Source organism: Streptomyces marianii, from assembly GCF_005795905.1.
Taxonomy (GTDB): domain Bacteria; phylum Actinomycetota; class Actinomycetes; order Streptomycetales; family Streptomycetaceae; genus Streptomyces; species Streptomyces marianii.
The window spans coordinates 8,004,335-8,119,677 of the sequence record NZ_VAWE01000001.1; the positions used below are offsets into that span (position 1 = coordinate 8,004,335).

At 72.8% G+C, this 115,343-nt stretch carries 81 protein-coding genes and 4 pseudogenes (2 of these 85 running past the window's edge); 45 read left to right on the plus strand and 40 right to left on the minus strand.

Annotated features, from left to right (window positions below; translation table 11 throughout):
- The 5 genes and pseudogenes from FEF34_RS41660 to FEF34_RS36145 all read right to left on the minus strand — a co-directional run.
- A protein-coding gene (locus FEF34_RS41660; RefSeq protein ID WP_234042727.1) for a terpene synthase family protein crosses the window boundary here: on the minus strand, positions 1-2,076 show its 5' portion. The gene continues 189 nt to the left of window position 1, outside the view; 2,076 of the gene's 2,265 nt are visible here — the first part of the coding sequence; the start codon lies at positions 2,074-2,076; the stop codon falls past the left edge of the window.
- 140 nt (positions 2,077-2,216) lie between these two features.
- The gene (locus FEF34_RS36130; RefSeq protein WP_138056924.1) at positions 2,217-4,124 is read right to left on the minus strand and encodes an N-acetylmuramoyl-L-alanine amidase; all 1,908 of its coding nucleotides are present in this window, start codon (positions 4,122-4,124) and stop codon (positions 2,217-2,219) included.
- Between the two features lie 360 nt (positions 4,125-4,484).
- A pseudogene (locus FEF34_RS36135) lies at positions 4,485-4,862 on the minus strand (alpha/beta fold hydrolase); the annotation flags it as partial.
- Positions 4,862-5,815: an IS481 family transposase gene (locus FEF34_RS36140; protein ID WP_138056925.1), complete on the minus strand. Its 954-nt coding sequence runs from the start codon at positions 5,813-5,815 to the stop codon at positions 4,862-4,864. The pseudogene FEF34_RS36135 and the gene FEF34_RS36140, both read right to left, overlap by 1 nt.
- A gap of 116 nt (positions 5,816-5,931) precedes the next feature.
- Positions 5,932-6,543, minus strand: a pseudogene (locus FEF34_RS36145) (alpha/beta fold hydrolase); the annotation flags it as partial.
- Positions 6,544-6,711: 168 nt separating this feature from the next.
- Between FEF34_RS36145 and FEF34_RS36150 the strand changes: the two are divergent.
- The gene (locus tag FEF34_RS36150) at positions 6,712-7,314 is read left to right on the plus strand and encodes a helix-turn-helix domain-containing protein (protein WP_407698373.1); all 603 of its coding nucleotides are present in this window, start codon (positions 6,712-6,714) and stop codon (positions 7,312-7,314) included.
- A 233-nt stretch (positions 7,315-7,547) separates the two neighbouring features.
- On the plus strand, positions 7,548-8,528 hold the full coding sequence (locus FEF34_RS36155; protein WP_138056927.1) for a follicular epithelium yolk protein subunit: 981 nt from the start codon (positions 7,548-7,550) through the stop codon (positions 8,526-8,528).
- Between the two features lie 626 nt (positions 8,529-9,154).
- On the opposite strand, the gene FEF34_RS36160 is transcribed toward FEF34_RS36155, so the two are convergent.
- Positions 9,155-10,048 (minus strand): universal stress protein, encoded by an 894-nt coding sequence (locus FEF34_RS36160; protein ID WP_138056928.1) that lies wholly within the window; start codon positions 10,046-10,048, stop codon positions 9,155-9,157.
- A gap of 397 nt (positions 10,049-10,445) precedes the next feature.
- Complete coding sequence (locus FEF34_RS36165; protein ID WP_138056929.1) at positions 10,446-11,564, minus strand: aminoglycoside phosphotransferase family protein; 1,119 nt, start codon at positions 11,562-11,564, stop codon at positions 10,446-10,448.
- 232 nt (positions 11,565-11,796) lie between these two features.
- Here FEF34_RS36165 and FEF34_RS36170 point away from each other — a divergent pair, with 232 nt between their 5' ends.
- The gene (locus FEF34_RS36170) at positions 11,797-13,290 is read left to right on the plus strand and encodes a DNA-binding protein NsdB (protein ID WP_138056930.1); all 1,494 of its coding nucleotides are present in this window, start codon (positions 11,797-11,799) and stop codon (positions 13,288-13,290) included.
- 156 nt (positions 13,291-13,446) lie between these two features.
- Here the strand turns inward: FEF34_RS36170 and FEF34_RS36175 are convergent, their stop codons facing one another.
- From FEF34_RS36175 to FEF34_RS36195, 5 genes are all read right to left on the minus strand, one after another.
- The gene (locus FEF34_RS36175; protein WP_138056931.1) at positions 13,447-14,895 is read right to left on the minus strand and encodes a PP2C family protein-serine/threonine phosphatase; all 1,449 of its coding nucleotides are present in this window, start codon (positions 14,893-14,895) and stop codon (positions 13,447-13,449) included.
- Positions 14,896-15,066: 171 nt separating this feature from the next.
- Positions 15,067-16,461 carry a cytochrome P450 gene (locus tag FEF34_RS36180; protein WP_138056932.1) on the minus strand — a complete coding sequence of 465 codons (1,395 nt, stop codon included), beginning with the start codon at positions 16,459-16,461 and terminating at the stop codon, positions 15,067-15,069.
- Between the two features lie 217 nt (positions 16,462-16,678).
- Complete coding sequence (locus FEF34_RS36185; protein ID WP_138057935.1) at positions 16,679-17,506, minus strand: amino acid ABC transporter ATP-binding protein; 828 nt, start codon at positions 17,504-17,506, stop codon at positions 16,679-16,681.
- A gap of 8 nt (positions 17,507-17,514) precedes the next feature.
- Positions 17,515-18,345 carry an amino acid ABC transporter permease gene (locus tag FEF34_RS36190; protein ID WP_171053225.1) on the minus strand — a complete coding sequence of 277 codons (831 nt, stop codon included), beginning with the start codon at positions 18,343-18,345 and terminating at the stop codon, positions 17,515-17,517.
- Positions 18,312-19,148 (minus strand): ABC transporter substrate-binding protein, encoded by an 837-nt coding sequence (locus FEF34_RS36195; protein ID WP_138056934.1) that lies wholly within the window; start codon positions 19,146-19,148, stop codon positions 18,312-18,314. The genes FEF34_RS36190 and FEF34_RS36195 overlap by 34 nt, the downstream gene beginning before the upstream one ends.
- Before the next feature lie 146 nt (positions 19,149-19,294).
- Here FEF34_RS36195 and FEF34_RS36200 point away from each other — a divergent pair, with 146 nt between their 5' ends.
- Positions 19,295-20,014, plus strand: coding sequence for a nucleoside/nucleotide kinase family protein (locus FEF34_RS36200; protein ID WP_138056935.1), 720 nt, complete (start codon positions 19,295-19,297; stop codon positions 20,012-20,014).
- Positions 20,015-20,182: 168 nt separating this feature from the next.
- Here the strand turns inward: FEF34_RS36200 and FEF34_RS36205 are convergent, their stop codons facing one another.
- The 8 genes from FEF34_RS36205 to FEF34_RS36240 all read right to left on the minus strand — a co-directional run bounded on the left by FEF34_RS36205 (position 20,183) and on the right by FEF34_RS36240 (position 28,867).
- Entirely contained in the window at positions 20,183-20,794 is a 612-nt protein-coding gene (locus tag FEF34_RS36205; protein ID WP_138056936.1) for a TetR/AcrR family transcriptional regulator, read from the minus strand.
- Between the two features lie 201 nt (positions 20,795-20,995).
- A complete protein-coding gene (locus FEF34_RS36210; protein ID WP_138057936.1) occupies positions 20,996-21,868 on the minus strand; it encodes a 3-hydroxybutyryl-CoA dehydrogenase in 873 nt (290 codons plus the stop codon).
- 119 nt (positions 21,869-21,987) lie between these two features.
- On the minus strand, positions 21,988-23,160 hold the full coding sequence (locus FEF34_RS36215) for an acyl-CoA dehydrogenase family protein (RefSeq protein ID WP_138056937.1): 1,173 nt from the start codon (positions 23,158-23,160) through the stop codon (positions 21,988-21,990).
- 120 nt (positions 23,161-23,280) lie between these two features.
- Positions 23,281-24,453 carry an acyl-CoA dehydrogenase family protein gene (locus FEF34_RS36220; RefSeq protein ID WP_138056938.1) on the minus strand — a complete coding sequence of 391 codons (1,173 nt, stop codon included), beginning with the start codon at positions 24,451-24,453 and terminating at the stop codon, positions 23,281-23,283.
- Positions 24,454-24,629: 176 nt separating this feature from the next.
- Complete coding sequence (locus FEF34_RS36225; protein ID WP_138056939.1) at positions 24,630-26,690, minus strand: acetate--CoA ligase family protein; 2,061 nt, start codon at positions 26,688-26,690, stop codon at positions 24,630-24,632.
- Position 26,691: 1 nt separating this feature from the next.
- Entirely contained in the window at positions 26,692-26,883 is a 192-nt protein-coding gene (locus tag FEF34_RS36230) for a ferredoxin (RefSeq protein WP_138056940.1), read from the minus strand.
- A gap of 89 nt (positions 26,884-26,972) precedes the next feature.
- On the minus strand, positions 26,973-28,256 hold the full coding sequence (locus tag FEF34_RS36235) for an NADH-ubiquinone oxidoreductase-F iron-sulfur binding region domain-containing protein (RefSeq protein WP_138056941.1): 1,284 nt from the start codon (positions 28,254-28,256) through the stop codon (positions 26,973-26,975).
- Positions 28,253-28,867 (minus strand): hypothetical protein, encoded by a 615-nt coding sequence (locus FEF34_RS36240; protein ID WP_138056942.1) that lies wholly within the window; start codon positions 28,865-28,867, stop codon positions 28,253-28,255. Before FEF34_RS36240 ends, FEF34_RS36235 begins: the two co-directional genes overlap by 4 nt.
- A 455-nt stretch (positions 28,868-29,322) precedes the next feature.
- On the opposite strand from FEF34_RS36240, the gene FEF34_RS36245 reads away from it, so the two are divergent.
- The 8 genes from FEF34_RS36245 (at position 29,323) to FEF34_RS36280 (ending at position 40,258) form a co-directional block, all read left to right on the plus strand.
- The gene (locus FEF34_RS36245; protein ID WP_138056943.1) at positions 29,323-30,771 is read left to right on the plus strand and encodes an aromatic ring-hydroxylating oxygenase subunit alpha; all 1,449 of its coding nucleotides are present in this window, start codon (positions 29,323-29,325) and stop codon (positions 30,769-30,771) included.
- Between the two features lie 236 nt (positions 30,772-31,007).
- Positions 31,008-32,195 carry a polyamine ABC transporter substrate-binding protein gene (locus FEF34_RS36250; protein ID WP_234042735.1) on the plus strand — a complete coding sequence of 396 codons (1,188 nt, stop codon included), beginning with the start codon at positions 31,008-31,010 and terminating at the stop codon, positions 32,193-32,195.
- Between the two features lies 1 nt (position 32,196).
- On the plus strand, positions 32,197-33,114 hold the full coding sequence (locus FEF34_RS36255; RefSeq protein ID WP_138056944.1) for an ABC transporter permease: 918 nt from the start codon (positions 32,197-32,199) through the stop codon (positions 33,112-33,114).
- Positions 33,111-34,055: an ABC transporter permease gene (locus FEF34_RS36260; protein WP_138056945.1), complete on the plus strand. Its 945-nt coding sequence runs from the start codon at positions 33,111-33,113 to the stop codon at positions 34,053-34,055. The genes FEF34_RS36255 and FEF34_RS36260 overlap by 4 nt, the downstream gene beginning before the upstream one ends.
- Before the next feature lie 4 nt (positions 34,056-34,059).
- Positions 34,060-35,184 (plus strand): ABC transporter ATP-binding protein, encoded by a 1,125-nt coding sequence (locus FEF34_RS36265; RefSeq protein ID WP_138056946.1) that lies wholly within the window; start codon positions 34,060-34,062, stop codon positions 35,182-35,184.
- A 67-nt stretch (positions 35,185-35,251) separates the two neighbouring features.
- Positions 35,252-36,574, plus strand: coding sequence for a flavin monoamine oxidase family protein (locus FEF34_RS36270; protein WP_138056947.1), 1,323 nt, complete (start codon positions 35,252-35,254; stop codon positions 36,572-36,574).
- The gene (locus FEF34_RS36275) at positions 36,567-37,976 is read left to right on the plus strand and encodes an aldehyde dehydrogenase family protein (RefSeq protein WP_407698328.1); all 1,410 of its coding nucleotides are present in this window, start codon (positions 36,567-36,569) and stop codon (positions 37,974-37,976) included. The genes FEF34_RS36270 and FEF34_RS36275 overlap by 8 nt, the downstream gene beginning before the upstream one ends.
- Before the next feature lie 701 nt (positions 37,977-38,677).
- Entirely contained in the window at positions 38,678-40,258 is a 1,581-nt protein-coding gene (locus tag FEF34_RS36280) for an MFS transporter (RefSeq protein WP_171053226.1), read from the plus strand.
- Here FEF34_RS36280 and FEF34_RS44390 read toward each other — a convergent pair.
- The 3 genes from FEF34_RS44390 to FEF34_RS36295 all read right to left on the minus strand — a co-directional run bounded on the left by FEF34_RS44390 (position 40,167) and on the right by FEF34_RS36295 (position 44,040).
- Positions 40,167-40,760, minus strand: coding sequence for a TRIC cation channel family protein (locus FEF34_RS44390; RefSeq protein WP_138056949.1), 594 nt, complete (start codon positions 40,758-40,760; stop codon positions 40,167-40,169). The two genes, FEF34_RS36280 and FEF34_RS44390, sit on opposite strands and share 92 nt — an antisense overlap.
- Positions 40,646-42,007: an FAD-dependent oxidoreductase gene (locus FEF34_RS36290; protein ID WP_138056950.1), complete on the minus strand. Its 1,362-nt coding sequence runs from the start codon at positions 42,005-42,007 to the stop codon at positions 40,646-40,648. The genes FEF34_RS44390 and FEF34_RS36290 overlap by 115 nt, the downstream gene beginning before the upstream one ends.
- A 455-nt stretch (positions 42,008-42,462) precedes the next feature.
- Positions 42,463-44,040: a glutamate synthase subunit beta gene (locus tag FEF34_RS36295; protein ID WP_138056951.1), complete on the minus strand. Its 1,578-nt coding sequence runs from the start codon at positions 44,038-44,040 to the stop codon at positions 42,463-42,465.
- Positions 44,041-44,398: 358 nt separating this feature from the next.
- Between FEF34_RS36295 and FEF34_RS36300 the strand changes: the two genes are divergently transcribed.
- From FEF34_RS36300 to FEF34_RS36320, 4 genes are all read left to right on the plus strand, one after another.
- Entirely contained in the window at positions 44,399-46,447 is a 2,049-nt protein-coding gene (locus tag FEF34_RS36300) for a transglycosylase domain-containing protein (RefSeq protein WP_138056952.1), read from the plus strand.
- Between the two features lie 401 nt (positions 46,448-46,848).
- Positions 46,849-47,193 carry a hypothetical protein gene (locus tag FEF34_RS36305; protein ID WP_138056953.1) on the plus strand — a complete coding sequence of 115 codons (345 nt, stop codon included), beginning with the start codon at positions 46,849-46,851 and terminating at the stop codon, positions 47,191-47,193.
- Positions 47,194-47,853: 660 nt separating this feature from the next.
- Positions 47,854-49,080, plus strand: coding sequence for an MFS transporter (locus tag FEF34_RS36315; protein ID WP_138056954.1), 1,227 nt, complete (start codon positions 47,854-47,856; stop codon positions 49,078-49,080).
- A 468-nt stretch (positions 49,081-49,548) separates the two neighbouring features.
- Positions 49,549-51,348, plus strand: a complete 1,800-nt coding sequence (locus tag FEF34_RS36320; RefSeq protein ID WP_407698329.1) for a S8 family peptidase — start codon at positions 49,549-49,551, stop codon at positions 51,346-51,348.
- A 259-nt stretch (positions 51,349-51,607) separates the two neighbouring features.
- On the opposite strand, the gene FEF34_RS36325 is transcribed toward FEF34_RS36320, so the two are convergent.
- Positions 51,608-52,081 (minus strand): lamin tail domain-containing protein, encoded by a 474-nt coding sequence (locus FEF34_RS36325; protein ID WP_138056955.1) that lies wholly within the window; start codon positions 52,079-52,081, stop codon positions 51,608-51,610.
- Between the two features lie 583 nt (positions 52,082-52,664).
- On the opposite strand from FEF34_RS36325, the gene FEF34_RS36330 reads away from it, so the two are divergent.
- A complete protein-coding gene (locus FEF34_RS36330; RefSeq protein WP_138056956.1) occupies positions 52,665-53,231 on the plus strand; it encodes a PadR family transcriptional regulator in 567 nt (188 codons plus the stop codon).
- Positions 53,232-53,359: 128 nt separating this feature from the next.
- Positions 53,360-55,078 carry an acyl-CoA dehydrogenase family protein gene (locus FEF34_RS36335; RefSeq protein WP_138056957.1) on the plus strand — a complete coding sequence of 573 codons (1,719 nt, stop codon included), beginning with the start codon at positions 53,360-53,362 and terminating at the stop codon, positions 55,076-55,078.
- Between the two features lie 263 nt (positions 55,079-55,341).
- Here FEF34_RS36335 and FEF34_RS36340 read toward each other — a convergent pair whose 3' ends face one another.
- Positions 55,342-56,049: an AAA family ATPase gene (locus FEF34_RS36340; protein WP_138056958.1), complete on the minus strand. Its 708-nt coding sequence runs from the start codon at positions 56,047-56,049 to the stop codon at positions 55,342-55,344.
- A gap of 337 nt (positions 56,050-56,386) precedes the next feature.
- On the opposite strand from FEF34_RS36340, the gene FEF34_RS36345 reads away from it, so the two are divergent.
- From FEF34_RS36345 to FEF34_RS36370, 6 genes are all read left to right on the plus strand, one after another.
- Complete coding sequence (locus tag FEF34_RS36345; RefSeq protein ID WP_138056959.1) at positions 56,387-57,799, plus strand: MFS transporter; 1,413 nt, start codon at positions 56,387-56,389, stop codon at positions 57,797-57,799.
- A 158-nt stretch (positions 57,800-57,957) separates the two neighbouring features.
- Entirely contained in the window at positions 57,958-59,256 is a 1,299-nt protein-coding gene (locus FEF34_RS36350) for a non-ribosomal peptide synthetase (RefSeq protein WP_138056960.1), read from the plus strand.
- Positions 59,257-59,574: 318 nt separating this feature from the next.
- On the plus strand, positions 59,575-62,712 hold the full coding sequence (locus tag FEF34_RS36355; RefSeq protein ID WP_138056961.1) for a non-ribosomal peptide synthetase: 3,138 nt from the start codon (positions 59,575-59,577) through the stop codon (positions 62,710-62,712).
- Positions 62,712-64,673 carry a non-ribosomal peptide synthetase gene (locus tag FEF34_RS36360; RefSeq protein WP_138056962.1) on the plus strand — a complete coding sequence of 654 codons (1,962 nt, stop codon included), beginning with the start codon at positions 62,712-62,714 and terminating at the stop codon, positions 64,671-64,673. Before FEF34_RS36355 ends, FEF34_RS36360 begins: the two co-directional genes overlap by 1 nt.
- A 1-nt stretch (position 64,674) precedes the next feature.
- Positions 64,675-66,558 carry a non-ribosomal peptide synthetase gene (locus tag FEF34_RS36365; protein ID WP_138056963.1) on the plus strand — a complete coding sequence of 628 codons (1,884 nt, stop codon included), beginning with the start codon at positions 64,675-64,677 and terminating at the stop codon, positions 66,556-66,558.
- Positions 66,548-69,823: a condensation domain-containing protein gene (locus FEF34_RS36370; protein WP_138056964.1), complete on the plus strand. Its 3,276-nt coding sequence runs from the start codon at positions 66,548-66,550 to the stop codon at positions 69,821-69,823. The genes FEF34_RS36365 and FEF34_RS36370 overlap by 11 nt, the downstream gene beginning before the upstream one ends.
- A 176-nt stretch (positions 69,824-69,999) precedes the next feature.
- Here FEF34_RS36370 and FEF34_RS36375 read toward each other — a convergent pair whose 3' ends face one another.
- Positions 70,000-72,114, minus strand: coding sequence for a SpoIIE family protein phosphatase (locus FEF34_RS36375; RefSeq protein ID WP_138056965.1), 2,115 nt, complete (start codon positions 72,112-72,114; stop codon positions 70,000-70,002).
- Positions 72,115-72,830: 716 nt separating this feature from the next.
- On the opposite strand from FEF34_RS36375, the gene FEF34_RS36380 reads away from it, so the two are divergent.
- Both FEF34_RS36380 and FEF34_RS36385 read left to right on the plus strand, forming a co-directional pair.
- On the plus strand, positions 72,831-73,259 hold the full coding sequence (locus FEF34_RS36380) for a TIGR03668 family PPOX class F420-dependent oxidoreductase (protein ID WP_138056966.1): 429 nt from the start codon (positions 72,831-72,833) through the stop codon (positions 73,257-73,259).
- A gap of 309 nt (positions 73,260-73,568) precedes the next feature.
- Positions 73,569-73,931 (plus strand): DUF4180 domain-containing protein, encoded by a 363-nt coding sequence (locus FEF34_RS36385; protein ID WP_138056967.1) that lies wholly within the window; start codon positions 73,569-73,571, stop codon positions 73,929-73,931.
- A gap of 319 nt (positions 73,932-74,250) precedes the next feature.
- Here FEF34_RS36385 and FEF34_RS36390 read toward each other — a convergent pair whose 3' ends face one another.
- Both FEF34_RS36390 and sbnA read right to left on the minus strand, forming a co-directional pair.
- Entirely contained in the window at positions 74,251-75,516 is a 1,266-nt protein-coding gene (locus tag FEF34_RS36390) for an IS701 family transposase (RefSeq protein ID WP_138056968.1), read from the minus strand.
- Positions 75,517-75,681: 165 nt separating this feature from the next.
- Positions 75,682-76,665 carry a 2,3-diaminopropionate biosynthesis protein SbnA gene (sbnA, locus tag FEF34_RS36395; RefSeq protein ID WP_138056969.1) on the minus strand — a complete coding sequence of 328 codons (984 nt, stop codon included), beginning with the start codon at positions 76,663-76,665 and terminating at the stop codon, positions 75,682-75,684.
- A gap of 789 nt (positions 76,666-77,454) precedes the next feature.
- Here sbnA and FEF34_RS36400 point away from each other — a divergent pair.
- From FEF34_RS36400 to FEF34_RS36415, 4 genes are all read left to right on the plus strand, one after another.
- Positions 77,455-79,986, plus strand: coding sequence for a non-ribosomal peptide synthetase (locus tag FEF34_RS36400; RefSeq protein ID WP_138056970.1), 2,532 nt, complete (start codon positions 77,455-77,457; stop codon positions 79,984-79,986).
- Positions 79,987-80,093: 107 nt separating this feature from the next.
- Positions 80,094-81,101 carry a TauD/TfdA family dioxygenase gene (locus FEF34_RS36405; protein WP_138056971.1) on the plus strand — a complete coding sequence of 336 codons (1,008 nt, stop codon included), beginning with the start codon at positions 80,094-80,096 and terminating at the stop codon, positions 81,099-81,101.
- A gap of 134 nt (positions 81,102-81,235) precedes the next feature.
- Positions 81,236-82,273: a 2,3-diaminopropionate biosynthesis protein SbnB gene (gene sbnB, locus FEF34_RS36410; protein ID WP_138056972.1), complete on the plus strand. Its 1,038-nt coding sequence runs from the start codon at positions 81,236-81,238 to the stop codon at positions 82,271-82,273.
- A gap of 430 nt (positions 82,274-82,703) precedes the next feature.
- The gene (locus tag FEF34_RS36415) at positions 82,704-84,053 is read left to right on the plus strand and encodes a PP2C family protein-serine/threonine phosphatase (protein WP_138056973.1); all 1,350 of its coding nucleotides are present in this window, start codon (positions 82,704-82,706) and stop codon (positions 84,051-84,053) included.
- A gap of 268 nt (positions 84,054-84,321) precedes the next feature.
- Here FEF34_RS36415 and FEF34_RS36420 read toward each other — a convergent pair whose 3' ends face one another.
- Both FEF34_RS36420 and FEF34_RS36425 read right to left on the minus strand, forming a co-directional pair.
- Positions 84,322-85,083, minus strand: a complete 762-nt coding sequence (locus tag FEF34_RS36420; RefSeq protein WP_138056974.1) for a hypothetical protein — start codon at positions 85,081-85,083, stop codon at positions 84,322-84,324.
- Positions 85,084-85,446: 363 nt separating this feature from the next.
- On the minus strand, positions 85,447-86,355 hold the full coding sequence (locus tag FEF34_RS36425) for an endonuclease/exonuclease/phosphatase family protein (RefSeq protein WP_171053228.1): 909 nt from the start codon (positions 86,353-86,355) through the stop codon (positions 85,447-85,449).
- A 303-nt stretch (positions 86,356-86,658) separates the two neighbouring features.
- Between FEF34_RS36425 and FEF34_RS36430 the strand changes: the two genes are divergently transcribed.
- Both FEF34_RS36430 and FEF34_RS36435 read left to right on the plus strand, forming a co-directional pair.
- Positions 86,659-88,110, plus strand: coding sequence for an MFS transporter (locus tag FEF34_RS36430; protein ID WP_234042744.1), 1,452 nt, complete (start codon positions 86,659-86,661; stop codon positions 88,108-88,110).
- Positions 88,107-88,949 (plus strand): PIG-L deacetylase family protein, encoded by an 843-nt coding sequence (locus FEF34_RS36435; RefSeq protein ID WP_138056976.1) that lies wholly within the window; start codon positions 88,107-88,109, stop codon positions 88,947-88,949. The genes FEF34_RS36430 and FEF34_RS36435 overlap by 4 nt, the downstream gene beginning before the upstream one ends.
- Positions 88,950-89,038: 89 nt before the next feature.
- On the opposite strand, the gene FEF34_RS36440 is transcribed toward FEF34_RS36435, so the two are convergent.
- Positions 89,039-92,149 (minus strand): AfsR/SARP family transcriptional regulator, encoded by a 3,111-nt coding sequence (locus tag FEF34_RS36440; protein ID WP_138056977.1) that lies wholly within the window; start codon positions 92,147-92,149, stop codon positions 89,039-89,041.
- A gap of 276 nt (positions 92,150-92,425) precedes the next feature.
- On the opposite strand from FEF34_RS36440, the gene FEF34_RS36445 reads away from it, so the two are divergent.
- Positions 92,426-93,472: a class I SAM-dependent methyltransferase gene (locus FEF34_RS36445; protein WP_138056978.1), complete on the plus strand. Its 1,047-nt coding sequence runs from the start codon at positions 92,426-92,428 to the stop codon at positions 93,470-93,472.
- Between the two features lie 146 nt (positions 93,473-93,618).
- Here FEF34_RS36445 and FEF34_RS36450 read toward each other — a convergent pair whose 3' ends face one another.
- Positions 93,619-94,026, minus strand: coding sequence for a MerR family transcriptional regulator (locus FEF34_RS36450; protein WP_234042758.1), 408 nt, complete (start codon positions 94,024-94,026; stop codon positions 93,619-93,621).
- 440 nt (positions 94,027-94,466) lie between these two features.
- On the opposite strand from FEF34_RS36450, the gene FEF34_RS36455 reads away from it, so the two are divergent.
- Positions 94,467-95,957, plus strand: a complete 1,491-nt coding sequence (locus tag FEF34_RS36455) for a SulP family inorganic anion transporter (RefSeq protein WP_138057942.1) — start codon at positions 94,467-94,469, stop codon at positions 95,955-95,957.
- 309 nt (positions 95,958-96,266) lie between these two features.
- Here the strand turns inward: FEF34_RS36455 and FEF34_RS36460 are convergent, their stop codons facing one another.
- From FEF34_RS36460 to FEF34_RS36470, 3 genes are all read right to left on the minus strand, one after another.
- On the minus strand, positions 96,267-97,103 hold the full coding sequence (locus FEF34_RS36460) for a DUF1206 domain-containing protein (RefSeq protein WP_138056979.1): 837 nt from the start codon (positions 97,101-97,103) through the stop codon (positions 96,267-96,269).
- A 282-nt stretch (positions 97,104-97,385) separates the two neighbouring features.
- On the minus strand, positions 97,386-98,105 hold the full coding sequence (locus FEF34_RS36465) for a restriction endonuclease (RefSeq protein WP_138056980.1): 720 nt from the start codon (positions 98,103-98,105) through the stop codon (positions 97,386-97,388).
- Positions 98,106-98,205: 100 nt separating this feature from the next.
- Entirely contained in the window at positions 98,206-98,514 is a 309-nt protein-coding gene (locus tag FEF34_RS36470; protein WP_407698330.1) for a DUF5713 family protein, read from the minus strand.
- Here FEF34_RS36470 and FEF34_RS36475 point away from each other — a divergent pair.
- The 3 genes from FEF34_RS36475 to FEF34_RS36490 all read left to right on the plus strand — a co-directional run bounded on the left by FEF34_RS36475 (position 98,482) and on the right by FEF34_RS36490 (position 102,493).
- Positions 98,482-99,573 (plus strand): NAD(+)/NADH kinase, encoded by a 1,092-nt coding sequence (locus FEF34_RS36475; RefSeq protein WP_138056981.1) that lies wholly within the window; start codon positions 98,482-98,484, stop codon positions 99,571-99,573. The two genes, FEF34_RS36470 and FEF34_RS36475, sit on opposite strands and share 33 nt — an antisense overlap.
- A gap of 374 nt (positions 99,574-99,947) precedes the next feature.
- Positions 99,948-100,787 (plus strand): alpha/beta fold hydrolase, encoded by an 840-nt coding sequence (locus FEF34_RS36480; protein WP_138056982.1) that lies wholly within the window; start codon positions 99,948-99,950, stop codon positions 100,785-100,787.
- 896 nt (positions 100,788-101,683) lie between these two features.
- Positions 101,684-102,493 (plus strand): SGNH/GDSL hydrolase family protein, encoded by an 810-nt coding sequence (locus FEF34_RS36490; RefSeq protein WP_138056983.1) that lies wholly within the window; start codon positions 101,684-101,686, stop codon positions 102,491-102,493.
- Between the two features lie 130 nt (positions 102,494-102,623).
- Here FEF34_RS36490 and FEF34_RS36495 read toward each other — a convergent pair whose 3' ends face one another.
- Entirely contained in the window at positions 102,624-102,848 is a 225-nt protein-coding gene (locus FEF34_RS36495; RefSeq protein ID WP_138056984.1) for a response regulator transcription factor, read from the minus strand.
- A gap of 323 nt (positions 102,849-103,171) precedes the next feature.
- On the opposite strand from FEF34_RS36495, the gene FEF34_RS36500 reads away from it, so the two are divergent.
- The 4 genes from FEF34_RS36500 to FEF34_RS36515 all read left to right on the plus strand — a co-directional run bounded on the left by FEF34_RS36500 (position 103,172) and on the right by FEF34_RS36515 (position 107,920).
- Positions 103,172-104,182 carry a glutathione S-transferase family protein gene (locus FEF34_RS36500; RefSeq protein WP_171053229.1) on the plus strand — a complete coding sequence of 337 codons (1,011 nt, stop codon included), beginning with the start codon at positions 103,172-103,174 and terminating at the stop codon, positions 104,180-104,182.
- 328 nt (positions 104,183-104,510) lie between these two features.
- Positions 104,511-104,906 (plus strand): TOBE domain-containing protein, encoded by a 396-nt coding sequence (locus FEF34_RS36505; RefSeq protein ID WP_138056985.1) that lies wholly within the window; start codon positions 104,511-104,513, stop codon positions 104,904-104,906.
- Between the two features lie 94 nt (positions 104,907-105,000).
- Positions 105,001-105,807 (plus strand): molybdate ABC transporter substrate-binding protein, encoded by an 807-nt coding sequence (gene modA, locus FEF34_RS36510; RefSeq protein WP_138056986.1) that lies wholly within the window; start codon positions 105,001-105,003, stop codon positions 105,805-105,807.
- A gap of 169 nt (positions 105,808-105,976) precedes the next feature.
- On the plus strand, positions 105,977-107,920 hold the full coding sequence (locus FEF34_RS36515; RefSeq protein WP_138056987.1) for an ABC transporter permease: 1,944 nt from the start codon (positions 105,977-105,979) through the stop codon (positions 107,918-107,920).
- Between the two features lie 85 nt (positions 107,921-108,005).
- Here the strand turns inward: FEF34_RS36515 and FEF34_RS43430 are convergent.
- Positions 108,006-108,251 (minus strand): annotated as a pseudogene (locus FEF34_RS43430) (type B 50S ribosomal protein L31); the annotation flags it as partial.
- A gap of 728 nt (positions 108,252-108,979) precedes the next feature.
- On the minus strand, positions 108,980-109,297 hold the full coding sequence (locus FEF34_RS36525) for a DUF6204 family protein (RefSeq protein ID WP_171053230.1): 318 nt from the start codon (positions 109,295-109,297) through the stop codon (positions 108,980-108,982).
- A 442-nt stretch (positions 109,298-109,739) separates the two neighbouring features.
- On the opposite strand from FEF34_RS36525, the gene FEF34_RS36530 reads away from it, so the two are divergent.
- Together FEF34_RS36530 and FEF34_RS36540 are read left to right on the plus strand one after the other, a co-directional pair.
- Positions 109,740-110,660, plus strand: coding sequence for a hypothetical protein (locus tag FEF34_RS36530; protein ID WP_234042760.1), 921 nt, complete (start codon positions 109,740-109,742; stop codon positions 110,658-110,660).
- A gap of 350 nt (positions 110,661-111,010) precedes the next feature.
- Positions 111,011-111,571, plus strand: coding sequence for a nitrobindin family protein (locus FEF34_RS36540; RefSeq protein WP_138056990.1), 561 nt, complete (start codon positions 111,011-111,013; stop codon positions 111,569-111,571).
- A 119-nt stretch (positions 111,572-111,690) separates the two neighbouring features.
- Here the strand turns inward: FEF34_RS36540 and FEF34_RS36545 are convergent, their stop codons facing one another.
- On the minus strand, positions 111,691-112,542 hold the full coding sequence (locus tag FEF34_RS36545; RefSeq protein WP_138056991.1) for a class I SAM-dependent methyltransferase: 852 nt from the start codon (positions 112,540-112,542) through the stop codon (positions 111,691-111,693).
- Positions 112,543-112,773: 231 nt separating this feature from the next.
- Between FEF34_RS36545 and FEF34_RS36550 the strand changes: the two genes are divergently transcribed.
- Entirely contained in the window at positions 112,774-113,097 is a 324-nt protein-coding gene (locus FEF34_RS36550) for a sugar phosphate nucleotidyltransferase (protein ID WP_138056992.1), read from the plus strand.
- Entirely contained in the window at positions 113,094-113,996 is a 903-nt protein-coding gene (gene rfbD, locus FEF34_RS36555) for a dTDP-4-dehydrorhamnose reductase (protein ID WP_138056993.1), read from the plus strand. The genes FEF34_RS36550 and rfbD overlap by 4 nt, the downstream gene beginning before the upstream one ends.
- Positions 113,997-114,124: 128 nt before the next feature.
- Here rfbD and FEF34_RS36560 read toward each other — a convergent pair.
- Positions 114,125-115,343: pseudogene (locus FEF34_RS36560) on the minus strand (IS701 family transposase) (it continues 39 nt past the right edge of the window).

Below are 115,343 nucleotides of genomic sequence, written 5' to 3' on the forward strand. Positions count from 1 at the left end.
CGCCTTCCGGTGCCAGTTCAGGATGCCCGCGAGCCAGTCCTCCAGTTCCCGCACATAGGAGTCCAGCGCCGCCCTGCCCCGGGAGTCCAGCGCGAACCGCTCGTGCAGCAGAGGGAGTTCATTCTCCTTGATGTGCAGGAACTGGCTCAGCCTCGACCGCATCAGATCGTCCACGATCGCGACGGCGGCCCCGTAGCCGCAGCCGAAGAAGTTCTGCACCACGAGAACGCCGTTGTGCAGCTCGCCCTCGACCTCGATCTCCTTCTGGTACGAGAAGAGGTCGTTGACCAGGCAGGCGTAGTCCGACGCCGCGTTCTCCAGGCTCCGCATCGTCCCCGTGCCGTGGATCTCCGGCGGCAGCTCCCCCTCGTGCCGCAGCCGGCACAGCAACATCGTGAGGTCCGACCCGAAGGTGCTGCGCCGCATCTCCATGTAGTCCACGGGGTCGGGCACCCGGTGCTGCGCCTGGTTGTGCAGCTCCCACAGCCAGCTCTCCAGCATCACGTCCAGCGCACGCCGCAGCCCCGCCCGCGCCTCGGGGCCCATCGGCCCCGCCGTCCGTGCCCAGAGGTCCGCGAGCGACCGCTCCATCGGGCTCTCCGCCACCGCCGCGCCCGACCCCGGGTCGTCGAGCGGCATACAGGCCGTCAGCCGGTCCGTGCACGCCTTCGCGCCGAGGAGATCGCGGGGGCGGCCGAACACCAGCGGGTAGTAGTCGTCCCCGTACGTGCCCCATGTCAGCCACTCCGTGCTGAGCTCCAGCTCCTCGGGCGTGGCGTCCGGGTCGAGGCCGGCCGCGCAGAGGGCGAAGTCGAAGCCGGTGAGCATCTCCTCGTCCCAGATGTCCCCGAGCAGCCCCATCCGCTTCGCCCAGGCGACCGACCTGGCCAGCGCCTCCTCATGGTGCGGGCTGAGCGTCAGGGGGAACGGGCAGTCGAACTCGGGCAGCAGCGACGGCCCCGTCGGCCGGTGCGGTACGTGCGTCAGTCCGCGCAGCCGGGACACCGCCGGCCGGCCGAACAGCGTCCTCACGTCCAGGGCCGACGTCCCCAGCACCCCGTCGAACAGCGAAGGCCCCGCCACCGCGCCCTTGTTCATGTAGCGGCTGGAACGCAGATGCCACTCGTGCCCGCCGGACTGCCAGTCCTGCAGGCCCTTGGTGTACGCGGCGACCGCCGCGCACTCCGCCGGGTCCAGCCCGGTCTCCACGCAGAGCGCCGGGACCTCGGTGAGCGCGGTGTTCTCGAACTGCTGCAGCCGTGACGTCAGCAGGTCGTTGACCGCGTCGGCCGCCTCCTGCGTCGAGCAGCCGAGGAAGGTCTCCAGCACCAGCACGCCGTTGCTGTTCTCGCCCTCGTCGCCGACCTCCCGCTCGTACGAGAACAGGTCGTTGCGCAGATGAACCGCGTCGGAGAACGCGTCCCTCAGCACCCGCATCGGCCGCGAGCCGGCGACCCGCTCGGGGACCTCAGCGCCCGCCGCGAACTCGACGAGCCCCGCCGACCACGGCGCACCGCCGACCTTGCGCCGCATCTCGACGTACTCGACCGGGTTGGCGATCCGGCCCCGGTTGATGTTGTGCAGCTCCCACAGCGACTCGTTGAGCAGGTGCTCCGTCGCCTCGGCGAACCGGGCCCGCCACGCCGCGGACATGCTCGGCACAGTCCGCGCCCACAGGTCGGCGAGTCCCGCCTCCACCTGGTTGGTCGGCTCCGGGACGCCCTGCTCCGGATCCAGTGGCATGAACGCGGGGAGCCGGTCCAGATAGTCCTTGCCTCCGGCCGTGTCGCCCGTGCGCTTGTAGACCTCCAGGAAGTGGTCGTCGAAGAAGAACACCCACACGTACCAGTCGGTGACCAGCGAGAGCGCCTCCGCCGAGCAGTCCGGATGGGTGTAGGCGCACAACAGGGCGTAGTCGTGCGCCTCCAGGTCCTCGAGCTCCCAGATCCCCGACCCCTCCAGCATCCCCATACGGTGCGCCCACTCACGGGTGTGCCGGCGTGCCGCGTCGACGTGCGGGTTGAGTCGGGCCGGATACGGTACGTAGAAATCCGGCAGTTCGAAGGGCTGTGCCATACGTGCCCGGCCTTTCGGTGAGCGTCCGCGCGCGAGCCGCGCGGACCGGTCGGCGTACGGGCGAGCCCTACCCGTCCCCTCTCCGGAGCACGCGGCCCCGATGATCACCCGTCCGGATGAACCGGTCGCGCGCCGCCCCGCTACCGGTGCACGACCCGCACGTCGGAGGCCTTCACGAAGGCGACCCGGTGCCCGAACTGGATCTGGTGGTAACGCTCGTCGCCGCGCACCACGGTGTGCTGCGACGTGTCGAACGTCGTCGCCCAGTAGTACTCGCCCGGCGTGCTGCCACCGGTCACGTAGCTCTGTCCTTCGAGCAGTCTGTACGGCAGCGGCGTCACCGCCTGCACCGGTACACCCGCCGGGTACGCCGACGCCTCCGGATAGGCGCGGCCGTAGACCGGGACCTCCGCCAGGCCCTCGCGCGGGGTGACGAGCACGGCGCGCGCGCCCACCGCGGTCGGCCGGGTACGCGGGTTGTGGAACCAGGCCTTCTGGCCCAGGTACCAGATGCCCGTCCAGTCACCGCGGCGCTCCGCGACCGCGTACTGCTGCCCCGTCGTGGCCCGCGCGCCGGTGTCGTTGACACCCGTCGTCGACTCGCCGCCGCCCGGCCGCAGTCCGATGTCCCTGACCAGCGGCGCCGAGGCGTCCGGCGCGGTGTGCAGCCGGACCGCACCCGAACCGTGCGGAGCGCAGGTGTCGCCCGCCTTCACACAGCCCGTGTACACCGGCCGGTGCCGGTCGTAGTCGGGACGGATCGTCACCGCGGACGCGCCAGGACCCGCGGTCGGTGCGAACGGCCGTCCCAGCAGCGTGAAGTAGTGCGCCCAGTCCCAGAACGGCCCCGGGTCGGTGTGCATGCCCGGGATGGTCGAGGGCAGCGTGCCCGGCACGTTGTCGTGCCCGATGATGTGCTGCCGGTCCAGCGGGATGCCGTACCGCTTGGCGAGGTGGCGCACCAGCCGGGCGGAGCTGCGGTACATCGCCTCCGTGTACCAGGCGTCGGGGCTGACGAGGAAGCCCTCGTGCTCCAGCCCGACCGACTTGGCGTTGACGTACCAGTTGCCGGCGTGCCAGCCGACGTCCTCCAGCCGCAGATGCTGGGCGACATGCCCGTCCGACGACCGCAGCGAGTACTGCCAGGACACGTACTCCGGGTCCTGGACCAGGCGGAGGGTGGTCTCCCAGGTCGCCTCGGTGTCATGGATGACGATGTACTCCACCGACTGCGACGCGGGCCGGTCCGCCTTGTCGTGGTTGCCGTAGTCGCCCTCGCCGAACTGCTCGTAAGGCGCGGGGATCCACTCGCACGCCACGGTCACCGGACACTCCGTGAGCGTCCGGTCCGCGGTGCGAAGCCCCAGGCGGGCCAGGCCCGACCTGTCGGGACGCAGCCCCTCGCCGGCCGGCAGGGACACCCGCTGGCCGCTGTCCGTGGTCCGCCGCCGGCCCGTGCGGATGACGTCGAACACGTCGTCGGCGTACGTCGTCGCGGTGGCCGTGTCATCGGCGCCCGAGAACCGGGCGACCGCCGCGTACCAGTCCGCCGCGCCGCCGCCGGGCGCCCGGCCCAGTTTCCGCTGGGCGTCGGCGAGCAGTGCCGCGCCGCCCCGGACGTTCGCGGCCGTGTCCGTGCGCAGCCGTTCGGCGGGGATACCGGTGAGGTCCGCGGCCCGTTCCAGGGTCCGCAGCCGGGCCGGCAGTGCTGCGCGCTCCGCGAGCGTGGCGCCGTCGCCCGTCCGGGGAGCGCGGGCCGCGTCGCCACGGGCGTCCTCCACGCCGTGCGCATGGTGAGGGGCCTCGGCCAGGGCCGTCGCGGCGTCGGTGAGGTGCATCGGCCCGTAACCGCCCGTGACGCTCGGGGCACCGCCGTGCCCGTCCCAGCGCGACTGGAGGTAGGAGACGCCGAGCAGCACGCTCTGCGGCACCCGGTACTCGGCGGCGGCGGCGGCGAAGGCTCGCTGGAGTTCGTCGGACGGCGCGGCCGGCTCCGCGACGGCGGACGGAGCGGCCGAGGCCAGGGTCAGCAGCAGTGCCGCGACCACCACCCCCCGTCTGCGAGCATGTCTCGGTCGTGCCGGGGCGGATGCCTGCAATGCAGCCTCCAGTGACGGATGGTGCGCGAGCGACCCGTACAGGGGTAGCGGCTCCCGGACGATCCGTCAACGAGGCTCAGCGGTAAGGAAGTCCATGTCACGGGGTCCCAGTAGTTCTCGCCGAAAAAACAACGCTAAGAGGATGTCTCACGTGGTGACGCGGTGAGCTGGGGCATGAGCTGAAGCACGGTAGTTGTCACGTAGGCACGCTTGTTGTCAGTGGAGTACGTGCGGTGTGACTGTTCGGCATCACCGAGCACACCGCCATGCGCTGCCTCTGCGCGGCCCGCCCGCGGTAGCCCGCCGGGTTCAGCCCTGAATAGTGGCGAGCCAGTCGATCAGCAGGCTGTTGACCTCGTCGGGGCGTTCCTGCTGGACCCAGTGGCCGCAGCCGCCCAGGAGGTGGGAGGCGGACAGGGCGGGGAGGGTGATGGGGTAGGCGTCGATGGCATCGGCCATCCAGGTGGTGGAGGCGTCCAGTGCGCCGCCGACGAACAAGGCGGGCTGTTTGATGGGGGATCCGCAGTGGGGGGCGAGGTCTTCCCAGTCGCGGTCCATGTTGCGGTAGCGGTTGAGGGCGCCGGTCAGACCCGTACGCTCGAACTCCCCGGCGTAAACGTCGAGGTCCTCCTCGCTCAACCAGGACGGGAGCGGACCGGCGGGGAAACGGTCGCGCATGTGACAGCCTAGGTGTATTGCCCTGAGAGGTTAGGAACGCGGCTGGCGGGTGGCTGGCCCTTCAGCGCGGTGTGTCCGCGGTGGTGATTGTAGGTGTGCAGCCATGTGGGGAAGGCGTCGCGTCGTTCCTGTTCTGATCGGTAGGGCTTTGCGTAGGCCCATTCGTCGAGCAGGGTGCGGTTGAGGCGTTCGACCTTGCCGTTGGTCTGCGGCCGGTAGGGCCGGGTTCGCTTGTGAGTGATCCCTGCGTCGGCGAGTGCATCGCGCCAGGTGTGCGACTTGTAGCAGGCGCCGTTGTCGGTCAGTACGCGCTCGACGGTGATCCCGACGCTGGTGAAGAAGGCGTGGGCGCGGGTCCAGAAGGCGGTGGCGGTCTCCTTCTTCTCGTCCGGGTGGATCTCGCTGTAGGCGAGGCGGGAGTGGTCGTCGACCGCGGTGTGGACGTAGCTGTAGCCGGCGTTCTTGCGGTTCTTGCGTCCGGCTTGGCGGCCGAGGGTTTTGTGGCCGCCGCCGTCGGGGATGTTGCCGAGCTTTTTGATGTCCACGTGGACCAGCTCGCCCGGGCGGTCCCATTCGTAGCGGCGTATGACGCGGCCGGTGGCCCGGTCCAGGTGGGTGAGCCGGGCCAGGCGGTAGCGGACGAGGACTCGGTGCACGGTCGAGGGCACGAGGCCCAGCAGGTGCGCGATGCGGGCCGGGCCCCACCGGCGGGCGAGGCGGACCTTGATGATCCGGCGTTCGGTCCGGGTCGGTGTCCGGCGGGGACTGCGATGCGGTCGGGAGGAGTGGTCGGCCATCCCGGCCTCGCCCAGGGCCCGGTAGCGGTCGGCCCACCGCTGGGCGGTTGTGGGCGAGACCTGGAAGCGTTCGGCGGCCCGGCGCAGGGGCCAGCCGTCCTCGACCACGCAGCGGGCCAGGCGTAGCCGCCCGGTCTCGGTCAGGGGTGCATTACGGTGGGGCACGAGGGCCTTTCTGTTGGTGTAGACGTCGCAATCCACACCGAACCGGAAGGCCCTCACCCGTTCAAGATCCCTCAGCCGAGATCTGCCTCACCGTCCACAACCTCCCGGGACAGAACACCTAGGGCGATGAAGTGCGGGTCGGGCTCGCCCTCGGCTGGCATGGTGTCGGCGGACAGGGCCGCGTAGAAGCCCGCGAGCCAGCCCCGGACATCGGGCTCGATCTCCACCTCGGCGCGGCCGGGCTCCTGGAAGTAGGAGACGTAGAACTCCTGCTCGGGGCCGCCGATCCGGCCGAAGATGTCGGTGGGGCGGGGGCCGCCGGGCGGCGCGTACGGGACGCTCAGCAAGCCGACCGCGCGGAAGACTCCGGGGTGGAGCAGGGCGGAGGCAGCGGCGATGTTGGAGCCCCAGTCGTGGCCGACGACCACCGCGCTTTCCTCGCCGAGGGCACGCACTACGGCGACGTTGTCCTCCACCAGGTCGAGCATCCGATAGGCGTCGGTCGCGGCGGGCTTGGAGGAGCGGCCGTAGCCACGTACGTCGATCGCCACCGCCCGGTACCCGGCCGCGGCGAGGACCGGGAGCTGGCGGCGCCAGGAGTACCAGGACTCGGGGAAGCCGTGCACGAGCAGGACCAGCGGGCCGCAGCCCTGCTCGACCAGGTGCAGGCGCCCGGCCGGGGCCTCGACGATGCGGTGGCGGAGTGCGGCGGTCGGCTCGGATCGCATGGGCGACTTCTCCTCGGTTCGCGGGCGGCGCGGGGGTACCCATCGATCATGCGGCCCGGCGGCCACTCCGCGCGATCAGCGTTGCCATTCTGGCAAGCTTGCAGGCCAAGGCGGTGAGCGGCACAGCGAGAAGGAACGGGGACGGTGGCAGGAGACAACGTGGCGCAGATGCTGGCGGTGATGGGGCCCCGGCTGCGGGTCGTGCGCGAGCGCCGTGGCGTCACACTCGCCGATGTCAGCCGCGCAACCGGCATCTCGCCCAGTACGCTGTCGCGGATCGAGACCAGCCGGCGCAAGCCCACCCTGGAGGTGGTGCTACAGCTGGCGAAGGAATTCGGAGTCTCCCTGGACGAACTGGTCGGCACCGCACCCGCCCCTGCGGCCGAGCCCCGCAGCACGGCGCCGCACAGCTTCGGCGACGACAAGGCGGTGTTGCCGCTGACCCGGTACGTCGGCGGCCTGCACGCCCACAAGCATGTCCTGCCTGCCGTCGAGAGGCCGCCCGGGCGGCCCCGGCAGGTGTCCCACGAGGGTTACGAGTGGCTGTGTGTCCTGTACGGGCGGTTGTGGCTCGCACTCGGTAGCCAGGACCTCGTCCTGACTGCCGGGGACGTCGTCGAATTCGACACCCGCATCCTTCACGGAGTCGCGAACGCCGGATCCGACGGACCGGTCGAGTATCTGATCATGTTCGGGCCTCAGGGAGAACGTCTACGGCTGCGCACCCCTCCAGCAGTTGGTCGCGGGACTGGTGACACGAACAGCCCTTGAGCTGGGAACAGCAGGGTGCGCCGATCCGCGCCTGTCTCGGTCATCGTTGCGAGGGCGTGTGCCGGCCACGCTGGCGGAGGGCGTTAGCCCATCTGGTGCTGTCGAGGTGGCGGAAGTCGTCATTGACGAGTGTGCTGGAACCGGCTGTGGGCCTCATCGGCACGTGAAGTGCGATGGAACGCGACAGGGCAGGCAGTGCAGCCTTCGACCGCTGAGCAGGAGAACGAGGAACCATGACAGTCGTGACGTCATTCCGCACCAAAGTGACGGCCGGCGAGGATGAGGCCGAGTCCATCGTCAACGCCATCGGGGAACAGAAGCACGTCATCACCGACAGCGAGCGGGACGGCTTCGGCTGGCCCTGGGGCAGCATCACGGACGCATGCGCCAAGCACATGGGGCGGCGCCCCAACGGCGCCTGGATTCGCAACCCCACCGATCATGACCTGTACAACACCTACGGGTGGCAGCAGACGACCACGGTCCTGAAGGCCGTGAAGGCTGAGATCCTTGGGATCAACAGCAAGCCGACCACCGTGAAGACCGCCACGTTCCGCAACAACTCCAGTGTGGGCGGCACGTTCAACGTCAGCATCTGGGAGGAGGTGTCCAACACGGTCAGCAACACCTGGTCGTCGACCAACAGCTTCTCGCTGGAGCAGTCGATCTCCTACGAGATCGGCTTCCTGGGCACCGGAGGCGGCGGCGAAACCTCAATGAGCTATACGCACTCATGGGGGCAGTCGAAGACCGAGTCCCAGACGGTCACGCTGGGGTCGGAAACCGGGGTCGAGGTCTATCTCGAACCGGGGCAGGCGGTGAAGTCCACGCTCGTCGCCACCCGCGGCACCATGGAGGTCAAGGTCACCTACTCGGCCACGGTCGAAGGCCGAACCGCCATGAACTACAACCCCAGGCACAACGGACACCACTTCTGGAGCACAGGCACCAACACCATCCTCCAGGCGGGGGGCCTGAACCGAAGCAAGTCATTCACCGAGAACCTCGAAATCGGCTACTACTCCAACGCTGAGATCCTCCTGGAGGACGCCAAGACCGGCGAGCTCCTGGCCTCCCTCCCGCTTGACGGCGGTCCCGCCGTCAAGCCGGGCGAAACCGTCTCCTTCAACCTCAGCCCCCAGGCACGCGCGGCCGGGGCCGCCGAAGTAGTGGCGGCGGGCACCCCCGCCGAACCCGACCACCCGACCGCATAACACGGGCGGGCTGTAACGGCAATGCTGCCCGCCGCCGTAGACGTGCAGGGTGAACGTCTACGAGCCCGGCCGGTCGGCCGCGTCGTAGCTGTCCAGGACGCGCTCGATGCGCTCCCGCAGCTTCACCGGACCGCCCTCGCGCCCCTGCCGTGCGCCGTCGTGCGGGGTGAGGGTGGCGGCCGACCAGGTACACGATGTCGCCCACTTCTGCCATCTGCGCGTCCGGCACCGCGCCGCAGCACGGTGCCGGGCATGTCGTCGGTGATGTACTGGGACGAGAACTACCGGGACCCCGTCACGGACGGGTGGGGCGCGGCCTGCGGCGCTCAGCGGAGTGGACCCGTGATCGCCGGTGAGGGGCCGTCAGGGCACGGACGACCGGGCCGCGGGGCCCGGGCGCGGACCGACGCAGGGCGCGGGGCACGGCCGGCCGGTGCGATGCGGAGCCGACGCGGCCGGGCCGGTCCGGGTATCCGGAGCGAGTCGTCAGGCGCGGGGCGTCCCAGGGGCGCGGCACACGGCCGCGTGGTGTGACACCACGCCCGACGGCCGCCGCCGGTCCTCTGAACCGGCTGGCGAACTCCCGACGCGAACGGGCTGTCCGGCCGTCGTGGACGACGCCGGGGTCAGCCCGGCGGTACGACCGCCACGGGGCAGGGCGCGTGGTGCAGCGCGGCATGGGCGACGGAACCGACCCGCGCACCGATGGGAGAACGGCGCGCGTGCCGGCCGACGACCAGCAGCAGCGCACACCCTGTGGCGGACAGCAGCACCTGTCCCGCGCTGCCCATCTCGACGTGCTCCGTCACCGGCACCTGGGGGTACCGCTCCCGCCAGGGCTTCAGCGCGTCCGCCAGCGCCTTCTTCTCGAACGGCTCCAGGCCGCCGGCCTCGTCGGCCAGCCGCATCGAACCCGGGCTGTAGGTGTAGAGGGCCGGCAGGCTCCAGGCCCGCACCGCACGCACCCCCACGCCATGTGCGGCGGCGGTCTCGAAGGCGAAACCGAGGACGGCGCCGCAGTCCTCCGGCGTGCCGTGCTGTCCCACCACCACCTCGGCGCCCTCGCGGGGTGCGGGAACCGCGGCCTGGTCCTGCTCCTTCCCGGCCGGCGCACGTACGGCGACGACGGGACAGGCGGCGGAGGCGATCACCTGCTGGCCGTAGGAGCCGACGATGAAGCCGACGATCGCGCCATGACCCCGGGATCCGAGCACCAGCATCGAAGCGCGCTCCGACTCGTCGAGCAGCGCCGCCACCGCCGTGTCCGCCACCACCTCGGCGGAGACCGCCACATCCGGGTAGCGCCCGGTGATCTCCGACTCCGCCTCACGTACCAGACTCTCCACCGAACGCGCCTGCGCCTCGCGGTCCTGGACGATCGGCACGTCGAGGGGCTGCCACAGCCATGCGTGCACCATACGGAGCGGAAGCCCGCGGAGCGCCGCTTCGCGGGCCGCCCAGTGCACCGCGGCCCGGCTCTCCGGTGATCCGTCCACTCCGGCGGTGATGCGTCGGGCCATGGGAGCGTGCCTCCGTCCGGGGTCCGGGCTCGACCAGGCGGTCCGCCCTGTGATGCCAGTATCGCGCCGCGGCCGACACGCGCACGGAGCGAGTGGCCTGTTCTCGGTCACGCACCCGTGTTCCCGTGCCGGCCGGACCGGCCGGCCCCGGCTGCGTCCGGTGACGAGTTCCCCCGAGCCGGACTCGCTACACCTCCTGCCGCCAGCCGTCCTCCTCCGCCTCTGCCGTTGGGGGCGCGGCAGCGAGCCTCTCGCCATCCCGCCATCCCGCCATCCCGCACGGTGCGGTCCGGACATACGCACCATCCCTGGCGTCGTGTCACGTCGGCACACGACAGAGCGCTGTGCGTCCAGTGTGTCGGCACTGGACGCACAGCGCTCCTCCCCCTCGTCGCGGTCAGCGGGTGCCGACCGCCGCGCGCACGGCCCGCCGTGCCAGCGCGCAGTCATCGTGCAGCCGCCGCAGCAGCAGCCGCTGCTCCTCTCCGGAGGAGACTCCGGCCTGCGCTGAAGGGACGGTGCCGGCCGGCGGGGCCTCCCGCATCGTCCGCTGCACGGCCGTCTCGTAGGTCCTGATCTCCCGGGTCAGCACCAGCATCAGGTTCACCAGGAAGGCGTCGCGGGCCGCGGGGCCCGACTGCTGGGCCAACTGGCTGATCTGGCGCCGGGCCACCGGGGCGTCGCCCAGCACCGTCCAGAGCGTCGCCAGGTCGTACCCCGGCAGATACCAGCCGGCGTGCTCCCAGTCCACGAGCACCGGGCCCGTCGGCGCGAGGAGGATGTTCGACAGCAGGGCGTCGCCGTGGCAGAACTGGCCCAGGCCGCCCTGCCGTCCCCCGGCGTGGGCGAGACCGTGCAGCAGCTTCTGCAGATCACCCAGGTCGCGGTCGGTGAAGAGCCCCAGCTCGTGGTAGCGGGCGATCCGCGACGCGTAGTCCAGCGGTGCGTCGAACATCCCGGCCGGCGGTCGCCATGAGTTCAGCCGGGCGATGGCCCCGAGCGCAGCACGGACGTCCGCGCGCGGCGGCGCCTCGGAGGGGTGCCGGGCGAGGGCGGCCGGACGTCCGGGCATCCGCTCGACGACGAGCGTGCAGTCGTCCGGGTCCGCGGCGATGAGCCGGGGCGCACGCACCGGAGGCCGGTGCCGGACGAACGCACGGTAGACCCCTATCTCGTGCCGGAACCGCTCCGCCCACGCCGGCGACTGGTCCAGTAAGCATTTGGCGACGGCCGTGGTCCGCCCCGTAGTGCCGACGAGCAGCACCGAGCGACCGCTCCTGCGCAGCACCTGCACCGGATTGAACTCCGGGCAGATGCGGTGCACCGAGGCGATCGCCATGCGCAGCTGCGCGCCCTGGGGGCCGGACAAGTCGATTCTCCCGCTGAGCGGTTGGCCGACAGCCCCCGGCCAGCGCCGGGTCCTGCCGGTCGTGGAGGGCTCGAACAACGGCCTGCCGCCTGCCTGCAGGGTGCGCGGGCGGGGCGGGGCGGACACGGAGGACGATGCTGTGTACATGGGCGATACAGATCCCTTCGTGTGCCGACAAGTCGCGTGCGCGGCCCCGCCCCGGAAGCCTTCGTCACCCTGGGGAATGCGTCTCGCTCCCGGGGCGGGGTGGCGCTTTCCTACCTGACACCCGGCCGCGGGTGGCACACCATCTGGCGGACCCTGGCGAACCCTGGCGAATAGTCGCGGTGCATCTGACAGGGGGTTACTGTCAACTCAGCCGAGAACCTGGGGGCTTGACGTGACCGGAGAACCCAACACCCGTCTCGCGGACCTGTTCGGCCTCGCCGGCTGGTCCAAGGGCGAGCTCGCGCGGCTCGTGAACCGGCAGGCGGCGGCCATGGGCCATCCGCAGCTGGCGACCGACACCTCGCGGGTCCGGCGCTGGATCGACATGGGGGAGTCCCCTCGAGATCCGGTGCCGAAGGTGCTGGCGGCTCTGTTCACCGAGCGACTCGGCCGTGTCGTGACCATCGAGGACCTCGGGTTCGTACGGCACGGGCGCACGCGCAAGCGAAGGGAGGTCGGCGGCGCCGGCCATCCCGACGGCCTGCCCTGGGCACCCGAACGTACGGCGGCGGTCCTCACCGAATTCACGGGAATGGACCTCATGCTCAACCGACGCGGCTTGGTGGGCGCGGGCGCCGCGCTCGCCGCAGGCTCCGCACTCAGCAGCGCCATGCACGACTGGCTGCACACCGACCCCGCTCTGGCCACCGACGCTCCGCGTCTCCACGATCCCCTGGACGCCGACCCCGCTGGGTTCGACCGCTACGAGGCCGCTCCCATCGGGTCGCAGGAGATCGACGCCCTGGAGCGCTCCGTCGAGGTGTTCCGCGCCTGGGACGCCTCCCGGGGCGGCGGACTGCAGCGCAAGGCGGTGGTCGGCCAGCTCAACGAGGTGGGCGGCATGCTCGCCTACCGCCACCCCGACCACCTCCAGCGCCGTCTGTGGGGTGTCGCGGCCAACCTCGCCGTGCTCGCAGGCTGGATGTCCCACGACGTCGGCCTCGAACCCACCGCCCAGAAGTACTTCGTCATCGCCGCCCACGCGGCACGCGAAGGGGGCGACCGCCCCCGCGCGGGTGAGGCCCTCTCCCGGGCCGCACGCCAGATGGTGCACCTGGGCCGGCCCGACGACGCCCTCGATCTGATGAAGCTCGCCAAGTCCGGTTCCGGGGAGGAGACCCTGCCCCGTACCCGGGCGATGCTGCACACCATCGAGGCCTGGGCGCAGGCCTCCATGGGCAGGGCCCAGGCCATGCGCCGGACCCTGGGCGAGGCCGAGGAACTGTTCGTCTCCGACAAGGGCGATGTTCCGCCGCCGAGTTGGATGCAGATGTTCGACGAGGCGGACATGCACGGCATGCAGGCTCTCGCCTACCGCACCCTCGCCGAGCACGACCCCGCCGCCGCCGGCATCGCCCAGCGCCATGCCAAGCAGGCGCTGGAGCTGAGGGAGGGCGGCCGTCAGCGGTCCAAGATCTTCGACTACCTCTCCATGGCGTCGGCGTGTTTCATCGCCGACGACCCGGAACAGGCCGACAGGTACGCCCGGTTGGCGCTGGTGTCGATAGGGGAGACCTCGTCGCACCGCACCTGGGACCGGCTCCGGGAGATGTACCGGCTCACCGGGCAGTTCGCGGGCTACGCGAAGATCGAGGACCTCCGTGAGGAGATCCAGCACGCGTTGCCCGGCAGCCCGTCCAAGAGCGTGCGGAACGCCCGGATCTGAGCGACGTCGGTACCGACTACCGTCACCCCGGAGGCGACCGCGGGGCGGGAGTCGGCGGTGGCGGACCGAACGGTCCGCGGAAGGGACGGCGGCAGCGACGTCACCGGTGCCGTTCTCGTGCGGCAGACCACCGTCGCGCCCGACGGCCCGCCCCCGCTATCGACTGACCCTGGCCACCATCACACAGGCGTCGTCCTGACGCTCGACCTCACCGAACTCCTCGACGATCAAACGGGTGCACTCCTGCGCGCTCCTGGCGACGGAGAGCGCGGGGGCGAGGGCCAGCAGACGTTCCCGACCGGAACTGTCGTGGCCGGCACCCGGTCCCCTCGTCAGCCCGTCCGTGTGCAGCACCAGCACATCGCCGGGCAGCAGGCCGATCTCGGCCTGCTCGTACGCCCCTCCGGCCGTCGCGCCGAGCAGCACGCCGTCCGGCTGGGGCAGGGCACGTCCCGTCCCGCGGCGGAACAGCAGCGGGGCGGGATGGCCGGCCTGCGCCCAGGACAGCAGCCGGGTCTCCGGGTCGTAGTGGCAGCACACCGTGCTGCCGAGCGCGGGCTGTGCCGAGGAGTCCAGGAGACCGTTGAGCTGGACCATCAGCGGGCCGGGCCGGATGCCCGCCCCGGCGAGAGCCCGCAGGGCGCCCAGCAGCATCGCCATGGCCGAGGTCGTGCCGACACCGTGGCCGGTGAGGTCGCCCATGCTCAACAGAGCCCGTCCATCCGGCAGTTCCAGCGCATCGAACCACTGTCCGCCGCTGAACCCGCCGTCCGCCGAGGGGAGGTGATGGCCCGCCAGCCCCAGCGCCTCCGGACCGTGCCCGGGAAGGCTGAGCGGGCCGCGCCACGGAGGGAGGACCGCCTCGTGCATCTCCCTCGCGACCCGGCGCTCGGTCCGGTCGACGTGCTGCCGCCGGGCGAGCGTGTCCCGGGACTCGCGCACCGCGCGCTGGGACCGCCGCAGTTCGCTGACGTCCCGCAGCACGGCCCACATCGAGGCCGTGCAGCCGTCGGCGTCGAGGACCGGCTCTCCCATCATGTGGAGGGTACGGACACGTCCGTCGGCGCGGACGATGCGGAACTCCCCGTCGATCGGCTTGCCGTCGACCAGACAGTCCGTCACCATTTCCGTGAGCAACCCCTGGTCCTCGGCGAAGACCAGGGAAGGCAGCTCGTCCAGCGTCATCGGGTCGCTGCCGGCGGGCAGTCCGAAGATCTGGTGCAGCTCCTCGGACCAGCCGACCTCGTCCGTCAGCAGGTTCCACTCGGCGCTGCCGACCCGGCTCAGCAGGGAACCCGGGCGGGGCGCGAGGTCCTCGTACGGGGCGGGCTCCTCCGGGCCGAGGACGTCCCCGGGCTCCGGCAGGGCGGGCAGCCCCTCCTTGAGCTGGCCCAAGTGCGACCCGAGATCGTCGAGCTGATGGACAGCCAGGTCGCACAGAGCCCGCTGCCAGCGCCCCTGGGGGTCTTCCTCGTCCACCACGGCGTCGCGCCGGACCGCGTCCACGTCTCCGCGCAGCCGTCGGGTCTGCGAGATCAGCTCGTCCACCGAGCCGCGCCCAGGAGGCTGGGGGGCGGGGCGGTCCGCGAACAGATGGGACGGCATGTCGTACTCCGATTCAGGCGCGGCATGGCCAGGTCTCGGTAAAGAGACCGTTACGACTGTTGCACAGGTAACGGGGGCGCGTAAGGGATTTGGCAACACTCGATACGGTGGTGCACCTGGCATATGTCAATGGCTCGAAGTGCTCCCGACCAGCCATGACCCCGCTCCGTGTTACTCCTGAGTGCTCGTGAGGCGTGGCCCGGAAATGTCCTGTTGGATGTCTCGCAGCCGCGCCGGCATCGGCGAACCGGGCTGAAGCGTCAGTCCCGTACGGGGCGCCACCTCGACGGGACCGAGATCGACGTGGAACCGTTGGGCCAGGGTCGCCAGTACGAGCACCGCCTCCACCATCGCGAACCGCGCACCCAGGCAGGCCCGTGCGCCGCCCCCGAACGGGAACCAGGCGTGGTCCGGGACCGCGGGCTCCGCGCCCGCCTCCCACCGCTCCGGCCGGAACACCCCGGGCTCCGGGAACCAGCGGGGATCCCGGTGCGCGCTCCACTGGCTGGACCAGACCACCGTGCCCTCGGGCAGCGGCAGTCCGCCCAGCGCCGAGCCCTCCTTCGCGATGCCCGTCATCAGCCACACCGGCGGATACAGCCGCAGGGTCTCCTTCACCACCTGCTCGGTGTACGGCAGCAGGCGCAGATCGTCGAAGCCGGGTGTTCGGCCACCCAGGACCTCCGCCAGCTCCCGGCCCATCCGGGCCCGTGCCCCGGGATTGCGCGAGAGCAGGTACCAGGCCCAGGCCAGCGTCGTCCCGGTCGTCTCGTGCCCGCCGATGTAGAGCGTCACCGCCTCGTCGCGCACCTCCTTGTCCGACAGCGGACGGCCCTTCTCGTCTCGTGCCGCCAGCAGCCGGCTCAGGAGGTCGTCCCGCTCGACACCGCCGCGCCGCCGCTCCTCGGTCACCCGGGCCACCTCGGCGTCGATCACCTCGACGGCCCGGCGCAGAGCGCGGCGGCCGGGCGTCGGGACCCAGGTGGGCAGGAACAGCGTGAGCCCCCGGAACTCGGCGCCGATCGCCCGCTGGGCCACGTCCATGGCCGAGCCGATCACCCCCTCACGGCCCGCGGTCTCCGCGCCGAAGAGCGTGCGCACGGCGATGCGCTGAGTGAGCGCCAGCATCTCGAGGCGTACGTCGACGCGCTGCCCCGGACGCCAGGCGTCCGCCAGCCCGGCGGCGCAGTCGGCCATCGTCCGGGCGTACGACCGCACCTGACGGGGACGGACCGCGGGCTGCACCAGCGCACGCTTCCGGCGCCACTCCGGTCCCTCGGACGTCACCACGCCGTCCCCGAGGAGCAATGTGAACGCCCAGCCGAGCTCCGGGTGGCGGAAGACAGTCTCGACGCCCTTCAGCAGCTCGCCGATGTGCTCGGGACGCGAGACGAACAGGGCCCGCTGCGGACCGAGCCGCCATTCCACCAGGTCTCCGCGGTCGCGCAGCCGTACGAAGAAGCCGAGCGGATCGCGGGCGAACGCCGGCAGATTGCCGAGGCCCGGCAGCCGTCGTGGTCCGGGCACGATCGGACCCGGTCCGGGCAGTGCGCTTTCCGCCGTCATCGCAGACACCTTCCCCGAGCGCCGAACCGCCGGGCACCCGGGGGCGTCTCCGACTGCACGAAGTGTGCACGACCACACTGCCAGGACCGTCCCGCCGGTGGGCAGGGCGATCCGGCCGGAACGTCGGCGCACCTGGCCGGAACGCACTGCCGGCAGCGCGTCGGAAGAAGAGGGTGCGCCGCGGAGTCCGGACCGGCGTCCAGACGGTGCGCCGTCGTCAGGCTCTCCCCTTTCCGGTCTCCGGGCCTGGGCCGGAGCCGGAGTTCCGGTTCCCGCCGGCGGCGCCACCGGGCCCCTCCGCGGCGGCGGGGTCCAGGATGCGGTTGAGGAAGTTGCGCGTCCGCTCCTGGCGTGGGGAGCCCACCACCTGTTCCGCCGGGCCCTGTTCCACGATCGCACCCTCGTCCATGAACACGACCCGGTCGGCGACCTCCCGGGCGAAGCTCATCTCATGGGTGACCACCATCATGGTCATGCCCTCCGCCGCGAGCATCCGCATGACCGCGAGGACTTCGCCGACGAGCTCCGGGTCCAGCGCCGACGTCGGCTCGTCGAAGAGCATCACCTCCGGGCTCATCGCCAGGGCCCGTGCGATCGCCACACGCTGCTGCTGCCCGCCGGACAGCTGCGCCGGATACGCGTCCGCCTTGTCCGCGAGCCCCACGCGCTCCAGGTTCTCCCGGGCCACCGAGGCGGCCCGGGCCTTGTCGCGCTTCAGCACCCGCCGCTGCGGGAGGGTGAGGTTCTCCGCCACGGTCACGTGCGGGAAGAGGTTGAACTGCTGGAACACCATGCCGATCCGGCGCCGTACCGCGTCGATGTCGACGTCGAGGTCCGTGACCTCCGTGCCGCCCACGAAGACCTTGCCCGCGCTCGGCTCCTCCAGCAGGTTCACACACCGCAGCAGCGTCGACTTGCCCGACCCCGACGGGCCGATGACGCACACCACTTCGCCGCGGGCCACGTCCAAGTCGATGCCGCGCAGCACCTCGTCGCCCCCGAACGACTTGCGCAGTCCGCGGATCTCGATCTCGTTCTCCGCCATACCGGTCGTCACCTGGCCTTCTCGGTTCGGGCTTCCAGCCGGCGCACGACCAGACTCAGCGGAATCGTCACCAGCAGATAGCACAGCCCGGCGACCAGGATCGGCGTGGAGTTGGCGGTCTGGCTGGCCAGGTCCCGGCCGAACTTGGTCAGTTCCCGCTCGCTCAGCGTCACACCGAGGAACAGCACCAGCGACGAGTCCTTGAACAGCAGCACCAACTCGTTGGTCAGCGGGGGGATCACGATCCGGAAGGCCTGCGGGACGATCACCGACACCATGGCCCGCATATGGGAGAACCCGAGCGAACGCGCCGCCTCCATCTGTCCCCTGGGTACGGCCTGGATCCCGGCCCTGATCGTCTCGGCCATGTACGCGGCGGCTACCAGCCCGAGACCGAGCGCGACCTTGCCGTACACCCCGCCGGGGATCTCCGTCCCGGGGAAGGCCAGAGGCACCGCGACACCCACGAAGATGAAGATCAGCAGAGCGGGCAGACCGCGGAACAGCTCGATGTAGACGCTCGCCACCCAGCGGTACGGCGCCACCGACGACAACCGCATCAGCGCCACGACCATGCCCAGCACCAGACCGAAGGCGAAGCCCGACAGCGTGTACACGACCGTGTTGCGCAGCGCGATCGTGATGATGTCGGGAAACAACTCGCTCGCGAGGTCCTTCTGCGCGAACTGGTTCCGCAGCCGGTCCCAGTCGGCCAGCACGGCGACCAGGACCACCGCGGCGACGAACACCGCGTACTGGATTCCCTGCGACACCCGGCGGCGTTGTCGCCTGGTCAGCCGCGAGGTCACGACCGGCCCTCCGGCAGCGGCCCGATCCACTGCCGGTAGAGCTTGTCGTACGTGCCGTCCGCCTTGGCGTCCCTGATCGCCTTGTCGATGGCGGCGCGGAGCGCGTCGTTGCCCTTCTTCACCGAGAAGCCGTACTGCTCGCCGGTCTCGATGTTCTGCCCGAGCACGAAGGCGTCCGCGTTGTCCTTGTCCTTGAGCCAGCCCTGCACCACCGGGTAGTCGATCACCACGGCGTCGACCTGGCCGGTGCGCAGCCCGTTGAGCACGGCGTCGGAGCTCTCGAACGCCACCGGGTCGAAGCCCTCCGACTTCGCATGGCTCTCGCCGGTCGTCCCGGCCTGCGCGCCCAGTTTCGCGCCCTTGGCCTCGACGTCGGCCAGCGTGGTGATGCCGCTCTTCCTGGTGGCGAGCAGCGCCTGGGTGGCGTCGAAGTACGGGACGGAGAAGTCGACGTTCTTCTTGCGCTCGTCGGTGATCGTCATACCGGCGGCCGCGAGGTCGCACTCGCCGGAGTTCAGGAACGCGCCCGTCTTGAAGTTCTCGAAGGGCGTGTCGAGGATCTTCTGTTCGACCTCGAGGTCCTTCGCCACCAGGTCGACGAGGGCCACGTCGAAGCCCACGACCTTGCCGCCCTGCTCGAACTGGAACGGAGGATAGGGCAGGTGCGTACAGGTGGTCAGTTTCCCCTTCTCCACCACCGGCACTCCGCCCGCCGCCTCGCCGGGCCCCTCCCCGGAGGAGCAGCCGGCGGTGAGCGCCAGGCCCGTCGCCGCGGCGCAGAGCAGGGCGAGAAGGCGGATCGGGTGCGTACGGCCGCCGGCAGTCCTGGACATGGTGACCTCCATGGGCGCAGGGATCGGTGGATGGCACCGCCACACATGAGCGTAGGCCCTCGGCACCGCCCCGGCCCGGAAGATCGTGGACCCTGCCGGTCGGGGGCGGTCTTTCCGCAGGTGGGGGACGCGGATACGGTGGGGCGATGACCATGAGGCATGCCCCCGTGCACCTTTCGGCCTCGACCTGGCGGCAACCGCGCCCGGCTCCCGCGTCCCCGGAGCGGGAGGCCCTCGTGGCACGGATCGCGGATCGGGTCCTCGCGCTCGGCGACGGCCGGTTGCTCGTCGGCATCGACGGGCTCACGGCGTCCGGCAAGACGAGCTTCGGCCATGAGCTCGGAGCCCGGATCGGCGCGGCGGGCCGCCCGGTGCTCCGCGCCACCCTGGACGACTTCAAGCGGCCCTGGAAGGACCGGCACCTCTACGACCGGGAGTCCGGCGAGGGCTACTACCGCAACGCGTACGACTACGAGGCCGCCCGCCGGCTGCTGCTCGACCCGTGCCGTACCGAAGGCGCCGCGTCCTGTGCGCTGTGCGGCATCGACCCGCTGACGCAGCAGGACCACTCGGCGACCAGGACGCCGCTGACCGACGACAGCGTGCTGATCGTGGACGGGGTCTTCGCCCTCCGCCCCGCGATCGACGCGTACTGGGACTTCCGTATCTGGCTCGACGTCGACGCCGAGGTCTCCGTACGCCGCGGCGCCGCCCGGGACGGGGACTGGGCCGGCTCCGCGGCCGAGGCCATCCACCGCGACCGCTACCTCGCCGCCATGCGTGTCCACGTCGAGGAGACCGAACCACTGACGCGGACGGACGCGATCATCGACAACACGGACTTCGCCCGGCCACGTCTGCTCTGACCGCCCGCCCTTCGCGGGCGGCGACCGTCGGTGACGCGGGCGTCTCCCGGTCCGCGGCGGCGCGGGCGAAGTCCGTGCGGTTCTCCCGCTCGAAGGGCCGTCAGGACCGTGGCGCTGTCCGCCCGGAGCCGCTCGGCCGCCGCCCTGCCCCGGCGCACCCCGCGGACATCACACCCGGGGGAACCCGGGGGCCACTTCGAGGGTCCGCGCCACGGCCCCCCAGATCGCCGTCTGGGCCGCGTCCAGGTCGACCCTCGGATCCGACAGCATCAGGCGGATCCCGTAACCGTCGCAGAGCGCGAGCAGGAGGGTGCTGGTGGCGTCGATGTCGCAGGAGGCGAACTCTCCGGAGTCGACGCCCCGCTTCAGCGCGCCGCCGACCCATTCGTGGAGCTGGTCGTACAGGTCGACGGCGAGACGCTGGGCCGTGTCGTCGCGCAGCGCGCGTACCCACAGCTCCTGCCAGAGCCGCCAGTCCTGCCGCAGCTCGGGATCGGTGGGGAGCAGAGTGCGCAGGATCCGGGCGAGGATCACCGCGGCGGACACGGAGCCGGCGTCCTTCTCCAGCTCCGTCCCGGTCTGGGCGAAGGAGTGCGTCATCGCCTCGGCGAAGAGCTTCTCGCGGGTGTCGAAGTGGTAGTGCAGCAGCGCCGTCGACACCCCGGCGTGCTCGGCCACCATCCGCATGCGGATCTTCTCGAAGCCGACCTCGGCGATCACTTCGCACGCGGCGGAGAGGATCCGCTCACGGGTCTCGCGAGTGCGTTCGGCCTTGGTCACGTGTGTGCTCCCCGGTTCGGCGCTGTCGGTGCGGGTCAGTTCTCTGCGCGGGCTGTCGGTGCTGGGACGCCCCGTCCCGCCGTCGTCCATCTTGGCGCATCCGCGCCGTCCTCGGGTCCCGGCCGCCGGCGGTCCCGAATCCGGGAGGACGGCCGGTGGCGGGTGGCCGGTCGTCGGCGGGAGCCGGTCACCGGTCATCGGTCATCGGTAGGAGTGGAACCCGCGTCCCGACTTCCGCCCCAGCCGCCCCGCGTCCACCATCCGCGCCAGCAGTGGCGGAGGCGCGTACAGGGGCTCCCGGAACTCCTCGTACAGCGACTCGGCGATGGCCCGGGTGGTGTCCAGACCGATCAGGTCCGTGAGCGCGAGCGGCCCGAGCGGATGCGCGCAGCCGAGGACCATCCCCCGGTCGACGTCCTCGACGGAGGCGGCGCCGGACTCGACCATCCGCACGGCCGCCAGCAGATACGGCACCAGCAGCGCGTTCACCACGAATCCGGCCCGGTCGCGAGCGCGGACGACCTCCTTGCCGAGGACCCCCGAGGCGAACGCCTCCGCCCGCCGCGCGGTGCTCTCACCGGTCAGCAGCGACGGCACCAGCTCGACCAGCGGCAGTACCGGCACGGGGTTGAAGAAGTGCAGCCCCACCACCTGCTCGGGGCGCGCGGTCGCCGTCGCGAGCCGGATGACCGGGATGGACGAGGTGTTCGTCGCCAGGACCGCGTCCTCGCGGTCCACGGTCCGGTCGAGATGGGTGAACACCCGGACCTTGGCCTCCTCCCGCTCGGCCACGGCCTCCACCACGAGGTCCCGGTCCGCCAGCGCATCCATGTCGGCCGTGACCACGATCCGCGCCAGGGCGGCGTCACGGTCCGGGCCCGTGAGCCTGCCCGCGGCCACGGCCCGGTCCAGTGACGCCGTGATCCGGCCGCGGCCCTCCTTCACCGCCGCCGTACCGGTCTCGACCACGACGACGTCCCGGCCTGCCCGCGCGCACACCTCGGCGATCCCGGAGCCCATCAGACCGCAGCCCACGACCCCGATCAGCGAGCACTCCCGCTCTCCGCCAGCCATCACTTCCTCCGGTTCAGCATGCTCGTCCATCCGGCAACAGTCGTCACATCCGGCAACAGTCGGACACGGCACCGAGGGCCCGGGTCCCGGCGACCTTGCCGGGCCCCGGGCCCCGGGCCTCAGTCCGCGGACGGCATCCGCAGAACGCCCGTCCCCCGCTTGACCAGTTCACCGGCGACGATCAGCCGCTGGATCTCGGAGGTGCCCTCCCAGATGCGGTCCACACGCAGTTCCCGGTAGAGGCGTTCGACGGGGTAGGAGCGGTCGTAGCCGCGTCCGCCGAAGATCTGTACGCAGCGGTCGACGACCCGCCCGGCCGCCTCGCTGGCCGACAGCTTGGCGATCGCCGCCTTGGCGTGCAGGGTCTTGCGGTCGGACAGTCCGGCGTCCACCTCCCAGGCGACCTGGTGGGTGTACGCGCGGTTGACGGCGATGTCGACGGCGCAGTCGGCGAGCATGCCCTGGACGAGCTGGAAGTCGGCGATGGGGGAGCCGAACTGGCGGCGTTCGACGGCCCAGTCGCGGGCCAGTTCGAGAGCGCGCTCGGCGGCCCCGGTGGTACGGGCCGCGATCATCAACCGCTCCTCGGTGAACCAGGACCTGGTGATGTCGTACCCGCTGCCGACCCCGCCGAGCACCGCGTCGTCGCCCACGCGGACATCGGTGAACGTGAACTCGGGGTGCTCGTAGACGAAGGTGTGCATGAAGCGCGGCACCCGCGTCATCTCGATCCCCGGCGTCTCCTTGTCGACGAGGAACAGGGTCGGCGCACCCTCCTCCCCGGCGGCCGCCAGCACGATCATGAAGTCGGCGTGGTCCCCGACCGTGACGAACCACTTCTCGCCGTTCAGCACCCAGCCGTCCGGGGTGCGGGTCGCCGTCGTGGCGATGGCCTGCGGGTCGGAGCCCGCGTCCCGCTCGGTCACGGCGTAGCAGTCCCGCCGCCGCCCCTTGATGACGGGGACGAGATAGCGCTCGCGCTGCTCCGGGGTGCAGAACCGCAGGGCGTTCGCCGGCCGCCACACGGTGTCCCACAGTGCGCCCGTCAGCCTGCCGAGCTCCTCCTGCACGATCGCCTGCTCCAGGATCGTCAGACCCGCACCGCCCCACTCGGCGGGCATGTTGACGGCCTGGAGCCCGCTCGCGAGCACGGCGTCGCGGATCTCGTGGTGGGCCTGCGCGGGCAGACCGTTGTTCTCCTCGCAGTCGACTTCGTACTTCATGATGAACTCGGTGAGCCCGCGGGCTGAGTCCTTCAGCTCCTTCTGACGGGCGGTGAGACGGAAGTCCATGGCAGTCAGTCCTCTTGGGTCGGTGTCGGTGTCGGCGTGTACGGGTCGGTGATCGGGGCGGCGGTGGTGTCGCCGGTGGGTGAACGGGCCGGCGGATGCGCGGCCGGTGGGCGGGCCGGATCAGGAATGGGGCAGGGCGAGGACCCCGGTGCCCCGCTTGACCAGTTCGTTGGCGACGATCAGCCGCTGGATCTCGGAGGTGCCCTCCCAGATGCGGTCCACGCGCAGTTCCCGGTAGAGGCGTTCGACGGGGTAGGAGCGGTCGTAGCCGCGTCCGCCGAAGATCTGTACGCAGCGGTCGACGACCCGCCCGGCCGCCTCGCTGGCCGCCAGCTTCGCCGTCGACGCCTTGGCGTGCAGCGCCTTGCGGTCGGTGCCCGGCTGATCGGCCTCCCAGGCGACCTGGTGGGTGTACGCGCGGTTGACGGCGATGTCGACGGCGCAGTCGGCGAGCATGCCCTGGACGAGCTGGAAGTCGGCGATGGGGGAGCCGAACTGGCGGCGTTCGACGGCCCAGTCGCGGGCCAGTCCGAGGGCGCGCTCGGCGGCCCCGGTGGTACGGGCCGCGATCATCAACCGCTCGTCCGTGAACCACTCCTTCGTCAGCTCGTAGCCGTTGCCGACCCCGCCGAGCACGTCCTCGTCGGAGACGAAGACGTCGGTGAACGTGAACTCGGGGTGACCGTTCACGGCGGAGTGCATGAAACGCGGCACCCGGGTCATCTCCACCCCAGCCGCCTGCTTGTCGACGAAGAACAGGGTCGGCGCGCGTTCCTCGCCGGCGTCGGCCTGGACGAGCAGGAAGTCGGCGATGTCGCCGCAGGTGACGAACCACTTCTCGCCGTTCAGTACCCAGCCGCCGTCCGTACGGGTCGCGGTGCTCGTCCCCGACGAGGGGTCCGAGCCCGCGCCCGGCTCGGTCACCGCGAAGGCGTCGAACCTCTCACCCCGGATGACCGGCAGCAGGTACTTCTCGCGCTGGGCCTCCGTGCCGTACGCCAGGACGTTCGCGGGCCGCCACGGAATGTCCCACAGACAGTTGGTGACCTTGCCGAACTCCTCCTCCACGATCACCTGGTCCAGCAGGGACAGCCCGGCGCCGCCCCACTCGGCGGGCATGTTGATGGCGTACACGCCGGCATCGATCGCGGCCCGGGTGAGTTCGCGGACCGTGTCGGCCGGCAGCGGACCGCCCGCCTCCTCGGACCGGTCCTCGTACTCCATGAGCAGGCGGGAGTAGGCGGCGGCCCGGGCCTTGAGGTCCGCCTGTTCGGGGGTGTAGCGGAAGTCCATGGGATGTTCCTCCGGAGATGCGTCAGGGGGAGGGGGATCGGGAGGGTCCGGCGCGTCGCGCCGGGGAGCGGGGAGGCACGGGAGCGGGGTGCCGGTACGGGCCGGGGACGGGCGCCGGGCCGCCGGGGCCGGCGAGCGGGAGTGTCGGGCCGCCGGGGCCCGGTTGCGCGGAGGGGTCAGGCCAGTACCGCCCGGGCGTCGAGGGCCAGGGCGCCGTCCGGCCGTACCAGCAGGGGATTGACCTCCAGTTCGGCGATCTCGGGATGCGCGGCCGCTACGGCGGTGATGCGTTCGATCACCTCCGCCGCGGCGTCGACGTCCACCGCCGGCCGACCGCGTACACCGGCCAGCAGTGCCGCGGTGCGCAACTCTCGCAGCAGCCGCGCGGCACGCCCCGCCGGTACCGGTGCCAGCGAGAAGGCGACGTCGTGCAGCGTCTCCGTGAGGACGCCCCCGAGCCCGACCATGGCGACCGGACCGAAGCGCGGATCCCGGTGGACCCCCACGATCAGCTCGACCCCGTCCGAGAGATCCGCCATCGCCTCGACCGAGTACGAGGAGGATCCGAGCCGGGCGTGCATCTCCCGGTACGCGGCGAGCAGGGCGTCACGACCGGCCAGCCCCAGCGCCACCCCGCCCGCGTCCGACTTGTGCAGCACGTGCAGCGCCTTGAGGACGTACGGCCCCGGGAACTCCTCGGCCGCCGCGAGCAGTTCGGCCTCACCGGTGACCTCCCGGGCGCTGGGGAACGGCACTCCGGCCGTGGCCAGCAGCCCGCGGACCGCGTGGTACCCGGAGTCGCGCAGTGCCATGGCGGGCGGCGGCAGCGAGGACACACCGGACCGTTCGTCCGGGTGGGCCGAGGTCATCGCGGCCAGGGCGCGTGAGGCGTCCTCCGTGGACGAGAACACCGGTATGCCCGCGTCGACCAGGGTCCGGCAACTCGGCGACGCCGGATACATCGACTGGACCACCAGCGGCTTCGGCCGCCTCCGCCAGTGGCCGACGATCTCACCGGCCGCACGGCCCTCGCCCTCCGCGAGCGTCGCGCCGCCGCCGCCCAGCCCGCCGCCCGCGGCCGCGTAGCCGCCGAAGTAGCCGGTCATCAGGACGGCGTCGACCTCGTCGGCGGCGAGCAGGGCCCCGACCGTCGCGGAGTACGAGAGGGGGTCCTGCTCCCCCATGCCGGCCAGGTCCACCGGATTGCCGACCGCGGACTGCTCCCACAGCACCGACCGCAGCCTCTGCCGCGTGGGTTCGCCGAGTTCGGGTACGTCGAGTCCGGCGGCCTCGGCCGCGTCGGACGCGATGACGCCGTGTCCACCGCCGTCGGTGAACACCGCCGTACGGCGGCCGCCGGACCGGGCCCGGGCGTTCAGCGCCGCGAGGACCACCGTCATCTCCCGCGGTGTGGCGACGAGTTCCACCCCGGCGTCCCGGCACGCGGCCGCCACCACGTCGGCCGAGGTGGTCAGCGCCCCGGTGTGGGACTGGGCGCTGCGGGCGGACGCGGCGCCACGGCCCGCGGTGAGGAGGACCACCGGCTTCCCGGCCGCGGCGGCCGCCCGCGCGAAGGCGCGGCCGTCGCCGAAGTCCTCCGCGTACACGGCGACGGCCGACGTCGCGGCATGCCGTGCGCAGTCCTCGACGAGATCGACGAGAGTGACGTCGGCCTGGTTGCCGAGCGAGACGAACCGCGAGAAGCCCAGCCCGTGCGGAGCCATCCGCAACTGCAGTTCCAGGGCGAGGTTGCCGCTCTGGCTCAGCAGGGCGACCCCGCCGGGTGCGAACGTGTCAGAGGCGAGATACAGCTCGGTCGTGTTGTCGGCGACGCCCAGGCAGTTGGGGCCCACCAGCACGGCTCCCGCCTCCCTCACCCGCGCCGCGACGGCGCGCTGCCGCGCGAGCCCGGCGGGGCCCGTCTCGGCGAAGCCGGCGGTGATGCCGACGATCGCGCGGGCACCGCACGCCAGGGCGGAGTCGACGGCCTCCTCGAAACCGGTACCCGGGACGGAGATCACCACCAGCTCCACCGGCTCGCCGATCTCGGCGAGAGTCCTGGCGGCGGGGCGCCCGAGGACCGTGCCGCCACGGCGGTTCACCAGATGCACCGGCCTGCGGTGCGGAGCGCGGAGCGCCTGCGCGGCCACGGCGTGGCCGTACTTCGCGGGGTCGTCACTGGCGCCGACGACGGCGACGGACTTCGGGTCGAACAACGCGCTCAGATCACGGGCCATGTCACTTCTCCAGGCGCAGCGCGGTGTTGGGGCAGCTGTCGGCGCACGCGCGTGCCGCGTCCTCCGAACCGGGCGGCACCTCGGTGGTCAGCACCGACGCGTAGCCCCATTCGTCGAGGTCGATCAGCCCGGGGGCGTGCTCCTGGCAGAGCCCGTAGCCCTGGCAGCGGGTGGAGTCCAGGAAGAGTTTCACGCGGCGTTCCTTTCGGCGAGGGCGGGACGGAGAGGGTGGGGCGATGGGGCCGCGGCCGGGGTCGTGAACGGTGCCCGGCCGGGACCGGGTCAGCGGACGGGGGCGGGGTCCGGGCGGAGGCCGGCGACCTCCGGAACGGGCACGACCAGCCGTTGACCTCCGGCGGCCGGGCAGCCGGCACACACCGGGCACGCCGTGCCCAGGTGGTCGCGCACGGTGTCGGGGAACGCGCGCAGCAGGCTCCCCGCCGCGCCCGCGGCGGCGTCGAGCAGTCCGCACGCGCCGCGCCCCGGCAGACCCCGGGCCCAGCGTTCGAGCCGCGCGGCGGCGTCCGGCCCGGCCCCACCGGTGGCCAGCTGCCGGAGCGTGTCGCGGATCGCGGCCGTGCCCGACACGCACACACCGCACTGCCGCGCGCTCTCGGCGGCGAGATGGTCCACGGCGTCGTGGGCGACGGCGACGGGGCATCCGCCCGGTGCGAGGAAGCGGATCGCCCCGCAGCCGAGGGACGTGCCCGCGTCGGCCAGCACACCGGGGTCCAGCCGCAGCGCCAGCGCACCGGAGCCGACGAGGCCGCCGAACAGCCCGCCCATCAGCACGCCGTAGGCGTCGCCCGAGCCCTGGCCGTCGGCGAGGTCGTGCAGGCGAACCCCGTAGGGGGCCTCGACGAGCAGGGGAGCGTCGCGCCGGGACGACAGGGTGAGCAGGGTGGTGCGGGCGATCGTCTCGCTCAGCTCCGGGTGCGCGGCGATCAGCGCCATCCGGGCGAGCGTCTCGACGTTGGCGACCAGCGTCGGCCGGCCGGCGACCCCGCGCTCGTAGGGCCGGGGCGGTTTGGCGGCCGGCAGCGCGGGGCCGCCGTTGATGCGCCGCACCACCGAGGTCTCCTCGCCCGCGACGTAGCCGTGCGCGGTCTCGACCACCTCCACCGGGATCACGGGCGGGTGCTCCTCGATGGCCCGGCGGACCTCCGCCGCCGCGCAGGGGTCGGACAGGTATACATAGCCCTGCGTGGCGCCGGTGATCTCCGCGGCGTGGGAGATCCCGTCCAGCACGAGGTGCGGCCTGGCTCGCAGCAGCCAGCGGTCCTTCACGGATCCGGGCTCGCCCTCCTCGCCGTTCGCCACCACGACCGGTACGCCGCCCCCGTCCCGCACGGAGCGCAGCTTCACGGCTGCCGGGAAACCGGCGCCGCCGCGGCCGCGGAGGCCGACGCGGTCGACGGCCTCCAGCAGCCGGGCTGGGGAGGCGGTCTCCCCGTACCCGCCCGAGCGGGTGTACGTCTCGGCGCTCTCGGTCCGGCCCGGCTCCGTGCCGAGTACCGAGACCGCAGGATCGTCCAGGAGCGAGCGCACGGCGGTCGTGACGGTCATGTCCGGTCTCCGTCCGGAGTGGGGGTGCTCGGCGTGCGGGTGTCTGCCGAGGGGGCCTCGGAGGAGGCGCGGACGCGTTGGCGGGCCGGGGGCGCCCATGGGGGGAGGCCGATGCGCTGTTCGGCCCCGGTCGCCGTCCCGGCGGAGCCGGTGGTGGGACCTTCCCCCGGTGACGCCGGTGCTGCGGCGGCCGCGGAGGAGGCGGTGCCGGGCGTTCCCGCCGCGGCGGCCCGCAGGGTGCGGACCGCGGTCTCCAGGGCGGAGCGGTCCCGTGCCGTGCGGTCGTAGCCGGAGCCCGGCAGGCCGATGAGCATGCGGTGGTGGTCCAGGACGACCTCGCCCGCGACGAGCGCGGCCCCCCGGTCGCCGGACGCGGTCCCGTCCGCCACGGAGGTCACGAGTTCGGTGACCTCCGCGAGATAACGCAGCCAGCTGCGTTCGGAGCCGTGCAGGATCAGCCTCTCCACCCGGCGGCGCTCGGCGGCGGCCGGTCCCCTGGCCTCGGCACCGGCGTCCGGTGCGCCGGTGCGCAGCGCGGCCACGGCGGGGGGCAGTTCCCGCTCGGGTTCGGGCGTGAGCCCGAGCCAGACGAGACTCCGACGACCGCTCATGCGTGCCTCCGGGAGAGGAGAGGGGGACTTCGGGGAGCTGGAGCAGCAGAGGAGGAGCTTGGGGTGGGGAGTGGAGCCGGGGGTCTCGCGGCGTACCCAGGGTGGGGCCGGGTGCGGGCGAGCACGGAAGGTCGGGCCAGGGACGGCGGATGCCGGACGTCTCGGGCGCGTGGTTCGGTGTGCGGGACCTGATCGGACGCGCCGGGTCCCGACTGCGGGTTCTCGGCCTCCGGCCAGGGCCGGGGCCCTGGAGTACGGATCGCCGGGAGCTGCGATGCCCACTACGCTAACTAATCAGTTAGTCAGTCCACAAGTCTTGACACCGCCGAACCGCGTCAGCAATCTGACTGACCAATTAGTCAGCTCGGTCCCGGCCTCTTCGCCGGGTCCGGCCGACCGTCCCTGGGCCGCCTCAACACCGATCGCCGCCTCCGGCGGCATGGAGGAGTCAGCCGATGCAGCCCGAAGCCCCCGCAGAAACACCGAGCAAGGCCGGTGCCGCCGGGCGAGGCGGGAGTCCTCCCTCCGCCTCCGAGGGCGGAGCCGGGAACCCACCCGACTCCGCGACCGCCACCACGCCCGCGGGATCCCCCCGGCACCACCCCGCAAACCGCCCCGCCGCCGCCGGGAAGCGCGCAGGCAGGAGCCCCGCCGCTCCCGAAGCTCCGGCATCCCCTGCCTCCGAGGGCGACCCCGGCTTCCGGGTCTCTGCTGCCGGACCGGTCGGGGACGCCGCCGCGCCCGCCCGGCCCCCCGCCGGGAACGGGGACGGGAACCCCGCCGCCCCGGCCGCCCCCGGCGCGGCGCTCGCCGCCCGCTACTACACCGATCCCGCCGTCGCCGAGGCCGAGACCTCGCACATCTTCGCCAGGGCGTGGCAACTCGTCTGCCACGAGTCCGACCTCCCGGGTCCGGGAGCCCGCCTCGCCGCCGCGATCGCCGGTCAGGAGGTCATCGTCGTACGCACCGAGGACGGCGGCCTCGCCGGCCACCTCAACGTCTGCCGCCATCGCGGCACCCGGCTGGTCACCCGGCCCGAGCCGGCCGGCAAGGCGATCCGCTGCCCGTACCACGGCTGGACGTACAAGCTGGACGGGCGGCTGGTCGGGGCGCCCGAGGCTCGGCAGATCCCCTGCCTGGACAAGCCCCGTCTCGGGTTGTTCCCCGTCCGGGTCGAGTCCTTCCTCGGATTCGTGTTCGCCAACCTCGACCCGGACGCCACCCCGCTCGCCGAGCAGTGCGCGGGGCTGGCGGAGGCCGTCGGCCACTACGCCGGGGCCGACCTCGTGCCCGTCGGCCGAAGCCGCATCCACGACCTCGGCTCCGCCGAGGTGCAGCACGCCAACTGGAAGGTCGCCGTCGACAACTACCTCGAGGGATACCACGTACCCGTCGCCCACCCCGGCCTGATGCGCCTGCTCGACTACCAGCGCTACAGCTGCGAGACCGACGAGGCGTACGCCCTCTTCGCCTCGCCGCTGCGCGACAAACCGTCGTCGAACTGGGCCGAGCGCCTCTACCAGCGCCTCGCCGCCCCCATGCCGGGACTGACCGAGGCGGACCGCCGTGTCTGGCGGTACGCCGTGATCTACCCCAACACACTCATCGACTTCTACCCCGACCATGTGCTTGCCTGGACCACGATCCCGACGGCGGTGGACCGCGTGGCCGTGCCGGGAGCGTTCTACACCCGCCGCGGCACCGGGCTGCGCACCCGGATCGCCCGGCGGCTGAACATCCACATCGGCTGGATCACCAACAACGAGGACGCCGAACTGGTGGCCCGTGTGCAGAAAGGACTGACGACCCCGGGCTTCGAGCCGGGCCCGCTGTCCCGGCGCGAGGAGGCGGTCGGCTGGTTCGCCGAGCGCGTCCGCGCCGACCTCGACGGCGCGGAGCACTGAGGCGCCCGGCCCCACAGGCGCCGAGCCGTGCCCCTGCCGCCTCCACGGCACGGGCCAGTGATCCACGCAGACCACGGCGACGCGGATCGACGAGCCGCATCCGCCCGCCACGTACCCTGTCGAGCCGCACCCTCGGTGCCCCCCAACACCGCGCAGGCTCCCCGGTCCGTGCCCGGAACCAGAGCACCGTGCACCCGCGACCGCACCCGCAGCAGTGTCCGTCACCGTACGGCCCCATGGAGAGGACCCCGATGTCCCCCGAGGCACCCTCGTCCCAGCCCCAGCTCACCGTCCCGACCCCCCTGTCCCGCCGCTCCCTCCTGCGCGCCGGCGCCGCCACGGCCGCCGGTCTCGGCCTCGGTCTGACCACTGCGGGATGCGGATTCCTGTCGTCCGGTCCCACGGCCGACAGCGACAGCCAGGAATCGATCGACGTCAAGGTCGACGGCGACCTGGTCTACTTCAACTGGGCCGACTTCGTCGATCCCGCCGTCCTCGCCGGATTCGAGGGTGAGTACGGCGTCAAGGTCATCCAGTCGAACTTCGACTCGATGGAAGGCATGGTCGCCAAGCTCAACGCCGGCAACCGCTACGACATCATCTTCCCCACGGCCAAATGGGCCCAGCGGCTGGCCGCCGGTAACCGGCTGCACCGGATCGACCACGGCAAGCTCAAGAACGCCGAGTCGATCCTCGGGCAGTACGCCTACTTCGCGGACCCCTGGTACGACTCCGATTCCCGGCACACCCTGCCGTTCACCATGTACAAGACCGGGATCGGCTGGCGGAAGGACAAGATCGGCGACGATCTCGGCGGCTCCTGGGACGACCTGTGGAACGCCCGCGCCAAGGGCCGGGTCTTCGTACTCGACGACCGGGACGAGGTCCTCGGCTTCGCCGCACTCAAGCTCGGCCTCGACGTCTCCACCACGGACGTGGACGACCTCGGGCGCATCACCGAGACCCTGCTCTCCCTCCGCCCCCGTCTGCGCGGCTTCTCCAGCGACAGCTACAACAACCTGCTCAACGGCAACGCGGCCATGACCCAGGCCTGGAGCGGGGACATGGCCGCCATGCTGAGCCAGGCCAAGGACCCCTCGGTCTTCGGCTTCGAGATCGCCAAGGAAGGCGCCCCGGTCAACTCGGACTGTTACGCCATCCCCTCCAACGCCCGCCATCCCGGTACCGCGATGCTCTTCATCGACTACATGCTCCGGCCGGAGAACGTGAAGAAGAACATCGAGTACCTCGGCTACCCGATGCCGGTCGGCGGCAGCGAGGACACCTACGCCGCACTCGTCGAGCCCTTCCCCGAGTGCCTGGTCTCCGCGGAGGACCTCAAGGACGACCTCTACTTCCGCAACGGGACCACGAAGGGTGAGCAGGCACGCGACAGCGCCTGGACCCGCGTGAAGGCGGGATGAGATGGCACCGCACACCCCCGGCCTGAGAACCCGGACGTCCGGGAAGCCGGGCCCCTCCGCGAGGAGCAACCGGCTGTGGGCCTGGCTGATGGTGCCCGGCACCCTCTGGATGGCCACGTTCCTCGTCGCCTCGCTCCTGCTGGTCGCGACCCTCGCGCTCGGCACCACCGATGCGCTCGGCAATCCGCAGTTCGGCCTCAACTTCGAGAACTTCGCGGCGCTGGCCGATCCCGCCTACCGCTCCGTGCTGGTCCGCTCGCTCGGCTACGCCCTGCTGACCTGCCTGATCTGCCTGGTCGTGGCCTACCCGGTGGCCTATGTCATCGCCCTGCACGGCGGACGGTTCAAGAACGTCCTGATCGCCGCCATCGTCGTACCGTTCTTCGCGAACTACCTGGTCCGGATGTACGGCTGGTCCGTCGTCCTCTCCGACGACGGACCCCTGCTGAAGGCGCTGCGCGGGATCGGGATCGCCGACGGCGGCACCAGGATCCTCCAGACGGGCGCGGGCGTCATCGCCGGACTCGTCTACGGCTTCATCGTGTTCATGATCATCCCGCTGTACGCGGCGCTCGAACGGATGGACATCTCGCTGATCGAAGCCGGTCGCGATCTCTACGGCGGACCGCTGCGGACCTTCTTCCACGTCACCCTGCCGGCCACCCGGCAGGGCGCGGCGGCCGGCTGCGTCCTCGTCTTCCTGCCCGCCATGGGCGACTTCGTCAGTGCCCAGCTGATGGGAGGTCCCGACCAGATCATGATCGGCAACCTGATCCAGGACAAGTTCTTCCAGGGCCAGAACTGGCCGCTGGGCTCAGCGCTCACCATGCTGATGATGGCCGTGCTGTTCATCGGGATGCTCGGCTATCTCCGGCGGGCCCGCAAGGACGAGACGGACCAGGCGGAGGCGGCCCGATGACACTCCGCCCTGCCCTCAAGCCGAAGCCCCGTCCCGCGGCCGGGACGGTGCGTACGCCCGGCCCCCGCAAGCGCGGCACCCGCCCGGGCACCGGGGAGCGTTCCCGCCCGGCCCCGCGCCGGGGGCGCCGCGGCAACGAACGCAAGCCGCGCTTCGCCATCGCCGTGACCGCCGCCTTCTTCGGGCTGCTCTATCTGCCGATCGGCGTCGTCGCCCTCTTCTCCTTCAACTCCCAGAAGTCCCTCACGGTGTTCAAGGACTTCAGCCTCCGGTGGTACGGGGCCTTCCTCCGCGACGACAGTCTGCTCGAGTCGCTCGACATGAGCCTGCGGGTCTCGCTGGTGGCCATGGCGGGCTCGCTGGTGCTGGGGGTGACGCTGGCCCTCGGACTGGTGCGCTGCCGAAGCCGGCTCGGTTCCCTCGCCGGACTGATCATGCTCATCCCCCTGATCACTCCCGAGATCGTCACCGGGGTCGCGGCCATGCTGCTCTTCAAGGGCATGGGCATCACCCTGTCCACCACGACGGTGATGCTCGCCGAGATCACGTTCTCCATCTCCTACGTGACGGTCGTCCTGCGCTCCCGGATCGCCGCACTCAACCCGGAGACCGAGGAGGCGGCGATGGACCTGGGCGCCACCCGCTGGCAGGCCCTGCGGCTGGTCACCCTGCCCGCGCTGCTGCCCAGCATCCTGGCCTCGGGGGTCCTGATCTTCGCCCTGGTCTTCGACGACTTCGTCCTCGCCTACTTCACCACCGGCGTCGACCCGCAGCCGCTGTCCGTGCGGATCTACTCGGCGATCCGCTTCGGGGTACAGCCCACCATCAACGCGGTGGGCACCCTGATGCTCGTCGGCTCGATCCTCCTCATCGTCCTCGCCCTCTTCATCCCGCGCCTGTTCGGTCGTCGCGGCGGCCTCGATCTGCTCTCCGGGAAGTGACACCGTGACGCCCACCGCCTCCTCGAACCCCACCGACACCTCCACCACCGCGGCGACGGGGGACCCCGCCCCCGCCGTCCGGCTCGACGGGATCAGCAAGAGCTACGGCGACTCCTACGCCGTGCACGAGCTCTCCCTGGACATCGCCCCCGGTGAGTTCTTCTCGCTCCTCGGCCCCTCCGGCTGCGGCAAGACCACCACGCTCCGGATGATCGGCGGCTTCACCGACCCCACCGACGGCACCGTCCTGCTCGGCGGCGAGGACGTCACCGCCCTCCCGCCGAACAAGCGCGACGTCAACACCGTCTTCCAGAGCTACGCCCTGTTCGACCACCTCTCGGTCGCGGACAACGTGGCCTTCGGCCTCAAGCGCAGGGGCGTCGGACGCGCCGAGATCCGGGAGCGGGTCGGCACCATGCTGGAGCGGGTCCAGCTCGACGGTCTCGGCGACCGCAAACCCCGGACGCTCTCCGGCGGCCAGCGCCAGCGCGTCGCCCTCGCCCGCGCCCTGGTCAACCGCCCGCAGGTGCTGCTCCTCGACGAGCCGCTCGCGGCCCTCGACCTCAAGCTCCGCCGCCGGATGCAGGTCGAGCTCAAGCAGATCCAGCGCGAGGTCGGCATCACCTTCGTCTTCGTCACCCACGACCAGGACGAGGCGCTGACCATGTCCGACCGGGTCGCGGTGATGAACGAGGGACACGTCGAACAGTGCGGAACCCCCGAGGACGTCTACGAGCGCCCGACCGGCAGCTTCGTCGCGTCCTTCATGGGCACCTCCAACCTTGTCCCGGGCACCTATCGCGCCGGCGAGATCGTCGTCGACGACGGACCCGCGCTGCCCGTCGGCACCCGGGCCGGCATCGCCGACGGCAGCCGCGTCAGCCTCTCCATCCGCCCCGAGAAGATCTGGCTGTCCGACTTCGAACCGGGCATGGCCCTGGCCACCGGCGTCATCCGCGAGACCGTCTACTCGGGCGCCACCACCACCTACCACATCGAGCTCGTCCCCGGCATCACGCTCTCCGTACTGGAGCAGAACACCGCCCGCTCCCGGATGGAGGACCGCTGGACCGGGGGAGAACGCGTCGAGTTCGGCTGGAAGCCCGAACACTGCCTCGTCCTGGACTGACCCCAGCCGCCCCTGCCGCTCCCTCCGGCAGTGGCCGGCGCCCCATCCAGCGAAGGAACCAACGCCCATGAACCACGACGTCATCGTGCTCGGCGCCGGTCTCGCCGGTCTCGCCGCCGCACGGGACCTGGCGGCCGGCGGCGCCGACGTACTCGTCCTGGAGGCCCGGGACCGCGTCGGCGGACGCGTCGAGCAGACCACGCTCCCCGACGGCCGGCTCGTCCAACTGGGCGGAGAGGTCGTCGGCCGCGCACACACCGCCTACCGCGAACTCGCCGAGGAACTCGGACTGACCCTGGTCCCCAGCTATGTCGCCGAACCCGGCCGCATGGCCAGGGCCACCCCGGAGGGCGTCTCCGCGGGAGACCCGCCCCACTGGTTCGGGCCCGGCGACGACGCCCGCCACCGGCGCGTCACCGCCGCCTTCACCGCCCTCGCCGAAGGCGTCGACCCGGACGACCCCTGGTCCCACCCCGACGCCGCCGCCCTCGACGCGCTGTCGGTCGCCGACTGGCTCCGATCCGAAGGGGCGGGTCCGGCCGTCGTCCGCCTGTGGGAGATCGGGCAGCTCGCCCTCGCGAGCGGCTCGTACGAGCGGACCTCGCTGCTGTCGGCCCTGCGCAAGCACGCCGCCGTCCCCGGCGGCGACGCAGGCGAACACTACGACTACGAGGACTGGGAAGGACTGCGGGTCGCGGAGGGCTCCGCCACCGTCGCCCTCCGCATGGCGCGGGACCTCGGCCCCCGCGTCCGTACCGGCGCACCCGTGGACCGGCTCGCCGTACGCCCCGGCGGCTGCTCCGTACGGCTCGCCGGTGGCGAGACGCTCACCGCGGGCGCCGTCGTCAGCGCCCTCCCCGTGGGCCCGCTGCGCGCGGTCGCCGTCAGCGGCGTCTCCGACGAACGACTCGCCTCACTGCACCGGCAGCGCCAGGCCGTCGCCGCCAAGTTCACCGCCGCCTACGCCAAACCCTTCTGGCGCGAAAGCGACCTCAACGGGCTCTCCGAGTGCGAAGGCGTGCTCGGCTCCACCTGGCCGCAGAACGAGGGCGTCCTCTCCGCCCTCGTACCCCCCGAACGGTACGGCGTGCTCCTCGGCATACCCGGTGCCCTGCGCACCCGGGAACTGCTCGCCGACGTCGCCCGCCTCTACGGCGAGGAGGCCCTCGCCCCACTGAGCACCCACGTCCGGATGTGGGGCACCGATCCCTGGACCCTCGGATACGTCACCCAGTGGGTACCCGGTGACGTGACGGCCGTCGGCCCCCGGCACGGCACCCACGAACCGCCCTTCTACGTCTGCGGATCCGACCAGTGGGTCGCCGGCTACATGGAAGGCGCGGTGCGCACCGGCCGCGCGGCCGCGAAGGAGGCACTGCGCCGTGGCTGACGAACCCGTGACCGTCCTCAACCACGTCGGGGGAGCCGACGTTCCCGCCGCCTGCGGTGCCACGACCCAGCTCGTCGACCCCACCAGCGGTCTGGCCAGGGGCACCGCACCGCTGTCCGGCGCGGCCGACACCGACGCCGCCTGCGCCGCCGCGGCGGCCGCGTTCGACCGCTGGTCCCTGACCACCCCGGCCGAACGGCAGCGCGCCCTGCTGCGCATCGCCGACGCCATGGAGGACCACGCGGACGGGCTCGTGGCCGCCGAGACCGCGGACACCGGAAAGCCCGCGGCCCTCTTCCTGGCCGACGAACTGCCCGCCGCCGTCGACACCGTGCGCTACTTCGCGGGCGCCGCCCGGAACCTGCCGGGAGCCGCCGCCGGCGAGTACACCGAGGGGCGGACCTCCCTGCTCCGGCGCGAACCGGTCGGCGTCTGCGCCCAGATCACACCGTGGAACTACCCGCTGATGATGGCCGTGTGGAAGATCGCCCCCGCGATCGCCGCCGGGAACACCACGGTCCTCAAACCCGCCGACACCACGCCCTCGTCGTCCGCCCTGCTCGCCCGGCTCGCCGCCGAACACCTGCCGCCCGGAGTCCTCAACGTCGTCTGCGGCGACCGCGACACCGGCCGCTCGCTCGTCCAGCAGCCCGCCGTCCGGCTGGTCGCCGTCACCGGCAGTGTCCGCGCGGGCCGGGAGATCGCCGCCGCCGCGGCGGCCGACCTCAAACGCGTCCACCTGGAACTCGGCGGCAACGCCCCCGTCATCGTCCACGACGACGCCGACATCGAGACCACCGCCGCCGAACTCGCCGCCGTCGCCTACTACAACGCGGGCCAGGACTGCACGGCCCCCGCCCGCATCCTGGTGCACACCGCCGTCCACGACGCCTTTCTCGCGGCGTTCGCGGCGCAGGCGGAGAAGCATCGCCCGGCGGCCGACTTCGGCCCCCTCAACAACGCCGCCCAACTCGCCTCGGTCGAAGGACTGCTGGAGCGTCTGCCGGCCCGTGCGGGGATCGTCGCTGGCGGCTCACGCGCCCTGCGGCCCGGTTACTACCACGAGGCCACCGTGGTCACCGGAGTCCATCAGGACGACGAGATCGTCCAGGAGGAGGTGTTCGGTCCGGTCGTCACGGTGCAGCGCTTCACCGACGAGGCCGAGGCGTTCCGGCTCGCCAACGGTGTGCGGCTGGGGCTCGCCGCCGGTGTCTGGACCACGGACCACGAGCGGGCCATGCGCGCGACCCGCGCGCTCCACACCGGGATCGTCTGGGTCAACACCCACGGGACCACCGTCTCGGAGATGCCGCACGGCGGCGTCAAGCACTCGGGCTACGGAAGCGATCTGTCCCTGGCCGGTCTGCTCGACTACACGCAGGTCAAGCACGTGATGCTGTGACCCGTATGGCGGTGCGTGGGCCGGTCGGCCCCGTACGCGGCGCGTCTCGGCCGGACGGCGGGACGGCGGGACGGCCGGGAGGAGCGCCTCCGGGGCGGCACGCGGCACGGCCGCCCCGGAGCCGTCCCCCGCACGACGAGCGGGCCCCCTCCATGACCGTGACCGACACCGCGGCGCTCGCCGTCCGGCCGCGCCACGCCCCGGGCACGGTGGTGCCGCCGGCCGCGACACGCTGACGACGGGCGCTACCGCGCGGAGGTCCTCCCTCCCGGGCAGACGGGTGGGGACGACCGGATCGACCTGGGCGCCCTCGCGTACGACGAGACGACCCCGGCCCGTCTGACGGCCCTCGGCGCAGGGCCGGACCGGCACCGCCACGACATCGGAGCCGGTAGGGGAACCGCGGCGCGCGGCCTGCCGCACCGGGCGGGAGCGCGGTCGGTACTCGCCGCGGGCCGGGACGTCCGGTTCCTCGCGGCCCGGCCGCCCCCGGGACTCACCGCGCTGGATGCCGACGTCACCGGCCCGGCGTTCGGCCCCGGCTCGGCCACGCGCGGTTCGTCCCGACGCACCTGCCAGAGCACGAGGAGCTCTTCACCGGGCTGAGCCGCCCGCTCACCCCCGGCGCTCCGTCCTCGTGCGCCACTCCTGCGGCCCGGGGCCGGATGCCGTCCACGCCCCGACGCGGAACAGTGGTCCGGGTGGGCACCCTCGGGGAACTGACGCCGCAGCAGCGCGCCGCAATGATCGCCACCGTCACCGCGAGCGTGCTGCTGTTCTCCAGCCTGACGAGCGTCATCATCGCCCTGCCCCGGATCCAGCGGGACTTCGGGCTGGACGGTTCCACCCTGCACTGGGTCGTCGTCGCCGCCCTGCTCCCGCTGTGCGCCGTAGCGCTGATCAGCGGGCGGCTCGGCGATGTGCTGGGGCGGCGCCGGGTGTTCCTGCTGGGCATGGTCTGCTTCGGGATCGGCTCGGCGCTGTGCGCGGCCGCGCCCGGCGGGCTCGTGCTGCTGGCGGCACGCGGTGTGCAGGGACTCGGTGTCGCCCTGGCCGTGCCGCTCGCACTCGCCAATCTGACCGCCGCGCTGCCCGAGCGGCGGCACGGCTGGGCCATCGGGGTGCAGACGGCCTTCACCAGCTTCTTCGGCGTGGCCGTACCCCTGGGCATCGCGCTGCTCGTGGAGTTCGGCAGCTGGCGTTGGGCGTTCGCCGCCTGCGTCCCACTGAGCGCGATGGTCGTCGTCACGGCCCGCAGGCACCTCGTGGAGAGCCGGGGGCCCGCCGGGACGTCCATGGACGTGCCGGGCGCGGTGCTCATCGCCGCCGGTCTCACCCTCGTCGTCCTCGCCTGCGAGCGTTCCTCCGATCTGGGCTTCGCCTCGCCGGGCACCCTGCTGCCGCTCGTCACGGGCGCCGTGCTGCTCGCCCTCTTCGTCGTGGTGGAGCTGCGGAGCGCCGAACCGCTGCTGGACCTGCGCCCGCTGCGTTCGCCGGCGGTTTCCGTCCCGATGACCGCCCTGGCCCTGGTGCAGTGCACCTCGCTCGGCGTCGCCGTCTATGTGACGCTCTATCTGCAGCACGTGCTGGATCTCGGCGCCCTGCGCACCGGACTGCTCCTCACGGCGTCCAGCGTCGGCACGGTCGTGCTGTCGCCGCTCGTCGGACGGCTCACCGACCAGGGGTACGGTCGACGGCTCATCCTCACGGGTCTGGCGGTGCTCGGCTGCTGCCTGCTGTGGCTGACCTACGGGGTGGCGAACCGCCACGGCACCCTGCTCGTCCCGGCCCTGCTGGTGTTCGGTCTCGCGCCGCCGCTGGTCTACCCTGCGGCGACCGCCCTGATCATGGCATCCGTGCCCGGCTCGGCGCGAGGCGTGGCCGCGAGCCTGTCCGTGCAGAGCCGTCAGATCGGCGCGGCCGTGGGACTGGCCCTGCTGAACGCGCTGTTCACCACGGCCGAGTGGGACGAGCGCAACGACCTGCTGGCCTCGGCCGCCGGTGACGGCGACGACTTCACCCCGCGGGAGCAGCGCACCCTGGACACCGTCCTCTCGCGTGAGGAGGAGCGGCAGGAACTGCTCGCCCGGCTTCCCGGCGCCGCGCACGAGCGGGTCGGGGCGGCCGCCGACAGCGCGTTCGTAACCGCGCTCGAGGTCAGCCTGCTGACGCTGGGAGGTCTGATTCTGGTCAGTGCAGTCCTGCTCGCCCTGGTGGGCGGCCTCGTCCGAAGCGCGGCGCCTCCGGACGGGCCGGCGCCGGCCACTCGCTCCCCCGGGTGAGCGGGCCCCTCCAGCGGTGGCGCAGCGCCGGCAGCCGGAGAACGAAGGTGGCGAACACGGCGGCGGCGCTGCTGATCGGTCCGAGCAGGGCTGACTGCGGCAGGACGGCCGCCGTCCCCGCGGCGAGCACGGTGGGCATCGGGTACATTCCCGCGGTCGCGGCGCAGCAGCGAGGGGACCGCCAGGCGAGCAGGCTCCGCAGCACGCCGCCGCCCACGGCCGTCGCGCCCCCGACGGCGGCGGCGTGGAACGGCTCGAAGCCCCACCCCGCGGCCGTGACGGTGCCGGAGGCGCTGAACGGCCCGAGCCCGGCGGCGTCCACGACCTGGACCGCTCCGCCGATGCGGTTGATCGGTGGGGCACCGGGCCGTACGCCCCGTCCGTCCGTCAGGCGCCGCTCGCGCGGAGCATCCCCTCGCGGTCCACGATCTTCACCCGCTCGCGGCCCTGGGGCTCGCCCAGTGCGCGCTCGGCCTGGTCCAGCCGGTACCAGCCGTCCCACGTGGTGTACCGGACGTTCCGGTCCTCCAGGAAGGCGACGACCGCCTCGGGGTCCGGCGCCGACGGCGTGTGCAGACGGTCGTTGGCGTGGTCGTCGAGGAGGCTCGCCACCGTCTCGTTGGCGTCGCCCTTGGTGTGGCCGATGAGGCCTACGGGCCCGCGCTTGATCCAGCCGGTGACGTACGTCGACCGCAGGTGCTTCCCGGCCTCGACGACCCGGCCCGCCTCGTGCGGCACGGTGCCGCCGGCGAGGTCGAAGGGCAGCTTGGCGACCTCCTCGGAGAGGTAGCCGACCGCGCGGTACACCGCCTGGACGTCCCAGTCGTGGAACTCGCCCGTGCCGGTGACGTTCCCGCTGCCGTCGAGCGCCGTCCGCTCGGTGCGCAGCCCCGTCACCCTGCCGTCCTCGCCCACGACCTCGACCGGGGACTCGAAGAAGTGGAGGAACAGCTTGTGCGGCCGGTCGCCGACGTCCCGGATCGCCCAGTTCTCCAGCGTCTTCGCGACCATGTCCGCCTGCTTGCTGGCACGGCGCGTGGCGATGGAGCCCTCGTCGTAGTCGATGTCCTCGGGGTTGACGATGACCTCGATGCTGGGGGAGTGGTCGAGTTCGCGCAGCTCCATGGGGCTGAACTTCGCCTGCGCGGGGCCGCGGCGCCCGAACACGTGCACTTCGCGGGCCCTGTTCCCGGCCAGCCCGTCGTACACGTTCGGCGGGATCTCCGTGGGCAGCAGTTCGTCGGCGGTCTTGGCGAGGACGCGCGCCACGTCGAGCGCGACGTTGCCGACGCCGAGCACCGCCACCTTCTCGGCCTCCAGCGGCCAGCTGCGCGCCACGTCCGGGTGGCCGTCGTACCAGGACACGAAGTCGGCCGCGCCGTACGAGCCGTCGAGGCCGATGCCGGGTATGTCGAGCGCCCGGTCGGCGTTGGCACCCGTCGAGAAGACGACCGCGTCGTAGAAGGCGCGGAGGTCGTCGAGGCCGATGTCACCCGGGTAGTCGACGTTGCCGAACACCCGGATCTGCGGCTTGTCGAGCACCTGGTGGAGGGCGGTGATGATGCCCTTGATCCGCGGGTGGTCAGGTGCCACCCCGTACCTGATCAGCCCGAACGGGGCCGGCAGTCGCTCGAAGAGGTCGATGGACACACCGGGGTCGGTGGCGGCCTCGGACTTCAGCAGGGCGTCGGCGGCGTAGATCCCCGCGGGTCCGGCTCCGACGACAGCTACCCGCAGGGGGCGAGGCATGACGGTTTCCCTTCGAACGGCAACGACGGTCTCGCCGATCACTCTCTCACCCGGATGACCTGGTCAGGTAAGGGGGCCCTAATTTATGACCCCATAAGCCGGGCTTATGAGTTCCCAAAGTCGTTGCTGATGAGTGCGCGCCCTTCCCGGCCGGGATCGCGTGGCCGGGATCGCCTGGCCGGTGTCCCGTGCCTCCGGGGCGTCTTGACTGATCACCGTCATGGTGGCCGGGTGACTTCCGGCACCGCGCGGGCACCGCGACCGCCCGCCTCAGGCGCCTCTTCGACCCGCGCCGGCCGCCGTGGCCGCGCTCGCCGGCGGTACATCGGCGAGGGGATCGACCGCTGACCGGCCGCCCGGGGCTGGTGCGGACGCCTCTGGGAGACCGTCCGTGCGCCCCGCCCTCGGGCGACCCGGGCCCGGCCCCACGGCCCCTCCGGTCCGGGTGCCGCTGCTCAGGCGACCAGGGGGCGGTCCCACGGTGCGATCGGCGACGGCAGCACCGTGGAGCCGGTGAGATAGCGGTCCGCCGCCGCCGCGGCCGCCCGTCCCTCCGCGATGGCCCAGACCACCAGTGACTGCCCGCGTCCCGCGTCGCCGGCGATGAACACCCCCTCCGTCCGCGGGCGCCCTCCCGCTCGCCCGGCCCGTCCGGACGAGGCGTCCGCACCGGTCGGGGAGTCCTCTCCGCCGGCGGTGTCCCGGTCCGGCGGACGTGCCGGCAGGGCGCCGAAGTCAGCGCCCCTTGCGAAGTTGCCCCGGCCGTCCACGGTCAGCCCCAGCTGCTCCATCAGGCCCGAGCCCTGCTCGGGCCCGGAGAAGCCCAGGGCGATCAGCACCAGCTCCGCCGGCAGGACCCGTTCGGTCCCCGGCAGCGGACTCCTCGCCGCCGGCTCCACCTCCGTCAGGCACAGCCGGCGCACATGCCCCGCCGTATCGCCTTCGAAGTGAAGGGTCGCCGAGGAGAACAGCCGGGGATCGATCCCTTCGCGGCCGCGTGCCTCCGCATGGGCGTGGGATATCCGGTACACCTTCGGATGCGTCACGGGCCACGGCTGCGCGTGCGGCCTGGTCTCCCCGGGCTCCGGATTGATGTCCAACTGAACCGCGGAGAGCGCGCCCTGGCGCAGGACGGTGCCGAGGCAGTCGGAGCCGGTGTCCCCGCCCCCGACGATCACGGCGTGCTTGTCCTCGGCGGTCACCGGGGGAGCGGCGTAGTCCCCCTCCTGGACGCGGTTCGCGTACGTCAGATAGTCCATGGCCTGGTGGATGCCGTACAGCTCGCGGCCCCGCACGGGCAGCTCGCGCCGCTCCGTGGCGCCCACCGCGACGATCAGCGCGTCATGGCGCCGTCTGAGCTCGGCGGCGTCCAGCTCACCGCCGACGTCCACGCCCGTCCGGAACTTGGTCCCCTCCTCACGCATCTGGTCGATGCGGCGGTCGAGATGGCTCTTCTCCATCTTGAACTCGGGAATGCCGTAGCGGAGCAGGCCGCCCAGCCGGTCGTCGCGCTCGTAGACGACCACGGTATGGCCCGTGCGGGTCAGCTGCTGCGCCGCCGCCAGTCCCGCCGGACCGGACCCGACGACGGCGACGGTCCGGCCGCTCAGTCGCTGCGGCGGCTGCGGCGGCGCGTACCCGCGCTCCCACGCCTCGTCGGCGATGGTCTGCTCGACGTTCTTGATCGTCACCGGGTCGGTGTTGATCGCCAGGACGCACGCGTCCTCGCACGGCGCCGGACACAGCCTCCCGGTGAACTCGGGGAAGTTGTTCGTCGCGTGCAGCCGTTCCGCCGCGGCCTGCCAGTCGCCGCGCGAGGCGTACGCGTTCCACTCCGGGATGAGATTGCCCAGCGGGCAGCCGCTGTGGCAGAACGGGATGCCGCAGTCCATGCAGCGCAGGGCCTGCTCGGACACGAGCGGGAGCAGCGCCTGCCCGGCGTAGACCTCCCGCCAGTCGTCCAGGCGCTCCTCGACGGGGCGCGGCGGGACGGGCCGCCGGGGGATCCTGAGGAAGCCGCGTGGGTCGGTCATGCGCCGCCTCCGTCGTCCACTCGCCCTGCACTGCGACGTTCCGACCAGCCTACGCCTGGTTCGTCCATGCTTGTCATGGCTTGAGCGGTACCCGGCGCCGCACGTCCGCGGCCCACCGTCCCCACGCGTACCGCAGCTCCACCCCGCACCGCTGGGGCACCGGCGGTGCTGCCGCTCCCCTGGAAGTGACCCGCCGGTAGCGCCGCGAGGCGGAATCCGGCCCCGGGGTTCCCCTCACGAGGCGTGCCGTCCTTCACAGCGCCGCCGGGCAACGCCGGGGCCGCGCACGGCGTATTGCTCGGTGAGACCGCGTGCCGCGGGGGTGTGCGCGCGGGGCCCGACCGAGGAGCAGCCGCAGATGAGCGAAGAAGCCCAGCAGTCCCGCTCGCGCCTCCGGCGGAGCGCGCCGAGCCGCCGCCGGATCGACTACCCGCGCCGCGGCAGACGGGGTTTCCGGCGCTGGCTCCCCTCCTGGAAACTGCTCCTGGGCGCCTTCTCGACCGTGGTCGTCGGGCTGCTGGCGCTCTTCGCCGCCGTCTACGCCTACGTCGACATTCCGAGCGAGAACGCGGCGGCGCGCCAGGAGGCCAACGTCTACTACTGGTCCGACGGCACCCAGATGGTGAGCGTCGGCGCGGTGAACCGGCAGAACCTCCCGCTGTCGCGGATCCCCGTCTCCGTCCGCAACGCCGCCATCGCGGCCGAGAACGCCCGCTTCTACGAGGACTCCGGCGTCTCGGTCTCCGGTCTCGCCCGAGCCGTCGCGAACATGGCACGGGGCCAGGAGACCCAGGGCGGCTCCACCATCACCCAGCAGTACGTGAAGAACACCTACCTCTCGCAGGAGCAGACCCTGTCCCGCAAGGTGCAGGAGTTCTGCATCGCCCTGAAGCTCGACAGCCGCAAGACCAAGGACGACATCCTCCAGGGGTACCTGAACACCAGCTGGTTCGGACGCGGCGCCTACGGGATCCAGGCCGCCTCCAACGCGTACTACGGCATCAGCGCCGAAAAACTGAACCCCAGTCAGGGTGCTTACCTCGCGGCCCTGTTGAAAGGCGGCAACGACTACGACCCGGCGCTGGGCGCGAGCCGGCACAAGCGCGCCGTGGAGCGCTGGTCCTGGATCCTGGACCGCCAGGTCGAGCTGGGCATGATGAGCGCGGGGGAGCGGGCGCGGTACAAGGTGTTCCCGGCGCCCCGCCCTCAGTCCAAGTCGACCAATCTGAGCGGACAGACCGGCTATCTCGTCGACATCGCCAAGCGCTACGTCAAGAAGCGGACGAACCTCACCGACGCCGACCTGGACCGCGGCGGCTACCGGATCCACACCACGTTCGACCGGGCGGCCGTCAAGCAGCTCGAACGTTCCGTCCAGGGCGTACTCAAGCGGAACATCGACCCGAAGGCCCGTGAGGAGGACCGCCATGTGCAGGTCGGCGCCGCCTCGGTGCGGCCCGACGACGGCGCGATCATCGCCCTCTACGGCGGCCCCGACGCCACCTCGCACTTCACCAACAACGCCGACACCTCCGGGGTGCCCGCAGGCTCGGTCTTCAAGCCGTTCGTCCTCGCCGCCGCGCTCCAGCACGGTGCCGTGGCCGGCGACGGCTCCGTGCAGGCCGTTTCCACCGAGAGCGCCTTCGACGAGTCCGGCCGGCTGACCGCGGGTCTCTCGCCGGTACGGCAGGACCGCGCGTTCGTGTCCCCACTGGACCGCTCCCGCGGCCTGCTGACCCTGCGCAAGGCGATGGCTGCCGGCGTCAACGCCCCCTTCGAACGCCTCGGTTCGGCCATCGGACTGGCACGGGTCGAGGACATGGCCGTGGGGGCGGGTATGCTCCGGGACAGCATGGCGCCCCGCTCCCGCGAGTTCCCACTCGGCACCTCCTCGCCCAGTGCCATCCGGGTGGCGAGCTCGTACGCGACCTTCGCCGGCGAGGGCGTACGGCACGAGCCGTACTCCGTCACCAAGGTGCTCCGCGGGGACGACCCGGTCGCCGGCCTCGCACGGCCCGCGTCACGCCGCGTCATGAACCCCGAAGTCGCCCTCGACGTCACCTCCGTGCTGGAGGACACCGCGTTCGGCACTCCGGCGGCGCCCGCCATCAGCGCCCTCGGCCGGTTCGCCGGGGCGGCCACGGGGCGCAGCGACACCCAGCGCGCGGCATGGTTCGCCGGATACACCGGGAACCTGTCCACGGCCGTGACGATGTTCCGTTCCCAGCCGGGAAAGGCGCTTCTCACCATGGCCGGCACCGGCGGTGAGAAAACGGTGCGCGGCAGCGTCTTCCCGGCCCGGATCTGGGCGGACTACATGACCTCCGACCCCTTGCGGAAGATCGCGCCGCCCCGGCCCGGCGACGCGGCCCTGGAGGCGGCACCCACGACCCCGTCGCCGGAGTAGGGGGCCGCCGTGCGGTCGGGGCCTCAGGAGCAGCGGGTGCCGTCCGCGGGTGGCACAGCCCCTCGATCAGCAGCCGGGGCGGTCGTGGCCGGGCACTCGGGTGTCCATGGTCGCTCCCATCTGCGCACGGCCGCGTCAGCGGCCCACTCCCGAGTGAAGCTGCGGAGAGCGCGCGGGAACACGTCCGGGAACGCGTGGCTTGACAGTCCGGGCACCCTCTGGGGCGTGGTGTATGCGCAGGTCGGATACGGGGTGCAGCGATCCGTCGGGTCCATCGCGCGGGAGATCGTGTGATGACGTGGTTTTGGCGGCGTACGGGTGATGTGCGGGACGAGCAGGAACCGCCGCGCGGCCGGGGAGCGCCCTCAGTGGTGTCAGTGACGCAACCACTGGAGGCTTCCATGACCGCTGAGCCCCTTCTTTCGCTGTCGTCGGTGCTGTCGGGGACGGGTGCCGACCCGTACCGGGTCCCCGGTGCGCGTGACATCGACGCGCTGTACCCCGCGATGGCGGGTGACGGGGACGAACTCCTGCCGCCCGCTCCGCGGGAGCGGCTGCCCATCCCGCTCGCGGCGCACGACCGACGGCGACTGGACCTGCACTCGGCTCTGACCGCCAACGGCGTCGCGCCGCTGCCGGGCGACCTGGACGCGATCAACATCCTCAGCGCGCTCGACGACCGGACGGTGGAGACCATCCTGCACTGGATCACCGTCCCCGGCCCGAGGCCGGCCCGCGCCAGTTGACCGCCCGGCGCGACCGGCCGCTCCCGAGTGCGAAGGACCGGGAACCGGTGCCGGAGCACCGTGGACGTACGCCCACGACCGCCACGGCGGCCGTGGGCGTACGTCCGTCCCGGGCCACTCGCTGCCCGGGCCCCGGGGGCGGTCGGGGCGGCGCCCGGCGGGGGAGGGGCCGTGCGGTGCCTTTCCAGAGGAAAGATCGGGGGCCCTCCGATGGCGCGTCAGCCCTGTCACCACGGTGACCTGCGCAGGGCCTCCCGGACGCGGCGGTCGAGGTGATCGGCGAGTCCGGTCCGGGTGCGACGAGTCTGCGGGAGCCGGCCCGCCGGACGGGGGGTCTCGCACGCCGCGTGTCAGCACCACTTCGGGGGGACAGGGCCGGGCTGCTGACCGCGGTCGCCTGCCAGGGGTACGAGCTCCTTGCCGACACGCTGAGCGGGGCCGGGGACGAACTCCTGGACGTGGGCGCGGCCGGTCGCGGACCGGGCCGGTCGCGGCGCCCCGGCAACGGACGGCGCCCCGCACGGCGCCGGTGGTGCGGCGCCGTGCCGCGAACCGCACGGGTGACCGGAGACCCGGCCCCGGCGCCTCCGGCCGGCGGACGGCGCCGCCCGCACGTCGTGGCGGGCGGCCCTGACGAGCCATCGCTCGTAGGGTGCCGGGATGGTCGATCGCACGGGCGGAACAGCAGTGGCGGGCCACGGCGGAGCCCGCCGGAGAAGACGACCGGGATATCCGGCGGCTGCCGCCGTGTTTGCGATCGGCATGGCCGGGACGACCCTTCCCACGCCGCTGTACGGGCTCTACCAGGAACAGATCGGATTCTCCGAGCTGATGGTGACGGTCGTCTTCGCCGTGTACGCGGTCGCCGTCATCACCGCCCTGCTCGTGGCCGGCAACTACTCCGACGTCGCCGGGCGCCGCCCCGTACTGCTGGCCGCCATGGGCTTCTCGGCGGCCAGCGCCTGCTGCTTCCTGCTCGAGACCGGTCTGCCGCTGCTGTTCGCGGGACGGCTGCTGTCGGGCTTCGCGGCCGGGCTGCTCAGCGGTGCCGCGACGGCCGCCGTCATCGAACTCGCCGCGCCGGCGAAGAAGGCCCGCGCCGCCTTCGCGGCCACCGCCGCGAACATGGGGGGCCTGGGCTGCGGGCCACTGCTGTCCGGGCTGCTCGCGGAGTACGCGCCGTGGCCGCTGAAGCTGGTCTTCTGGGTGCACCTCGGACTGATCGCGGCGGCCTGCGTGTTGACCTGGCTGCTGCCGGAGACGGTCGAGGACCCGCGGCGATGGCCCCGGCTGAGCCCGCAGGGGATCTCCGTGCCGCACGGGGTGAAGGGCGTCTTCGTGCCCGCGTCCGTCGCGGCGTTCGCCGGCTTCGCCCTGCTCGGGCTCTTCACGGCCGTGGCGCCCGGCTTCCTCGCGCGGACCCTGGACGTGCACAACCTGGCCGTGACGGGCGCCGTCGTGTTCTCCGCGTTCCTGGCCTCGACCTTCGGCCAGTCGATGACACCGAAGGTCGGTGCCGCGCGGGCGCTCCCCGTCGGCTGCGGGGTACTGGTCGTCGGGCTGCTGTTCGTGGCCTCGTCGCTGGTCGTCCGGTCCCTGCCCCTGCTCGTCCTCGGTGCACTCTTCGGCGGCACCGGCCAGGGCCTCGCCTTCCGCGCCGCCCTCACCCTGGTCAGTGGCGCGGCACCGGCACACCACCGGGGCGGGACCATCTCGGCGTTCTTCGTCGTCGCGTACGCCGGAATCTCCTTGCCCGTGGTCGGCGTCGGCGCCCTGGCCATGGGGCTGGGTCTGCGCACCGCGGGACTGGTCTTCGCCGGCTGTGTCACGGTGGTCGCCGCCTGCGCGGGCGCGTACGCGGCACTCCGCCCGCCGACGCGGGACTGACGGTCCCGCGTCGCGCAGGCCCCGCTCGTCGGCGTGCGGCGGAGCACTCCACTTCGCGGTGGCCCTCCGCCGCACCGGCCGCCCGCGTTCCGGGCAACGTGCGCGTCGGGTTCGCACACCGCCCCGGACGTGCCGCCCCCGCGGCCGTGCGACACCCCGCCGTGCTGTCGCTGTACGGCCGGCCACCCACCGTGCCCCGCGCCGAGTCGGTCTCCTCGGTCACGCATGCTCCGCTCGGCTGGCTCGCCGTCCGTCCGTATGCCGGGGGCACGTGGCCGCCTGCCGGTGAGACAAGCCGTTCGACTGGGGCTCAAAACAGGCGGAATGGCCGTCAACCACTTTTCCATCGAGGCCAGTTGGATGACGGAACGCCTTCCCTTGCGGCGTCGCTGTCTGAGATCTTGCGTCCATTCCGTTCATCACACGCCCGGTGTGCGCCTCGGCGGGGCCGGGCTTTCGGAGGACGCATTGCCTACCCCCCTCATATCCAGCCGACTGAGACGTCCGCTCGTGGCGGCCGCCGCCATCGGCGCGGCCCTGGTGACCGCGGTCCCCGCGAGTGCGGCGCAGGCCGCGCCCGGAGCGGCGAGCGGTCCCACCGCGTCGGCTGCGCCCACCGCGCCGCAGGCCGCCTGGGCCGCCGGGACCCGCGCGTACCTGGTGATCACCGCTCCCGGTGACACGTCCGCGGTGCGCGGCGCCGTCACCGCCAACGGCGGCACCGTCTTCGCGTCCCACGACGCGATCGGTGTGATCGTGGCGCACTCCACGTCCCCGGCGTTCGCCGGCACCATGCGCGGTGTCGCCGGGGTGCAGCAGGTCGGCGCGACCCGCACCTCGGACGTCCCCGCGGACGCGTACGACCCCGCGCTGCCCGCGGCTCCGTCGCAGTCGCCGACCATCCTCACCGAGTCCAACCGCTGGGACATGACCCAGATCAAGGCGGACAAGGCGTGGGCGGTCAGCACCGGTTCCTCCGCGGTCAAGGTCGGTGTCCTCGACACCGGCGTCGACGACCTGCACCAGGACATCGCGCCGAACTTCAACGCGGCGGACTCGGTCTCCTGCGCCTACGGCCGGCCCGACACCCGTGCCGGTGCCTGGCGCGACATCGGCGACCACGGCACGCATGTCGCCGGCACCATCGCCGCGGCCCGGAACGGCAAGGGCGTCATCGGTGTCGCCCCCGGGGTACGGATCTCCTCCGTCCGCATAGCCGAACCCACCACCAGCATGTTCTTCGCCGAGAACACCATCTGCGGATTCATGTGGGCCGGTGACCACGGCTTCAAGGTCACCAACAACAGCTACTACACCGATCCGTGGATGTTCAACTGCCCGGACAACGTCGACCAGGCCGCGATCATCGAGGGCGTGAAGCGCGCCCAGCAGTACGCGGAGGGCAAGGGCTCGCTCCAGGTCGCTGCCGCCGGCAACTCCAACTACGACCTGGCGAACAAGCGTACCGACAGGTCCAGCCCCAACGACTCGACGCCGGTGAACCGCACCATCACCAACGCGTGCATCGACATTCCGACCGAGCTGCCGGGCGTCGTCACGGTCGCGGCCATGGGCAACGGCAACGCCAAGGCGTCGTACTCCAACTTCGGCCGCGACATCATCGACGTCGCCGCACCGGGTGGTGACGGCGCGTCAGGGGTGTATTCCACGCTCCCGGGCGGCAAGTACGGCAACATGAACGGCACGTCGATGGCCTCCCCGCACGTGGCGGGCGTCGCCGCACTGCTGGCGAGCACCGATCCGGGCGCGACACCGGCGGATCTGCGCGCCCGCCTCGCCGCCCAGGCCAACGACACCGCCTGCCCGTCCGACAGCCGCTGCACGGGCACGACCGCCGACAACGCCTTCTTCGGCGAGGGGCAGGTCGACGCGCTGAAGGCGGTCGCCGGCACGCCGCCCCCGGCCCGCTACTTCGAGAACACGGCCGACGTGGCCGTCAACGACAACGCCACCGCCGAGTCGCCCATCACCGTGACCGGGGTGGCGGGCAACGCCCCGGCCGCACTCACGGTCTTTGTGGACATCAAGCACACCTACCGCGGTGACCTGGTGCTGTCCCTCGTCGCCCCGGACGGCACGGTGTACCTGCTCGAGGACATCCCGGACGGCGACAGTGCCGACAACGTCGTGAAGACGTACACGGTGAACGCCTCGTCGGAGGTCGCCGCCGGCGTCTGGAAGCTGCGCGTACGGGACACCGCAGCCCAGGACACGGGTCGCATCGACGCCTGGAACCTCACCTTCTAGTGCCGCGACGGGGCGAACGTTGCCTGGTGTGGCACTAGCGGTTCGGGCCGAACACAACACGGGCCCCGAGGAGCGCGTCCGCGCGTTCCCCGGGGCCCGTCCGTCTGCCCCGCCCCGGAAGGGGCGGTGCCTGCGAACGCCGTGAGCCGCGTGGTCGGGAAGGAGTGGCGGGGACGGTCTGTGGCCGCACGGGTTCTGCGGCACGGACCGGGGGCCCGGCCGCTGGATGCGGCCGGGCCCCCGGGTGTGCGGTGCCGTGTCAGCGGCGGTGTCCGAACCGTCCCCAGGACTTGGTGTCGACGACGCGCCCGCGGTCGTTCCGGAGGGTCGCGGTGTCGCGGTTGTCCCAGACGTAGTTGCGGCGGTCCTGGTAGACGTCGGTGCGGGTGTCGCGGCCGATGCCGGTGTGCACCCGGACACTGGAGCGTCCGCCCAGGCGCAGGTTGTCGAAGCGGTACCGGTTGCCGTCCCGGTCGCTGAGGGTGTACCCGCGGAGGTTGACCGCGTGCCGGCCGGTGTTCCTCACCTCGACCCATTCGGCGTTGAGGCTGCGGTTGGAGCGGTCGTCCCTGCCGGGGCTGTCGTACTGGACCTGCCCGATGACGACCGTCGACCGGGAGGAGTGGTGCCGGTCGTGGCCGGCCGCCGTCGCCGGCAGCGCGGCTGCCGCGACCAGAGCGCCGGAGGCGAGTGCGGTGGCGACGACGCGGCGGGTGATGCGAGAAGCAGACATGGAATGCCCCTTCGAGGACGTGCCCGACAAGGCCCCGCTCAGGGCCTCTGTGTGGCGGTTCTGGTTCCCGGCTTGCTGCCGAGGGCCCTCACTCTGGCCTGGTCGCGGGCCCTAAGAGACGCAAACCGGACGCTATGACGAAATGCGGACATCTCCGTAACTCTTGCCTGCATGGGTCATCTTTCTCGCCCCCGCCCCGGTCGGGGATGGTTGCGTCTTGCATTGATCGGTTGACTGGTCAACGACAAGCGGTTTCCGGCGCCCCGGGCGCCCCCTGCTCGCGCTTGGGTGCGCCGTCGAGAGAGGGGTCCGATTTGTGTAACAGTGCCCGTGCCGTCAGGGTCGAACGAGCATTCCTGGGCCCTTCGTTCGTACGATTTCCGGTGGCTCGGCGGGGTCGGTGACGAGACGGCCCGGCCGGCCGCTCTCGCGACGCGACGTGGTTCCCTCTCCCGGATCGGCACGGGGGCGGGAGAGCTGAAGGGGTCGGGGGAGTGGTGTGGTGGCCCGCGTCGGGTGAGCCGTGTCTCATCCGTTCGCGGCGCCTTGTCTATGCAACGAGTTGCATAGAAGGATCGGGAGCATGTCGCTCGAACACGCGATCCTCGTCTCCCTGCTGGAGAAACCCGGCTCCGGCTATGAGCTCGCCCGCCGGTTCGAGCGGTCCATCGGGTACTTCTGGACCGCCACCCACCAGCAGATCTACCGCGTCCTCAAGCGTATGGAGGGCGACGGCCTGCTGGAGGCCCGCGAAGTGGCCCAGCAGAGCCGTCCGGACAAGAGGGAGTACTCCGTCGCCGGCCCCGGCCGCGCCGCCCTCTCCCGGTGGCTGCACGAGCCGGTCGAACCGGAGAGCATCCGGCACGAACTCGCCGTGAAGATCCGGGGCGCCGCCTTCGACGACCCGGCGGCGCTGATCTCCGAGGTCGAACGGCACCGCAAGGCGCACGGCGACCGGCTCGCGCACTACCTCTTGGGGGAGCGGCGGGACTTCACCGGCCCGGAGGCACCCGTTCCGCTCGACGCCGGCCAGGAGCTCCAGCACGTCGTGCTGCGCGGCGGCATCGCCTACGAGCGGATGACGATCGCCTGGCTCGACGACGTCCTCGCCACCCTCCACCGGCTCGGGGCCGTGCGCCCGGGCACCTGAACGCGCCGGCCGCGTGACCGTGCGCCGGTCGCGCCGGCACACCCGTGGCCGCCCACCCGTACCCGTTCCGCACCGAACCGCACCGTCGACGTACCGAATCCGACCCTCGACCCCGGAAGGCGTACCCCATGGCCGACCAGCTCCTGTTCAACCCGCGCACCTACGACCCGGCGCACTTCGACCCCGAGACCCGCAGGCTGCTGCGCGCCACGGTGGACTGGTTCGAGGCCCGCGGCAAGCGCAGGCTGATCGAGGACTACCGTTCCCGCGTCTGGCTGGAGGACTTCCTCGCCTTCGCCGCCAAGGAGGGCCTGTTCGCCACCTTCCTCACGCCGGCCCCCGACGCCGGACGGCCGGACCAGCGCTGGGACACCGCCCGTATCGCCGCGCTCAACGAGATCTTCGGGTTCTACGGCCTCGACTACTGGTACGCCTGGCAGGTCACCATCCTCGGCCTCGGGCCGGTGTGGCAGAGCGACAACGCCGCCGCCCGTGCGCGCGCGGCCGAACTGCTCTCCCAGGGCGAGGTGTTCGCCTTCGGACTGTCCGAGAGGAGCCACGGCGCCGACATCTACTCCACCGACATGCTGCTGGAGCCCGACGGCGACGGCGGCTTCCGGGCGACCGGTTCCAAGTACTACATCGGCAACGGCAACGCAGCCGGGCTCGTCTCCGTGTTCGGCCGTCGCACCGACGTCGAGGGCCCGGACGGCTACGTCTTCTTCGCGGCCGACAGCCGCCACCCGGCCTACCGCCTGGTGAAGAACGTCGTCGACTCCTCCAAGTACGTCAGCGAGTTCCGCCTCGAGGACTACCCGGTGGCGGCCGAGGACGTCCTCCACACCGGTCGCGCGGCCTTCGACGCCGCCCTCAACACCGTCAACGTCGGCAAGTTCAACCTCTGCACCGCCTCGATCGGCATCTGCGAGCACGCGATGTACGAGGCCGTCACCCACGCCCACAACCGCATCCTGTACGGCCGTCCCGTCACCGCCTTCCCGCACGTGCGGCGCGAGCTGGCCGATGCCTACGTACGCCTCGTCGGCATGAAGCTGTTCAGCGACCGCGCCGTCGACTACTTCCGCTCCGCCGGCCCGGACGACCGCCGCTACCTGCTCTTCAACCCGATGACCAAGATGAAGGTCACCACGGAGGGCGAGAAGGTCATCGACCTGATGTGGGACGTCATCGCGGCCAAGGGCTTCGAGAAGGACAACTACTTCGCCCAGGCCGCGGTCGAGATCCGGGGCCTGCCGAAGCTCGAGGGCACGGTCCACGTCAACCTCGCGCTGATCCTGAAGTTCATGCGCAACCACCTGCTGGACCCGGTCGCCTACCCGGAGGTGCCGACCCGGCTCGACGCCGCCGACGACGGCTTCCTCTTCCGGCAGGGCCCTGCCAGGGGCCTCGGCTCCATCCGCTTCCACGACTGGCGCACCGCCTTCGACGCCTACGCCGGGGTGCCCAACGTCGCCCGCTTCCGCGAACAGGCCGATGCGCTGTGCGAGTTCGTCACCACCGCGGCCCCCGACGAGGCACAGAGCCGCGACCTGGACCTCCTGCTCGCCGTCGGCCAGCTGTTCGCCCTGGTGGTGCACGGCCAGCTGATCCTCGAACAGGCCGGGCTGACGGGCCTGGACGAGGACGTGCTCGACGAGCTCTTCTCGGTCCTCGTCCGCGACTTCTCCGGCTGGGCCGTGGAACTCCACGGCAAGGACTCCGCCGACGAGCGGCAGCAGAGCTGGGCGCTGGGCGCCGTCCGCCGGCCGGTCGTCGACGAAGCCCGTTCCGCGCGCGTCTGGGAGCGCGTCGAGGCGCTCTCGGGTGCCTACGAGATGGCTCCGTAAAGCCACGGGAGGCCGGCGTCCGCGCGTGCGCGACGGCGGACGCCGGGCCGGGCCGGCCCCCGGAGCCGGGCCTGGCCGTCCGGGCGGCGGTTCCTGCGGCCGGGGAGCCGCCGCCCGGTGGAAGGCCGCCGTTCCGCGGAACTCCTGTGCATCCGACGGGGAATCGGGGGCAGAAGAAGACGCCAGAGCCCCTGTCCCACACGTCGGCGGGACAGGGGCTCGTCGTTCGGGTGAGGCGGGCGGGCCGCACGGGGGAGGGCGGCTCAGCCGAGGACGTGGCGTAGATAGGACCGCGGATCGGCGAGATAGCGGCGCCAGTGGTCGACGAGGGCGAGTTGGTCCCATGCGGCCCGGCGCATGCCGTGCTCGCCGACCTCCACGATGTCGGCGCCCGGGAGGGCGGTCAGCAGCGGGGAGTGGGTGGCGCAGACCACCTGTCCGCCGCTCCTCGCCAACTCGTCTATGTGGCCGAGCAGTTCCAGGCACGAGCCGAACGAGAGAGCGGCTTCCGGCTCGTCCATGACGTAGAGGCCGGGCTGCAGGAACTTGTGCCGGAAGGCCGCCAGGAACCCTTCGCCGTGACTGACGGTGTCCGGCGCGAATCCCTCCCGGTCCAGTGCGTCCAGTGCCGTCTCGGCACGCAGGAAGAACCCCTTGCGCGCCGACCAGCTGCCCATCATGCGCCGTCCCCGGGGCGCGGCGTCGAAGCGGATCCGCTCGCCCAGGGCGGACTTGGGCCGGTGGCTGGCGTAGCGCCACTCGTGCGAGCCGCCCCAGGAGTCGAGCCCGAATCCCTCGGCGAGCCCTTCGACGAGGGTCGACTTGCCCGAGCCGTTCTCCCCGACCAGGAAGGTCACCGGTGCCGTGAAACGCAGTCCGTCCGCCAGCAGGGCTCGTACGCACGGTACGTTCCACGGCCATGCGTCCTCGCGGTGCGGAGCCACGGCTGCGTACGCGCGTTCGATGATCACCGCCCGAGTTTCCCACGGCATGCGTCCCCGGGCGCCTCTCGCGTCCCCTAGCTGGCGGAATGACCGGTTCAGCCCTGTGGTGACCGGCAGCGGTTGTTTTCGGTCAGGATTTGAACGGTCACGCTATGTGGCGGATCGTTGGGTGGGAATTCCGGGGGCCGTCGCCCCGTCCCGGGTCTCCGGGTCCGCCCCGGGCTGGGCGGGAGAGGCGTTCATGCGGATGCACCTCGGGTATGGCGAGATTTTTCCTGAAGAGTCCCCAAGATGACGCAAGAATCGACCGAAAGTGACCGTGGGCTTTTGACTACTGATCAGCCGTTCAGTGAGTGTCGTTCACATGTCCGTCACATCCCGAGTCGCCGCCGACGGCGGTCCGATGCGCATACGTGACTTCCGGCTGCTGCTCGCGGGAGCGGCCACCGGACAGCTCGGTGCCCACGTCACACTGGTGGCCCTGCCGCTCGTGGCCGTCCTCGAACTCGACGCCTCCGCCTTCCAGGTGGGCCTCCTCACCGCCGCGGAGACAGCGGCCTTCCTGCTCATCGGGCTGCCCGCCGGTGCCCTCGCCGACCGGATGCGCAAGCGGCCCCTGATGATCCGGGCGGACATGGTGCGCGCCGCGGCGATGGCGAGCATTCCCGCGGCGGCCGTGGCCGACGTCCTGACGATGGTTCAGCTCTACGCCGTCGCGCTCGTCGTCGGTGTGGCGACCGTGTTCTTCGACGTCGCCCACCAGAGCTACCTCCCCCAGCTCCTGCCCCGCGAACAGCTCGTCGCGGGCAACGGCGCGCTCGAGACGGTCCGTTCCACCGCCCAGGTGACCGGTCCCGGTATCGGGGGCGGACTCGTCCAGCTCGCCGGAGCCCACCTCGCGGTCATCGCCGACGCCGTCGGCTACGCGCTCTCCGCCCTGTTCCTCCTCGGCATCAAGCGCCCCGAGGAACGGCCCGAGCCCGCCGCCGGCGGTTCCCTGCGCAAGGACATCGGCGAGGGCGTCCGCTTCGTCACCCGCCACCCGCTGCTGCGCGTCATCGCCGTCACCACGGGTCTCGCCAACCTCTGCACCGCCGTTCTCATGGCGACGCAGACCGTCCACCTCGTCCGCACCGTGGGGCTTCAGCCGGGGGCCCTCGGACTGGTCCTGTCCGCGTCGGCCGTCGGAGGGCTCCTCGGCGCCCTGTGCGCCGCGCGCCTGGCCGCGCGGCTGGGCCAGGCACGGCTCATCCGCCTCTCCGCCCTGGCGACCGGACCGTTCGCCGTGCTGTGGCCCCTGTCCGGCCCCGGCATCCCCGGCGCGGTCCTCTTCGCCACCGGATCCGCCGCCGTCTCCTTCGGTGCCGTCGTCTACAACGTCGCCCAGGTCAGCTTCCGCCAGGCGCTCTGTCCGCCTCGGCTGCTCGGCCGGATGAACGCCACCCTGCGCTTCCTGATGTGGGGCACCCTCCCGCTCGGCGCCCTCCTCGGCGGCGCCCTGGCCGAGTCCTTCGGTGCGCGCACGGCGCTCGCGTGCTGCGCCCTCGGCTTCCTCGCCGTACCTGTGCCGCTGCTGCTCTCCCCCCTGCGCCGGATGCGCGACCTGCCCGGGCCCGGCGGACTCCCCGACGGCGCGCCGCAGGAGGCGGCGGACAGCCCGCCGAACTCCGCCCCGCACGGGACAACACCGCACGACGGCGGACCCGGGTGCGGGAGACCGGGGGACAGCCGGAGCGCGGACGGCGACGAGCGGCCCGTTCCCGCGTCCGCACGCTGAACCGCCGTCAGCACTCCCCGGCCGCGACTCCCCGGCCCAGACCCCGCTCCCGGACCGCGCCCCACCGCCGCATCCGTGCCGGACCCCGCCGGTGCCCGCCCGCATCGCGCGCCCCATCGCCCCTCCCGCGGAACCGCGGCGACGACAGAGAGGATCACGTGCTCAGCATCACGAGCCAGTACCTGGCCCGCTACCGGCACCTCGCCGCCGCCGGCGACCGGACCGGCGCACTGCTGCCCGTCACCGGAGCACAGCGCCGCTTCGTGCTGGTGCGTTCGCTGGACCCGACGGGACGCCCCGACGTGGTGCCGATGTTCTTCGCCTTCCCGTCCGGCACCGTCGACGTCGAACGCCTCCGGTCAGCGGCCCGCCGCCTGGCCGCACGGCACACGGCCCTGCGCTCGCGCCCCGCCGTGGTCCGCGGAACACCCGTGCTCGTCGCCGGCGAACCGGAGGTCCCCGTGATCCGGCCCACCGCCGTTCCCGGCGAGCGGCCCGCCGACACGCTCCGCCGCGCGCTGGCCACCTGGGACCCGCACGGGTCACCGCTGAGGCTGTTCCTCGTACGCGACGCCGGCGGCAGGGCGGACGACGTCCTCGCCGTCGTCCTCGACCACGCCGTGTGCGACGGCCGCTCGCTGGCCCGGATCGTCGAGGAACTCGGTGTCGCGTACGCCGAGAGCGCCGACGCCGGCCACCCCGCCCCCGAGGAGTCGGAGGCCGAACTCTCCGCCTACCGCGAGGCCGTCCTTCTGCAACTCGCCGCGGAGGAGCGGGCGGACACGCCCGAAGCCGCCGCGTACTGGGCGGACCGGCTCCGCGCCGTACGCGAACAGGCCCCGCCGCCGCGCCCGGAGCGCGTACCCGAAGGCACGCTCCCGAGTGGCTCGGCCGAGGCCAGGCTGCCGGCCCACGACGACACCGTGCCCTTCCCCGAACTGCTCGACGCCTGCCGCGCCGCCGCACGTGCGCTGTACGGCCCGGGCGGCGTCGTGCCGCTCGGCTACCCCTGGGGCGGCCGCCCCACCGGCGCCGAGCCGGTCATCGGCTGCTTCCTCAACACCGTCGTCTTCCCGGCCGCCACCGGCCACGGACCGGCACCGGAGGTGACCGCCGACGCCTGGTGGGACGATCTCGACCGCGCCGACGCGCCCTTCGACGCGGTCGTGAGCGCCGCACGGTCCGCCGGCTCCGGCTGGACCGGACGCCTCGACGGACTGCTGACCGTAGACGACGACCGCCGCCGGCCGCCGTTGCGGCTGGGCGGTGTCGAGGGGCGGGAGATACACATCGACGGCAGGGCGGTCCGGGCCCCCTTCGCCGTGTCCGTCACCCAGGGGGCCGAACTCCGCGTGCGGATGGTCTGGGACCGCGCGGTCCTGGACGACGGCACGGCGAACGAGGCGTTCGAGGCCCTCGCCGGCACGCTGCGCCCATCGGGGCCGGCCGTGGACTGACGTCTCCCCGCACGGCGTGGCGGCGCGGCCCGGACGAAGGGCCCGGCATGACCAGCCTCGTGATCCGCCCCGGCGTCCGGACCACCGGGCACCACCACGCCCGCGGCACACCACGGGCACCGCACGGCGGCGCCCGCCACCCCGCCGCACCACCGATGTTCGACGCGCCACCCCGACCTGCCACCGACGTACGACGCAACCCCGACGTACCACCGTCCGAAGCGCCGCCGCGCGACCCGCGGAGCGCCCGAACGACCGCCGCCGGCCACGACCGTGACCGGCGCAGGACAACCGACCCGACGACCTCAGGGATCGCCCATGCTTCCGCTCTCCTCCTCGCAGGAGATCGTCTGGCTGCACGAGCAGATGCAGCCGGGCAGCCGTGCCTACAACTTCACCGCCGCACTCGACCTCTGGGGCACGCTCGACACCGAGGCGCTGCACCGCGGGCTCGCCGCCACCCTGGAGCGCCACCCCGGCCTGCGGCTCGAACTCGTCGCCTCCACCGGTTCCGTACCGGGGCAGCGGGTCGCGCAGGAGTGCCGGCCGAGGCTCAGCACGGTCGACATCAGCGGGGAGGAGGACCCCGAGGCGGCGTTCGCGGAGCTGCTGCGCGCCGAGGCCGAGTCACCTCTCGACACCTTCGAGGCCCCGCTGCTCCGCTGGACGCTCGTCCGTCTCGCGGAGCGCCACCACCGCCTGGTCCACGTCGAGCACCACCTGATTCACGACGGTCACTCCTTCGCGATCCTGCTCGACGACGTGTTCGGCGTCTACCGCGCCCACGTCCTCGGCGAGCCCGCGGAGCTCCCGCCCGCCGCGTCGTACGCGGACCACGTCCTCGCCCGAGCCGAGGCCGCGTTCGCCCCCGAGAGCCTCGACTTCTGGCGGACGGCACTCCGCGACCAGCCCCACGACCTGCCACTGCCCGGCCTCGCCCGCCCCGGCGCCGGGCGCAGGCACCACGGCGCGCAGCTGCGGCAGTCGATCGGTGCCGACCTCGCCGGGCGGCTGCGCGAGCACGCCCGCTCCCGCGGCCTCACCCCGTTCGCCACGCTCCTCGGGCTCTTCGCCGAACTGCTGCGCCGGCACAGCGGACGCTCCCGGATGGTCGTCGGCACGGCCGTCGGCAACCGGCCCCGGGGCTACGAGAACTCCGTCGGCATGTTCGTCAACACCATCCCGCTGCCGCTCGCACTGGACGCCGGCGCGCCCGCGCAGGACACCATGGACGAGGTCACCGACACCCTCATCCGCGCCCTGCCGCACCAGGACGTGCCCGTCCAGGAGCTGACGCGCGCGCTCGGCATGCACTCCTCGGGCGCGGACAACCCGCTGTTCTCCGTCATGTTCAGCGCCCACGACGCCCCGCTCCCCGAGATCGACGTACCCGGTCTGGACATCACGCTCTTCGAGGGGTTCAACACCGGCACCACCCGGTTCGACCTCGACGTCGTACTGCTGCCGGACGACCGGCGCGGTGTCACCCCGCGCCGCGGCGCGGCCGGTATGACGCTGGTCTGGGACTACGACGCCGACCTCTTCGGCGAGGACGTGGCACGCATGCTCGCCGGCCGCTTCCTGGACCTGCTCCGGGCCTACCTCGACGCCCCGGAGACCCCGCTGGCCGACCTGGCGCCCGCGGCCGTGGAGCCGGCCGCCGAAGCCGTCCCCCTGCCGGAGGACCGCGACCCGCTCGATCCCACGGCCGGCCACGACCCGGCCCTGCCGGCCCTGCTGTCCGGCGCACGGCGCCTCAGCTACGGCGAACTCGACGCGCGCGTCGGCTCGCTCGCGCAGCGGCTGCGTGCCGCGGGGGTGACCCCCGGACAGCCGGTGGCCGTCGTCCTGCCCAGGGGGGCCGACTCCGTCGTCGCGCTGCTGGCCTGCCTGCGCACCGGCGCGGTCCACTGCCCGCTGTCCCCCTCCGACCCGCCCGCCCGGCTCGCACTGCTCCTGGAACGGCTGGGCCCGGCGCTGGTGCTCACCGGTGAGGGCGGCCCGGCCGTACCGGACGGACTGCCCGCCGCCCGGATCGACGCACCCGTGCTCCCCCGCGTGCGCGAGGCCGCGGTGCTCCCCGGCACCACGTACGTCATCCACACCTCCGGATCCACCGGCACGCCGAAGCCCGTCGCCGTCGGGCGCGCGGCGCTGGAACACCATGTGACGGCGGTCGCGGGCCGGTTCGCCCTCGCCGCCGGGGACCGGGTCCTGATGTTCGCGCAGCCGTCCTTCGACGTGGCGCTGGAGGAGGTGCTGCCGACCCTGCACGCCGGGGCGTGCCTGGTCGTCCCCGACCACGAGGTGCCCACCGGTGGGGAGCTCGCCGACCTGCTCGCGTCCGCGCGCGTCACCGTCGCCAATCTGCCCACCAGCTACTTCCTCGCCACCCGCGACGACCTGCGTCCCGCACTGCGCGACGGGAGCTGGGCACCGCGGCTGCTCGTCCTCGGTGGCGAGCGCCTTCCCGCGGACGCCCTCCGCGACGTCCTCGCCGACACCGGGGCGACCGTCCTCAACGCGTACGGCGTCACCGAGGCGGCCATCAGCTCCACCGTCCACGAGATCTCCCGCGACGCCCTCGCCGACGGTGCCGAGATCCCCCTCGGCACCGAACTCCCGGGCGAACGCGTCCACGTCCTCGACGCCCACCGCCGCCCGCTGCCGCCAGGCGCCGTCGGTGAACTCGCCATCGCCGGGCCCGGTCTCGCCGAGGGGTACGCGGGGAACCCGGAGGCGACGGCCGCCCGCTTCGTCACCGTCGACGCGCTCGGCGGGGAGCGCGTCTACCTGACCGGAGACCTCGGCTACCGCGGACTGGACGGCCTCCTGTACTTCCTGGGCCGGCGGGACAACCAGATCAAGCTCCGAGGGCACCGCATCGAGCTGGAGGAGATCGAGGCCGCGGCGTCCGCCGCACTCGGCGGCCGGTCCTGCGCCGTCGTCCTGGACCGCGAGACCGCCGGAGGCCCCCGGCTCGTCGGTTTCCTCGAGGACGGCGGCGGCCGCGCGGCGTTCGACGAGAAGACGCTGCACGCCGAGCTCGGCCGCCGGCTGCCCGGCCCCCTCGTCCCCGCGCGCTGGGCACTGCTCGACACCATGCCGACCCTCGCCGGGGGCAAGCCCGACCGGACGGCGCTCGCCCGTCGTGCGGCGGCACTCGAACCCGTGGCACCCGCCGCGACCGCGTCCTCGCCCGCCCCCGTGCCGGACGATCCGATGACGGCCCTGCTCGCGGAGGGCTGGCGCGAGGTCCTCGGCCACAGCCGGTTCGACGCGCGCTCCCACTTCTTCCGCAGCGGAGGCCACTCGCTGCTCGCCGCCGAGCTCGCGGCCTGGCTGGAGCCCCGGCTGGGCACCCGCCCACCGCTCAGGGTGCTCTTCCGCAACCCGGTGCTCGCCGAGCAGGCCGACGCCCTCGCGGCCACCTCCACCCTCTCCACGGAGTCGTGATGACCCAGCCCCTGACCACCCCTGACCCCACGACCGCCGCCGGCGCAGTCGCCCGCGGTGCCGAGGCCGCCGGCACCGGGCCCGCCGCCGTCGCCGCCGTCCCCCGCGACCCCGACGGCACCCCGCTGAGCATCGCCCACGGCCCCGCGGCCCGACCGACCGGCGTGCTCGCCCGCTTCGAGGACTGGGCCCGGCGCACCCCGCAGGCCCCCGCCGTGATCGACGGCGACCGCACCTGGACGTACCGGGAACTCGACACCGCCGCCGCGCGCGTCGCCACCGCCCTGCGCGGCCGCGTGGGACCGGGGGACCTGGTCGGCGTCTGCCTCGACCGCTCGACGGCCCTCGTCGTGACGGCCGTCGCGCTCGCCCGCCTCGGTGCCGTCTACCTGCCGCTCGGCCCCCGTCCCGGCGAGCGACGCACCGAGGCGGTCACCGAGGACCTCGACGTCGCCTGCCTCGTCGGCGACCCCGGAGTCCTACCCGCCCGCCACTGCGCCGGGGACCTGACCGCCCTGCCGCTGCCCATCGAGGGCAGCAACGCGCCCACCGCCCCCGTGGCCGCCTTCGCCCCTCCGGCGGCCGGCGCGCGACGAGCGCCCGAGGGCGCCCTGTACGCCGTCCTCACCTCCGGTTCCACCGGCCGCCCCAAGGCGGTCGCGGTGGCCGGGCCCGCCCTGTCCGTCGCCCTCGACTGGTACCGGGCCGAGACCGGTCTCGCACCCGGCGACCGCCAGTCCCTGCTCATCGGTGTCGCGTTCGACCCCCACCTGCTGGAGCTGTGGGCCGGGCTCACCTCCGGAGCCGCCCTCGTTCCCGCACCCGACGACGTCCGCTGGGACTCGCGCGTTCTCACCGACTGGTGGCGCGACGCCGCCGTGACCGTGTCCGTGGCGGCCACCCCGATGGTGGAACCGCTGCTGGACCGGCCGTGGCCGCAGGACCTGAGCCTGCGTCACCTCGTCGTCGGAGGCGACCGGATGCGCCGCCGGCCCGGCCGCGACGTCACCGCCACCGTCCACAACGCCTACGGACCCGCGGAAGCCACCGTCGTCACCACCACCTACGCCATGCGCGGCACCGACGCGCAGGCGGGCAGCGCGACCCCGCCGCCCATCGGCGCCCCCCTGCCCGGTGTCACGGTCGTCGTCACGGGGGAGGACGGCCGGCCCGTCGCCCGCGGGCAGAACGGCGAACTCCGCATCGGCGGCCACTGTCTGGCGCTCGGCTACCTCGACCCCGAGCTGACCGCACGGCGCTTCGCCGCCCCGCCGCAGGACCCGCCGCTGCCCGGCGTCGACCGTCTCTACCGCACCGGCGACCGGGTGCGGATGACCGCCGACGGCAGCCTCGAGTTCCTGGGACGCCTCGACGACCAGGTCAAGATCAGCGGCGTGCGGATCGAACCGGCCGAGGTGGAGGCCGCGTTCGAGCGGGACCCGGACGTCCGAAGCGCCGTCGTGACCGTGCTGCGCGACGAGTCCGGCCACGCACGCCTCGTCGCCCACGTACGGCCCGCCGCCGGCACCCGGCCCGCGACCGGTGACCTGCTGGCGGCGGTCCGCGCCTGGCTCCCCGAACAGGCCGTGCCCACCGCCGTGCGCATCGTCGAGGGCTACCCCCTGGACGCCAACGGCAAGGTGGACCGGCCCGCGCTGGCGGCGGAGACATCCGCTCCCGGCGGCTGCGCGACCCCCTCCGGCGACGCCCGTGGGACGACACCCGCCGAACGGCTCGTCCTCGCGACCGTACGGGACCTCCTCGGCCGGCCCGGGACCTCCCTCGGCGACAACTTCACCGACGCGGGCGGCACCTCCGTCGTCGCCGCCCGGCTGCTGGAGGCGGTCGAGCGCGAGACGGGTGTCCGCCTGCGCGCCCCCGAACTGCTGCGCAGCCCGGACCTGCGCGCCTTCGCCGCCCTCCTCGACGAGCGCCGGACCACACGGCCGACAGGAGCCTGAGATGTCACACCGCACCCCGCAGCCCCTCGACACCACGGCGGACGCGCCCGCGCCGCCGCCCGCCGCGCCGGGCGGCCCCGGAGCCCGGCCGTCCGCACCACGGACCGGCCTGCCCGCCCTCGTCGCCCGGCACGCCGAACTCCACCCGAACGCCCTGGCCGTGGTCGACGGCGACACCACCCTCACCTACGGCCGGCTGGTCGCGGCCGGCCGTGCGCTCGCCGCACGCCTGCGCGACCACGGGGTGACCCGCGGCGACCGGGTCGCGTTGCTCACCACCCGCTCCGCCCGTACGGTCGTGGCGCAGCTCGCGCTGTGGTGGGCCGGAGCCGTGTGCGTGCCGCTGGATCCCGCCCAGCCCCGGCCGCGCACCGAGGCGATGACCGCCGACGCGGAGGTGACGCTCACCGTCGGCGACGCCAAGCTGCTGGACGCGTCCTCGTTCGCCGGCCCCGTGCTCGCACTGCCCGAGGAACCGCTGAACGGCACGGGTCTCCAGGAGGAAGCCGACCCGGACAGCCCGGCGTTCATCATGTTCACCTCCGGCTCCACCGGACGCCCCAAGGGCGTCGCCGTCCCGCACGGAGCCATCGCCGAACTGGTCACCGCACCGGAGTACGTCACCGTCACCGCGCGGGACCGGGTCCTCTTCCACTCGCCGATGACCTTCGACGCCTCGACGTTCGAGGTGTGGGCCGCGCTGGCCAACGGCGCCGCGGTCGTCGTGTGCACCGTGGAGCGCCCTTCCCTGGAGGACCTGTCCCGGCACGTCGAACGCCACGGTGTGACGGTGGCGTTCTTCACCACCGCCCTCTTCCACCAGCTCGCCGCCCGCCGCTCCCGCGTCTTCGACCAGCTGCGGTCGGTCGTGGTGGGCGGTGAGGCGCTGGCCGCCGCCCAGGCCCGCGAGGTGCTGGCCGCCTTCCCGTGGCTGGAGCTGGTCAACGGCTACGGACCGACCGAGACGACCACCTTCGCCACCGCCCACCGGGTCACCCGGGCCGACTGCGACGGCCCGATACCGATCGGCCGGCCCATCGCCGGCGCGACCGTGCACCTCCTGGGCACCGACGGCCACCCGGTCGCGGACGGGGACCGGGGAGAACTGTGGATCGGCGGCAGCAGGCTGGCCCACGGGTACACCGGACTGCCCGCGCTCACCGCCGAGCGGTTCGTCGACCACCCCGGCGCCGGGCGGCTCTACCGCACCGGCGACATCGTCTCCCGCCGTCCCGACGGCACGCTCGACTTCCACGGGCGCAACGACGACCAGGTCAAGGTCCGCGGATTCCGCATCGAACCCGGCGAGGTCGAACACGCCCTGCGCGAGCGGCCCGACGTCGACGACGCCGCCGTCACCGTCGACCGGGCGGGCACCCCTGAGGCACGCCTCGTCGCCTTCGTCGTACCCGCGCCCGGCCCGGTTCCCCGGCCCGCGGCGCTCCGCGAACGGCTCACCGACGTCCTGCCCGCGCATCTGGTGCCCGACGCGGTCACCGTGGTGGAGCAGCTGCCGCTCACGCCGTCCGGCAAGGTCGACCGGCGCGCCCTCGGCGGACTCACCGGCACGGGCGAGGGCGGTGAGTCCGGTACGCCCGTGCCGCCGATGACCCCGCTGGAGCAGGCGGTCGCCGAGGTGTGGAGCCGGGCGCTCGGCAGCGAGGTCGCCCGTGCCGACGCCGACTTCCTCGCCCTCGGCGGCCATTCGCTGCTCGCCCTGGCCGTCACCGACGACCTGCGTGAGGAACTCGGTGCGGAGATCGCCCTCGCCGACTTCTTCGCCGCCCCGACCGTCGCCGGCCAGGCGGTCCTGGTCGAGCGCGCCCTGCTGGCCGTGCACGGCGACCTCCACCCCGAGACCCCGGAGCACAGCGATGCCCACTGACGCCGACCCCGTGCCGCCGGCCCGGCGGCGGGAACTCCAGCAGGAACTGCTGCGCCGCGCCCGCGCCGCCCGGCGCACCCCGGCCGCACCCGCCCCGTCCGCTCCGGAGACGTCCGGCGAAGGTGCCCTCGCCCCAGGAGCGGCCGGCGAGGCACGGCAGGACGCCGCCGCCCGCCCCGGCGACACGCGGCCCGACCCGACCCGGCCCGGCTCCGCGTCGCAGGCCGGGGAAGGCGGCCGGGCCCCGCTCTCCCGCGCCCAGCGCCGGATGTGGCTGATGGAACGGCTCGGCGGCTCGGGCGACTCCTACCACGTGCCGTTCGCCACCCGGGTGCGCGGTCCGTTCGACCCGGCCGCGCTCGGCACCGCACTGACCGGGCTGGTGCGCCGGCACGGGATCCTGCGCACCCGCTACGCCCAGCACGGTGGCGAGCCGTACCAGGAGGTGCTCCCGGCCCCGCGGGCCGTGCCCGTGCCCGTGGTCGGCAGCACCGAGGCGGACGCCCGGCAGGCTCTGGAGCGGGAGGTCGCGCGCCCGTTCGACCTCGCGGCCGGGGAGGCGGTACGGGCGCTGGTCCTGCGTCACGGCGAGCAGGACCACACCGTCCTGCTGACGTTCCACCACATCGCCGTCGACGGCGGGGCACTGGAGACGGTCGCGGCGGAGCTCGCCGCCCTCTACACCGCGGCCGTCGACGGAACCGGCGGGCACGGTCTCGCCGCACCACCGCAGTACGCCGACCACGCGCGCCGCGAACAGGCCGCGGCCCCGGGCCTCGAGGACGGGCTGCGCCGCTGGAGCGGCCTGCTGGCCGAGGCCGCGCCGCCCCGGCTTCCCCGCCCGGCCGCGGCTCGGGACGGCGCCGCGAGGCGGGCGGCCGTCCGCACCGTGCCGCTCGCCCCACGACTGCCCGGCGCCCTGCGCGCACTGGGCGCCGAGCGGCGCGCCACGCTCTTCGCGGTGGCGCTCACCGCGGCCTTCGCCGCCCTGCACCGGCTCACCGGCGACGACGACCTCGTCATCGGAGTGGCCGGCACCCACCGTCGCGGAACCGCCATGCGCGGCCTCGTCGGACTGTGCGTCAACACCCTGCCCGTACGGGTCGACGCCTCCGGAGACCCGTCATTCGCCGAACTGCTGGACCGGGTGCGCGACGCGCTCCTGGAGGCCCAGCGCCACCTGCACATCCCGTTCGACCTGGTCCTCGAACGCCTCGGCGCCGGCGCGCGCGGCGTCGACGGAACCGCGCTCGTCCGTGTCACCTCGGACGTTCTCGGTGAGCCCACCGTGCTGCGGCTGCCCGGCACGTCGGCGCAGTACGTCGACCTGCCGGCCACCGGGGCGAAGTTCGACCTGTCCTTCGGGCTGGGGCTGGGCGACCCGGCGGAGCCGGCGGCGCTCGTCCAGTACGACAGGACCGCGCTGGACGACGCCGTGGCCGAGGCGACCGCCCGGCACTACGCGGCGCTGCTCGACACGGCGGCCTCCGACCCGAGCCTTCCGCTGAGCGGGCTTCCGGCTCCCGGCGCGGCGTTCGGCACCGGCACCGGGCCGGTTGCCGGCCCGGGCACGCTCGGCGACGTGCGGCTCGTCGGCCCGGACACGCCCGGCGACGCGCACTCCGCAGCCGACGCCACGGACGGGCCGGCGGCCGCCGCGAGCGGGCGGAAGGGGCCGGCCGCCGCGAGCTCGCGGGACGGGGCGTCAGCCCACGAGGCCGGTACGGCCGCAGCCGGGACCGGCCCGGACGACCTCGGTGAGCACCCGGCTGCACGGATCCTGCGCGCCCACCCACGAGTCGCCGAAGCCACGGTGGTCAACCCCGCCGAAGGACCGCCACTGGCCTTCGCCGTACTGCGCGACGGCGTCGGCCCCGCACGCGACGAGCTCCTGGGCCTGCTCCGGCGGACGCTCGCCCCCGAGTCCGTGCCCGCCGCCGTCACCCCGCTCGACGTGCTGCCGCGAGCGGCCGACGGCACGGTCGACCGGACCCGGCTGCCCGGTCTCCCCGTGCCGGGTGCCCCGACGGGACCGCGTGCCCTGGCCGTCACCGAGGGCTTCACCGCACTCCTGGGTCTCGTCCCGTCGCCGGACGACGACTTCTTCGCCCTCGGCGGCCACTCACTGGTCGCGGTGCAGCTCGCCGAGCGGCTGCGCACCGCCCTCAGGCTGCCGCTGACGGGACTCGACGTGCTCCAGGCACGGACACCCCGGGCGCTCACCGCCCTGCTCGACGGCCGGGCGGCCGAGCAGACCGCCGCCGCTACCGACAAGGCCGCGAAGACCGCGAAGACCGCGTCCGGGCACGCCCGGCCGCGCGGCACCCGTGCCGGCACGGTGCTGGTGACCGGGGCGACCGGGGGCGTGGGCGCGTTCGTCCTGCGTGAACTGGCCGCCAGGGGACGGCCCGTGCTGGCCCTGGCCCGGCCCGAGTCGGCCCATCTGGCCGCCGCGGAGGGCGTCGACGTCGTGGAGGGCGACCTCGGCGATCCGGAGGGGTTGCGGGACGCCGTCGCGGGCGTGGACGCGGTCGTCCACGCGGCCTGCACCTTCACCCGGCCCGAGGTGGACCTGGCGGCCATGGAGGCCATGGCGGCGGCCTGGCGGCGCGGCCCGTTCGTCTTCGTCAGCAGCGTCGACGCCTACGGCCGGCCCGAGGGAGACCGGGTCGCCGAGGAGTCGCCGTCGTACGAGCCCCTGAGCCCGTACGGGAGGGCCAAGCTGGACTGCGAGGCGATGCTGCTGAGGGCGGCCGGGACCGAGGGGCGCGGGGGAGCCAGCGCCGTGCGCTCACCGATCGTCTGGGGCGCGCACGACAGGCTCCGCGAACAGCTCCGCTGGGGCGCCACCGGCCGCCTCTACCAGGCCGCCCGTGAAGGGGGACCGATCGAGCTGCCCCGCCCCGGCACCGGCGGGCGCCCCTGGTACGGGGTCGCCTGGGTGCACGCCGCCGCACTGGCCAGGGCGGTGGCCGACTGCCTCGACCGGCCCGTGCACGGCGTCGCCAACGCCTGCAGCGGTCACGTCTCCTGGCGGGACCTGGCCGGAGATCTCACCGAACTGCTGGGAACCCGCGGCGAGTTCCGCGAGACCGACGGGACACCCCGTGATCTCGACCACCACTGGCGCTACGACAGCGCCCGCCTGGCCGCACCACTCCGGGCCCGGGCGGGGGAGGAGCGCAGGACGGTGCTGGCGGAGATGATCGGCGGTGTGTCCGACGGCGACGTCCGAGGCGGCGATGTCCGCGGCGGCGGCGTCTGAGGCGGCGGCGTCTGAGGCGGCGGCGCCCGGGGTCCGTGGGGGCCGCCGGGCGCCGCCGTCGCGCGGCAGGCCGTCCCCGCCGGCGCGGGCCCGTCCCGGGACGATCCGCCGACACCGGACGCGCCGGCAGCCACGGCCGGTGGGGAGGCGTGGCGGCCCGCGGACCCTCCCGCACGTCATCCGCCGGTCGTGCCAAAGCGCATGAGCAGCAGGGCGATGTCGTCGACGGGGTTGGGCACGCGCTGGACGAGCGTGTCCGCCAGAACGTCCAGGTCGGCGGGATCGGCGCTCCGGAGCAGGTCGCCGAGCGAGTCGAGCGCGTCGTCCGGATCCACCCCCGGGTCCTCGACGAGGCCGTCGGTGTAGAGGAGCAGCACGCAGCCGGGCGGCAGGGGGAAGCCCAGTGCCGGGTAGTCGGCCTCCGGGTCGATGCCGAGGAGCAGACCCGGTGGCACGGCCAGCACTTCGGTACGGCCGTCGGCGTGCCGCAACAGGGGCCGCGTGTGCCCGGCGGTGGCCATGCACAGCTCCCGCCGGGCCATGTCCACATGGGCGTAGAGACAACTGGTGAACAGATCGCTGTCGAGGTCGATCAGCAGGCGGTTCGTGCGGCGGAGGACGTCGCCGGGAGGGGCGCCGGCGGTGGCGTGGGCGTGCACGGCGGTGCGGACCTGGCCCATCAGCGCGGCGGCGTCGGTGTTGTGGCCCTGGACGTCGCCGATGGCCGCCGCGGCGGTGGTGTCGTCCAGCCGGATGAGGTCGTAGAAGTCGCCGCCGACATCGAGGCCCTGTCCCGCGGGCAGATAGCGCGCGGTCACGTCGAGCCCGGGCACGCGCGGGAGGCTGTGGGGCAGCAGCGCGGCCTGGAGACGGCGGGCGACGTCGTGTTTGGTGTCGTACAGCCGGGCGCGCTCCAGGGCCTGGCCGATCAGCCCGGCGAGCGAGGTGAGCACGGCCCGTTCGGTGGCCGGGAACCGCTTGTGCCGGTCGTACGCCAGCACCAGGGACCCGATCCGCCGGCCGGACGCGATCAGCGGCAGGACGGCCCAGGACTCCATGCCGTACCGGTGGACGGCCCGGGGATGGGCGCGCCTCAACTCGGCGAGGTCGCCGAAGAACTCCGCCTCGCCGGTGAGCATGGCGCGGGCGGCAGGAGTGTCCGGCGTCAGGGGGACGTCGTCGAAGTGCTCCATGGGCGCGTCGCCGTAGCCGCGGTGACCGAGGACCCTCCATCGCCCGTCCTCGGCGGCCAGCAGGGCCATGGCCTGCGCCCCGAGTGCCGGCAGGAGCTGGTCCGCGCTCTGCTCGACGACGTCCGCGACGCCGGCGGCCTCGGTGAGCGTGGCCGCCAGATGCATCAGGTGGTACAGCACGGTGGCGCGGCTCGGGCCGGAGGGCGGTGCCGCCCCCGGATCGGGCGCTTTCGGACCGGGGCCGCAGGGGGTGATGCGGACGCTGATGCCGGAGGCGTCCGGGTACAGCTCGAAGGTGAGCCGGGTCTCCGGCGGGCGGAGCGCGGTGAACGAGGTGGGCAGCTTGCTGACCAGGGCCGCCCGGTAGTGGTCCTCCACCTCGGGCACGTCCGTCCACGGCAGCGCCTCCCACGGCACTGCGCCCAGCAGGTCCGCCGGATCGGCACCGACGAGCGCGGCGGCCTCACGGGTGATGAAGACGATCCGGCCGTTCAGGTCCAGGGCACAGGATCCGCCCGGTAGCCGCTCGACGAACGCGGCCAGCGCCTCGGGCGGTCCCAGCTCTCGGTCCGGTTCCGGGGCGACGACGCGGGGACGCTCGCGGGGCACCGGTTCGCCGGCCTCCGCGGCCGCCCGCAGGGCTCGACCGAGTCGGCGGCAGGCGGCCTCGACGAGCGCCCGCTCGTCGGAAGCGAGCCGAGCCGGGTGGGATCCCGGCCACAGCAGCACCAGCCCGCCCCGAAGGGCACCGTCGTCGGCCACCGGAGCGGCCGCCAGCACGAAGTCGTACGGCAGCACGAGGGACGGCCTCGGGTACCGCCGAGCCAGTTCCTCCGTGCCACCCACCCACACCAGTCGTCCTTCCCGCACGGCGTCCGCCACGGGAAGCGGATCCGTCAGCGCCACCCGGGTCCAGGGTGCGGCGATCTGCCGGGGCACGCCGGTCAGAACCGCCAGCCACAGGGAGTCCGCGCCGGCCTCGAGGACGTACAGCATCGCGGCGGAGGCGCGGGAGTCCCGCACCGCGTCCACCAACGTGGCTTCCACGTCCCGGCCCGGGCCCGCCGCGGCACGCGAACCGGCGGGCTCGCCGCTCATCCGTACGCCCCGCTCATCAGAAGTCCCCGGTCCCCCGGCGGCCCCGGTCCGCGCGTCGGACCAGTCCACCGCCCTGTCCACGGCTCGTCCGCGGCGCCCTCCGGCAAGGGCCGGACGCCGTCGGTGCCGGGAGTCGCACGCTCGGCGTCTTCCGGCACGGCGCGCCGGTCGTACCTCCCGGCGGCGCGCGGCTCCGCGACGCCGGCGGCCGTGCGCGGCCGTGCGCGGCGGTTCCACCGAGCATCGCCCATATGCGGACCATAAGCCCGGCCGCTGCCGAGGACACCCGGGCGGTCCACACGACCCCGGGGCGGACCCGCGGCCGTACGCACGGGGTCACGGCAGGACGGCATGCCGTGTCCACGACCGGGCACCGGACGGCCGGGCGGGCCGTCCGCCGGACCGCACCTCCGACCCTGCGGCCCCGGCCCGGCCCGGCCCGACCCTGCGGCCCCGGCCCTGCTGTGTACCGGGCCGCGCGCCACCTTCCCGCTCCCTGGAAGAATGGACCACGCGTGAGGCGCCCTGCCCCGTCCGAGCCCGGACGCCTGGCGCGGGCGCGCCACCCGCCGACTCCCGTACCCGACCCCAGGAGCGGTTGTGAGATCCGGAGTCTCGACCTTCGCCACCGACCGGGGAATCCGCACGATACGGCTGGGAACGGCACTCGAGGAGCCCACGTTCGAGTCGTTCGGGTTCCGCCGGGACGGGACGCGATGCCTTCCCTGACGAGCGCCGAGGCGCGGGAGCGGTTCGCGGCGGCCCGGGTGGCCCGGCTCGCCACCGTCGGCACTGCGGGCCGCCCGCGTCTGGTCCCCGTCGTGTTCGCCCTGGACGGCGACACGGTGCTGACGGCCGTGGACCACAAGCCGAAGGCCACGACGCGGCTCAGGCGCCTGGCCGACATCGAGGCCGCCCCGGCCGTCTGCCTGCTCGCCGACCACTACGAGGAGGACTGGGACCGGTTGTGGTGGGTCCGTGCGGACGGGGAGGCACGTGTGTTCCCCGGGGCGGGCCGGTCCCCCGAGGCCGCACGCTGCGCCGCGCTGCTGACGGCGAAGTACGAGCAGTACGCCGGTCGGCCTCCCGCCGGACCCGTCATCCTGGTCGACATCGTGTGCTGGAGCGGCTGGCGCGCCTCGTGAGGGCGGCCGGGACCGCTCGCCGGGGCGGTCCCGGCGTTCCCATGGCCGGGTGTCCGGGGCCGGGGCCCGTGCCCCGTTCGGGGCACGTCTCGTCTACGGGGAGTTGACCGCGCCGGGCGTCGTGCGCGGGTGGGCGTGGCGGACCGGCAGGGACCGGGACGGGGCCGGCGGCGGTGCGGGGGGCCGGCATCGGAGGCCGCGGCCGGGGGGCAGGCGACCGCGGCCGGACCGCGCCCGGCCCGGCCCGGTGCCGGTACGGCCGGTAATGCCGTCGACGCCCGACCGCCGTGGAAACTAGGTTGGGTCGGCATGACCACCCTGGAGAAGATCCACGACGTCCCGGTCCTGCTCTGCGCGGCGGCGGGGAAGCCCATCGGCAGTGAAGCCGATGCCCTGGACCTCATCGGTGACGCGATGTACCGGGGTGCTTGTTGGGTCGCCGTGCCCGCCGAGAGGTTCGACGAGTCGTTCTTCAGGCTCCGCACGCGCGTCGCCGGCGACATCGTGCAGAAGTTCGTCAACTACCGGCTGGGCCTGGCGATCGTGGGCGACATCTCCGCACACACGGAAGCCGCGCCCGCCCTCCGGGACTTCGTCCGTGAGTGCAACCGCGGCCGTCAGACGTGGTTCGTCGCCGACGGTGAGGAACTACGGGAGCGCCTGAAGGGCTAGGGCGTGTGGCGAAAGTAGCTCCGTCCGCCCGTAGGGCGGGGCCTGCGGCGTCTGGTGCATGGGGCCTCCCCCGGCCCTCCGGGCCGAGGGGAAGATCGCAAGGCGGAGGATCATCCTCGTACTGGACGTACTCGGATGAGTCCGACAACGCAGCGAGCGTGCGTGCCAGGCGTCGCGGGCCAGGAGGGACTTTCGCAACACGCCCTAGTAGTGCTTGGTCAGGTTGGTGCGCGGGTGGGTATGCCGCGGTGGCAGGTGGGGCAGGCGCCGGTCCAGGTTGCGAGGAGTGTCTGCAGCTCGCGGACGACCTGGTACAGGCTCAGGCCGGCGCCGTGTCTTTTGGGGCATGGGCCAGTCGCTGCAGGGTGCAGAAGGCGTGCGCGACGGAGACGAGGGTGACGTGGTGGTGCCAGCCGCCCCAGGTGCGGCCTTCGAAGTGGGCCAGGCCCAGGGCCTGCTTCATCTCCCGGTAGTCGTGCTCGATCCGCCAGCGGAGCTTGGCCAGGCGGACCAGTGTGGTCAGCGCGGTGTCCTCGGGCAGGTCGGACAGCCAGAACTGGACCGGCTCGCTCTCGCCTGCGGGCCATTCGGCCAGCAGTCGGCACTTGGGCAGTTCCGGTCCGTCGGCGGCTTGGCGGATCTCGCGTCCGGCGGGCCGGACCCGTAAGGCCACGAAGCGGGAGTACATTCGCTTGACCCCGCGGCGGCCGGTGCCCGGCCGGGATCCCTCCCGCCACTGCACCGGCCGTGCGGCCTTCCTGCCCGCCGCGATGACCAGATCTTTCACCGGCCGGGCAGGGTCGGGGTACTTCGCCACCGGCGGTCGTCCATGGCCCGAGTACGGCTCGCATACCGGGACTGCATCGGCGGGCTGTGCCGACATGGTGGTGGAGATCCCCACCACGTAATTCAGGCCGCGGGCCTGCAGCCCGTGCCGGAAGGCCGCGCAGTCGCCGTATCCGGCGTCCGCGACGGCCAGCGGCACATCGATTCCCCAGGAGCGGGTCTCATCGAGCATGTCCAGGGCCAGCTGCCACTTCTCGACATGACCGACGTCGTCGGGGATGCCGCACCGCTCGCGGCGGGCCACCTTGCCGGGGTCGGCTTTCGGTGAGGTGGGGTCCCAGGTCTGAGGCAGGAACAGCCGCCAGTTGACCGCCGTCGAGGCGTGGTCCGAGGCCAAGTGCAGTGAGACACCCACCTGGCAGTTGGTGACCTTGCCCGCGGTGCCGGTGTACTGCCGCGACACGCACGCCGAGGCCGTCCCGTCCTTCAGGAAGCCGGTGTCGTCGAAGACCACGGCCTTCGGCCTGATCGCCACCTCCATCCGCCAGGCCAGCTGGGCCCGGATATGCGCCGGGTCCCAGGGACTGGTAGTGATGAAATTGGCCAGGGCCTGACGGTTGCCGTCAGCCCCGAGCCGGGCGGCCATCGGCTCGACGGACTTGCGCCGCCCGTCGGTCAGCAATCCCCGCAGGTAGACCTGCCCCCACCGACGCTGGTCCTTGCGCGCGAACGGCTCGAACACCTCCGCCGCAAACGCCTCCAACTCACCACGCAACAAACCAATCTCGTCCGGAGTCACACACTCCCAACGTCACACCCAGCCCAAAGGACACGCACCACCACAACCAACCTGACCAAGCACTACTAGGGACCCGCCGCCCACGCGCCGCCTGGTGCTCGGCGGCGGTGGGCGGTGCATCGCGCGGCCGGTGCGGCGGCACGCTCCCGGGCCCGGGCCGGGAAGTCAGACCGCGGGGGAGGGGGCCACCGCGGCCGGCGGGGCGAGTACGTGTTCGCCGTAGAGGTCGTGGACCCAGTTGGTCTGGTAGACCGTCTCCAGGTACCGCTCGCCCAGGTCCGGCGCGATGGCCACCGCGGTCGGGTTCTCGTCTCCGTGCGCGGCGAGCCAGCTCGTCGCGCCGCTGACGACCGTGCCGGTGGAGCCGCCGAAGAGGAATCCGCGCCTCGCCAGCCGGTGACACGCCCGGATGGTGTCGGCCTCCGGTACGTGCACGACCTCGTCCACGTACGAGGTGTCCAGCAGCGGTGGTCGGACGCTGGTGCCCAGACCGGGGATCATCCGCCGGCCCGGGGTGTCGCCGAAGGTGACGGAGCCGGCGCTGTCCACGGCCACGATCCGAACCGGTCGGTGCCACTCGCGGAAGAAGCGGGCACAGCCCATCAGCGTGCCCGTGGTCCCGGCGCCGACGAACAGTACGTCCAGGTCGGGGAACTGCCGGGCTATGGCCGGAGCGGTCCTGCGGTAGTGGGCCATGCCGTTGTTCGGGTTCGTGTACTGGTTCAGCCATACGTAGCGGTCGTCGGACGCGCACAGAGCCCGCACATGGTCGATGCGCGCCCCGAGGAAACCGCCCTCGCCCGCCTCGGTGACGACGTGCACCTCGGCGCCCAGGGCCTCCATCAGCAGTCGGGTGGACAGATTGCACCGCGAGTCCGTCACACACAGGAACCGGTAGCCCTTGCTGGCTGCGATCATGCTCAGTGCCACGCCCAGGTTGCCCGACGAGGACTCGATCAGCACCGAGCCCGGTCCCAGAAGGCCGTCGCGCTCGGCGGCCTCGACCATCTCGGTGGCGGCCTTGAGCTTGATCGAGCCGGCGAAGTTGAACCCCTCGCATTTCAGGAACAGCGGGTGTCCGAAAATCGACTCGAGATCGACATAGAGGTCGTCTTCGTTGAAATCCTGTGGGACGGATATGACAGACACGGTGGCCTCCTGTCAGGGCGTGTGGGAAGCGGGGAAGAAAGCCGTCCGGGCGGCGCCCGAACGCCTCTCCAGTACGCCTGACGGGAAGCCCTTCGTCATGCCACCGGAATTCGGGGCTTGACATCGAAGCGCAATGTGCATGTCGGTGCAGCGTGGTTTTCTGTGCAGGTCATAGTCGTGATCGAGGGATCGGCTGAGATCTGCGGGCACACGGCGAAATACGGTTGCGGTCCCCTATCTGGTTGCGGCTTCCGTGTCAAGTGGCGAATTCCCGTAGCAGGACAGAACCGGCTCGGCAGGGCCTACTGGATTGCGTTCGCCGGATTGCGCTCGACCCCGGCGGAACCTGCGACGAGATCCGCTGCCGGGATGGCCTGTGAAGAGTCACCCCGGGAACGGAAGATTCCAAGGGGAAAAGACGTGCAAGCATGCGGACTACAGGTGTGCGACCGATGTGTCCGTGGTTCCGTGGCGAGGACAGGGGCCCATGGCCCCGTCCTTCCCGAGTGGCCCCCACCGGGCACGGGCACGGTCTCCGGCCGGCCTGCCGGGGGCAGCCCCCGGCGGATCACGCAACGTGACCGTGTGCCGGCCGGTCGCGAAGTTCCCCCTAACGCACGGTGGGACGGCAACCCGGCCCGGGAAGTACGGGACCACGAGGCCCTCCACCAGAAGGCCGTACACAACGCCATCAGCCACCACATCGCGGCTCCGGAACACGCCCACCGACGGCCCACCGGCACCGCGACGTCACCCCACACACCACCAGAGCAACCGAGGAAGGACACGATGGACATGCATACGGACCCGGGCAGGGAGTTCTGGTGCGCTGTGCTGGGTGCTGGAGGGCTGACGTCGGTTCCGCGGTGGACGGCCGAGCCGGTGTCGGGTGGTGCGGAGCGGGTGGTGCGGGTTCCGGTGGGGTTGGTGCGGGGTTTGCGGCGGTTGGCCGAGGAGTTGGGTGTTCCGTTGGGGGTGGTGGTGCTGGCGGCTCACGTCCGTGTGCTGGCGGTGTTGTCGGGTGAGGACGAGGCCGTCACGGGCTGTGTTCCCGTTCCGGGTGCGCGGGCGTTGCCGTGCCGGTTGGCGGCCGATGGTGCTCGTTCCTGGTGGGCGTTGGTGCGTGATGCGCATCGCGTGTCCACGGGGTTGTGTGCGCATCGTGATTTTCCGGTGGGGGAGTTGGCGCGTGAGTTGGGTGTTGGGGGTGTGTTGTACGAGGTGGAGTTCGACGCCTTTGGTGTGGAGGGGGAGGTTGGTGGGGGGACGGTGTTGCGGTTGTCGGTGGTGGAGGGGGTGGGTGGGGAGGTGGTGTTGCGGTTGCGGTTCCGTACCGAGGTGCTGGACGGGGAGGCGGTGGGCCGGATTGCCGGTTATCACCTGGCGGCGCTGGAGCGGATCGTGGCGGATCCGTATGCCGTGTGCGGCGAGGCGGGTCTGGTGTCCGCCGAGGAGGTGGGTTTTCAGGTGGAGGGGCTGGCGGGGCGGCGGCGGGAGTTGCCGGGGTTGCGGGTGCACGAGTTGTTCGAGGAGCGGGTGCGGATGCATCCGGACGCGGTGGCGGTGGTGGATGCGGGGCGGGAGTGGACGTACGGGGAGTTGAACGGGCGGGCGAACCGGTTGGCGCGGGCGTTGCGGGTGCGTGGTGTGGAGGGGGAGGGTGTGGTGGGGGTGGTGCTGGAGCGGAATGCGGACTGGCTGGCGTCGGTGCTTGCGGTGTTCAAGGCGGGTGGGGTGTATCTGCCGGTCGAGCCGCGTTTCCCGGCGGGCCGGATCGCGGCGACGCTGTCGCGGGCGGGGTGCCGGGTGGTGCTGACGGAGTCCGGGAGCAGCGGGTCGCTGGACGAGGCGTTGGTCTCGGTCGGTGGGGTGGAGCGGTTGCCGGTGGATGTGGCGTATGCCGAGGGGCACGCTGAGGATGATTTGGGTGTGCCGGTGGCGGCGGGGCAGTTGGCGTACATCTATTTCACCTCTGGTTCGACGGGTGAGCCGAAGGGTGCGATGTGCGAGCACGCGGGTCTGGTGAACCATCTGTTCGCGAAGATCGACGATCTGGGGATCGGTGAGGGTGGTGTGGTGGCGCAGGTCGCGCCGCAGTGTTTCGACATCTCGTTGTGGCAGTTGGTGGCGGGGTTGTTGGTGGGTGGGCGGACGGTGCTGGTGGAGCAGGACGCGGTGCTGGATGTGTCGCGGTTCTTGGACACGGTCGTCGGTGCCGGGGTGAATGTGGTGCAGGTGGTGCCGTCGTATCTGGAGGCGGTGCTGGCGGCGTTGGAGCGCGAGCCGCGGGGGCTGGGGGATCTGCGGTGTGTGTCGGTGACGGGTGAGGCGTTGAAGCGGGAGCTGGCGGAGCGGTGGTTCGCGGCGCAGCCGGGGATCGTGCTGGTGAACGCCTATGGGCTGACGGAGACCTGTGACGACACCAACCATGAGGTGATGACGGGGGTGCCGGGGCGGGTGTTGCTGGGGCGGCCGGTGGCCAATGTGCATGTGTATGTGGTGGACGAGGGGCTGCGGCCGGTGCCGTTGGGTGCGCCGGGGGAGATCGTGTTCTCGGGGGTGTGTGTGGGGCGTGGGTATGTCAATGATCCGGAGCGGACGGCGGCGGCGTTCGTGCCGGATCCGTTGCGGCCGGGTGAGCGGTTGTATCGCAGTGGGGATCGTGGCCGGTGGGATGTGTCGGGGAAGCTGGAGTTCCTGGGCCGGCGGGACACGCAGGTGAAGATCCGCGGGTTCCGGATCGAGGTCGGGGAGATCGAGAACACGCTGTTGCGTCAGGCGGGGGTGCGGGACGGTGCGGTGGTCGCGGTGGCGGGTGGTGCGGGGACGCAGTTGGTGGCGTTCTACACGGCCGCGGGGCCGTTGGAGGCGCGGGTGCTGGCCGCGGGGCTGGGGGCGACGCTGCCGTCGTACATGGTGCCGTCGGTGTTCCACTGGCGGGACGGGCTGCCGCTGACCGCGAACGGCAAGGTCGACAGGAAGGCCCTGACCGCGCTCGCCGCCACCCTGGACACCCCCACCGAGAACACCGGCACCGGTGACCGCGGCGGTGGCGGTGCGCCGGCGACCCCGGCGGAACGACGGCTGGCGGCGGCCTGGTCGGCCGTGCTGGGTGTGCCCGAGGACCGGATCAGCCGCGGCGACCACTTCTTCGACCGCGGTGGCACATCGCTGTCCGCGGTGAAACTCGCCATCGCCCTGGACCGCGCCGTCACCCTCAAGGACGTCACCCGCCACCCCGTCCTCACCGACCTCGCCGCACTCCTCGACACCGACACCGACACCGACACCACCGACAACCAACCCGCCTCCGCCTCGTGAACACCGTGCCGACCGGGGCCGAGGACGGAGCACGGCAGGCCACGGAACAACAGATCACGGAAGCACCACAGATCACGGAACACCGCAGCAAGGAAAGGACACACACGATGACACCCCCCGCTCCCGCCACCCTGCCCCAGGTCGCCCTCCGGCCCGGCAGGCCGCCGGTCCTGTCCATCGACGCCCCTGACGACGCATCGACCTGGACCGCCGCGCATGCCCCCGCACTGCGCGCCCTCGTCGCCGAGCACGGTGCGATCCTCGTGCGCGGTCTGGGGCTGTGCGACGCGGACCAGGTCGGCGTCGCGTTCCGGCAACTCGCCGGCAGCGCACTCCTGCCCGACAGAGAAGCGTTCGCAGCCCGGGAGGCCTACGCGGGCGGTGTCTATTCGTCATCGGCCTGGCCGCCCAACCAGCCGATGTGCATGCACCACGAACTCAGCTATGCCCTCACTCCTCCCGGCATGATGATGTTCGCGTGCCTGACCGCGCCGGCCGACGGCGGGGTCACCGGGGTCTCGGACTCCACCGCCGTGCTGGAGGCGCTGCCGCCGGCGATGGTGGAACGCTTCGAGCGGGAGGGCTGGCTGCTCACCCGCAGCTACAACGACGAGATCGGCGCCTCCTGGACCGAGGCCTTCGGCACCGACGACCGCACCGCCGTCGAGGAGTACTGCCGAGCCAACGCCATCGACCTCGCCTGGCAGAGCGACGGCGGCCTGCGCACCCGCCAGCGCCGCAGCGCCGTCGTGCGCCACCCGCGGACCGGAGCCCGCTGCTGGTTCAACCAGATCGCGTTCCTCAACGAATGGACCCTCGCCCCCGAGGTCCGCGAGTACCTCGTCGACGAGTACGGCGAGGACGGCCTGCCGTTCAACACCCGCTACGGCGACGGCGACCCCGTCGGCGAGGACGTCGTCCAGACCCTCAACGAGGTCTACGAGGCCCACACGGCCCGCGAACCCTGGCAGCCCGGCGACCTCATGCTCGTCGACAACATCCGCACCGCCCACAGCCGCGAGCCCTACGAAGGCCCCCGCGAGATCCTCGTCGGGCTGGCCGAGCCGCAGAAGCTTGCCGGCGTCCCGTCGGCGGGCGGGCCGGGCGTGCGATGACCTCTCCGACCTCCGGTTCCCCCGGGGCCCCGACCGGTTCGGGCCACCCGGCCACAGCCGCCACCGCGACCCGGCCGAAACCGTCCACCACCGCGACCGTACCCAACAGCAGTTCCGTCTCCCGGGAGTCCTCCATGTCCCAGCCGACCGCCGTGCCGCCGTTCGCCGTGATCTCCGGCGCCCAGGTCCGCAGAGCCCTGCACAATCGCGAGAAGCAGGTCACCGACCTCGTCGAGGCCACGTACCGACTGCACGCCGCGGGCGACTCGGTGAACCCACCCTCGTACTTCCTCAGGTTCCCCGACCGCCCCAACTCCCGGATCATCGCACTGCCGGCCTCCATCGGCGGTCAGATCCGCGTGGACGGCCTCAAGTGGATCTCCAGCTTCCCCGACAACGTCGCGGCCGGCATCCCCCGGGCCTCGGCCGTACTGATCCTCAACGACCACGACACCGGCTACCCCTTCGCCTGCCTGGAGAGCTCCATCATCAGCGCGACCAGGACTGCCGCCATGGCGGCGCTCGCCGCCGACCGGCTCGGCCGCGCCCTGCCCCAACGCCCGGCGCGGGTCGGGTTCTTCGGCACCGGCCTGATCGCCCGCTACATCCACACCTTCCTCGCCGGCACCGGCTGGTCCTTCGAGGAGATCGGTGTGCACGATCTGTCGGCTGACAGCGCCGCCGGGTTCGCCGGGTACCTCCAGCAGAGCGGCACTCCCGGCCGGGTCACCGTCCACCAGGACCCCGAGGAGCTCATCCGCTCCAGCGACATGGTCGTCTTCGCCACGATCGCCGCCAAGCCGCACGTCGCCGACCCGTCCTGGTTCAGCCACAACCCGCTCGTGCTGCACGTCTCCCTGCGCGACCTCGCCCCCGAGATCCTGCTCGCCTCGGCCAACTTCGTCGACGACGTCGAGCACTGCCTCAAGGCCGACACCTCCCCGCACCTGGCCGAGCAGCTCACCGGCAGCCGGGACTTCCTCACCGGCACGCTCGCCGACGCCATGAGCGGCAAGGTGCAGGTGCCCGACGACCGGCCGGTGGTCTTCTCGCCCTTCGGCCTCGGGGTGCTCGATCTGGCCGTCGGCAAGTACGTGTACGACGAGACGGAACGCGCCGGTCAACTGCAAGTCGTCGACGACTTCTTCCACGAGCTGCGTCGTTACGGCTGAGGTTCCGGCCCGCGCGGCCCCGCCGGCTCCGTGCCCGGCAGGGCCGCGCCGGGCACGGCTCCCGGGCACGGGAGCCGAACGGGTGCGCTCGCGGGCCGTGCCCCCAGGAGGCCGTTACGGCCCGGGCGGGCATGCCGCGTAAGGAGTAATGGGCAGTCCGCACCGATCGGCCGTGTCACGCTGAGAGGATTCCGCAGCCGGTCTCCCGCAGGGCCAGGACGCCCGCGGCACGACGAAGGACACCACCTCGCATGAGCCCCGCACCGACCACCGCCGACGCGGTGCGCAGGCATCCGGTGCCTCAGGGACGTCCGGCTGTACCCGAGCCGGTCCTCGTGCCGGAGCCGGGGCTGCGACAGGGGTCGGGCCCCGGACCTGGGTCCGGACGTCGGGTCGGCCGCCCCGGCCGGGTCCAGCCCACCGGGCCGTCATGATGGACGGGCAGGAGCCACCGGAGCCCGGCGACGGACCGGGGTCCGGCGGCACCGACGGCTACACCGTCCCCGAACTCGGCCGGATCGCCGCGCAGTTCCAGGAGCTGGCCTGGGCCAAGGACCGGATCGAGGGCCTGCTCGACGCGGTGCTGGCCATCAGCCGGGAGGTGGAGCTGCCCGCGGTGCTCCGCCGTATCGTCACCACCGCCATGGACCTCGTGGGCGCCCGCTACGGCGCACTCGGCGTGCTGCACGAGTCGGGCGGGTATCTGGAGCAGTTCATCACCGCCGGCCTGTCCGAACAGGAGCGCGCAGAGCTGGCCGGCGTCGACTTCCCCCGTGGCCGGGGCGTCCTCGGCCACCTCATCCGCCACCCCCAGCCGCTGCGCGCCGACGACATCGCCTCCCACCCCTCCTCGGTCGGCTTCCCGCCGGGCCACCCGCACCTGCGCACCCTGCTCGGCGTCGCCATCAGCGTCCGCGGCGAGATCTACGGCGACCTCTATCTGTCCGAGCGGCGCGACGGACGGCCCTTCGACGCCCACGACGAGAACATCGTCGTCGCCCTGGCGAGCGCCGCCGGCATCGCGATCGAAAGCGCCCGGCTGTTCGAGCAGCTCCGCGCCCGGGCCGAGCAGTTCCAGCGGCTCCTGCTCCCTCGGCTGTCCGACCTGAGCCCGTTCGACGCCGCCGCCGTCTACCGGCCCGCCACCGAACCGAACTCCGTCGGTGGTGACTGGTACGACGCCATCATGCTGCCGGACGACGCCGTCGCGGTCGTCATCGGCGATGTGGTCGGCCACGACCTGCACGCGGCGGCCGCAATGGCCCAGACCCGCAACATGCTGCGCGCCCTGCTCTTCGACCGGCGCACCCCGCCCAGTGCCGTACTCGCCCAACTGGACCTGACCCTGCAGGCCATCACCGACAACCCCGTCACCACCACCAGCCTGGCCCGCATCGAGCCCGACGGTCCGGCGTGGCGGCTGCACTGGAGTTCGGCGGGTCATCTCCCGCCGCTGCTGGTCACCCCCGACGGGCAGGCGCGGTACCTGTACGCCGACCCCGGAGTGCCCCTCGGTGTCGACACCTCACTGCCCCGCCCCGACCACACCCGCCCCGTGCCCCCGGGCGCCACCGTGGTCTTCTTCACCGACGGGCTCGTGGAGCACCCCGACCACCCCATCGACCGCAGCCTCCAGGACCTCGCCGAACTCGCCGTCACCCACGCAGCGCTCCCCCTGGAGGAGTACGTCATGACGCTGGCCGACAACCACCCGAGCGACGGCCATGACGACATCGCCCTCCTCGCTCTTCGCACTCCGGCCGCCGAGGAGACTCCGTAGCGGCCCCACCGCGTGCGTTCACCCCACGTGCGGCCACGGGGCGATTCCCCGTGGTGCGGGCTTCCGTGGTCTGCGGCTCGCGTCGCGCGGAGTCTCCGGACGTGATCAGGACACACCGGGCCGGGTCGACGACCGGCGTCCGCCGAAGGAGGCGCCGTCACGGCGTCACGCCCCTCACCGCCTCCGGACGGCCCCGCACCGCACGGCCGCACTCCAGGGCGGGGTGCGGCGGGGCGACAGGGGGTACACGTCCGGTGCGGCGAAGGGTTCAGCCGGTGGGCGACTGGTAGAGGCCGCGGCCCGCGCGGTGGGCGCGTGAGGTGGCGACCAGCCGGTCGAGGGTGCTGCGCACGGTGTTGATGTTCCCGGCGCTGTCGTCACGGCCGAGCGCCTGGGCCACGTCCCGCGCTCGCAGGGCGGTGTCCGCGTGGCGGGTCAGCACGGCGATGACCTGCTCGGTCAGACCGCCGGACTCCGGTGCCGCCTCGGCCGGTGCCGTGCTCGCCGCCGACCTCCTCGCCGTGCCCGCGGTCTTCGCCTTCGACTTCACGGACTTGGCCGGTGTGGTGGGCGCGTTCTTCGCTGGACGGCGCCGGGAGGCGGAAGCGGTCGGCCTCTTCGCCTTGGACGGCTTCGAGGCGGCGGCGCTCTTGCGGGAAGCGCGAGGACGGCCGGACTTCGTCGCAGTCCCGTCCTCGACCGCGGGGGGCAGTTCAGCCGTGTCATCCGGTACGGCCGACCCGGTGACGGGCTCCCCGGCCGCCGCGGCGACGTCCGTTACGGGTTCGGCAGGCACCTCCTCGGCGAGGGGGGGCTCGACGACCGGCTCGGCGGCGCGCGGCGCGGGGACCACCGTCGCCGACAGCGCGCTGAGCGCCGCCAGAGCCGCTCGCACCGTCTCCAACCGCTCGGAGACCGCGGCGAGTTCCTTCTGCAGTGTGATCTGCTGCTCCTCCAGCTGGGGAAGCTCCGCCTGCAGCAGCGCGGTTGTCGCTTCGATGCTGTGTGTTGCGGTGGGCGTCGATGTCATGGTGCTCTCCTGACGCGGCGGTGCCAGCTGCCGGTGGCGGGAATGTTGTGATGCAGCGTACGCCGTTCGCCCCGGGTTCGGGGCATGCGGTCGTGACACCGTCCTTGAGTTCGAGGACGCGACGGAGTGCGGTATGACCGCCATCCGCCCCGTACACTGCGGTGTTGTGTCGGATTCCCGCTGGTGGGCACCCGTCCTTGCGTCGGTGCGGATCCGTGGTGGGAACACGTCCTGGCGTTGCCTTGCGATGAGTTGACCTTCGCGGGGGAGACGGCCGCGACAGCCCGCGGCCTCGGGCGCCCTGCGGCGGTGTGCGTCGGCGCGGGAGGCCGTCGTGTCACCGCCGGAGTACGGTCGCAGCCCTCAGAAGCCGATGCGGGCGGCGACGGGCAGATGGTCGCTGCCCGTCGCGGGCAGCGACCAGACCTCCGCCACCGTGGCGCCGCGCGCCATGATCTGGTCGATCCGGGCCACGGGAAAGGACGTCGGCCAGCTGAAGGCCATGCCCGAACGCGGCGGACTCAGCCGCGCGAGAACCGGGTCCAGGCCACGGTCGTCCACCGTGCCGTTGAGATCTCCGAGCAGAACCGTCCGCTCCAGCGGCTCGGCCGACAGTGCCGCACCGAGCAGACGTGCGCTCTCGTCACGGTGCGCCGTGCCGAAGCCCCGGTCCCAGCCGAGGCGGACCGAGGGCAGATGGGCGACGTACACCGCCACGTCCCCGTGCCCAGGGAGCCGCACCGTCGCCCTCAGCCCCCGGTCCCAGCCCTCGGCGATCCCCCGCGGTCTGATGTCGACCCGGCGTATGTCGGCGAGCGGGTGCACCGACCACAGACCCACCGTTCCCACGACCGCGTGGTGCGGGTAGCGAGGTTCCAGCGCCGCCGTGAGCTCCGGCAGGGCCGCACCGGTCACCTCCTGCAGGGCGATGAGACCGGCCCCGCTCGCGGCGAGCCCGCGCGCCGCTGCCGCCGGATCGGGGTTCTCGTCGCTGATGTTGTGCGTGACGGCCGTGAGATCGTCACCGGCCGTGCCGGGCGGCGGAAGCAGCCGGTCGCCGAAGACGCAGGCCCATACCGTCACCGGCAGCAGCACGGCGCACGCGGCCACGGGCGAGCGGCGCAGAAACGCCACGACCAGCAGCGCCGGGAAGGCCGCTGCGAGCCACGGGAGGAACGTCTCGAGGAGACTGCCCGGGCGGCCGGCCATGTCGGGCACCGCCGAGTGGAAGGCCAGCAGGCAGGCGAGGAGCACGGACAGCAGAACCGGCACGGCGTCCCGGGACCGCACTCCGCGCCGGCACCGCACCCCGCCCCGGGGCAAGGGTGTCCGCCGTGCCCCGCCGCGTCGCGGAGACGTCCACCGGCACACCCGCCCGGTCCTCGTTCCCACCCGGTCGCTCTCGCCCGCCACAGCCCTCTCCCCGCTCTCCGCTCTCCGCCGGACCGCCTCCGTCGGCCGCCACCTCTGCGCGGCCCGGTCATGATCGGCGACGCGTGCGTGTCCGCCTCCGGTTCCCAGCCGGAGGGCCAGGCCGCACACCGTGACAGCGCCGCGGTAGGGCGCTGCCAGCCCGTGCCCGGACGATGGGGGACGGACCTGGAGGACGGCATGGGCAACGGTGTGACCGGCACCGCGGTGCGGGAGCCGGCAGTGCCCGGACCGCGACGGCCCCGCGCCGCACGGCGCACCCTCGCGGTCCTGGGAGCAGGTGTCTTCGCGATCGGTACCGACATGTTCGTCGTGGCCGGAGTGCTCGGCGGCATCGCGACGGACCTCGGTGTCACCGTCGGCAGCGCGGGACTGGCCGTGACGGTGTTCGCACTGACGTACGCGGTCGGTGCGGTCCTGCTCGCTCCGCCGCTCTCCGCGCGGCCGCCGCGCCGCGTTCTGGTCGTTTCCTCGGCGGCTTTCGCCGTGCTGAACGTATCGGCGGCCCTGGCGCCCGCACTTCCCGCGCTTCTCGCGGCGCGGCTGCTGGGAGCGCTTGCCGCGTCGGCCTATGTGCCGGCGGCGGCCGCGGCCGCCGCGGCCGTCATGCCGGCGAGCCATCGAGGGCGCGCGCTCGGCACGATCGTCGGCTGTATGTCGGCCGCGACGGTGCTCGGGGCGCCTGCCGGAGTCCTGCTGGCGTCGATGCTGTCCTGGCGGGCTGCGTTCGCCCTGCCGGCCGTCCTGGCCGCTGCCGTCACCGGCCTGCTGCTCACCTGCGACGTACCGCGCCCGCCCGAGTCCGGGGAACCTCCCGCGTCCGGCGGCGAGGCGCCGTGTCCCGGGGATGCCGGGCACCCCGGCCGGCAACAGGTGCCCCCTCACCAACGGCAGCTCCGGCCAGGGCGGCTCTCCCACCACCGGCCGCTCCTCTCGCATCGCGACCCGGGCCAGGCCCCCCGTTGCCGTGCGGCGGTGCGGGCACGGCTCCGGCCACTGGGGTCCCCGGCCGTCGCCGCCACGCTCGTGGTGACGTTCCTGCTGATGACCGCCTCGTACAGCACGTACACCTATCTCCCCCAGTTGCTGGCCGAAGCGGCCGCACCGATGGGGAGCGGGCTGTTCATCGCGGTGTTCGGCCTCGCGGGCGCGGCCGGGACCTGGTGGGGCGGCTCGGCGGCCGACCGGCGGGGCCCGGGCCGGGTGGTGGGGCCGGCCCTGGTCGTCTCCGCCGCCGCCTTCGCGGTGCTTCCGCACACGGTGGCGACGGCGGCGGGCGCGGTGGTCGCCGTGGCCGGTTGGGGAGCGGCCGTGTGGGGGTTCGTCCCCGCGCAGCAGCACCGGCTCATCGGCCTGGGCGCGGCCACGCCGACGCTGCTGCTGGCGCTGCACAGCGGCGCCGTCCACCTCGGGTCCGCGGCCGGTTCGCTGCTGGGTGGACTCGTCGTCGACACGGTGGGGGCGGCGCGGCTCTGGACGGTCGCCGTCGTCTTCTGCGGAGCCGCCTGGGCCGTGCACACGATCCTCGCCAGGACGGTCCTCGCCAGGACGGTCCTCGCCGGGACGGTCCTCGTCAGGAAGGAGAAGCGGTCATGACCACGATCGAGTCCGCGACGGACGTCGCCGGACTGGGAACGGTGCTCGGAGTCTGGGCGCACCCGGACGACGAGGCGTACCTCTCCGGCGGGTTGATGGCGCTCGCCCGCGACCGCGGATCGCGCGTGGTGTGCGTGACCGCGACCCGAGGCGAGCACGGCACGGAGCACCCGGAGATGTGGCCGCCCGACCGGCTGGCCGCGGTCCGTACGTACGAACTGGCGGACTGCCTCGCGATCCTCGGAGTGCACGAGCACCACTGGCTCGGTCATCCGGACGGGCAGTGCGCGGCGGTGCCCGGTCCACGCGCGGTGGCGCGGCTGCGGAACATCATCGAACGCGTACGGCCCGACACCGTGCTCACCTTCGGCCCGGACGGCATCACCGGCCATCCGGACCACCGGGCGGTCTCGGCGTGGACCACGGCCGCGTTCGGGCAGGCCGCCCCGGACGGGGCGAGGCTGCTGTACGCCGCGTTCGCCGAGCGGCGGGGCCCGCGCTGGGCACCGCTGAACGAGCGCCTGGGGATCTTTCCGCCCGGCCTTCCGGTGCTCACCCCCGACCGTGAGCTGGCGGTCGACGTGGTGCTGGACGCCGGTACGGCGGACCGCAAGGTGCGTGCGCTGGCGGCCCAGCGGACCCAGACGGCCGAGCTCATGGCGCTCTTGGGGCGGGAACGCTTCACTGCCTGGGTCGGTGACGAGTCCTTCGTCGACGCGGAGGACGTGGGAGACGTGCCGGACACGGCGGATACGGGAGAGGCGGCGCGCGCGGCGGACGCGGTGCGAGCGGCGGGGGGAGTGGGCCGGGGCGGTGGCCGGGTCGGGAGCGACTGCTGACGCGCCCGCCGGGACGGCGTACGGCTGCGGGAGCGCCGACGACCACCGCGTACGCACGACCGGCCCACCGGGACGCGGGTGCCGTCGCTTCACGGCCGCGCCGCCCCGGACAGGTTCCGCTCGATCGCTTCACGGGCCGCGTCCAGCACCGCCGCCCGGCCGACGGCGGGAGCGCCGCGGAGCGGGATTCCGGGCGTGACGGGCCCGTCTCGCGGTCCGCCGTCCCCCGGGTGCACCGCGTGCTTCTCGGCACCCTCCACGGCGGGCGCGTCGGGAGCCCCGTCGGCAGCCGTCTCGATCAGCACCGCGGTCTCCTCGTCGCCGAGCCGGCGGAGAAGTCCGGCGAGGTTGCGCAGAGTGACCCAGAGATGGGTCCAGTTGCCGTTGCGGGCGAAGTAGTCGATGACCTCGCGGTAACCGCCCAGCGCCTCGTGCACCCGGCCCGTACGGGCACGCAACGACAGCAGTCCCACCGTCGCGACACCGACGAGGAACGTCGCCCCCGAAGCACGGGCCAGTTCGACGGCGCGCACGTACCGCACCTCCGCCGCGTCGTTGTGCCCCGCCAGACTGTCGATCTCCCCGGCGACATAGGCCCCCCACGCTCGCATCGAGGGTGACACCGCACCGGCCAGTCCCCGCTCGTTCAGGCGGCGGGCCTGGTCCGGATCGCCCGCGTAGGCCGTGGCCAGGGCCGCGATCCCCAGGTTCTCCCGTTGCGGGCCGACGAGGGCGAGGGCGGCGAGGGAGTGCTCGACCACGTCCTCGTACGCGCCACGGGCCAGGTCGGCCACCGACAGGACCGACAGGCAGCGCCATCTCCCCGTGGTTCCGGTCGTCCGTTCCAGCCCGGTGCGGGCGAGCAGACCGGCCCGACGGTACTCCCCGCGGTGATAGGTGGCCTCGGCCGCCGTTCCGAGTACCTCGCCGGCCAGGGGGTGGCCGTCGAGTGCCTCGTCCGCGGCCAGTTCCACCGCCCAGTCCCGGATCTCGACCAGGTCGCGGTAGGTGACGGCGTCGTAGAGGGCGGTGACGACGGCTGCGGCGTCGTCCACGGCCCCCCGGGCCCGGGCAAGTCGCCAGGCGGCCCGGAGGTTGGGGAGTTCCCGGCGGAGCGCGCTGTCGGCCTCGCCCTCCCTCCCGGAATCCAGGGTCCGTCCGATCCACGCGGTCAGCGTGCGGGCCCAGGCCAGTAGCCGGCCTGCCGCGGCGTCGTCCTCCCCGGCTGCCGCGAGCCGGTCCAGGGCGAACGCCCGTAGTGTCTGCAGCATCCGGTAGCGGGTGGCGCCTTCGAACGAGGCTTCGATCATGGAGGCGTCGACGAGCCGGGCGAGTGCGGCTCCCGGGTCGCCGCCGAGGCCCAGGTCGTCGGCGATCCGTTCGGCGGTGTCGGGGTCGACACCGTCGGGGAAGACCGCCAGATGTCTGAAGAGCCGCTGCTCGTCCGGTGTCAGGAGCTCGTACGACCACTCGAGCGTGGCCCGCAGCGTGCGGTGCCTGCGGTCGGCGCTCGATGTGCCCCCCGCGAGCAGATCGAGCGAGCGTTCGAGCCGGCGCTGTAGGTCGGTGAGGGAGAACGTCGACAACCGGCCGGCCGCGAGTTCGATGGCCAGCGGCATCCCGTCGAGCCTGCGCACGATCCCGGCGACCGTCCGCAGGTCCTCCTCGGTGGGCGGCGGGCCGGGCCGGACACGACGGGCCCGCTCCAGGAACAGGGCGGAGGACGGGATCTGCGCGGGGTCGTCACCGGGCCGGGGAAGGGCGAGGGGTGTCAGCCGGTAGAGGTGTTCCACCGGCAGGCCGAGGGGCTCACGGCTGGTCGCCAGCAGGGTGGTCCCGGGGCAGGCGGTGAGGATCGTGTCGACGGCGTCGCGGACGCCGTCGAGCAGGTGCTCGCAGTTGTCGACCACGAGGAGGCCGGGGTGGTCGGCCAGCACGGCGAGGCAGGCGGAGAGCACGTCGCCCCGGTCGACCTTCAGATTGAGCGCCGTGGCCAGAGCGTGCGCAAGGGCGGCGGCGTCGGTGACCGGCGCGAGGCACAGCACCGCCACCGCGCCGTTCCGCCGCGCGACCTCCAGCGCGAGCCGCGTCTTCCCGACACCGCCGGGCCCGACGAGAGTGACGAGCCGCTCGGTCGCGAGCAGTTCCCGCAGAGCCCTGACCTGCGGTTCGCGGCCGATCAGAGGGATGGCCGCGCGGCCCGGTGAGTCGAGCGCCGCCGATGGGCCCGGTGGCACCGACGCGCCGGGCCGCGGCTGTGAGTCCGGTTGCTCCGGTGCTCCGGCCGGTTCCCCGGTTTGCCGTGTGGGCCTGGACGGCGCGTCGACGGTTGCCGGGGGCGCGGCGCGCGGCGTCGGGGGCGGCGCGGACGTCTCCGGTGCGGGGGCCGTCTCGGCGAGGGGCGCCGTTTCCTTGGGGTACGCCTCCTTGGGGTACGCCGTCTCCGTGAGGGGCACGGCGCCCGTGAGGATGTCGTGTTCGGTCGCGTCCAACGCGGGGGAGGGGTCGAGCCCGGTCTCGTCGATCAGCCGCCGCCGGTACTCCCGGGCGGTGTGCAGCGCCCGGGGCGCCTGTCCGGTCGCTGCGAGAGCCCTCATGAGGAGCAGGACGGCGGGCTCGCGCAGGGGATCGGCGGCCCAGGACGCGGCCGCCAGGCCGACGACCTCTTCGGCCCGGCCCGCGGCGACGGCCCGTGCGATCAGGGCGTCGGTCACGTCCTGCCGCAGCCGTGCGCAGTCCTCGACCGCGGCCGCGATCGGCCCGACGTCGGCGAGGTCGGCGAGGACGGGCCCCCGCCACAGCTCGTGCGCCTGGCGGAGCAGTGCGTACCCGCCCCTCGCGTCGTGCTGCGCCGCCGCGAAGAGCGCACGGGCCTGGGCCAGATCGAGTTCGCCGTCCCCGAGGACGAGCCGGTAGCCGTCGTGCCGGGTCTCGAGCCGGTCCGAGGCGGCGCCGAGGTGCCCGCGCAGCCGGGAGACGTGGTTGTGCAGGGCCTGGCGGCCGGAATCGGGTACTTGCGAGGGCCACAGCGCGTCCACGAGACGGTCGATGGTGACGGTCCGGCTTTCGGCGAGGGCGAGCAGTGCGAGCACGGCCCGCCGTTTCGGCCCGGGCACGTCCACCCCGGCGCCGTCGACGAGGAGCCGCAGGGGCCCGAGCACCTCCACCCGGACCGACGGCGGCGGACACCCGACTGTCATGGGACCCCCGGAACGAGGACGAGAGACGGAAGGGACGGAAGGGACGGAAGAGGACGGGAGGGAGCGGGGGGACACGACGGGGCAGCGAGGACGAGGTTCGCAGGCGGGCCGGTCACGACGAGCAGGCCGCGGGCGAACCGGTCACGAGCACGGAGCCCGGGAACCGGGACGCGCCTGTTAGCACGACGATAGTCCGTGCGAGGGCCGTGACAGGCGACGCGCCGAGGCTTTCTGGCGTGGCCGGTACAGGCCGGTCGCAGGAGGAAGGAGCCAGTGATGGATCAGGACAACGTGACGGCGTTCCTGGAGCGGTTCGTGAGCGACCTCGGTGCCACCGGTGCCGCGGGTTCCGTGGTGATCGGCCACCGACTCGGCCTCTACCAGGCCCTCGCGGACGGCCCGGCGACCCCGGAGCAGTTCGCCGAGCGCACCGGATGCCACCAGCGCTACCTGACCGAATGGCTGTGCGGCCAGGCGGCGGGCGGCTACGTCGACTACGACCCGGCGACCGGGACGTTCTCGCTGACCGAGGAGCAGGCGTACTGCCTCGCCGACCCGGAGGGCCCCAATCTGGCTGCCGCGTTCCGCGTCGTGCTGGGCTATCTGCGGGCCGAGCAGCGGATCACCGAGGCGTTCCGGACAGGTGAGGGGGTTGGCTGGCATGAGCACGACGAGGACGTCTTCATCGGGTGCGACGCGTTCTACCGGCCCGGATACGCGGCCGAACTCGTCCGTACGTGGATTCCGGCGCTGGACGGGATCGACGCCAAGCTGAGCGCGGCCGGGAGGGTCGCCGACCTGGGCTGCGGCCTCGGCTCGACGTCGCTGCTCATCGCGGAGGCCTACCCGCGTACCACCGTCTCCGGCTCCGACTACCACACCCGGTCGGTCGAGCTGGCCAGGAAGAAGGCCGCCGAGGCCGGTGTCTCCGACCGCGTGTCCTTCGAGGTGGCCACGGCGCAGACCTTCACCGGTACCGGATACGACCTCGTGGCGATGTTCGACTGCCTCCACGACATGGGCGACCCGCTCGGCGCCGCGCGCCGGGTGCGCCGGGCCCTGGCTCCCGACGGCACCTGGCTGCTCGTCGAACCCGCGGCCTCCGACCGCATCGAGGACAACCTCAACCCCGTCGGTCGGTTGTTCTACAGCGGTTCCACGTTCCTGTGCGTGCCGAACGGCCTGTCCCAGCCGGGCGGCTACGCCCTCGGTGCCCAGGCCGGCGAGACGGCGATCCGCCGGATCGCCACGGAGGCCGGCTTCACCCGGTTCCGGAAGGCCGCGCAGACCGGGTTCAACGCCGTGTACGAGATCCGGCCGTGAGCCGCCCCCGGCTCCGTCCGTCCACGGAACACGGCCTCCGCCACGGGCGGTGAGGCCGCGGGGGACCTGACCGGCCGGGACGGCACGGCCCGCTCGACCCGCGGGACCGGACCGAGAGCCGTCAGGCGCGCTCCGGACTCCGCCCGCTACCCCGCCGGGGCGTTCTGCTCCAGGCGCGCGCCCAGGGTGGCGGCGAAGTCCTCGGCGCGGGCCAGCTGGACCCGCAGCCTCTCCACCTGCTCGGTGGCGGCCTGCTGGTACCTCCGTACGCGGTGCAGGAGGGCTTCGAGCTCGTCGGCGTCGAGGACGGTACCGGCGTCGAGGCGGTCGGTGGCTTCCAGCAGGTCGCGCATCTGCTCCAGGGTGAAACCGAGCGGCTTCATGCGGCGGATGACCATGAGTCGGGCGACGTCGGCCTCGGTGTAGAGGCGGAAGCCGCCCTGGGAGCGGGCGGAGGGGACGACCAGGCCGTTCTCCTCGTAATGGCGGATCGTGCGCAGGGACAGCTCCGTACGCGCGGCGACCTCGCCGATCTGCATGTGCCTGCCGTCCACGCCCGTGATCCTCCGGCCCTTCTCGCCGTCGGCGGTCTCGGCCCGGAAGGGCGCCGCCGATCTCTACTCTAACGTTAGGGTAGAGTTGCCGGCGGTGAGGGCGGCCTTCCGCTCCCTCCGCCGCTGCCGTGTCGGGGCCGATGGCGCCCCCGGCGAGGATCCGAGTTCCTGCAGGAGAGAAGTGTGCGCGAGCCCTTGACGCCCGGCGCCGCCGCCTGCCCGCCGTGACGCTTCGCCCCCGGGCGTGAGGCAGGGCCGCGCAGGCCCCGCTCCGTCCTCCTTCGACCTCCGGCTCCGCATCGCGCGGAGCCGCCCTGCGGGGTGCCGGCCCGGCTTCTCTGCATCCTCCCGATCCTCCCGATCCTCCCGCGCACCCCGGCCTGCCGTAGCGGTGTGCCCGAGCACGACAGGTTCCTTCTCCCTTGCCTTCCGCCACTGCTCTGCCCCCGGCCGCGCGTCTGCGCGGCCTGAAGCCCGACTGGATCGCCGACCCGAAGGCCTGGCGCACCGAGGTCCTCGCGGGACTGGTCGTCGCCCTCGCGCTGATCCCCGAGGCGATCTCGTTCTCGATCATCGCCGGTGTCGACCCGGCGATCGGCCTGTTCGCCTCGTTCACCATGGCAGTGGTGATCTCGGTCGCCGGCGGTCGGCGGGCGATGATCTCGGCCGCGACCGGCGCCGTCGCCCTCGTCATCGCCCCGCTCAACCGTGAGCACGGTCTGGGCTACCTGGTCGCCGCCGTCATCCTCGCCGGCGTCTTCCAGGTCGTCCTGGGAGCGCTCGGGGTCGCCCGGTTGATGCGGTTCATCCCGCGCTCGGTGATGGTCGGCTTCGTCAACGCGCTCGCCATTCTGATCTTCATGGCCCAGGTCCCCGAGATGACCGACGTGCCGTGGGCGGTCTACCCGCTGGTCGTCGGCGGCCTCGCCATGATGGTGTTCTTCCCGAAGATCACCACCGTGGTCCCTGCACCGCTCGTCTCGATCGTCATCCTGACCGTGATCACCGTCGGCGCGGCCGTCGCGGTGCCGACCGTGGGCGACAAGGGCGCCCTGCCGTCCTCGCTGCCGGTACCGGGCCTGCCCGACGTGCCGTTCACCCTGGACACCCTGACGACGATCGCCCCCTACGCGTTCGCGATGGCGCTGGTCGGCCTGATGGAGTCGCTGATGACGGCGAAGCTGGTCGACGAGATCACCGACACCCACTCAAGCAAGACCCGCGAGTCCATCGGCCAGGGCATCGCCAACATCGTCACCGGCTTCTTCGGCGGTATGGGCGGCTGCGCCATGATCGGCCAGACGATGATCAACGTGAAGGTCTCCGGGGCCAGAACCCGCCTGTCGACCTTCCTCGCGGGCGCGTTTCTGATGGTGCTGTGCATCGTCTTCGGCCCGGTCGTCTCCGACATCCCCATGGCCGCCCTGGTCGCGGTCATGATCATGGTGTCCTTCGCGACATTCGACTGGCACTCCATCGCGCCGAAGACCCTCAAGCGGATGCCCGCCGGCGAGATCGCCGTCTTGGCGATCACCGTCGCCTGTGTGGTGACCACCCACAACCTCGCCATCGGCGTGGTCGTCGGCTCCGTCACCGCCATGGTCATCTTCGCCAAGCGCGTCGCCCATCTCGCCGAGGTCACCGCCGTGATCGACCCCGACGGCACCACGGTGGTCTACCGGGTCACCGGGGAACTGTTCTTCGCCTCCTCCAACGACCTCGTCGGCCGGTTCGACTACGCGGGCGACCCGGACAGGGTCGTCATCGACCTCAGCGCGGCACACGTCTGGGACGCCTCCTCCGTCGCCGCCCTCGACGCCATCGAGACGAAGTACGCCCAGCGCGGCAAGACCGTCGAGATCACCGGCCTGAACGACCCCAGCGCCGACCTCCACGGCAAGCTCACCGGCGAACTCTCCGGCAGCCACTGACACACGGCACCCGGACGGTGAGAGGGCCCCGGCACCGGCCCCCCTCAGCGTCCCCCAGGGCGAGGCCTGTCCGTTCGCCGCAGCCCCACGGGGGACAGGGCCGCCACCCGGGCGACCGCCGGTGCTCGCGGGCCCCGAAGACGCGCACCCGCGGGATGGCACGGGCAGACCCACCCGCGCCCCTCAGGCGTTGGGAATGGGCCTTCCCCGCGAGGGTCGCCATGGGCCCGTTCCGCCACGGCGCCGCAAACCTGCGCGACGGTGCTGTCCCGGTGGCGCAAGCACGGACCTGGGCGCGGACGGCCGGTCTCAGACCCTGCGCCACCGGGACGTCAGCAACGAGAAGACACCGAACAGGACCAGCCCCGTGGCCGTCGCGACCAGCAGCCAGGGCCCCGCGGCCGTCGTGGCGAAGGTGCGGAGCGTGTCGTCGAGCCCCTTCGCGTCGGACGGGTCGTACGTGATCGCCGCACGAGCGGCGAAACCTCCCGCCACCGCGAAGACCAGACCCCGGGCGATGCCACCGGCCACGCCTGCCACATCCACGGCCTGCCGGGACCGCCGGCCCATGGCCCCTGTCTTGAGGTGCTTGCGGTACTTCCGCAGCGCGGCACGCACACCGATCCACACACCCGCGCAAGCGATCCCGGCACCGCCGAGACCCACGATCCACTGGCCGGCCGGAAGTTCGAGGGCCCGGGCGGTGATGTCCCGCGACTGCTGGTCGCTCGAACCCGAGCCCCGTTCGCCGATGGCGAAGGCCAGCACCGAGTAGGCGGCGAATGCGTAGAAGACGCATCGCGCCGCCGACAGCGCGCGCTTGCGGGCCTTGCGTCCGTCGGGGCCTACCGCCCCGAACGCTGCCTCCGACAGCCGCCAGAGCACCATGCCGATCAGACCGACCCCCACAGCCCACAGCAGAACCGCGCCGAAGGGCTGAGCGGACAGTTCCTCCAGCGCGCCGCCGCGGTCGGCCTCACGGCCGCCGTCCGACCCGAAAGCCACCTGCAGGGCGAGCACACCGATGAGCAGATAGATCACGCCGCGTGCCGCGAGCCCCCAGCGTGCTCCGGTCTCCACCGCGTCGCTGCGTGCCGCGCGGTGTGCCACCGTGCGGCTCCGGAATGTCAATGCGCGTGCGTTCATGACCCTCGCTTGCCCCCGAAACTCCAGGAAGAACGCGGCTACTTCAGGGCGCGTGGCCGGGGAAGGGGCGGATGTCCCGCGGAGCGTGCACGGGGCACGGGGCCGGAGCCCGAGCACGGCGACCCCCGCGCACGGGCGGACGGGCAATGCCGGGGCGAGGTGTGGCACCGCCGGCGGGCCCACAGGAAGCCGTGTGTGACACCGGCACAACGGCGCGGCGGGGGATCCGGGGTGTCACGCCGCCGCGCCTCCCGCCGCGCCGCGATCGCGTCACCGCGTGCATCAGGGGTTGCCGCCGTGCCACGGGGCGGGGGACGTGCCGTCGGCCCATGCCGTGAGAGCGGTCTGATCCAGACAGCGGATGCCGCACTGCTCCGCGTAGTCCGCTGCGGGACCGGTGAACCCACCCGTGGTCACCACAGCGGCGACGTCCGCCTCGTGCACGGCGAAGCAGGTGCCGCCGAAGCGCTGCATGTCCTGCGAACCGACCTTGTTGACGGGCCCGTACCGCTTGCACTGGATGACCACACGCCGCCCGTCCGGCGCGACGGCCAGCACATCGGCGCCGAGATCACCGCTGCCACCGACCACTTCGACGTCCGTGCAGCCGTCGCGCTCGCACAGCCCGGCGATCGCCAGCTCGAACGCCTCGGCGTCCATCGCCGCGAAGTCCTGGCCGCTCTCGGCCCGTGCCGCTGCCGCAGCGGCCCGGTCGGCACCGGTCACCGGCCCGGTCTCCCACCGCTCGTCCGGTACGGACTCCGGACGTGGAACGGCCCGCCGCCCGCTGCCGGCACCTCGCAGCCCGAGGAGCCCGAGGGCCGTGCAGATCAGCGCGACACCTCCGAGCGCCCCGCCCACACCGGCCGCCTTCACCAGCGACTTGAGCATCAGGCCGCACCCGCAGAGCACGGCCCCTGTCAGGGCGAACCACAGAAACGTCTGCCTCATGCTGAAGACGGCTCGGTCGGCGGACCGCGGACGCCGGACGGGTATCGTCATGTGCAGCGCTCACCTCATTCGGGATCGGATCGATCCAAGATCGTCCCGATCCCCTCTGCCCCGTCCCCGCCACCTCTAACAGGCTTGCCGACGCAACGAATCAGAGGTTCTCGGCGATCTCCTCCCGGGCCACCGCCTCGAGCTCACTCCCGGCCGCCGCGAACTCCGCGTCCAGCAGGTTGAATTCCTCCGTCGTTACGTGAGTGAGCCCGTACGGGTCCGCCAGATCCGACGGCCGCTCCGCCTCGATCAGCTCGCGGAGCCGCAGGACGATCGCTCTGCCCTCGTCGACGACGTGATCCGGAGGACACGCGTCGCGCCGGCGTCCCGGCCGGTCCTTGTGCGCGGTGGAACCCAGCGGTCTAGCGTGGAAGTGATGCCCTTGAACCGGCTGGGACTGGTCGTCCACCAAGGCCGTCCCGCCGCCGTCGCGGCGGCGCGGACGGCCCGGGCATGGTCTGCCGCACACGGCGTGAGCTGCACCGACATCGACGTGTGGCGGGAGGGCGAACCGAGGCGCGGGGGCCAGGCGGAGGCCGACGCCGCGGGCCACCCGGAGGTGATCATCACGTTCGGGGGCGACGGCACCTTCCTGCGAGGCGCCCGTATCGCGGCCAAGGACGGCGCGTCCGTCCTGGGGGTGAACGTGGGCCGGGTCGGCTTTCTCACCGAGATCACCACCGACCAGGTCGAGGAGGCCCTGGACGCCCTGCACGGCGGCGAGGCCGTGATCGAGGACCGTATGGTGCTGACCCTGCGTGCGTCACGCCCACTCCGCACGCCGGTGGGTCTGGACACGCTGCTGTGCTACGGCCGCGGTCCCGCGCTCCCGGCCCCGGCCGTGCGCCCGGATGCGGTGGAAGCGGTGGACTGGGGCGTCGCGCTGGACGTCACCGCGGTGAACGACGTCGTCCTGGAGAAGCTCGCCCGCGACCGGCAGGCGAGTGTGGCCGTCTATCTGGCCGGGCAGCTGCTCGCCTCCTACTCGGCCGACGCGGTGATCGTGGCCACCCCGACCGGTTCCACCGCCTACAGCTTCGCAGCCGGAGGGCCGGTGGTGGACCCGGCCACCGACGCCATCGTCTTCACGCCCGTCGCTCCCCACATGGCCTTCGGCAGAACGGTCGTCGCCGCGGCCGACGAAGCGATCGCGATGCGCGTGCTGCCGCATTCGGGACGGGTGGCCGTCAGCATCGACGGACAGCACCGCGGCGTGCTGGAACCCGGGGACTGGGTCGCCGCCTACCGTGCGTCGTACCGGCTGCGGCTGGCGCGTCTTGCTCCCCTGGAGTTCTACCACCGGCTGCGTGAGCGCTTCCATCTGAGTGACGCCCCGGCGGCGGCCGTCGACCAGGCGCCGCTCTTCCACCGCCCCGACACCCCGCCGCCCGACGACCTTGCCCACCTGCGTGACCTGCGCAGGCCCTTCCGCGATCGTGCCGTCGGCGAGGCGCGTCGGGCGCTCTGACGCAACCGGGCCGTGGGTACGCCGCTGATTCACCGGGCTGCCGAGCCGGAAGGCCGCTGAGCCAGGAGTCGCAGAACCACGCAGCAAGGAGCCGACGCCCCGCGGCCCACCGAGCGCCGGCGGGCCTGGGCGACCCGCGTGCCGCCGACCTGCGACCCGGCGCTCACGGATGCTGATGGTGGTGGCGTCCGTCAGGGGCTCCTCAAGGAGCGTGTCTTCTTGATCGATTACTCGTTGTTGTGGAGCGGGCCGCGGGGCCCGCTCGATTCTGCTTTCCGGTGCGATGCCGGGGCCTGGCGCGGAGGAGCCTCTCCACGCGCGTGGCGCGGGCGCTGTCCGGTTGGCAGGGGTTCGACTGCTGAGGGAGGATGGCCATGCGCGATGAGCGCGATCAGTTCGCGGAGCTGTCGACGGTGAGGATGTGCTTCCGCGACGAGGGAGACCCGTCGGGGGATCCGCTGGTGTTGATCATGGGGCTCAGCTCGCAGCTGATCCACTGGCCGCAGGAGATCGTCGACGCGCTCGGCGAGCGGGGCTACCGGGTGATTCGCCCCGACAACCGCGACAGCGGCCTGACCGAATGGAAAGACGCGCCGAGCCAGTACTACCTGCGCGCTATCGCGCGTGACACGGTCGAACTGCTCGACCATCTCGGTATCGAGCAGGCGCACGTCGTCGGCGCCTCGATGGGCGGAATGGTCGCCCAGCTCCTCGCGATCGAGTACACCTCGCGCGTGCTCAGCCTGTGCTCGATCATGAGCACGCCGCACATCAGCATCGGTATGGCCGACGGCGAGGTGCTGGAGGAGCTGACCAGGCCGCTTCCGCCGGATCGCGAGGCCGCGATCGCGCAGATCGCCGGCCTGTACGCGACCATCGGCTCGAAGACATACGCGGACAGCGAGCGCGAGCGCCGCCTCGCACTGGCGACCCAGGCGTACGACCGGGCGAAGAACCCCGACGGGGGAACACGCCAGGTGACCGCAGCCATGATCGCCCCTGACCGCAGGAAGGGCCTTCGGGAACTGACGCTCCCGGCGCTGGTGATCCACGGGGCCGAGGATCCACTGATCAAGATCGCGGGCGGGGAGGCGACCCACACCGCGCTCGCCGACTCGACGTACCTGCCGTTCGACGCGATGGGCCATGACCTGCCCGCGCCGCTCCTCGACCAGATCGTTGCGAGTATCGCCGAGAACGCCGCGCGCGCCTGAGAGGGCGGCAAACCCGTTCCCGAGCCCGGGGCCCCGGCGGCTCGGCGTCCTCGAAGATGCTGGCCAGGGGCTCGGGAACGGCGTTCCGGACATTCATCGGTCCGCAGTACGGGCGGCGGCCGGAAGGGGCCCCGGCGCGTCCGGGACCGGCGGTCGGACGGCGCTGGCGATGTGCCGGTAGGCCATCTGTTCCCCGGTGCCAGGGCTGCCGGATTCGCAGCTCGGCCAAGTCGGCGGGTGCCGTGTGCGGCCAGCGGCACGGTGGTTGACGGCCTCCCGCTTTTGCGCCGTTGCCGTCGGGCAACCTATCCGTGGGGTCCCGGAGCGAGCCGCGCACGCATATGGCCGCCGGTTTCCGCACCGACAGCGAGACCCGCACGGGCGCGAACCAGGGGAACCACCGTATGCAGACAGACGGCCCGCCGGACGGAGTCCCGGCCGCACCCGCGGTCCACGCGTCGCCGAGTGGGCCCTGTGCGGCGTACTCGCCACGGCCCTGCTCCTGAGTGCCGTCGAGGCAATCGCTCAACCGGCGGCGCCCTGGTGGCCCTTCGTCTGGCAGAACGCCTGGACCCTTAGCGCCGTCACCCTCGGCTGCCGGGCCGTCCTGCGCATCACCGAGAAGGCCGACGCCCGCGCCGCCGAGTGGCGCGCCGGGACACCACCGCACCACGGTCCCGCGTCGCAGGACGGCGACGCCGCGCCCCCTTCACAGTGCTCTGGTCCGTGAGCCGGTTTGCAGCGTGCGCACGGTCCCCGCCCACGGATCCGCGGAACGCCCGCCGCTCCCCGCGGACACCGGGATGGACATGAATGTGCATAGTCATATTCATGACTATGCTGAGTTCGCTCATTCGTCTGTCCGTGGGGACGGGCATTGCGAGGAGGGGATTTCCATGTCCGGTGCCGAACCGCGCCCGCTCCGCTACGTCGCTCTCGGTGACAGCCAGACCGAGGGTCTGGGGGACGGCGACGACGTGTCCGGGCTCCGAGGGTGGGCCGACCGGCTCGCCGAGCAGCTCGCCCGGCACCACCCCGGTCTGCGGTACGCGAACCTGGCCGTACGGGGGCGCCTGGCCGGTGAGGTCCGCGCCGGGCAGCTCGGTCCGGCCCTCGCCCTGCGCCCCGATCTCGTCACCGTCGTCGCCGGGGTCAACGATCTGCTGCGGCCGCGGTTCGATGCCGACGAGGTCACCGGTCACCTCGAGGCGATGTTCGCGGCGCTCACCGCGGAGGGTGCCCGCGTCGCCACCCTCACCTTCCCCGACATCGCACGCGTCATCCCGCTCGCCCGGCCGCTCGGTTCCCGCGTGACCGCCCTGAACGACGGCGTTCGCCGCGCGGCCCGGCGCCACGGCGTGGTGGTCGCCGAGACCGGCCACCATCCCGTCGTCGCCGACCCGCGGTTGTGGAGCCCGGACCGGCTCCACGCCAGCCCCCTCGGTCATCAGCGGATCGCCGCCGCCATGGCGCACGCCCTCGCACTGCCCGGCAGCGACGACACCTGGACGCTCGCCCTGCCCCCTCCGGCCGCTCCCCTCCCTGCCGGGTGGCGGGCGGCCGCTGCGGAGTTCCGCTGGGCCGCCGGGTATCTCGGCCCCTGGCTGGGCAGACGCCTGCGCGGCCACTCGTCCGGTGACGGGCGTACCGCCAAGCGCCCGCACCTTCTGGCGGTGGACGGCCCGACCGGTTCCGCAGGACTCTGAGGGGCGCGCCGCTCGGCCGGCAGGGGGCCGCGTACTTCGGCGGTCGCCCGGCACGGAGCCGGGCGACCGCCGAAGTACGCGGCCCCTGGTTTGTCGCCCCCGTCGCGGCCGGATGCCGCCCCCGGGGGCGTCACAGGCCGAGGGAGACGGCCAGTCGGGTGAGTTCCGCGGTGGTGTTGATGTCGAGCTTGGCCCGGATCCGCCGGAGATAGGCGTCGACGGTGTGCTTGGAGAGGCCCATGTGACGGGCGGTCTGCACGTAGGTGCGTCCTGCGGCGATATGCCGCAGAGTCTCGCGCTCACGCGGGGCCAGGGCGGGGGTTTCGATGTCCGGGGTGGTGAGGGTGAGGCTCATGGGATTTCCTCCGGCGAGATCGGCTCGGTCCTCACTGCTCACACCCTCGGAAGCAGAGTGGGCATATGCCCGAAGAGTGCGTTTTGCCCTCTTTCCATAGAGATTGCGGGTCCGTTTTCACCGTGATGTCCGTCGACTGTCACAGGCGCGTCACAGCGGATCCCGTCGGCGCGTCACGACCCCGATGTGCGGGGGAGTGGTGTGCGGAGGAGGCGAGTGGGGCGGTGCGGCCGTCGGGCCGGTGCGGGCCTGAATGCGCCGGCCACGCCCGTCCGAAGGCCGCGCAGGCGTTCGTCAGGGCCGCTGACGGGTAGTGCGACCAGATGAGCTACGTGAACCCCGGCGGGGAGTACGCGCGTGACAGTCGGTACATCACCACGAGGATCACCGCCGACGGACGCGACGGCTTCCCGGTGGAGGCAGGCCGCTACCGCCTGGTGGTCAGTCGTGCCTGCCCGTGGGCCAGTCGCGCGGTGATCGTGCGCAGGCTCCTCGGCCTGGAGCGGGCGCTGCCGATGGCCATCGCCGGGCCCACGCACGACGAGCGCAGCTGGACCTTCGGCCTCGACCCGGGCGGACGCGACCCGGTCCTCGGCATCGAGCGGCTCCAGGACGCGTACCTGGCCCGGGACCCCGGCTACGACCGGGGTGTCACCGTCCCGGCGATCGTCGATGTGACGACCGGCAAGGTGGTCACCAACGACTTCGCGCAGATCACGATCGACATGTCCCTCGAGTGGGCGGCGCACCATCGCGCGGGCGCTCCCGCGCTGTACCCGGCCGCGTCGCGCCCGGAGATCGACGCGGTGAACGAGGCCGTCTACAAGGACGTGAACAACGGGGTCTACCGGGCCGGGTTCGCCGGCTCGCAGAAGGCGTACGACGTCGCGTACGAGCGCCTGTTCGCGCGCCTCGGCCGGCTCGCGGACCGCCTGGAGCGGTCGCGCTACCTGGTCGGCGACACGGTCACGGAGGCGGACGTACGGCTGTTCACCACGCTGGTGCGCTTCGACGCCGTCTACCACGGCCACTTCAAGTGCAACCGGCGGAAGCTCGCGGAGATGCCGGTGCTGTGGGCGTACGCACGGGACCTGTTCCAGACGCCGGGTTTTGGTGACACGGTCGACTTCGACCACATCAAACGGCACTACTACGTGGTGCACCGCGATATCAATCCGACCGGAATCGTTCCGGTCGGACCGGACCTGTCGAACTGGCTCGAGCCGCACGACCGTGCGGCCCTGGGCGGAACCCCCTTCGGTGACGGCACGCCGCCCGAACCGGTCGCGCCCGAGGAGGCGGTGCCGGCCGGCCACTCTCCTCTCGCTGCGTGAGTCCCGGGCGCTCCCGAGTCCGCAACTCTGCGGCGGCCGCCCTGGACCCGGCGGCCGCACGACCCGCAGCGGCCCGCGATACGGCAGCGGCCCGCGTTCTGCGGCCGGCCGGAGCGTACCCGCGGCGCCGCCGGTCTCCACGTGCCCGGCGGTGACGCCGGCGCTCGGGCAACCGCCCCTTCCGGGGTCCCCGGCGGCCCTGGTCGGGGAACCCCGAGAGCCGTGTTCCGCCGCGTCGTCGTTCGTTCCTCCAACGCGTCTCGCACATGCCGTCCGCATCGCACGAAAGGTTTGCAGATAAGAGGCTGAGAGCTCTACCGTGGCGCGTATGCAGTCCTACACCATCGGGCAGGCGGCGCGGCTGCTCGGCGTCAGTCCCGACACCGCGCGCCGCTGGGCGGACGCCGGCCGGATCGCGACCCATCGCGACGAAGGCGGGCGGCGCCTCATCGACGGCCGGGACCTGGCCGCCTTCTCCATCGAGCTCGCACAGTCCGGCGGAGTGGAGGAGGACACCTCGTACACCTCCGCCCGCAACGCTTTCCCCGGCATCGTCACCGCCGTGAAACTCGGCGACGTCGCGGCACAGGTGGAGATCCAGGCGGGGCCGCACCGGCTGGTCTCGCTGCTCACCAGGGAGGCCGTCGAGGAACTGGAACTCGAGGTCGGCATGCAGGCCACCGCCCGTGTGAAGTCGACCAGCGTGCACATCGACCGCGCCTGATCCGCGCGTACCACGGCGGCGCCCCCGCGCCGGCTCAACACGACCCGCATCGACGCCCGACGCGCCGCCCCCGCCCCCCAGGAGCCTCAGCCCCATGACCCTCACCCTCGCCCCACCCCGCGCGGCCGCCGCAGTCCTGACGGCAGCCCTCCTCGTGCCGCTAGCCGCATGCGGCAACGACGCGGCGGACTCCGAGAGCGGCACCCAGGCCACACCGCTTGCCCCCGGCGCCTCCGCGGCAGACCTCACGGTGCTGGCCGCCGCCTCCCTCACCGACGTGTTCAGGACCGCCGGCGCCGCCTACGAGAGGTCCCACCCCGGCACGCGGATCACCTTCTCCTTCGCCGGGTCGCAGGAACTCGCCGCGCAGGTGAGGCAGGGTGCGCCGGCCGACGCCCTGGTCACCGCCGACACCAGGACCATGGACGGGCTCAGGGCCGACACCGGTACGCCGGAGATCATCGCCACGAACCGGCTCGTGATCGCCACGGCCGAGGGCAATCCGGACAGGATCGACGGCCTCGAGGACCTGGCCGATCCCGGACTGAAGGTCGTGCTCGCGGCACCCGAGGTCCCGGTCGGGCGCTACGGCCAGAAGATCCTGGACGCCCAGAAGATCACCGTGAAGCCGGTCTCGCAGGAGCCCAACGTGCGTGCCGTGCTGAGCAAGGTCGAGCTCGGCGAGGCCGATGCCGGGATCGTCTACAAGACTGACGCCGCCACCGCACCGGGCAAGGTCGACGCCGTCGAGATCCCCGACGCGCGGAACGCCATCGCCGAGTACCCGGCCGCCACCCTGAAGACCTCGGAGAACGCCGAGGCGGCCACGGCGTTCGTGGCATGGCTCTCCTCGCCCGAGGCGCAGAAGATCCTCGGGGACGCCGGTTTCCAGCGGCCCTGAGACGTGCTTCGAAGGTCCCGTCCGGGTGCGGGCGGACGACGCTGCTTTCGAAACACGCCCTGGGCCCGGAGCCGTCGTGAGGGTCCGCCCGGTCACGGGCCCATGGGCAGGCCCCTTGCCCCGCCCCTGTTCCTCACCCCGCCCGGCCTCCTCGACCCTGGACCACGCAATGCCACAGCTCCGTCGCCGCACAGGCCACCGCTCCCGCCCGCCGCTCGCCCTTACGGTCCCGGCCCTGCTCGCCGTGGCGTTCCTGCTGCTGCCCCTCGTCGGCATCCTCGCCCGTACGCAGTGGGGCGAACTCGCGGACCATCTGACGACCCCGGGCACCGTGGAGGCGCTGCGCCTCTCCCTCCTCGTCTCGTTCTGGGCACTGGGGCTGTCCCTGCTGCTGGGGGTGCCACTGGCGTGGCTCCTCGCCCGCGTCCCGTTCCGCGGCAAGGCGTTCGTACGCTCCCTGGTGCTGCTGCCCATGGTGCTGCCGCCGACCGTCGGCGGTGTCGCGCTGCTCCTCGCCTTCGGCCGGCGGGGCCTGCTGGGGCCGCCTCTGGAGGACTGGTTCGGCATCACGCTGCCCTTCCACACCTCCGGTGCGGTGCTCGCGGCGACCTTCGTCGCGATGCCCTTCCTGGTGATCAGTCTGGAGGGGGCTCTCGGCGGGCTGCGTCCGCGCTACGAGGAGACCGCGGCCTCCCTCGGCGCCTCGCCCATGCGGGTGTTCCTCACTGTGACCCTGCCCATGGTCGCGCCGGGACTCGTCGCGGGAGCCGCCCTGACCTGGGCCCGGGCCCTCGGCGAGTTCGGCGCCACCATCACCTTCGCGGGCAATCTCCCCGGCACCACTCAGACCCTGCCGCTCCAGGTGTACCTGCTCCTGCAGGAAGCACCCGAGGCCGCCACCTCCGTCTCCCTGCTGCTGCTCGCCATCGCGATGCTCGTGCTCATCGCGCTCAGGGGACGCTGGAGCGGCACGCCCACCGACCACGACCGCGCCGCGAAGCCCGTCATGAACGCGGCCGAGACCGCCGCCACTGACGGCCCGGAGACCGCCGTTCCGCCCCCGGCGGACACCCGGGAGGTCTGGCCCCTGCACGCCCACGTCACCGGCTTCACCCGGCTGACCCTCGACGCCGGACCCGGCACCACCATTGCCGTGGTCGGCCCCAACGGCGCCGGCAAGACCACGCTGTTGCGGGCGCTGCTCGGCCTCACCCCCCGCGCGCACGCCCGGCTGACGCTGGGCGGCACGGACGTCACCGGACTCCCGCCCCACCAAAGGGGAGTTGCCTGGGTGCCCCAGGACGGCGCGCTGTTCCCGCACCTCACGGCCCTCGCCAACACCGCCTACGGGCTCCGTGCCCGCGGCACCCCCCGCGCCGAGGCGCGCCGTGAGGCCCGGCAATGGCTGGACCGGCTCGGCGTGGGGCACCTCGCGCACCGCAGACCCGCCCAGTTGTCCGGCGGCCAGGCCCAGCGCGTCGCCCTCGCCCGCGCCCTCGCCGCACGTCCCCGCGCCCTGCTGCTCGACGAACCCCTCGCCGCTCTGGACCACACCACCCGCGCCCACGTCCGGCACACGCTCCGCCACCATCTCGACGGCTTCGGAGGCGTCTGCCTGATCGTCACGCACGACCCCGTCGAGGCGGTCGCACTGGCCGACCGCGTGCTCGTACTCGACGACGGCAGAGCCCTTCAGGACGCGCCGCCCGCCGAGGTCACCCGCCACCCCCGTTCCCCATGGGTCGCCCGTATGCTCGGCCGCAACGCCTGGCCGGGCACCACCACGCCGCAGGGGCTACGGCTCCCCGACGGAGGTACCCTCGTCGTCGCCGACCCTCTGCCGCCGGGCACCGACGCTCTGGCGATCATCGCCCCCGAGGCCGTCTCCGTTCATCCGGAGCGGCCGTCCGGAAGCCCTCGCAACGTGTGGCGCGGCACCGTACGCGAGATCACCGCCAGCGGCAGCCGGCTCCGGGTCCTGATCACCTCGGGCACCGCCCCCGACCTGGTGGCCGAGATCACCCCGCAGGCCGCGGCAGAACTCGGCCTCGCCGACGGATCGACGGTGTGGACCAGCGTGAAGGCGACCGAAACGACTCTCGTACCGCGCTGAACGTCCGCGGCGGCGAACCGAGGCGGTGCCCGAGGCGCCGGTCAGCCGGGGTCCCCGGCGGCACCGGGCGCGTCGCCGCCCCCGCCGCCCCGCCGCCGTAGCGGCGCTCGAACCGGGCGATGAGGGCCTCGGAGTCCACCGTCCGCGCCTTGCCCGTGTAGAAGGGGTGGCTCTCCGAGGAGGTCTCCACATCGACGACCGGGTAGGTCCTGCCGTCGTCCCACTCGATCACCTGGTCGCTCGTCGCGGTGGAGCGGGTGAGGAAGGCGTAGCCGGCCGCGCGGTCGCGGAACACCACGGGGCGGCAGTCCGGATGCTTGTCCTGCTGCAGGGGCGCTTCGTCAGGGGGCGGGGGCGGACGATGAGCCGTCCGAGGCGTGCTCAGGGCCGTTGTGAACCGGTCCGGAGTCCGTGCAGGTCTGTTGTGGACCGGTCCGAGTCCGCGCAGGGCCGTTGTGAACCGTGCGGGGGCGGTCCGCTGCCCGCGCCCTCTCCGAGGCGCCCGGATTTCACCCTCCACCCCCTCCCGGAGAGCCCGCAACAGCGACGCGAGCACCGCCCGCGAGGTGGGACGTGATCCCCTCCGTCCACCACCCACCGGACCCGCGACGGCCGGTCCGGACCCGGTGCGGCGGCCGAACCCCGGCGGTGACGGCCAGGGACCTCGCCGGGCCCCGGCGGCCAGTTGCGAGCGGTCCTCGCGCACGGGTCGCCGCCGTACTCCGCGCCGCCCCGGTAGCAGGTGACGCGGGGGTCGGGTGACACCGGACCGGCTTGGCCCGTGCGGTACCGGTCGTCCGTGCGTGCTCTCGGAGAACGTACGTCGAGGCCGGTGACACACCATCACGCCCACCGCGAGAGGGCGGGAAGGACTCAGAGTGCCGCAACCGGTGCGCTGCTCTACCGCCGGCCCGAGACCTCGTCCGGCTCCGCGATGCGACCGGCCTCCGCGCGCTCAGCCCCGTACGGCGGAGTTCCTTCCGTGAGCTCGCCGCCGCCAGGAGCCCGGCAGGGTCCGGAGGGCGGTGCGCCGGCACACGCGTCCATGGGCGGCCGACCCTACTCCGCGTCGATACCGGTGATCACCGGTTGCCCCAGGGGCACTTCCTCCTCGGAGACCCCCACCGACCTGAGCGCGTCCCTGGCGAGTTTTCGAGCCTCGGCTTCTGCGGAGGCCTTGTCATGGGCCTCGACCTCGAGGCGGAGGCTGAACGCGGGGGAGTCCGGATAGAACGTGAGGATGTCGAGGTCCTCGGCCGCGCCGAAGTCCGTGGTGCGGGGGTCGGCCGGCCTGAGGGCCCGGACGAGCTCCGTACGGGCCGACGCGGAGAGCTCCTTGAGGAAGGTGCCGGGAATGGTGACGACGTAGACGGTCATGCAGATGGCCTTCCCGGTCGTGCCCCGGAGCACGCCATTGTTCTCGTCCGCGCTCTCGGCGCGCCGGGAGCACCGGTGCGGTCCGGGCGTGGAATCACCCCCCGCTCTCCCGTTCGGTTTCCTCGATCGCCGGGAGTCTCCTCGGCTGCACGTCGGCCCGCCGCGTCCCCCTCGCGCACAGGGCGGCTGACGCTCTTGTGGCCGGGGCGGTCCGGGGTCTCACGCCAGTCCTCCCCGAGCCGTGCGAACTCCTCGGCGTTCCGGTCCTTCCCCATGTCAGGCACCTTCCTGCGGCCGCACGCGAGGCCGGGCCGCGCACGGTTCCAGCAGAACACGGCGGCCGGGTGGGTGCACGTCGCCGGACGTGTCCGCCAGACCACCACGGAAGCGCCGAGAGCCGCGTGGCGACGATCCACTCTGGCTCGTTGTCGGCGGAGTGTCTGTGACGCCGGCGGAACTGGTGGCACCATGGCGGTACGCACCGGTCCGCGACCGGCTCCACCTCTCCTGGGGCGCACGTATGAACACCTGGCTTCCGTTGCGGCACTTCGCCGCGGCAACAGCGGCCGCCCTGGCCCTGATCGGCTGCAGCGGCGCCGGCGGGTCCCCGAGCGCATCGGGAGCGACGTCCGCCGCGCCGGGGACACCCCCGCCGTCGCCCACGACGTCCGTACGCACGCCTCCGACGGCGGATCCCCCGACCTCGTCGCGTACCCCCTCCGCAGCGACGCAGACTCCCAACGTCGCGCCGCCGCTGGGCTCGTGGAGCCTTCAGCCGGTGTGGCCCTTCACCACGCTCGCCCAGGCCGAGGCGTGGGAGCGTTCCTATCGTTCGGGCGGTCACCAGCCGTGGCACCTCGACCCCGACCAAACCGCACTCTCGTTCACCCGTGACTTCCTGGGCTTCGAGGAGATCGACAGAGTCACCTCGAGCAAGGTGAGCGGCAGGCACGCCCGTGTCGGTGTTGCGCCCACCGGGCCGGAGGGCGGCACCGCCGCGGTGATCCACATGGTGCGCTTCGGCACCGGCGCGGACGCCCCCTGGGAGGTCGTCGGCACCGACGACACGACGTTCTCCCTCACCACACCGGCGTACGGAGCGGTCGTACGCTCCCCCCTGGCGACCGGCGGCAGGATCACCGGAATCGACGAGAGCATCCGTGTCCAGGTACGCCAGCCGTCGTCCGACGCGCCATTGGGAACCTCCAAGTGCTGCACTCCCGCGGGCGGCGACAACCAGCCCTGGAGCGTCACGGTCCCCTTCTCCGGGGCCCGGGACCCCGTGCTCACCGTGGTGGCCTCCACCGGCGGACATGTCGCCGCCGTGGAACGCTTCACCGTGACGGCGGTGCGCACCCGCTGACCTGCCGGGGCATTCCCCGCGCTCCACGGACGTTCACTCGCGTGCGGGGGGTGCGTGCGGTGCGTGCCCTCGGATGGTGCTGAACGGATTCACTTCAGCCATGACGTCCATGACCACCCCCGGCGCCACGGGGCGGCGGCCACCCGTCCGACAGGCCGTGTTCGGGTCGCGACGCGGCACGGCCCCTGGGGCGGAATCGGCCATACCTATGGCAACGTCCTGGCTGGGCAGCGCCCCGAAGAGGCGACGGTACTCCCGGCTGAACCGCGAAGAGCCGTCGTAGCCCACTGTGGCCGGCACGAGCGACGTCCTAGTCTGCCCCAGGCACCCGCCCCGACCCAGGAGCACGCATGGCCTTCGAGCCCGCCCGGCAGCCCCCGTACCCCGACGCCCTCCGACCGGACGAAGCGCCCGAGCCGCACGCGCTGCTGGCGCCGCTGGTCGGGTTCCTCGGCACCTGGCTCGGGCGGGGGCACGGCGGATACCCGACACTCGCCCACGACTTCGCGTACGGGCAGGAGGTCACGTTCAGCCACGACGGCCGGCCCTTCCTCCGCTACGAGGCGCGCGCATGGCTCCTCGACGCGGACGACACCCCGCTGAGGCCGGCGGCCCGGGAGAGCGGTTGGTGGCGGGTGCACCCCGATGGGCGCGTGGAGGCGCTCATCACCCAGCCCACCGGTGTCGCGGAGATCCTGGTCGGCCGTGCGGACCAGGGTGCCGTCGATCTCACCACCCATCAGACGGCACTCGCGCCGACGGCCAAGGAGGTCACCGCCACCCGCCGCCGTTACACCCTGAGGGACGCCGAGACGTTCGACTTCGTCCACGACCTCGCGGCGGTCGGCCGGCCGCTGCAGCACCACCTTTCGGCACGGCTTCGACGCGGGGGCCGGGACAGGGCGTTGTGATCCCGGACGTTGATCGCCTCGAGGACATCGGGGCCCCGCCGTACCGGGTTCGCATGTCCACCGGGTTCCCGAAGCCGGGGGGCCTCGCGTCAGCGTTCCTGACGCCGGGGGGCCTCGCGTCACCTGCGTTGTGCCGTCACGAGCAGATACTCCCAGTCCATGGCCAGACCGCCGCCTGCGGCGCCGTCCGTTGCGGAAGCCTGGTCGCGTGCCAGCGCGGCGAGCTCCTGGTCCAGAGCCGCGACGCGTTCGGGGGTGCCGGCGATGTTGCGGTAGACCGCGATCGTGGGCCCGTAGTTCTTCTTGAAGTAGTCGCCCACTTCCCCGGGGGTCGTGAACCGGTCCACGCGGACGGTGCCCCGCCGGGCGTGTACCGAGGTGACGCGCTCTCCGAGCAGTGCCCGCACATGCCCCTCGTCACCCCACATCGGCGGGGGCTGCGCACCGGGCGGCGGTGGGGGAGCGTAGGGCTTCATCGTCGCGAACATGCGGCCGATGAAGCCTTCGGGGGTCCAGTTGAGCAGCCCGATCGTGCCCCCGGGCCGGCAGACGCGCAGCATCTCGTCGGCGCTGGCCTGGTGGTGCGGTGCGAACATGACTCCCACGCAGGACATGACGGTGTCGAAGGCACCGTCGCCGAAGGGCAGCGCCTCCGCGTCGGCCTCGCGCCATTCGAGCTCCGCGCCGAGTCCCTCCGCGATCCGTCTGCCCACGTGGAGAAGGTCGGGCGTCAGGTCCGAGGCGACGACATCGGCCCCGGCCAGCGCCGCCGGGATCGCGGCGTTGCCGGTGCCTGCCGCAACGTCCAGCACCCGCGTCCCGGCGCGGATGCCGCAGGCGTCCACCAGCGCCGTGCCGAGTGCCGGGATCAGCTGGTTCGCCACCGCGGCGTAGTCGCCCAGCGCCCACATCGCCCGGTGCTTGGCCTTCACGGCCCGGTCGGCGTCGCTCTCGCCCGACGCGTCGCCCATGACGGACACCTCCCTCGCCGTACTGCCGCCGGAGCGTACGGGACGGCCCTGCGGCCACGTCGTCCTGTCCCATCATCCGCCGCGGACCCTTCCGGCGCCGTTCGGCGAGGGGGAGGGGGCGGCGGGCGCGCCCCGGCCCCGCGGCTCGCCGACCCCGGTGTGGAGGACCCGTTCCCGCAACCGCCGCGTGCCGCGTCCCAGCTCGTGAGGCGTGGCCCCTGCGGTTTCCCCGTGCGTGGAGCTCTGCCGGCCGGGGGCAGCGGGGCGAGGCCGTGGCCGCTGACCCGCTCGGTGTCCGAGCAGCTACTGCCGGTGTTCGGCAAACCGATGGTCTGCTCCCCGCTTTCCACGTTGGTGATGGCGGGCGTCTGCGAAATCCTGGTCATCACGACCCCGGATCGGCAGGGCCGGTTCCGTCGGCGGCTCGACGACGGCAGCCGGCTGGGCCTGCGGATCACCTACGCGGTGCAGGAGCGGCTGGCAGCCACCGCCGCCCGGGACCGCGAGAACCGGGTCTGGTGGGAGCCGCTCGAGGCCGGGGCGGCGCTGCGATGACCACGAGATGGCTGGTGACCGGCGCAGGAGGGATGCTCGGCCGCGACGTCCTCACGGAACTCGCCGCCGGTCAGGGCGCCGACGTCACCGGACTCACCCGGCACCAGCTCGACGTCACCGACCCGTCCGCCGTGTACGCGGCCGTCGACGGGCAGCGCGTGGTCGTCAACTGCGCGGCGTGGACGGACGTCGACGCCGCCGAGGCCGCCGAGGAGACGGCAACCGCCGTCAACGGCACGGGTGTCCGCCATCTCGCGCGCGCGTGCGCGGACACCGGGGCCCTCCTGCTGCACCTCTCCACCGACTACGTCTTCCCCGGCGACGCCCACGATCCGTACGCCGAAGGGGCGCCGACCGCCCCGGTCAACGCCTATGGGCGGAGCAAACTGGCCGGAGAGCATGCGGTGGCCGAACTCCTGCCCGACACCGGCTACACCGTGCGCACCGCCTGGCTCTACGGGACCCACGGGCGCAACTTCGTGACCACGATGCTCGAACTGGCGCGACGGCGCGAGACGCTGGACGTGGTCGCGGACCAGCACGGTCAGCCGACCTGGTCCCGCGCACTGGCCCGCCAGCTGACCGCGCTGGGCCGCGCCGCCCTCGCCGGTCTGGCGCCGGCGGGCATCTACCACGGCACGGCGACCGGCCGCACCACGTGGTACGGGCTTGCCCGGGAGACCTTCCGGCTGAGCGGTCTCGACCCCGAGCGGATCCGCCCGGTCGGTGCCGCGGCCTTTCCGCGGCCGGCGGCCCGCCCGGCGTTCGCGGTGCTGGGGCACGGCCGTTGGCCGGCCGCCGGCGTTCCGTCCCAGCCCCGGTGGGACGACCAACTGCCGAAGGCCCTGAACACGCCCGCGTTGGCCGCACTGGCCGCCGCGGCACGCACCTCTCGCTGACGCAGGACCCGGCGGTACCACCAACGCACCGGTGGCGCCCGGTCCCTGCCCGGCCTGCGTCGGTATCGGGGGGGTTGAGGAACATCGGAACGAAAACCGGCGCTAATACTCCAGTGTGGTTTCGTGATCTATCCAGCAGGTTCGTCGGCGGATCGTCGTCGGTAGTGGCTGTGGCGGGCTGTCGCCTGGTGGCGTCTGCGCCAGATTGACCAGTGCAGAAGCCTGGCGGCAGTCAAGGCGGGCTGGCGGAAGACTGCGGTAAGCAGGTGGCGGATCTCTGGGACGGTCAAGGAGATCGGTTCGCTGCTGCGAGCTGAGCGGTGCGGATCGGCGGGCCGCTTCGGTGCCGCGTCGGCGGCGGCCAGGAAGACCAGAGCGAGCATGGCGAGTGTGATGTGCCGGTGCCATGAGGTCCAGTGCCTGACCTGGTAGTGGTCGAGTCCGACTTGGCTCTTCGCGGCCTGGAAGCACTCCTCGACGCTCCAGCGGACACCGGCCACGCGTACCAGCTCCGGAAGGGTCGCCGTGGTGTGTGACCAGCACAGGTAGAAGGCCAGTTCACCACTGGTGCGGTTGCGGCGGATGAGTGGATGGCGGTGTTCGTCGACGCCGATGTGGATCCAGGCCCAGTCGTAGCGCGGGCCCTTCGCCCCGGAGCCGGCACTTGCCGCTGCCAGGCGGTGGCGGGCAGGCGTTCGGCGAGGTGTCCGCGCGGATGGGGGTGCGTCCGTGATTGATCCGCACCCTGGTCGAGCAGGCGACGGCCAGCACGTAGCCGGTGCCGCGTGCCTCCAGGGCGGCGCGGAGCTGTGGTTCCTGCCCGTAGGCTTCGTCGCCGGTCACCCGCGCTGCCTCCACTCCGGCGTCCAGCGCAGCGGCGATCATCTCCCAGGCCAGGCGGGGCTTGGCCGCGAACCGCACCGTCCCGGGTATCCCGGCCGCCTGGCGGCGTTCGGGATCGGTGCACCAGGACTGCTCGGGCAGGTAGAGCCGACGGTCGATCAGTGCCCGCCCCCGGCTGGTGGCGTAGGCGAGGAAGACGCCGACCTGGGAGTTCTCGATGCGACCTGCGGTGCCGGTGTACTGCCGCTGGACGCCTGCTGAGGTCCGACCCTTCTTCAGGAAGCCGGTCTCGTCCACGATCAGCACACCGTCGTCGGTGCCGAGGTGATCGACGGCGTAGGTGCGGATATCGTCGCGGACGGCGTCGGTGTCCCAGCGGGCGTAGCGCAGCAGCCGCTGCATCGGCCCCGGCCGGACGTGACCAGCCTGTTCGGCCAACTGCCAGCAGTTCTTCCGCTCCGCCTGCGACAGCAGCCCGAGCAGATAGGCACGGGCACTCGCCCT

Excerpts from the sequence above, each read along its gene's own strand:
- FEF34_RS36150 (WP_407698373.1), top strand. The coding sequence starts at position 6,712 with ATGCTGGCGGTGATGGGGCCCCGGCTGCGGGTCGTGCGCGAGCGCCGT.
- FEF34_RS36155 (WP_138056927.1), top strand. The coding sequence starts at position 7,548 with ATGACAGTCGTGACGTCATTCCGCACCAAAGTGACGGCCGGCGAGGAT.
- FEF34_RS36160 (WP_138056928.1), bottom strand. The coding sequence starts at position 10,048 with ATGGCCCGACGCATCACCGCCGGAGTGGACGGATCACCGGAGAGCCGG.
- FEF34_RS36165 (WP_138056929.1), bottom strand. The coding sequence starts at position 11,564 with ATGTACACAGCATCGTCCTCCGTGTCCGCCCCGCCCCGCCCGCGCACC.
- FEF34_RS36175 (WP_138056931.1), bottom strand. The coding sequence starts at position 14,895 with ATGCCGTCCCATCTGTTCGCGGACCGCCCCGCCCCCCAGCCTCCTGGG.
- FEF34_RS36180 (WP_138056932.1), bottom strand. The coding sequence starts at position 16,461 with ATGACGGCGGAAAGCGCACTGCCCGGACCGGGTCCGATCGTGCCCGGA.
- FEF34_RS36185 (WP_138057935.1), bottom strand. The coding sequence starts at position 17,506 with ATGGCGGAGAACGAGATCGAGATCCGCGGACTGCGCAAGTCGTTCGGG.
- FEF34_RS36195 (WP_138056934.1), bottom strand. The coding sequence starts at position 19,148 with ATGTCCAGGACTGCCGGCGGCCGTACGCACCCGATCCGCCTTCTCGCC.
- FEF34_RS36200 (WP_138056935.1), top strand. The coding sequence starts at position 19,295 with ATGACCATGAGGCATGCCCCCGTGCACCTTTCGGCCTCGACCTGGCGG.
- FEF34_RS36210 (WP_138057936.1), bottom strand. The coding sequence starts at position 21,868 with ATGGCTGGCGGAGAGCGGGAGTGCTCGCTGATCGGGGTCGTGGGCTGC.
- FEF34_RS36215 (WP_138056937.1), bottom strand. The coding sequence starts at position 23,160 with ATGGACTTCCGTCTCACCGCCCGTCAGAAGGAGCTGAAGGACTCAGCC.
- FEF34_RS36220 (WP_138056938.1), bottom strand. The coding sequence starts at position 24,453 with ATGGACTTCCGCTACACCCCCGAACAGGCGGACCTCAAGGCCCGGGCC.
- FEF34_RS36225 (WP_138056939.1), bottom strand. The coding sequence starts at position 26,690 with ATGGCCCGTGATCTGAGCGCGTTGTTCGACCCGAAGTCCGTCGCCGTC.
- FEF34_RS36235 (WP_138056941.1), bottom strand. The coding sequence starts at position 28,256 with ATGACCGTCACGACCGCCGTGCGCTCGCTCCTGGACGATCCTGCGGTC.
- FEF34_RS36240 (WP_138056942.1), bottom strand. The coding sequence starts at position 28,867 with ATGAGCGGTCGTCGGAGTCTCGTCTGGCTCGGGCTCACGCCCGAACCC.
- FEF34_RS36245 (WP_138056943.1), top strand. The coding sequence starts at position 29,323 with ATGCAGCCCGAAGCCCCCGCAGAAACACCGAGCAAGGCCGGTGCCGCC.
- FEF34_RS36250 (WP_234042735.1), top strand. The coding sequence starts at position 31,008 with ATGGAGAGGACCCCGATGTCCCCCGAGGCACCCTCGTCCCAGCCCCAG.
- FEF34_RS36255 (WP_138056944.1), top strand. The coding sequence starts at position 32,197 with ATGGCACCGCACACCCCCGGCCTGAGAACCCGGACGTCCGGGAAGCCG.
- FEF34_RS36260 (WP_138056945.1), top strand. The coding sequence starts at position 33,111 with ATGACACTCCGCCCTGCCCTCAAGCCGAAGCCCCGTCCCGCGGCCGGG.
- FEF34_RS36270 (WP_138056947.1), top strand. The coding sequence starts at position 35,252 with ATGAACCACGACGTCATCGTGCTCGGCGCCGGTCTCGCCGGTCTCGCC.
- FEF34_RS36290 (WP_138056950.1), bottom strand. The coding sequence starts at position 42,007 with ATGCCTCGCCCCCTGCGGGTAGCTGTCGTCGGAGCCGGACCCGCGGGG.
- FEF34_RS36295 (WP_138056951.1), bottom strand. The coding sequence starts at position 44,040 with ATGACCGACCCACGCGGCTTCCTCAGGATCCCCCGGCGGCCCGTCCCG.
- FEF34_RS36300 (WP_138056952.1), top strand. The coding sequence starts at position 44,399 with ATGAGCGAAGAAGCCCAGCAGTCCCGCTCGCGCCTCCGGCGGAGCGCG.
- FEF34_RS36305 (WP_138056953.1), top strand. The coding sequence starts at position 46,849 with ATGACCGCTGAGCCCCTTCTTTCGCTGTCGTCGGTGCTGTCGGGGACG.
- FEF34_RS36315 (WP_138056954.1), top strand. The coding sequence starts at position 47,854 with ATGGTCGATCGCACGGGCGGAACAGCAGTGGCGGGCCACGGCGGAGCC.
- FEF34_RS36325 (WP_138056955.1), bottom strand. The coding sequence starts at position 52,081 with ATGTCTGCTTCTCGCATCACCCGCCGCGTCGTCGCCACCGCACTCGCC.
- FEF34_RS36330 (WP_138056956.1), top strand. The coding sequence starts at position 52,665 with ATGTCGCTCGAACACGCGATCCTCGTCTCCCTGCTGGAGAAACCCGGC.
- FEF34_RS36335 (WP_138056957.1), top strand. The coding sequence starts at position 53,360 with ATGGCCGACCAGCTCCTGTTCAACCCGCGCACCTACGACCCGGCGCAC.
- FEF34_RS36345 (WP_138056959.1), top strand. The coding sequence starts at position 56,387 with ATGTCCGTCACATCCCGAGTCGCCGCCGACGGCGGTCCGATGCGCATA.
- FEF34_RS36355 (WP_138056961.1), top strand. The coding sequence starts at position 59,575 with ATGCTTCCGCTCTCCTCCTCGCAGGAGATCGTCTGGCTGCACGAGCAG.
- FEF34_RS36360 (WP_138056962.1), top strand. The coding sequence starts at position 62,712 with ATGACCCAGCCCCTGACCACCCCTGACCCCACGACCGCCGCCGGCGCA.
- FEF34_RS36365 (WP_138056963.1), top strand. The coding sequence starts at position 64,675 with ATGTCACACCGCACCCCGCAGCCCCTCGACACCACGGCGGACGCGCCC.
- FEF34_RS36370 (WP_138056964.1), top strand. The coding sequence starts at position 66,548 with ATGCCCACTGACGCCGACCCCGTGCCGCCGGCCCGGCGGCGGGAACTC.
- FEF34_RS36375 (WP_138056965.1), bottom strand. The coding sequence starts at position 72,114 with ATGAGCGGCGAGCCCGCCGGTTCGCGTGCCGCGGCGGGCCCGGGCCGG.
- FEF34_RS36380 (WP_138056966.1), top strand. The coding sequence starts at position 72,831 with ATGCCTTCCCTGACGAGCGCCGAGGCGCGGGAGCGGTTCGCGGCGGCC.
- FEF34_RS36385 (WP_138056967.1), top strand. The coding sequence starts at position 73,569 with ATGACCACCCTGGAGAAGATCCACGACGTCCCGGTCCTGCTCTGCGCG.
- FEF34_RS36400 (WP_138056970.1), top strand. The coding sequence starts at position 77,455 with ATGGACATGCATACGGACCCGGGCAGGGAGTTCTGGTGCGCTGTGCTG.
- FEF34_RS36405 (WP_138056971.1), top strand. The coding sequence starts at position 80,094 with ATGACACCCCCCGCTCCCGCCACCCTGCCCCAGGTCGCCCTCCGGCCC.
- sbnB (WP_138056972.1), top strand. The coding sequence starts at position 81,236 with ATGTCCCAGCCGACCGCCGTGCCGCCGTTCGCCGTGATCTCCGGCGCC.
- FEF34_RS36415 (WP_138056973.1), top strand. The coding sequence starts at position 82,704 with ATGATGGACGGGCAGGAGCCACCGGAGCCCGGCGACGGACCGGGGTCC.
- FEF34_RS36420 (WP_138056974.1), bottom strand. The coding sequence starts at position 85,083 with ATGACATCGACGCCCACCGCAACACACAGCATCGAAGCGACAACCGCG.
- FEF34_RS36435 (WP_138056976.1), top strand. The coding sequence starts at position 88,107 with ATGACCACGATCGAGTCCGCGACGGACGTCGCCGGACTGGGAACGGTG.
- FEF34_RS36440 (WP_138056977.1), bottom strand. The coding sequence starts at position 92,149 with ATGACAGTCGGGTGTCCGCCGCCGTCGGTCCGGGTGGAGGTGCTCGGG.
- FEF34_RS36445 (WP_138056978.1), top strand. The coding sequence starts at position 92,426 with ATGGATCAGGACAACGTGACGGCGTTCCTGGAGCGGTTCGTGAGCGAC.
- FEF34_RS36460 (WP_138056979.1), bottom strand. The coding sequence starts at position 97,103 with ATGAACGCACGCGCATTGACATTCCGGAGCCGCACGGTGGCACACCGC.
- FEF34_RS36465 (WP_138056980.1), bottom strand. The coding sequence starts at position 98,105 with ATGACGATACCCGTCCGGCGTCCGCGGTCCGCCGACCGAGCCGTCTTC.
- FEF34_RS36475 (WP_138056981.1), top strand. The coding sequence starts at position 98,482 with ATGCCCTTGAACCGGCTGGGACTGGTCGTCCACCAAGGCCGTCCCGCC.
- FEF34_RS36480 (WP_138056982.1), top strand. The coding sequence starts at position 99,948 with ATGCGCGATGAGCGCGATCAGTTCGCGGAGCTGTCGACGGTGAGGATG.
- FEF34_RS36490 (WP_138056983.1), top strand. The coding sequence starts at position 101,684 with ATGTCCGGTGCCGAACCGCGCCCGCTCCGCTACGTCGCTCTCGGTGAC.
- FEF34_RS36495 (WP_138056984.1), bottom strand. The coding sequence starts at position 102,848 with ATGAGCCTCACCCTCACCACCCCGGACATCGAAACCCCCGCCCTGGCC.
- FEF34_RS36500 (WP_171053229.1), top strand. The coding sequence starts at position 103,172 with ATGAGCTACGTGAACCCCGGCGGGGAGTACGCGCGTGACAGTCGGTAC.
- FEF34_RS36505 (WP_138056985.1), top strand. The coding sequence starts at position 104,511 with ATGCAGTCCTACACCATCGGGCAGGCGGCGCGGCTGCTCGGCGTCAGT.
- modA (WP_138056986.1), top strand. The coding sequence starts at position 105,001 with ATGACCCTCACCCTCGCCCCACCCCGCGCGGCCGCCGCAGTCCTGACG.
- FEF34_RS36515 (WP_138056987.1), top strand. The coding sequence starts at position 105,977 with ATGCCACAGCTCCGTCGCCGCACAGGCCACCGCTCCCGCCCGCCGCTC.
- FEF34_RS36525 (WP_171053230.1), bottom strand. The coding sequence starts at position 109,297 with ATGACCGTCTACGTCGTCACCATTCCCGGCACCTTCCTCAAGGAGCTC.
- FEF34_RS36540 (WP_138056990.1), top strand. The coding sequence starts at position 111,011 with ATGGCCTTCGAGCCCGCCCGGCAGCCCCCGTACCCCGACGCCCTCCGA.
- FEF34_RS36545 (WP_138056991.1), bottom strand. The coding sequence starts at position 112,542 with ATGGGCGACGCGTCGGGCGAGAGCGACGCCGACCGGGCCGTGAAGGCC.
- rfbD (WP_138056993.1), top strand. The coding sequence starts at position 113,094 with ATGACCACGAGATGGCTGGTGACCGGCGCAGGAGGGATGCTCGGCCGC.